Source organism: Microbispora rosea (assembly GCF_044460045.1).
Classification (GTDB): domain Bacteria; phylum Actinomycetota; class Actinomycetes; order Streptosporangiales; family Streptosporangiaceae; genus Microbispora; species Microbispora rosea.
In genome coordinates, this window is record NZ_JBITJO010000007.1 from 218,706 (window position 1) to 330,686 (window position 111,981).

Sequence of the window (111,981 nt, forward strand, 5' to 3'; positions counted from 1 at the left end):
AAACCTACTGGCGGCCCCCGCCCCCCCCCCCCCCCACCCCCCCCCCACCCCCCCCCCCTCTTTTTCCCCCCCCCCCGCCCCGGGGGCCCGCGGGGGGGGGGGCCCCCCCCCGGCCCCCCCCCGCCCCTCGTCGTATGTCTCGGCGCTCGTGCGCGCCTCCTTTGCCACTTTTTTACACTTTGCTATATCTGAGGGGGACATTTCATTACCTAGGGGTGGCTGTGGGCGGGCGTGGTACCCGGTCGATCGCTGTGTCGATCACTGGAATCTCGGTGGCGATGGCCGTACTGGCGGGTTGCGGGCCGCTGCCGGAAGTCGACGGCGACCTCGCGGGCAAGGGCGGCGGCACGAGCAGTGGCGCGAAGGACGACTCGGGGACGGAGCGGGGCGTCAACCCGCTCGACAACCCCGACGGCACCGGCCCCGGACTCAAGGCGATCACGTCGGACAAGGACCGGGCGAAGGCCCGTGACCTGATCGACAAGGTGGCGACGAAGGGCCGGGGGGCGAAGACCGGCTACGACCGCGACAAGTTCGGCTACGCCTGGGCCGACAGCGTGGACGACGTCCCCTGGGGGCGCAACGGCTGCGACACCCGCAACGACCTGCTCAAGCGGGACGGCCGGGGCGTCAAGTATCGCGACGGGTCCAACTGCGTCATCGTCTCCATGACCCTGTACGACCCGTACACCGGCAAGACGATCGACTGGACCAAGTCGAAGGCGGCGGAGGTCCAGATCGACCACGTCATGCCCCTGTCATACGACTGGCAGATGGGCGCGTCGCGGTGGAGCGAGAGCAAGCGCAAGCAGATCGCCAACGATCCGCTCAACCTGATCCCCGTGGACGGTTCCACCAACGGCTCCAAGGGCGACTCGGGGCCGGCCACCTGGCTGCCGCCCAGCCGTGACATCCGCTGCTCCTACGTCGTGCGGTTCGCCCAGGTCGCCCTCAAGTACGAGCTTCCGGTGACCTCCGCCGACAAGGCGGCCATGCTGGAGCAGTGCAAATAGGCAGTGCAAATAGAGGGTCGGCTCACCGGTAGACGACTTTCTTGACCGACCGGCCGGGGAACACGACGACCAGGTGCTCCTCCACGGTCTCCTCGATGCCCCGGGCGTAGACCCGCAGCCGGTAGCGTCCGGGGCCGCGCACCGCCAGGTTCGGCAGCCGCGCCCCGGCGCCCTCCTCGCCGCCGTCGGCGTAGGAGGGCACCACCAGGCGGCCGCTGCGGCTGACCACGCCGACCTCGGCCACCTGCTCCCAGCCCTTCAGCCGCAGCGGGGGAGCGGAGCCGAACGCCTTCACCGTCAGGCACATCGGCTCGTTCTCGCCGTACGTCATCACGGCCGCTGCGCCACCCCCGGCGGCGACGAATCCGTCTTCTATCGCCGCGCCGAAGACGTCCTCGCCCTCGCTGGTGTCGTCCGGGTCGTACACGCCGTAGCCTCCGCCCTCGAACAGGAAGTACGCGGCCGTGCCCTGCCGCCGGGCCCGCACCCGCGGCCAGGGGTCCCGGCAGCGGGCGTTGGCCGCCGCGACGTAGTCCTCGTAGTCCTCCCTCTCCGCGGCCTGCCCGTTCGCCGTACGCGGCGGCTCGGGCTGCCAGCCGTACGCGGCGGGTGGGGGCGCCGCCTCCGGCGCGACCAGTGTGAGGAACGGCAGCAGGACGACCGCCAGCAGGATCGGCCGGGGCAGGCGCCGGGGCGGCCCGAGCTCCTCCGGCACCGCGCCCGGGCCGGCGAGTTCGTGGGCCGACCGGGCGAGCCACACCACGAGGAAGACGACGAGCCCCTCGGCCGGCAGCTCCGGTGACCGGCCGAGCACCCATTCCAGGCCCGCTCCCGGGTAGGGGCTCACCAGGGTGAGACAGGCGGCGACCAGGCCGGCCCTGAGCGTCGGGCGGCTCCAGCGGCCGTCACGGCGCTGACCGGCGAGGACGAGCACCTGCCAGCCCAGCACGGGCACCCAGAGGACGTAGAAGAACGTGGGCGGCAGCAGCGGGTGGATCTCGCCGTAGAACGCGGTCGCCGCGGTGGCCGCCGACGCCGCCAGGGCTGCGGCGAGGACGCACATCCGCATCCGGCGCCCGGACAGGACCAGGGCGAACGACACGGTCTGCGCACTCCAGAGGAGCAGGGCGAGGACGACGGCGAGGTCACCGGGCAGCAGCGCGGCGGGCAGCCGGCCGGCCACGTGGAAGGCGACGGCCAGGTAGAGCGCGCGCCGCGCCCAGACGACCCGCGTGCCGCCCGGCGGAGCCGCGCGCGGGGGGAGGGCCAGGACCTGCCGGAGCATCCAGGTCTTCAGCGCGAGGATCGCGAACAGGCCCGCCGCCGCCAGCACGGCGGCCGTGGACGGTTCCGTGAAGGCGTTCTCGCCGGGGGCGTGCCACAGGACGACGGTCCAGAGGGGGCCGAGGTCCCCCGTGACGGCCGCGAGCACGCCCGCGACGGCCGCGGCCGCCAGATAGACCCCGGCCACGATCGGCCCCACGCGCTGCCGGAACATCCCGCGCCCCTTCTTCGACAGGATGGACGATCTTAGGGCAGATCGCTCCGGCAGCGCCCGCCCTCACGGGCGGCGGATCAGAGGCAGCCGGCGTGGGGGTCGTCCACCTTCGGCGCGGTGTCGTCGACCGTGACCTCCAGCTGGGCGGTCGAGGCCACGAGGCTCCCGGTGGGCGCCTTCGCCTCCTTCGCGTCCACCACGATGCCGCGCTCGCCGAGCAGCTCGTAGCTCGAGGGGTCGAAGATGATCTCCTCGCGCACCCCGCCGGAGACGCGGCCGACGCCGATGCCGGTCCGTCCTGCCGCGTCCTCGGCGCTCTCGTTGACCGTGACCCCGGGGATCGTGGCGGCGGCCTTGAACAGCGCCGCGCGCTGGGCCGCGGGCACGTACGTCTCCCGCAGCAGGTCGCCGACGGCCGTCCACGCCCCCGTGTCGGGCGGGGTGTCGCCGCGCGGCCGGTCGTACAGGTAGGCGCGCATCTTCTCCGGGTCGGCGGGCAGCTTCCTCAGGCTCGTGTAGGCGGTGTCCCGCACGCTGTTACAGGCCGGGAGCCGCATCCACTCGGTGCCCTTCTCCCGGTAGGCCTCCGGCGGGATCGGCCAGCCGGGGTAGGCGCGAGGTTCCAAGTTCTCGACCTTCAGCGCACCATCCTTCGTGCCGTCTGCCGACAGCCAGATCGTCCGCTTCGTCCGGTAGAGATAGCGGGACTCCTTCTTGTCCTCGCCGACCACGGTGGCCTCGTACATCGTCTGGGAGCTCACCTTGACGAACTGGTCGTCGCGCGGGGACAGGTCGGTCACCGCGCGGGCCGCCTTGCCGAGCACCTCCTCGGCCGACATGTTCGACACCTCCGGCAGCCTCACGACCCCCGCGCTCACCGTCACCGGCCGGGTCTGCGGCCCCGCCGGCGTCTCCGGTCCCGTCAGGACGGTGGCGACGGCCGCGGCCCCCGCCATGGCGAGCAGCGCCGTCCCGCCCGCGAGCAGCATGTACGGCCGCGGTCGCGGGCGGGCGCGACGCCCCGCCGGGTCGGTCAGCCGCCGCCGCACGGCCGCCTTGGCCGCCAGGGAGTAGGGGGCGACGTCGGGCCGTTCCCGCGCCACCAGGTCGATCTCGTCGGTCATCACACGTTCTCCTCGGAAAGGTCGAGATGGCGGCGCAGCTTCGCGCGCACGCGGTGCAGGCGCGAGCGGACGGTGCCGATGGGGATCTTCAGCGCCTCGGCCGCCTCCTCGTAGGAGAGGTCGGCCCAGGCGACCAGCAGGAGCAGCTCACGTTCGGCGGCCGACAGCCTGGCCAGCGCGGCGGCGAGGACGGGCCGCAGGGCGGCGGCGCTCGCGCGCTCCGCTCCGCGTTCCTCCTCGTGGTGGCCGCGCTCATCGGCGTCGCGCGGCGCGCGGGCGAGCGCCCGCAGCCGGCGCACCTCGGAGCGGCGGTGCCCGGAGATGAGGTTGCCGGCGATGCCGTACAGCCAGGGCCGGGCGTCCGGCCGCGTGGTGTCGTAGCGCTGCCGCTTGCGGAACGCCACCAGGAACGTCTCCGCCGTCACGTCGTCGGCGTGCTCGGGGCCGAGGCGGCGGCCGGCGTAGGCGTGGATCTCGTCCGCGTGCCGGTCGAAGACGCCGGCGAAGCGCTCGGGCGCGGTCAGCGACGCCTGGATCAGCTCGGCGTCGCTCGGCTCGGGGGCGTATCGCCCGGCGTCATATGGCTCGGCGTCATACGGCCCGGTTCTGGCCCCGGATCCTGGTTCGGTGCCGAGGCGGGAGCCGCCGGGTTCGTGAGCCGGGGCGACCGAGGGGAAGCGCAGGTCGCCGGATACCGTCCTCACCACCCGTTTTGTCCGTTCATAGAGGCTATCCTTCCGGGGGCGCCGTCGCGCCCCTCGCCTCTACTCCGCCGGACGGCCCGGGCCGGTTCCGTGGTTCGCCGGAGCGATGTCAGCCGGAGGGCGTGCCTCCGGGCCGCCTGACCTGTTCGTCCGCCAGCGGCGCGACGAGCGCCCCCTCGGCAGGGGACGTCACGGGGGACGCAACAGGGGACGCCGCGGCGACCGGCTGGTCGAAGATGTCGATGTCGACCTCCTCGCCGCCGACCGTCAGCGTCTCCCAGGCTCCGCTCACCAGCAGGGTGCGCAGCGTCTCGCTCCGCAGTTCGCGCAGGTGCCGGATGAGGGTGGCGTCGTCGGGCATGCCGGGAACACGTGGTGACAGGCGGTCGCGGATCTGCCGCAGGCGCTCCATCAGGGCGTCGATGTCCGCTTCCCTGTCCGGGGCGGTGCGGCCCTCCTCGATGCCGTGGACGATCGTGTCCTTGATCGCCCGGGTGACGCCCTGCTCGTCGGTGGTCACCATCGCGTTCCACGCGCGGCTCTTGTGCCGATACTGCAGCATCGACATCGCCGCCTCGTGCCGTACGAAGTCGGCGTCCCGCAGCGGCCTGCCGCGCCAGTTGCGGTTGAGCGAGCGGGCCAGCGAGATGGCCGACGCCAGCCCGCTGTTGAGGCCCCGCCCCGGCCAGAAGTGGATCGCGTTGGCCGCGTCCCCGAGGAGGAACCCGTACGTCCCCGGGGTGGTCGAGGTGGGGGAGTACAACCGGGCGGTGAACCGCGGCCGCTGCACCATGTCCAGCCGGAAGGCGGTGACCGCGCTCACGTCGCCGTCGGCGACGCCGAAGAGCGCGAGCCCTTCCTGCGCCCGCTTCCACAGTGCCGAGCCCCTGATCAGGGCGGGCAGGAACAGCGTGTGGTGGGTCGAGCAGTGGAAGTCCCCGTCCTCGGTGCGCTCCATCAGGCAGGGGCTGGAGGCGACGCACTCCTCGAACACGTGCCGGACGGGGTCGATGCCGACGACCTCCGCGGCCTCGTCGTCGGTGAGCCGCATGTTCAGGAAGCCCTCGCCGCGCAGGGAGTTCAGGAGGAACCGGTTCTGCGCCACGGTCAGCAGCACGATCGCCGGGTCCGGCAGGCTGGACTTCACCCGCAGCCCCAGCACCACGTCCTGCAGGTGCCGGCCGTCGAGCGAGAAGATCGAGTCGTCGGCCCGGCCGAACCTGTCGGTGAAGTGCTCGCGGGTCCGCGAGCGCCCTCCCTCGCAGATGGCGAGCACGTGCTCCTTGGCCACGGCGTCCTGGCGCTCCGCGACGTCGAATCTTTCGGGCACCAGGCGGATGCGGGCGGACCTCTCGTTCGCCATCTCCAGCAGGGTGTCCTCGATGTAGGCGATTCGGATGTTCCGCGGGCCGTAGCCGCGGATCGAGTCCGGACCGGCCGGCCACATCTCGCTGTAGGACCCCTCGGTGAACAGCCGCGACTGGACGTCCTCCGGGAGGTTCAGATACTGGCGGCTCTGCACCGTCACGACCTGCTGCCGCCGGTTGTTGCCCTGTGCGGCGTTCTTCCACACGATCCGCTGCCCGTCCTCGGTCCAGCGGCCGTCGTAGATCGTGATGGTGACCCGTTGCCCCATGAGGTGGTCGAGGAGCAGGGCGAAGGCCAGCCCGACGGGCCCGCCGCCGGAGACGGTGACGTGCAGGACCTGCTCCGGTTCGATGTCCGGAACCGGCGGGCGGAACCGCTGCATCAGGGAGGTGTTCACGACCGTCTCGGAGTCGTCGAACGCCTCGAAGCGGAACGTCTCCCCTCCGATGGCGATCGTGTCGCCGGGCCGGAGCACATGCGTGGTCACACGCCTGCCGTTGACCAGCGTCCCGTTGCTGCTGCCCCGGTCGAGTAGCACGTAGCCCTCGGCCTCGCGGCGCACCTCCGCGTGAAAGCGGGAGGCCCTCTCACTCGTGATCACCACACTGTTGTCGCCTCTGCGACCGAAGGTGATCGGCTTGTCGTCGATCGGGAAACGCTGGCCGGCAAGGGGACCCTCATGCCCGACGATCGCAGGTGGCATCGTTTGCCCCCTTTCCCTCGGAATCACCGATGCGATCATTTATCGTGACATGCTTCCCGGCTGCTGCAAAGGTCCCAGTCAGGAAGGGCGACCACCCCTGCGCGGGCGAGGCGGGCGCCGTCGCGCCCTTCGCCCCTGCACCGCCGGACCGGTTCCACCTGATGTGCTCACTGCGTGATGAGGAACCCGTTGTGGTCGCGGGCCACCCCGCCGGCGCGGGCGGCGATCGCGAGGGCGGCCCGACGGGCGGCGGCGGGAACCTCCGTGCCGTAGCCGTCGTCCGCCGACAGCTCGTACGTCACGTCGTCGGAGTCCCACTCGGTGACGAAGACCTCGATCGGGCTCTCGGCGCTGGTCAGCAGCGTCGTTCCCGCCTCGGTCACCGCCGCGACGACCAGGCCGGGCACGTCGTCCGCGAGCAGGCCGATCACCTCGTCCACCGGGACGGGCCGCCCGCCGGTGACCTCGGCCAGGTCCTCCGGGGGCTCCTGGCACTCCGGGTGCTCCCGGCCGCCGAGCCGCTCGGCCAGCCCTCGCACGAGCAGGCTCGGCCGGGCGAAGTCGCCGCCCGCCTCGCTGTCGATGGTGCGGGCGAAGAACGCGGCACCCCAGCCCGCCGGAAGCCCCGCCCTGGCCGCCAGCTCCGGGGTCAGCTCGATCGGCCCGCGCAGCTCGACGTTCTGGCCGATCTTGAAGCCCCGCCCGTACGGCCCGGCCTGCGGGTCGTGCAGCCGCACCGTCTCCAGCACGGTCGCGGGATCGGGCGCGTACGGCAGCAGCAGCGTCGGCCCCCTGCGCAGCCGCCGGGCCAGGAAGAAATCGGAGATGACACCCATGCGGCCACTGTTCCGCCCGCCACTTGTGACCGTCTTGGAACGAGGTTGCCCCGCCGGGCGGCTAGGCGTACGCGATCTGACGCATCCTCGCGCAGATCCCGCCGGGATCGCCCAGGTAGCGCCAGGGGGTCTCGGTCACCAGGTCCCCGAGCGCCTCGAACCGCTCCTTGGCCGCGACGTGGTCGCCCGCCAGGACGAAGGCGCAGGCGAACACGTTGTGGTCCTCCGGCCAGCCTGGCCGCCGGTAGGCCGGGTGCCGCACGGAGCGGTCGGCGGCGGCGCGCAACGCCACTCGACGCCGAACTCGTGCTCTACGGTGGCGCGACCCTGCGGCTGCGGGAACGGTGGAGCAGCGACGAACTGGACGACGACAGCCGCAAGCGCCTCGTCTCCCTGCTCGAGAACGTCTGAGCGGCTACCGTGCGGCCGAGCCGCGGACCTGGAGGGTGGCCAGCAGCGCCGTGCTGGCCTGCGCGATCTCCTCGACCGCGCGGTCGAACGCCTCGGCGTTGTGCGCGGCGGGCGCGCGGAAGCCGGAGATCTTGCGGACGTACTGGAGGGCCGCCGCCCGGATGTCCTCCTCGGTCACCTCGTCGGTGAAGGGCGGGCGCAGGGTCTTGATGCTTCGGCACATGACCCCATACTGACCGATCCGAGGACCGGTCAGGGGTGGAGAACGGCGACGCCGAAGTCCTCGGCCACCTTGCGCAGCATCGCGGCCAGCTCCTCGCGGTCGATCGCGTCGATGCGCTCGGCGGGTCCGGACACCGACATCGCCGCGAACGCCCGCCCGCCGTCGTGGACCGGCACGGCCATGCAGTGGACCCCGCTCTCCTCCTCGCCCAGGTCGAGCGCGTACCCCCGGGCGCGCACCCGGTCGAGCTCCTCCAGCAGCTCGCCGACCGCCGTGATCGTCCGGTCCGTACGGCGAGGCAGCCCGGTGCGCAGGAACACCGCCTCCGCGTCCTCCCGCCCGGCCAGCAGGGCCTTGCCGACGGCCGTGCTGTGCGGCAGCACCCGGCGGCCGACCTCGGCGAACATCCGCAGCCTGCGCGGCGAGGGCACCTGGGCCACGTAGACGACGTAGTCGCCCTCCAGCACCGCGAGGTTGGCGGTCTCGCCCGACAGCTCCACGAGCCTCGCGAGATAGGGCTCGGCCCAGACCGCGAGCATCCGCTCGGCCACGCCGCCGATCCGCACGAGCGCGCCGCCGAGGGCGTAGCGCCGGTCGGACTCCTGCCGGACGTATCCGCGGGCCAGCAGCGTCTGTAACAGCCGGTGGATCGTCCCGTACGGCAGGCCGGTCGTGGCGGCGATCTCCGACAGACCGGCCTGGCCGCCGTGCTCCGACAGTGCCTCCAGCACGTCCAGCGCCCGGTCGACGCTCTGCACGCTCACCGCGCCCTCCTCCTCGGCGGTGTCATCCTCAACGCGGGGACCGCCCCAGCATGCCGGTTTCCAGCCCTCGCAGCGAGGCGTCGAGCACCTCGGCCGTGTGCGCGACCCGGATCTCCCCCTTGCCCGCCCTGCGCACGGCGGCCGCGATCTGCATCGTGCATCCCGGGTTGGCCGACACCAGCACGTCGGCGCCGGCGGCGAGCACCCGTTCGGCCTTGCGGTCGCCCAGCTGTCTGGCCGCCTCGGGCTGCACGAGGTTGTAGGTGCCCGCGGACCCGCAGCAGATCGCGGACTCCTCGACCTCCCGCAGCTCCAGCTCCGGAATCGCGCGCAGCAACTCGCGCGGCTGCGCGCGCACGCCCTGGGCGTGGGCCAGATGGCAGGCGTCGTGATAGGCGACCGTGACCGGCAGCGGATGGCGTTCGGCGACCGGACCCAGCTCGGTCAGGAACTCCGCCAGGTCGCGGGTCCGCAGCGCCTCGGCGCGGGCCGCCCAGCCGGGCTCGCCGGCCAGCACCTCGGCGTAGTCCTTCATGCTCGATCCGCAGCCCGCCGCGTTCACCACCACGGCGTCCACGCCGGCCCGTTCGAAGGTGGCGATCGTGCGGCGGGCGAACCTGCGCGCCTCGGCCTCGCGGCCCGAGTGCAGCGACAGCGCCCCGCAGCAGCCCTGCCGCGGCGGGATCACCACGTCGCACCCCTCGAGCGCGAGGACCCGGGCCGTCGCCGCGTTGACCTGCGGGAAGAACTCGCCCTGCACGCAGCCGGTGAGCAGCCCGACCCGCGCCCTGCGACGTCGCCTCGCCCGCACCAGCGGCGGCAGCCTTATGGGCCGGGGGACGCGGGGGGCGAGTTCGGCCATCGCGCCGAGAGAGGGGTGCACCTGCTCGAGGAACGGCTGCAGGCGCCTGCCCAGCCGCATCGGCAGCCGCATCGCCCGCAGCCTGCGCCGGTAGGGGAACAGCGCGAACACCAGCGCCCGGATCGCGCGCTCGTCGGGGCGGCGCACGTGCTCGCGCTCGACGACCGCGCGGGTCTGCTCGATCAGCCGGTCGTACCGGACGCCCGACGGGCACGCGGTGACGCACGCCATGCAGCCCAGGCAGGCGTCGAAGTGACCGGCCATCGCGTCGGTGAGCGGCGTGCCCTCGACGTGCTGCCCCATGAGGTGGATGCGCCCGCGCGGGGAGTCCATCTCCTCGCCCCACAGCACGTACGTCGGGCAGGTGGGCAGGCAGAACCCGCAGTGGACGCAGTCTCTGATCAGCTCGGGATCCATCAGATGCCTCCGACGAAACGACCGGGGGACAGCCGGCGATCGGGGTCGAACCGCTCCTTGACCCGGCGCATCAGGTGGAGCGCGCCGGCGTGCCCCCACCGGTCCAGGCGGCGCGCGGCCTCCGCGGGCGCGGCGAGCACGACGACGCGCCCGCCGAACATCGCCTCGGCGTCGTCGCGCACCAGGCCGGTGAATCCGGCGATCTCATGGGGCAGGCCCCGCAGACCGATGTGCAGGGTCCCGGCGGCGAGCGAGCCGCGGATCGCCGGCCGCGCCCCCGACGCGTCGGCGGCCTGCCGCAGAGCGGGGAGCATGTGGGGAAGGGAGGAGACGCCGATCCTGAGCTCCAGCAGCGTGTCGTCGTCCGACGAGGGAAGCAGGTTCCACCAGGGTGGCGGCTCCTCGGCCACCTCCGCCGTGCCGCCCATCGGTTCGCCCAGCAGCTCACACAGCGTCTTGCCGCGCTCGGCCGTGGCGGCGCCCTCCACGAGGATCGCCACCGTGCAGGGGCCCTCCACGTCGGGCCAGTCGACCTCCACCGCGCTCGGCTCCAGCGGCGACTCGGTCACCGCGGGGACCGCCGTCAGCAGGACGTCGGCCGCCGACATGACCTGCCCGGTCTCGGTCACCGGCCGTTCGACGGTCGCCGTCACCCAGGCGCGGGCGGCGGGCAGGGGATGGAGGCGGAACGTCGCGTCCGCGATGATCCCGAGCGTGCCGTACGAACCGGTGAACAGCTTGCCGAGGTCGTATCCGGCGACGTTCTTGACGACCTTCCCGCCCGACTTGGCGATCGTGCCGTCGGCGAGCACGACCGTGACGCCGATGAGCAGGTCGCGGGCCGTGCCGTGGCGGAACCTGCGCGGCCCGGCGATGCCGGTGGCCAGCAGCCCGCCGACCGTGGTGCCCGGCACGGGCACGTCGAGCGCGAGCTCCTGACCTTCCTCGGCGAGAGCGCGCGCCAGCGCCTCCACGGTCACCCCGGCCTGCGCCCGGACGACCAGGTCGCCCGCGGCGTGCTCCAGCACCCGGTTCAGGCAGCACAGGTCGACGAGCACGTCGCAGCGGTCGGGCTTGGCGCCCCAGTGCAGCTTGGTGCCGCCGCCCGTCGCGACGGCGGCCAGGTCGTGCGCGGCGCACACCCGCATCACGGCCGCGATCTCCTCGGCCGACTCGGGCAGCGCCACCCAGCGCGGCCGCACTCCCGCGACCTCGTCCCCGTCGCCGGCTGCGCGCACGGCCACGCCGGTCGCCTCCAGCGCGTCCCCGACGTCCCGCGTGTCCATCAGAACTGCTCCGCCAATCCGGCTTCGACCAGGGGATGGGCGCCCCTGCGCACTCCCGGCACCTCGCCGCACAGGCGGGGGGTGGGGAAGACCTTGCCCGGGTTGGCCAGCCCCCGGGGATCGAACGCGCACCGCACCAGCTGCATGGTGTCGAGGTCGTCGCCGGTGAACATCAGGGGCATGTAGCGGGCCTTGTCCACGCCGACGCCGTGCTCCCCGGTGATCGACCCGCCGTGTTCGACGCACAGGTCGAGGATGCGCCCGCTGACGGCCTCGGCGCGCTCGGCCTCGCCCGGCACGGAGTCGTCGAACAGCACGAGGGGATGCAGGTTGCCGTCGCCCGCGTGGAAGACGTTGGCCACCCGGATGCCGTACTCCTCCTGCAGCCGGTCGATCCCCGCGAGCACGCGCGGCAGCGCGGTCCGCGGCACCACGCCATCCTGCACGATGTACGCCGGGCTGATCCGGCCCACGGCGGCGAACGCCGACTTGCGGCCCTTCCAGATGGCCGCCCGCTCCTCGGCGGAGGCGGCCACCCGGATCTCGAAGGCGCCGCTGTCGCGGCAGATCCGCTCCACGGCCGCGAACTGGTGCTCCACCTCGGCGCGCGGGCCGTCCAGCTCGACCACCAGTACGGCACCCGCCCCGGCGGGGTAGCGGCAGTGCACGGCGGCCTCGGCCGCCTCGATCGCCAGCGCGTCCATCATCTCGATCGCGGCGGGCACGACGCCCGCCGCGATGATCGCCGACACGGCGCGCCCGCCGGCCTCGATGCCGGTGAAGGCGGCGAGCAGGGTCGTGACCGCCTCGGGCGCCCGCGACAGCCGTACGGTGATCTTGGTGGCGATGCCGAGCGTGCCCTCGGAGCCGATGAACGCGCCGAGCAGGTCGTAGCCGGGGTCCTGAGCGGACAGCTCCACGATCTCCCCGTCCGGCGTGACGATCTCGGCGGCGAGCACGTGGTTGACCGTGAAGCCGTACTTGAGGCAGTGCGCGCCGCCCGAGTTCTCCGCCACGTTGCCGCCGATCGAGCAGACCTGCTGGCTGGAGGGGTCGGGGGCGTAGTAGTACCCCTGGCCGCGGACCGCCTCGGTGATCGCCAGGTTCGTCACCCCGGGCTCCACCACGGCCCGGCGGTTCGGAATGTCGATCTCGACGATCCGCCGCATGCGGGAGGTGACGATCAGCACGCCGTCCGTGCGGGGGAGGGCGCCGCCCGACAGGCCGGTGCCCGCCCCGCGGGCGACGAACGGCACGCCGTGCTCGCCGCACAGCCGCACCACCGCGGCGACCTGCTCGGCCCCCTCGGGCAGCACGACCACCCCGGGGGTCGCCCGGTGGTGGGTCAGCCCGTCGCACTCGTAGGTGCGCAGCCGTACGGGGTCGGTGATGACGGCGTCCGGCGGGAGCACGGCCGCCAGCCGTGCCGTCAGCCGTTCGAGCTCGGACATCGGCTCCCGCTTCCCCTCACATCGTCACGGCATCCGTTCGTACGCCGGAAGCGTAAGGAACTCCGCGAAGTCGTCGTCAAGAGCGACCTCCTTGAACAGCGCCGTGGCCTGCGCGTAGAGCTTCTCGTCGTAGCCCGGCCCGGCGGCGATCCCGGCCAGCTCCTCCTCGATGATCCGCTCGACGAGCTCCCGTGTCACCACCGCGCCGGTGTCGGCCAGCGTGATGTCGTTGTGGATCCACTGCCAGACCTGCGAGCGGGAGATCTCCGCGGTCGCGGCGTCCTCCATCAGGTTGTGGATCGCCGCGGCGCCGTTGCCGCCCATCCAGGCCGCCAGGTAGCGCAGGCCGACGTCCACGTTGCTGCGCAGCCCGGCCTCGGTGATCTCGCCCGGGGTCTTGGACACCGACAGCAGGTCCTCGGCCGTGACGTTGACGTCCTCACGCTGCCGGTCGAGCTGGTTGGGCCGGTCGCCGAGCACGCCGTCGAACACCTCGCGGCAGATCGGCACGAGGTCGGGGTGGGCCACCCAGGAGCCGTCGAAGCCGTCGCCGGACTCGCGGGTCTTGTCGGCCCGCACCTTCTCCAGCGCGACCTTGTTGACCTCGGGGTCGCGGCGGGAGGGGATGAAGGCCGCCATGCCGCCGATCGCGTGCGCGCCGCGCTTGTGACAGGTGCGCACCAGCAGTTCGGTGTAGGCCCGCATGAACGGCGCGGTCATCGTCACCGCGTTGCGCTCGGGCAGCAGGAACTCCCGCCCCCGGGTGCGGAACTTCTTGATGACGCTGAACAGGTAGTCCCAGCGGCCGGCGTTGAGCCCCGCGGAGTGCTCGCGCAGCTCGTAGAGGATCTCCTCCATCTCGAACGCGGCCGGGTAGGTCTCGATGAGCACGGTCGCCCGGATCGTCCCCCGGGGGACGCCGAGCAGTTCCTGCGCCCGGACGAACACGTCGTTCCAGAGCCGCGCCTCCAGGTGCGACTCCATCTTCGGCAGGTAGAAGTACGGCCCGCGGCCCTTGCCGATCTGCCGCTTGGCGCAGTGGAAGAAGTAGAGGCCGAAGTCGAGCAGCGACGCCGACATGCGCGCGCCGTCCACCAGGATGTGCTTTTCCGGCAGGTGCCAGCCGCGCGGGCGGACCACGATCGTGGCCAGCTCCTCGTCCGGCCGCAGCGCGTACGTCTTGCCGCCGGCCTCGAAGTCGATCGCACGGTCGAGCGCGTCGCGCAGGTTGAGCTGCCCGTTGATCGTGTTCTCCCAGGTCGGCGAGTTGGCGTCCTCGAAGTCGGCCAGCCAGACCTTGGCGCCGGAGTTGAGCGCGTTGATCGTCATCTTGCGGTCGACAGGACCGGTGATCTCGACCCGGCGGTCCTCCAGCCCCGGAGCGGGCGGGGCGACCCGCCACTCGGACTCGCGGACGTGGGCGGTCTCGGGAAGGAAATCGAGCATGCCGCCCGCGGACAGGTCCTCCTGCCGCGCCTGACGCGCGGCGAGCAGTTCCCTGCGCCTGGGGTCGAACTCGCGCTGCAAGGTGGCCACGAAGCCGAGGGCCTCGGGAGTGAGGATCTCGTCGAACCGGTCCAGCAGGGGGCCCTTGATCTCGACGTCTTCCGTCATTTTCCACCTTCCGGAAAAATAGTTCTGAATCGTGGAATCGACGCTACTTCAGGAGGCGGCCGGGGGTCAACGCAAGGGGTTCCTCAGGGGCCGGTCCGGGGATTCCCCGATGAGAGACGCGGCACGCATGGCCGAAGATCGGGGGCATGAGACACAAGACGATGGCCGTCGCGGGGGCCGTTCTGGGCATGAGCCTCGTCGCCACGGCCTGCGACGTGCGGATCGGCTTCGGAGGGCAGGAGGCCGTGGAGTCCTACGACGTCACGGACGCGGTGACCGTCATCGACGCGCGCACCGATTCGGGCGACGTCGTGGTGAGCGAGGGCGACAGGACCGGCGTCCACGTCACCGAGACGCTGCACTGGCGCGGGGACAAGCCCGCGAACGGCCATTCCGTCGACGGTGACACGCTCACGCTGGCGTACAAGTGCGGCAACTGCTCGGTGGACTACAAGGTGGAGGTGCCGCGCGGTCTCGACATGAAGATCGACACCGGGTCGGGGGACGTCACGCTGCGCGACCTGAGCGGCCAGGTCAACGCCTCCACCGGCTCGGGCGACGTCGACGCGCGGGGGCTCGCCGCCACGCAGGTCAACACCCGCACGGGCTCGGGCGACATCACGCTCAGGTTCTCGGCCGTCCCCACGCAGGTGCAGGCCGTGACCGGGTCGGGCGACAGCCGGCTCTGGGTGCCGAACGGCGCCTACAACGTCAACGCGTCGACGGGGAGCGGCGACCGCACCGTCGAGGTGACGCACGACGCCTCGGCGCCGCACACGATCACGGTCAGGACCGGATCGGGCGACGCCGAGGTGCACAAACTGTGATCGCCGTCAGGCGAGCACCGGCTGGTTGGAACGGAAGACGCCGTCGGGGTCGCGCCGGCGCTTGATCTCGCGCAGCCGGGCCAGCGTGTCCGCGTCGAACGCGGAGGCGGCCGTCTCGCCGCCGTTCAGGTAGGTGAACGGCTTGCGCCCCGTCGTGTGCGGCGCCATCGCCCCGGCGATCTCCGCCATCCGCGCGGTGACCGCCTGCCCGCCCTCCGGCGACATGACCGGCCCGATCATGCCCAGCAGGTACGGCTCGTCGATGTGCCCGCACGCCCCGCCGCCGTCGGCGGGCCGGCTCAGCGCGCCGCCCAGGTGGCGCACCTGCACCGTGCCCAAGGGGGCGACGCCGCCCACGGCCGCGAGCAGATCGTCCGCCACGGCGTCGCCGAGCCCGGTCAGCAGTTCGGCGCGGCCCGCGCCGGGCACCGGCTGCGTCGGCTCGGCGCAGATGCCGCCCAGGGCCTCCAGGGGCATCGCCGCGCGGCTGTCGCTCAGCACGCCGGGGATGTCCTCGAACCGCCGCAGCAGGTCGCGCCCCTCCTCCTCGCCGCCCAGGAACGTCGAGTCCACCGCGACCGCGGAGAGCCCGCGCAGCGGCTCGGGTACCTGGGGCGCCGGCGGGAACTTCACCATCGCGAACCAGACGGTCAGCTCCGCGGGCGCCGCCGCGGTCACCTCGCGGTAGGCGGCGAGCACGTCGGGCGTCCGCTCGGCGGGCCACAGCATGCGCCCGCCGTAGAGCAGCGGCGCCGGGTGCAGGTCCAGCTCCACCGCCGTCACCAGTGCGAAGTCGCCCCCGCCGCCGCGCAGCGCCCAGAACAGGTCGGGGTCGGAGCCGGCCGTCACGCGGGCCTGTACGCCGTCGGCGCCGACCACCTCGAAGGCGCGTACGGCGCCGGCCGCCCAGCCGTGCCTGCGGGCGAACCACCCGAGCCCGCCGCCCAGGGTGTAGCCGGTGACGCTGACGACGGGAGAGCCGCCGGGCAGGCCGGTCAGCCCGTGCTTGCCGGTCGCCGTCAGCAACTCGCCCCACTGCACACCGGCCTCGACACGGGCGGTCCGCCGCTCCGGCAGGACCTCCATGCCGCGCAACCGCCCGGTGCGCAGCAGGATCGTCCCGTCGAGGCGGGTCGTGGCGCCGTGCCCGCTCGGCTGCACCGCGACGGAGAGGCCGGCCAGCCTCGCGCAGCGGACCGCGGCGGCGGCGTCGGACGCGTCCTCGACCTCCACGACCGCGGCCACCCGCTGGTCGACCGCCCGGTTCCACGGCAGTCGCGCGGCCTCGAAGCCGTCGTCGCCGGGGACGAGGACCTGCCCGCGTACGGCACGGCGAAGGTCGGTTCCCAGGGTTGTCACGCTCTCCTCCTGCTGCCTCCGGCGGCGCCGGACGGCCCCGCTCGTGATCAACCCTGCTACATCCCGTTTGCCGATGATTGGTAATCGGCACGGAAAGGTCCTGTCCCACAGGAATCCGAATTCCTGGACATGCATGGCGATGGATCTTCTCCTGCACTACGCGCCCCGGGCCCACGAGATCCATTTACGCCTGGAGCCGGACCACTGCGGGCCGGTGTGCCCGGCTCATGGCAGAACTGGGCGCATAAGAGAGTGCGTACGTCCCGGGGGTCGTGTCACCATCGACGGGAGGCATCCGGGGCCGGGAAGGCATCGGGGTGTCCGACTGTTCTGTCTAGTAGAGATGACATATATGCGAAACGAGCCCGAAGACCTCGCCGTGGGCGATTACGAACTGGAAGAGCGCCAGGCGCTCCGCCGCGTAGCGGGTCTGTCGACAGAGCTCGAAGACATCACCGAAGTCGAGTACCGGCAGCTGCGGCTGGAGCGGGTCGTCCTGGTCGGCGTCTGGGCGGGCGGCACCGCGCTGGACGCGGAGAACTCGCTGCAGGAGCTGAAGCTGCTGGCCGAAACCGCCGGATCGCAGGTGCTGGAGGGCCTTATCCAGCGTCGCGACCGGCCCGACCCCGCCACCTACATCGGATCGGGCAAGGCGATCGAGCTGCGGGACATCGTGGCCGCGAGCGGCGCCGACACCGTGATCTGCGACGGCGAGCTGACCCCCGGCCAGCTCCGCCAGCTCGAAGAGATCGTGAAGGTCAAGGTCATCGACCGGACCGCGCTGATCCTCGACATCTTCGCTCAGCACGCCAAGAGCCGCGAGGGCAAGGCGCAGGTCGAGCTGGCGCAGCTGCAGTACCTGCTGCCGCGCCTGCGAGGCTGGGGTGGCAACCTGTCCCGCCAGGTCGGCGGTCGCGCCGCCGGCGGCGTCGGCATCGGCGGCCGCGGCCCCGGTGAGACCAAGATCGAGCTGGACCGGCGGCGGATCCGCGAGCGGATGGCCAAGCTGCGGCGGCAGATCAAGGAGATGTCGACCGCGCGGCAGACCATGCGGCACCGGCGGCAGGCCCGCGAGGTGCCGGCCGTGGCGATCGCCGGTTACACCAACGCCGGCAAGTCGTCGCTGCTCAACCGGCTGACCGGCGCCGGCGTGCTGGTCGAGGACGCGCTGTTCGCGACCCTCGACCCCACGGTGCGCAGGGCCCGCACGCCCGAGGGCCGGCTGTTCACGCTGGCCGACACGGTCGGTTTCGTACGGCACCTGCCCCACCAGCTCGTCGAGGCGTTCCGCTCGACGCTGGAGGAGGTGGCCGACGCCGACCTGATCCTCCACGTGGTGGACGGGTCGCACGCCGACCCCGAGTCGCAGATCGCGGCCGTCCGCGAGGTGCTGGCCGAGATCGAGGGCGCGCGGGACATCCCGGAGATCGTGGTCGTCAACAAGGCCGACGCCGCCGACCCCGTCGTGCTGACCCGGCTGACGATGAAGGAGCGGCACAGCGTCGTCGTCTCCGCCCGCACCGGGGCCGGGATCGGCGAGCTGATGTCCATGATCGAGCGGGAGCTGCCCCGCCTCGACCACGAGGTCAGGGTGCTGGTGCCGTACGACAGGGGCGACCTGATCGCGCGGGCGCACAGCGAGGGCGAGGTCCTGTCGCTGGAGCACACCGGTGACGGCACGGTCCTGCACGCCCGGGTCTTCGCCGGCCTGTACGCGGAGCTGGACCGGGTGGCCAAGCCCGTCGAGACCGTCTGACGCCTCTCATCGGCGGGCCGCCTTCCGCGTGTCGGTGGCCCGCCGGCGGTTGCCCTTGCTACGATAAGGAAAGCCTAATGGGACCTTATGGCGTGGGTAACAACATGACACCAGGCAGTGCGGTCACCCTTTCCAAGGCGTTCGCGGACATGGGATCGGTCTCGTCGATCCTGATCTCGCCGCAGCGTGTGAGACGACTGATGCGTCGCGATGCACATGAGACCGGCGTACGTTTCTGTCGCTAACCCTGTACATCAAGCCCACCTGTGAAATACCGTAACTGAACTGAATCGCCCGGGTTCGAGATCCCGGCGGTAGTGTCATCGCACAACATCGGTGCGCGATGAGGCAGGAGACCCCCCAATGACGTCCGGACACGAAGCGGACCCGGCGGGCCAGGCGCCCGCAAGCGGGGGCCGTACGTCGTCCCGGGGTGTTTGGCAGGTGGTCCGATGACCGTTCGCCTTCTCACCAACATCGGCCGGCTCTGGACCGGGCACGATGTGTGCAGCAACGCCGCGATCCTGGTGCACAACGACCGGATCGCGTGGGTCGGCCGTGCCGCCGACCTCCCGCAGAGCGTTCCCGGCGTCGTCGACGACATCGTCGACGTCGACCACGTGGAGAACCTCGGCGGTGCGCTCGTCACGCCCGGCCTCATCGACGCGCACACCCACCCCGTGTACGCCGGCAACCGCTATGCGGAGATGGCGATGCGCTCCGGCGGGTCGAGCGCCTCGGCCATCGCGGCGGCGGGTGGCGGCATCGGTTCGACCGTCACCGTGACACGAGGCACCGACCCCTGGACGCTGTGCAACGGGGTCCGCGAGCGGCTGCGCGAGTGGCTGCTCGGCGGCACCACGACCGTCGAGGCCAAGACCGGCTACCACCTGACCCGCGACGGCGAACTGGCCGACGTGCGGCTGCTGCGCGAGCTCGAGAAAGAGCCGATGATGCCGCGGGTCCACGTCACGTTCATGGCCGCCCACGTCGTGCCGCCGGAATACTTCGGCCGCCAGCGCGACTACGTCGAGGCCGTGGCCTCCTGGTGCGCGGACGCCGCGGGCGCCGGGGCCGACAGCGTGGACGTCTACTGCGACGACGGCCACTTCACCGCCGAGGAGGCCCGCTGGGTGCTGGCCTCCGGCCGCAACGTCGGGCTGCTGCCGCGCATCCACGCGGGCGCCTACAACCGGCGCGGCGCCGTCCAGCTCGCGGCCGAGATGGGCTGCGCCTCCGCCGACCTGCTCCACCACGCCTCGGACGAGGACGTCGCCCTGATGGCGAGATACGGCGTGCCCGCCGTCGTCTGCCCGGGCGCGGCCCTGCAGGTGGGTCACCTCCCGCCGGTGCGCCGGTTGCTGGCCCAGGGCGTCCCGATCGCGCTCGGCAGCGACCACAACCCCGGCCACTGCGGCATCACCTCGATGTCCCTGGTCATCAGCCTCGCGGTGGCGGCGTTCGGGATGAGCGTCGGAGACGCCCTGCGGGCCGCCACGCTGGGCGGCGCCCAGGTTCTCGGCGCTCCCGACCGCGGCATCCTCGCTCCCGGTCGCCTCGCCGACATCGTCCAGTGGGACGCCGACCACGAGGGCGCGTTCGCCTGGTCGTTCGGCCTCAAGCCGCGTCGTGTCTGGCGGGGCGGCGTACCGGTCCAGTGACGGCCCGGACCATCGGCTCGGGCCATCGGCTCGTCTGAAGGTTCACGAAAGGGTTGCCGGTCGATCACCCGCGGGTAATCTCGCGTTATGTCACCATCTGTCGCTGTAGTCACCGATTCCACGGCGTACCTCGGCGCCGAGGCGACCGGCAGATGGAACATCACCGTCGTGCCGGTTCAAGTGATCCTGGGCGATCGCGAGATCGACGACGTGACCCCGTTCGACGCCGGTCTTCTCGCGCACGCCCTCAAGGACCGCTCGCCGATCCTCACCTCGCGCCCGGCTCCCGAGCGCTTCGCGGACGCCTACCGGCGGGCCGCCGCGAACGGCGCCGCCGCGATCGTCTCCGTCCACCTGTCCGGCGCGCTGTCCGGCACCGCGGACTCCGCGCGTCTGGCCGCGCGTGAAGCCCCCGTGCCGGTTGAGGTCGTCGACAGCGGGTCGATCGCCATGGGGCTCGGCTTCGCCGTGCTGGCCGCCGCGGGGGCGGCCGTGTCGGGGGCCCCGGCCGCCGAGGTGGCCGACGTGGCCCGGCGGCGGGCCGCTGCAGCGAGCACGTTCTTCTACGTCGAGACGCTCGACTACCTGCGGCACGGCGGCCGCATCGGCCGGGTGGCCGGCCTCCTGGGATCGGCGCTGTCGATCAAACCGCTGCTGCGCATGGCCGACGGCGAGATCGGGGTGCTGGAGAAGGTCCGCACCGGCAGCCGCGCCCTCGCCCGCCTGGAGGACCTGGTCGTCGAGGCGGCCGGGGACCAGCCGGTGGACGTGGCCGTGCAGCACCTGATGGCGGCCGAGCGGGCCGAGGCGCTCACCAAGGGCCTGACGGCCCGGCTGCCCAGGCTCGTACGGATGTGGGTGGCCGAGATCGGCCCGGTCCTCGGCGCCCACGTCGGTCCCGGCATGCTCGGCGTCACCGTCGCCCCCGCCGCCGTGACCTGAGCCTCCGGACGGGCCGCACACCACCCTCGCCGCGCTGCGCCTTGCTGCTCGGCGCTCCCGAGCCCCGCAGCGCCGCCCCGAGCCGGGCCTCCGCCCCGCTGCGCCGCCGTGCCCGCTTACTCCCACGCCCGGGGGCTCTCGCCTGGTGGGCCGGCCGGAACTCGGGTTGTCCACAGAATCGCGTTCGGCAGCGGGCGGGGCCTCGGTATGTCCCTACCGTCCATGGCGTGCGAAGCAAGGAGTCTCGCGGGGCCGCACGCGGCGTCGTCGGCGAGTCCCGCCTGCGCGGGCTGTTACGTCCGCTCGATCCGGTCCCCCCGTCCGCCCGCCTGCGGTCGACGCCGTCCCCGCCTGGGCCGCCGCCGTCGTTCGGCGCTCCCCACATCGTCCGTATGGAGACCTACGTGCCCGAGCATCCGACGGGGGCCGATGACGGCCCTTACCACGAGAAGATCTTCGGCCTGCCCGAGGAGGTCGCCGATCGGTGGGCAGCGCGCCCGGACGGGCCGGGGACGTCCGGGCCGGACCTGCGAACGCGCGGACGGGCGGCTCTTGGTCGCGCTCTGCCACGACTTGATCCGGGCATGCCCGGGCTGCGGGTGCTCGTGGCCGCCGGGCTGCTCGCCGCGGTCGTCACCGGGGTTCTGGCGTGGCGGTCGAAGCCGGTGGCCGAGCCCATCGCCCCGCCGCTCCCGGCCGCCGCGGTTCGCGACCTCGGCCCTGCCGCCGACTCCGCCGCCGATTCTGCCGACGGCCCCGACAGGTCGCCGGGTCCGGCGTCGCCCGCGTCGGGTACCGGAGCCGACAGCGGGTCGGGTGCGACGGTCTATGCCGCTGGCGCCGGTGGCCCCACGGCCGCCACCCCCGGTTCACCTGCGCGAGTCGTCGTCTATGTGACGGGCACAGTGCGCAACCCGGGAGTGTTCGTCCTCGCATCCGGCGCACGGGTCGCCGACGCGATCGAGGCCGCGGGAGGTCTGCGGAAGGGCGCGAAACCGGGTGGGATCAACCTGGCGCGGCGTCTGGTGGACGGTGAGCAGATCGTCGCCGGAAGCGCGACGACGGCCGGTGCGGGCTCCGCTTCCGTTCCTGACTCGAACATGGCGCCGGGAGCAGGGGTGGTGAACCTCAACACCGCCACCGTCGAGCAACTCGACGCGCTGCCCGGCATCGGCGGCGTGATCGCGCAACGGATCGTCGACTACCGGAACGCGCACGGAGGCTTTCAGAGCGTCGACCAGTTGAAGGAGGTCCCAGGCATCGGAGACAGGAAGTTCGCCGAGATGCGCGACAAGGTCTCCGTGTGACCGCCGTCGGTTTCCCCCACGGCCTGCCCGAGGGCCGAAACAGGCGGGGCAGTGATCTGCCGGGCCGGGAGGATCCGGGTCACGACGAGCCGGGGCACGACGAGCTGGGGCACGACGAGCTGGGGTGTGCCGAGCTGGACAGCGGCCCGTCCAGGCGCGATGAGCCGGGGTGTGTCGAGCCGGGGTGTGTCGAGCCGGGGCGCGGTAGGGCGGTCTCCGGCCCGGCGGCTCTGGCCGCTCCAGCGGTGGCCTCCTGGCTCACGGCGCTCGTGCTGCTCGGCTGCCCCGCCGTCGCGGGAGCGGCCGTGGCGCTGGCCGCGACCGTCGCGGGCGCAGTCACCTGGGTGACGACGTTGACCGCCGGACGGCGCGGCAAGCAGCCAGGCAAGGGACTCGCCGGCACGGCGGTAGCGCCGGGAGCCGCCGCCAGGATCGCACTGGCGGTGTTCGCGTCCACGGCCGTTACGGCCACGGTGACGGCGTTCACCGTCCACAAGGTGACGACCGGGCCGGTGCCGGACCTGGCCCGCCGGAACGTCACGGTGACCGCGGAAGCCGAGATCACCGACGATCCGCGCATCCGGCCGCACCAGGGCGGGGTGTCCCGTCGGGAGACGGCGGTCGTCCGAGCCCGGATGCTGCTGGTGTCGGCCGCTCGGGAGCGGTACGCCGTGGACGTGCCCGTCGTGCTGCTCGGTCCGGCCGACGGCTGGCGTCCGCTGCTGCCGAGCCAGCGGGTCAGGGTGCGCGGGCGGTTGGGCCCGCCGGAGCCGGGCGAGCCGGTCGCGGCCGTGATGCTCGTCCGGGGGCCGCCCGAGCCGATCGGCTCACCCTCGGCGGTTCAGCGCGCGGCAGGGGTGCTGCGGGCGGGTCTGCGTACGGCGAGTGACGTGCTGCCGGACGACCAGCGCGGGCTGCTGCCCGGCCTGGTCGTCGGCGACGTGTCGCGCCTCGACGAGGAGGTGCGGCTCGACCTGGCGACGGCGGGGCTCGGCCACCTCACCGCCGTGTCCGGCACCAACTTGGCGATCGTGGCGGGCGCCGTGCTGGTGTTCGGGCGCCTGGCCGGGCTGCCCCTGGCCCTCCGGGCCGTCGTCGCGGTCATCGCGATGATCGCGTTCTCGGTCGTGGCGAGGCCGTCGCCCAGCGTGCTGCGCGCTCTCGTCATGGGAACCGTCGCCGCCGTGGCACTCGGCATCGGTCGGACGCGGGACGGGGTGGCCGCCCTGTCGGCGACCGTGCTGGGACTGGTCGTGTTCGATCCCGGGCTGGCCCGCCAGTGGGGCTTCGCACTGTCGGTGTTCGCGACCGGCGGCATCCTGGTCCTCGCGCCCCGATGGCGTGACCGCCTGACGGCACGCCGGATGCCCCGCCTGCTCGCCGAGGCCCTGGCCGTGACCGCCGCGGCGCAGGCGGCGGTCACGCCCCTGCTGGTGCTGATGTCCGGGCGCCTCGACCTGGCGGCGATCCCGGCCAACCTCCTCGCGGAGCCCGCGGTGGCGCCTGCGACGGTGCTGGGGTTCGGGGCCGCCGTGGTCGCTCCCGTGAGCATGGACCTGGCCCGGCTGCTGGTGCGCCCTGCCGGGTGGGCGGTGGGCTGGATCATCGCGGTGGCGCAGCGGGCAGCGGACCTTCCGTTCGCGTCGGCGGAGTGGCTCGGGGGAGCGTCGGGCGTGGCCGCGCTGGCGGCGGCGGCCGTCGCGGGATGGCTCGTCCTGCGGGGCCGTGCGCGAAGACGCCTGGTGGCGGCGCTGTCCGCGGGCGCGCTGCTCGCCGCGCTCGTGGCCATGCCGGTGGTGTCGCCCTGGCCGCCGCCGGGATGGCTGCTGGTCGTCTGCGACGTCGGCCAGGGGGACGCCCTGGCGCTGGCGGCCGGTCCCGGCCGGGCCGTGGTGGTCGACACCGGGCCGCAGCCGGGCCCCGCCGATCGGTGCCTGCGCGCCCTCGGGGTCCGGCAGGTGCCGCTCGTGGTCCTGACCCATCCCCATCTCGACCACGTCGGCGGGCTGCCGGGCGTGCTGCGCCGCCGCGCGGTGGGGGCGGTGGTCGTGAGCCCGACCCGCGTGCCCGAGGGCGAGGCCGGGCGCGTCTCCGCGCAGCTCAGGACGGCGCGTATTCCGGAATGGCAGGCGGTCCCCGGGATGCGGTGGCGGTTCGGACCGAGCGAGATCACCGTGCTCGCCCCCGAGCCCGGTATGGCGTCACAGGGCCCCGGCGAGGGGGCGACGTCCAACAACGCCAGCGTCGTGCTGCTGGTCCGCTGGTTCGACCCAGCCGCGGCACCACGCGACCGGTCGGCGGCACAGCGCGACATGCCTACGGCGCAGCGCGACACGCTTGCGGCACTGGGTGAGGTCGCAGCTCCCGGAGCGGGGGCAGAGGCCGGAGCACGGCCGGTGCTGGGGCCGCCTCTGGGGCCGCTTCTGGGCGCTGCCCTGCTCGCCGGTGACCTGGAGACGGAGGCGCAGGACGCCCTGGTGCGGCGCGGCCTGCCACGGGTCGACGTGCTTAAAGTGCCTCATCACGGGTCGTCACGGCAGGCACCGGCCTTCCTCGCCGCCACGGGCGCGCGGGCCGCCCTCATCAGCGTCGGCGCGGTCAACGACTACGGGCATCCTGCCCCGCTGACGCTGCGGCGGCTGCGCTTGCTGGGCATGCGCCCCTACCGCACCGACCTGTCGGGGGACATCGCCCTCGTCGCCACCCACAACGGCCTCGCCGTGGTCGTGCGGGGCAAAGGAACGCGCGCCAGGTGAGGAGGCGAGGGTGGGGCGGCGGTGGGTGTGCCCCTGCCGCCCGGGACGTGGCATGCTGCCTGACATGGCGAACCCAGCACCTGTGACCCTGGTCGTCGGCGACGAGGAGTTCCTGGCAGATCGCGCCGTCGGCTCCATCGTGGCGGCGGTACGCGCCGAGGAGCCGGGGGCGGAGCTGCACGACCTTCAGGGGAGCAAGGTGGAGCCGGGGGAGCTGACCGGGCTCGCTTCCCCCTCGTTGTTCGGCGACCGCTCGATCATCGTGATCCGCGGGGCACAGGACCTCTCGAAGGACGTCATCGCCGAGATCGTGAAATACACCTCCCATCCGGCCGACGACGCGGTGCTGGTGCTGGCCCACCCCGGCGGGGTCAAGGGGAAGGCCCTGGTGGACGGTGTGAAGAAGGCGGGCGCGGACGTCGTCTCCGTGTCCAAGGTGACGAAGGCGGGAGAGCGGCTCGACTTCATCAAGGCCGAGGTCCGCAGGGAGGGCCGCTCCATCGCGCCCGCCGCCGCACAGGCGCTGCTCGACGCCGTGGGCAGCGACCTGCGCGAACTGGCGGCCGCCTGTAGTCAGCTCGCCTTCGACACCGAGGGCAAGAACATCGACGAGGCGGCGGTCGCGAAGTACTACCGGGGACGCGCTGAGGTCAGCGGCTTCACCATCGCCGACCTGGCGATCGAGGGCCGTTTGGGGGAGGCGCTCGAACAGGTCCGGTGGGCCGTCGCCACGGGTGTGGCGCCGGTGCTGATCGTCAGCGCGCTCGCGGGAGGGCTGCGCTCGCTCGCCAAGGTGGGCGGCGCGCCCCGCAACCTGCGCGGTGGCCAGCTCGCGAGCCATGTGGGCATGCCGCCGTGGAAGATCGACAGGGTGAAGCGCCAGCTGGCCGGCTGGGGGCCGGAGGGGATCTCCGCCGCACTGCAGGCCGTGGCCACCGCCGACGAGCAGGTCAAGGGCGGCGGCACCGACCCGGCGTACGCGCTGGAGAAGGCCGTCCACACGATCGTGGCCAATCGAACCAAGCGCTGACTTCAGCCGTCTCGGCTCGGGTCGTGGCCGAGAACGCCGACACGCCCGTCCGGAGCCGGTCGCCACGCTGCTCCCGGGGGCTCGCTGCCCGCGTCTATCGGTCAGGCGTGCCGGGGTTCTCCATGCGAAGCAGCATTCGCTTGAGCAGCGCCGCGAGGACGTCCTGGTCGTCCGGCCCCAGAACGCCCACCATCGCGTCCTCGACCTCGCCGCGCAGGTCCATCGCCTTGAGCCAGATCGCGCGGCCCGCGCTCGTCAACTCCACGTCCACCCGGCGGCGGTCCTCCACACTGCGGACGCGCCGGACGAGCCCCGCCTTCTCCAGGGTGTCCAGGCGGCCCGTCATGCCGGCTGGAGAGACCTTCAACTCGGCGGCGAGCTCGGACGGGGTGGCACGGCCGCCCTCTCCCCGGGCGCCGAGCCAATGCAGGGTCTCGTACTCGAAGTCCTGCAGACCCACCGCGGCGAGCGCGCTGTCCTTCGTCTGAGCCAGGTGCTTCACCAGGAACTGCATGCGCGTGACGATCGCCTCCACGCGCTCGTCGAAGGGCGCCTTCCCGCGCCACCGCGCGATGTGCCGGTCCACCGAGTCGTCCACGCGACAATCCTACGCCACATAAAAATACGTTGACGAAAGATTCGCTGACGAAATAACTTGCTCGCATGATTGCACGTCTGGTCGCCGGGCGGACGGTCGCGGCACTCGCCACCGCCCTCATCCCCACGGGGCTCACCCTCGCCGTCATCAGGGTGACCGGCTCCGCCCTCGATCTCGGCGTCGTCCTCGCCGCCGAGGTGCTGCCCATGCTCCTGCTGCTCCCGGTCGGCGGAGTGGTCGCGGACCGCTTCCCGCCGAGGCGGGTGATCCTCGTGGCCGACCTGGTCCGCTGCGCCGCCCAGGTGACCCTGGGAGTGCTGCTCCTCCTCGGGCACCCCGCCATCGCGGTGATGGCGGGACTCGCGGCGCTCACCGGAGCCGCGGTGGCCTTCGGTGTCCCGGCGGTGTCACCGCTGGTCGTCGGAGTGGTGCCGGCGGAGCGCCGGCTGCGGGTGAACGCCCACATCGGAGTGGCCGGCGGCGTCGCCCAGATCGCCGGCCCCGCGCTCGCCGGAGGCCTGACGCTGTGGCTCGGGCCGGGATGGTCCTTCCTGCTGACCGGGGTCCTGTTCGCCGGATCGGCGGTCACGCTGGGCGGCCTGGTCACGGCTCCCCGGCCGGCGGCCGGACGCGCTCACTTCCTCGGCGACCTGCGGGAAGGGTGGCGCGAGGCGCGGCGGCACCGCTGGTTCCTGATCAGCGTGGCCGGGCACGGCGTCTGGCACCTCGGGGCGGGCATCCTGCTGACCCTCGGTCCCGTCATCGCCGTACGCAGCCTGGGCGGGGAGTCGGTCTGGGTGGTCGTCACGCAGGCGGGAACGGTGGCGACGGTGCTCGGCGTCTTCGCCGCCCCGAGGCTGCGGATCCGGCGGCCCCTCGCCGTGGTGGCGGTCGGGGCCGCGGTCTACGCGTGCCCGCTCGCCGCCTTCGCGTTCTCCACCGCGTTGCCCGCGCCGGTCGTGGTCGTGACCGCCGCGTACGTCGTCGCCATGCTGGGCCTGGGGACCTTGATGCCGCTGTGGGAGACGGTGGTGCAACAGCGTGTGGAGCCTCAGGCCCTCGGCCGGGTGGACTCGTTCGACGCCCTCATCTCCTACGCGGCACGGCCTCTCGGGCTCGCGGCGGCCGCGCCGGTCGCCGCCTGGGCCGGCGCCGCGGCTCCGCTGCTCACGGCGGCGGCGCTGGTGGCCGTGGTCAACCTGGCCGTGCTCGCCCTGCCCGAGGTCCGGCAGCGTACGACGGAGGAGGCGGCACAGCCCGTGCCCGTCTGACGTGCGCAGACCGTTCCCGCCTGATGCCGTCAGCGGGCATGCGAAAAAGCCGCGCCACGTCGAGGGCGGGCACGCGAAAACGCCGCACCCCCCGCGAGGGGAGATGCGGCGTGCGCGTCTGTGCGACCTACTTGGCGGCCTGCAGAGCGGCGGCGCGCTTGGCGATCGCCGACTTCCGGTTGGCAGCCTGGTTCTTGTGAATGACGCCCTTGCTGACGGCCTTGTCGAGCTGCCGGGACGCGGCCTGGAGCGCGACGAGGGCGTCGTCGACGTTCCCCTGGTCGGCGGCCTCGCGGAACTTGCGGACCGCGGTCTTCAGGGACGACTTGACGGCCTTGTTGCGCAGCCGGCGCTTCTCGTTCTGCCGGTTGCGCTTGATCTGGGACTTGATGTTCGCCACGAAGAAAGCCTCAGTGTTAAGTCTTGGTCGGATGGGGCGCGCGGGCTGGTGAGAGGGCGCGCCACACGCAGTTGGACAGGATACCAACAGCCCGGGTCATCGCTCAAATCACGACGACAGGACCGCCCACGCTCATGCTATCGCGGCGGGGCCGCTGCGGTCCGCACATCGGTCCGCACATCGGGCCGCCCGCCCGACGACTTCACGCTCCCTCCGGCGCCCCCGCGCACCCAGGCCCGCTCGTATTCCCTCCAGTCTTCCTCCGTGGCCGCGAAATCGACGTACAGGGCCAGGCCGAACTCGGTGCGGGGGCCGTGCTCGCTGAGCGCGAGCCGTGCGCCCTCGGCCGCGTTCTCGACGCTCTCGGCCCAGTCGAGGTAGGCGACGCCGTGGTCGTGGTACGCCGGAGCCCCGATGAGGAGGGTCTTGTCCTCCGGCACCAGTCCCAAGGCGAGCGAGGCCTGCCGCGCGACATAGCCGCCGTACAGGGACGGCAGGGGCGTCCCGGAGTCGTACGTCATGATCGCGACCTGGTCGGTCAGGCCGACGACCCAGCGGAAGTAGTCCGGCGTCCAGTACTTGTCGTGGCCGATCGCCAGGGCGGCGGGGGCGCGCATGCCGGTCAGCGGCTCGATCTGCTGGGTGGCGACCGACAACGGCCGGTCGCCGATGGCCTGCCGGGTCTCGCGCAGGACGCTGAGGAACGGCTCGTTCCCGTCGGGAACCGGTTCGAAGTCGTAGTGGATCCCGTCGAACCCGAGGGAGACCAGGTCGCGGGCGCCCGCCACGACGCGGGCCCGGGTCGCCGTGTCGGCCAGGCTCAGGTGGAGCTTGCCGTTGTCGTTGACCGTCTGGCCGAGCCAGGCCGACACCCGGACGCCGGGCACGTTCTTCCGCCACCATTTCAGGAAATTTCCGGCGTTGGCGTAGCGGTCGGGCGGCAGGGTCCCGTCGTACTTGAACGGCCCGCTGTGGACGTACACGTCCCTGATCCCGCTCGCGCGCAGCCGTACGGCGAGGGCGCGCACGTCGGCCTCGGTGCGGCGGCCGTCCACCCACGCGTGGCCCATCCACAGGGCATCGTGGCCGGTGGTCCTGGCCCATCCGGCCGGCGTGCCGGCGAACTGCAGGCGCAGCGCGGCGGCGCCGGCCAGGCCGAGCGCGAGCGGCACGGCCACGACGACGGCGGCTATTCGCAGAACGCGTCTGGTGGTCAAGGCAAGCATCCGGACATGCCACCATGGAGGGTGGCTGGTCCGCCAGCCTCGGGAGGGCCCGCCGAGCGCGAGGCGAGGCGGACGGCCCGCCCGATCAGCAGTCAGTCATCTTGTCGAAACGGACCTCGGTGCGCACTCAGCCTGGCCAGACCGACCCCGCGTTGATCCGCAACTTCTGCATCATCGCGCATATCGACCATGGCAAGTCGACACTCGCCGACCGGATGCTGCAGCTCACCGGTGTGGTGGACGACAGGTCGATGCGCGCGCAGTACCTCGACCGCATGGACATCGAGCGGGAGCGGGGCATCACCATCAAGTCGCAGGCCGTGCGGCTCCCGTGGAACGGCCACGTCCTCAACATGATCGACACACCGGGCCACGTGGACTTCACCTATGAGGTGTCCCGGTCGCTGGAGGCGTGCGAGGGCGCGATCCTGCTGGTCGACGCGGCGCAGGGCATCGAGGCCCAGACGCTGGCCAACCTCTACCTGGCCATGAACGCCGACCTCCACATCATCCCGGTGCTCAACAAGATCGACCTGCCCGCCGCGCAGCCGGACAAGTACGCCGAGGAGATCGCGGGCCTCATCGGCTGCGACCCCGCCGACGTGATGCGCGTGTCCGGCAAGACCGGCGCGGGGGTCAAGGAGCTGCTCGACCACGTCGTGGAGCACGTCCCGGCGCCCGTGGGGAACGCCGACGTGCCCGCCCGGGCACTGATCTTCGACTCGGTGTACGACACCTATCGGGGCGTCGTGACGTACGTCAGGGTGGTCGACGGCCACCTCTCCAAGCGCGAGCGCGTGCTGATGATGTCCACCGGCGCGCAGCACGAGCTGCTGGAGATCGGCGTCATCTCGCCCGAGCCCATGCCGTCCGAGCGGGGGCTCGGCGTCGGTGAGGTGGGCTACCTGATCACCGGGGTGAAGGACGTGCGCCAGTCTCGCGTCGGTGACACGGTCACCAACGCGGCCAAGCCCGCCGGCGAGGCCCTGGGCGGCTACGAGCACCCCAAGCCCATGGTCTACTCCGGGCTCTATCCGATCGACGGCGACGACTACCCCGAGCTGCGCGAGGCCCTCGACAAGCTGCGGCTGAACGACGCCGCGCTCGTGTACGAGCCGGAGACGTCGGCGGCGCTCGGCTTCGGCTTCCGCTGCGGCTTCCTCGGCCTGCTGCACATGGAGATCGTCCGGGAGCGGCTGGAACGAGAGTTCAACCTGTCGCTGATCTCGACCTCGCCCAACGTGATCTACCGAGTGATCATGGAGGACGGCAGGGAGCACGTCGTCACCAACCCGTCGGAGTTCCCGGCCGGGAAGATCGGCCAGATCTTCGAGCCGGTGGTGAAGGCCACGGTGCTCGCGCCGTCCGAGTTCATCGGCGCGATCATGGAGCTGTGCCAGGGCCGCCGCGGGCAGCTCCAGGGCATGGACTACCTGTCGGAGGACCGGGTCGAGATCCGCTACACGCTCCCGCTCGGCGAGATCATCTTCGACTTCTTCGACCAGCTGAAGTCGAAGACCCGCGGCTACGCCTCGCTCGACTACGAGCCGTCCGGGGAGCAGGAGGCCGACCTGGTCAAGGTGGACATCCTGCTGCAGGGTGAGACCGTGGACGCGTTCAGCGCGATCGTCCACCGCGAGAAGGCGTACGCCTACGGCGTGGAGATGGCCAAGAAGCTCAAGGAGCTCATCCCGCGGCAGCAGTTCGAGGTGCCCATCCAGGCCGCGATCGGCGCCCGCGTCATCGCCCGCGAGAACATCCGCGCAATCCGCAAGGACGTCCTCGCCAAGTGCTACGGCGGCGACATCAGCCGTAAGCGCAAGCTGCTGGAGAAGCAGAAGGAGGGCAAGAAGCGGATGAAGATGGTCGGCCGGGTGGAGGTCCCCCAGGAGGCCTTCGTCGCCGCCCTCTCGTCCGAGGCCCCGGACAAGAACAAGAAGTAGGCGTCCCTGGTTTGACCAGAACTTAATCGCATCGCGGAGAAATATGACCGTCGGTTAACGTTTGGTCATGCGGATCCTCTCTGTGAACGTGGGCCGGGCCGTGGACGCCGACTGGGCCGGCAACCTGCGGCGCACCGCCATCGACAAGCGGAAGATCGAGGGCCGGGTCGCCGTGCGCGAGAACGGCCTGGCAGGCGACGAGCGCGCCGATGTCGCCAACCACGGCCACCCGGACCAGGCGGTGTACGCGTACGCGCGGGAGGACTACGACTGGTGGGAGCCGCTCATGGGCCGCGACCTGCGTGACGGCGAGTTCGGGGAGAATCTCACGACGTCCGGGGCCGACGTGACCGGCGCGGTCCTCGGGGAGCGGTGGCGGATCGGCACGGCCGTCCTGGAGGTCACCGCCCCTCGCGTCCCCTGCGTGGTGTTCCGCAACTGGCTGGACGAGCGCGGCTGGGTGAAGCGCTTCACCGACGCGAACCGCACCGGGGCGTACTTCCGGGTGGTCGAGCAGGGCGATCTCGGCGCAGGTGACGAGATCGAGGTGCTCCACCGGCCCTCGGACGGCGTGACGATCGCCGAGTCGTTCCGGGCCTACCACGGCGACCGGGATCTGCTGCTGCAGATCCTCGATCTTCCCGGCCACAGTGACAAGTGGGACCGGGTCGCCGAGCGCGTGCTCGGAGACCGCAGCGGCATCGTCGCATCCTGATCACGAAATGCCCGCCGGTTCCGGCCTCTCGATGACGCTCTCCGTTCGAGGGCGCCGTTCGCGGTGACCTCGGTCACGCGGGCAGGAGGCTGATGTCGCCGGAACCGGCGCGGGCGACGACCCTGTGCGGCGAGTTCTGATCGGTCGCCACCGCGACCGTCGTCTCGCCGGACTTCGCCTCGGCGTCCACGTTGTACGGCCCACCGGGAAGCGTGATCTTCGCGGTTCCCGAGCCGGTCACCAGATCGATGGTGTCGGGAGCGGTGGCGAACTTCAGCGTGGTGTCACCCGAGCCCGCCTCGACTGCGAGACCCGCGCCCGTCAGCCCGGCGCCCTCCAGGTCTCCTGAGCCCACCTTCGCCTTGACCGGATTGCCCAGGGCTCTGAGATGGATGTCGCCGGATCCGGTCTCCACCTCTGTCCGCATGCCCTTGGGCACGCGGATGTCGTAGTCCACCGAGCAGTTGTCCATGGCGTGCGGGCAGTCGTACGTGATCACAAGTGCATCGCCGTCCATCTTGTGCTCGGTGGTGGGCTTGCCCGAGGACCAGTGGAGGGTTTCGCTCACCGTGACGACACCGCCGGCCGCTTCGCTGATCACGATGTCACCCGCACCGCCCAACACGACCAGCCTGGCGGCCTTCTCCTCCACCTCGTAATCGAGGGTCGCCTGGTTGGCTGCCTGAGTGACGTCCTTCAACCCGCATCCGGACAGCAGAGCCGCGGTTGCCAGCAGTCCACCCGCCACCATCGCCATCTTCATGCAGACGATCATGCCGTCCATCGAGAGGCTGACGCAGTAGGGCATACCCCCGTATGTCCCGTGAGGGGCTCCCGACCACGGCAGGGGCCCAGCCGGACCCCCGCCGCACGGCCGGTCAGCGGAGGACGGAGTAGAGGGCGGTGGTGAGGGAGGCCTTGGCGTCGTCCTGGTCGATGGACCACAGCATGGAGCCGCCGAGGCCCTTGAGGCGGATGTAGGCGGCCTTCTCCAGCATGACGGCGGGGTCGTCGTAGGACCAGAACTCGTTGCCGTCGTACAGCCACAGGGTGCCGGTGAGCAGGTCGCGGTAGCGCTTGCCGGGCTTGTTGACGAGGTTCTTGTAGTCGTCGCTGCCGGGGGCCCAGGTGCCGGGGGCGGGGCCGGTGGCGGTGGCGTACCGGCCGTCGCCGCCGGAGGTGACGCCGGTCCAGCCCTGGCCGTACGCGGGGACGCCGATGACGATCTTGCTCTTGGGTGCGCCGCGTCCGACGTAGTCGCGTACGGTCTGGTCGACGCTGAACTTCACGTCGTTGGGGTCGCGCCGGTCGGTGAGCAGGTTGGCCTGGTGGCCGGTGCGGTTCTCCCAGGGGCCGTGCAGGTCGTAGCCCTGGACGGTGGCGAAGTCGAGCTGGTCGAAGACCTTCCGCACCTCGAAGCCGGCGTCGATCTTGGCTGCGGCGGCGGGGAGGAAGGCGGTCAGTTGGTCGCGCCGGTCGTGGGCCTTCATCTGGCGGCGCAGTTCGGCCAGGAACAGGGTGAAGTTCTGCTTGTCCTCGGGGCGGATGACGTTGCCGTCGTTTCCGGCGGAGCCCGGCCATTCCCAGTCGAGGTCGATTCCGTCGAACACGCCGGCGGCGGCGCCGGGGGGCAGGCCGGGCAGGTTGCCCTTGAGCCACAGGTCGACGCAGGAGGCGGCGAGCTTGGCCCGGGACTCGGGGGTGAGGACGGCGTCGGAGAAGTATCGGGAGCCGGTCCAGCCGCCGAGGGAGATGAGGACCTTGAGGTCGGGGTGGCGGGCCTTCAGCTTCTTGAGCTGGCCGAGGTTGCCCTTGAGCGGCTGGTCGTCGGCGTCGGCGGCGCCGTCGACGCTCTGCTCGGCGGGCACGGGGCGCTGCCAGTCGGCCCAGGGGTCGGCGGAGTAGCAGGTGCCCTCGGGGCCGACGAACCCGAAGGCGTAGTTGAGGTGGGTCAGCTTCCCGGCGGCGCCGCTGGTCTCCACGTCCTTCACGTGGAAGTTCCGTCCATAAATGCCCCACTGGATGAAGTAGGCCACCCGCTTGTAGCGGTCCCCGCCGCCGGTGGTGGCCTGGGCCGCTGCCGGCGCTAATCCGGCCATCAGGGTGGCGGCGACCGCCACGGCGAGGGTCCTTCTCATGAGCACGCCGGCCTCCCGACCCCTTTTTTATAGGAAAGTTTCCTGTAAATTGCCGCGATCGTAGACCGGGGTGATCAGGCCGTCAATGGCGGGGTGCGGCCGGCAGCGGCCTGGAGACCGCCCCGGTGGCGCGACCGCGCGGCCGGGGCATCGCACACCCCGCCCACGTGCGGCGGGGTGGGCGGTGACGGGTCACGGATGCATGAGAAGCAGGGGGTCGCAGGTGTCGGTTCCCACCAGCTTGGGGTTGTTCGGGTCGCGCAGGGCCTTCTCGCTGTTGACGATGTAGTAGCCGCCGGCGGGCCGAGGTATCACGATCAGCGTCTGGTACTGCATGATCGCCTGAGCCTTGGCGGTCGTCGCTCCGTGTCCGAGGGCGCGGACCAGCATGCTCCTGAGCGTGGCGAAGAGGTTGTCGTGCGTGAATCCGGGCCAGATGAGCACGCGGTAGGTGTGCGGAATGATCCCGAGGGTCTCGCTGAAGCCCCGGACCGACACGCGCGAGTCCGCCCAGTTCGCCACGGTTCTGGCGGCCAGGTTGTCCTGGGCGGCGAGGTCGTGCCAGGACTCCCAGCGCGCCTGTGCCATGTGGATGTGCAACTGGTCGAAATCTCTGGCCTGCTTCGAATTGATCCCCAATCCCACCGGGGTGGGAACCACGGTGGGAGGCTGGGTGGCGTAGTAGTCGGCGGCGCTCCAGTAATTCGGTGCGCTGTTGTCGCAGATCCACGGGCACTCGATGCCGTTGACCCGCTCGGTGGGGACGAGGATGTAGTTGACGTACTTCTTCTTGCTCTTGGCGCCGCCCATCACCACGTAGTCGGCGTGGTTCTGCAGGCAGGTGTTGTTGCCGTGACACTTCTGCATGTGCTGCCAGAGAGAGTCCGAGTCGGTGGTCTTGCCGCACTTCTTGGGATCGGGGCCCTTGGCGCATGTCGACGAAGCCGCGGCCAGCGCATGCTCGGCGCCGGTGAGAATGCCCGCGCCCGTGAGTATGGTGGTGCCCGCCAGGCCGGAGAACTGGATGAACCGGCGTCGCGTCAGCTCGCTCGCCTCGTCGTTCGCCCGGTCGCTTTCACGCATGATTACCCCCGACAACCCGCATCTGATGCCCTTTTGCTGCGATTTCCGCGCGCACCGCGGTTCCGCCCGTACGCGGGACCGGAAACGGCCTCGTCAATCAAAGATCAACGCATTCGGCCAGGTTGATCCCCTCCCTGGCGGCCGGTAAAAGCCCCTGGCGCAGGCTTGAGTTTCCGCAGGAAAGACCGAAACCCTTCCCCGGGTGCCGCGAGAATCGTCCGGTGTTCCGCTTCCCGGCGTGAACGGCGACCGGCGCCGAAAATGCGATGATTTGTCGCGGCGTTGCGGCGGCGGCCGGGCGGGCGCCCAGGATAATGATCCGGACCTGCATATCGCGCGATATTCGCGCGAGTGCCAAAAAGGTGTACACAGCGCTGATTCCCGGCAGTAATCCCAGATCAGGCGTCGAGGGCAGGGCGCGAGTGACGGCAGACTGGAGAGCGTGCCTTCAATGCTTCCCGACGGCGATCCCGTCCCCGCGAACGGCGAGCTGCCGTCCGGGGCCCTCGACGGGCTCGGCTCCCGTCCGTTCGGCTTCTACGTCCACGTGCCGTTCTGCGCGACACGCTGCGGCTACTGCGACTTCAACACCTACACGGCGGCCGAGCTCGGGCCCGGCGCCGCGCAGCGCGACTACGCCGCCACAGCGGTCGAGGAGATCCGGCTGGCCCGGCGCGTGCTGGGAGACGCGGCGCCGCCCGTGGAGACCGTCTTCTTCGGCGGCGGCACGCCGACCCTGCTGCCCGCCGCCGACCTCGTACGGATCCTGGACGCCATCGGCGAGGAGTTCGGCCTGCGGCCCGGCGCCGAGGTGACGACCGAGGCCAACCCCGAGTCCGTGGACCCGGCCTACCTGAAGGAGCTGCGGGCGGGCGGGTTCACCCGGGTGAGCTTCGGCATGCAGAGCGCGGGCGAGCACGTCCTCGCCGTTCTCGACCGGCGGCACACCCCCGGCCGGCCCGCCGAGGCCGTGCGGGAGGCCCGCGAAGCCGGGTTCGAGCACGTCAACCTCGACCTGATCTACGGCACGCCGGGGGAGAGCGACGACGATTGGCGGGCCTCCCTGGCGACCGCGCTGGCCGCGGGGCCCGACCACGTCTCGGCGTACTCCCTGATCGTCGAGGACGGCACCCGGCTCGCCGCCCGGATCCGGCGCGGCGAGCTGCCGATGCCGGACGACGACGTGGCGGCCGACCGCTACCTGATCGCCGAGGAGATGCTGACGGCCGCGGGCCTGAGCTGGTACGAGATCTCCAACTGGGCGGCGGATGACGAGGCCCGCTGCCGCCACAATTTGCTGTACTGGACCGGCGGCGACTGGTGGGGGGCCGGGCCGGGGGCGCACAGCCACGTCGGCGGCACCCGCTGGTGGAACGTCAAGCACCCCGCGGCGTACGCCGCGCGCCTGGCGGCCGGGGCCTCGCCCGCGCACGCCCGCGAGGTGCTGTCGGCGGAGGACAGGGCCGTCGAACGGGTCATGCTGGAGCTGCGCCTCGCCTCGGGCCTCCCGCTCGCCGGCCTCGCCCCCCGGGCGCGTACGGCGTGCGCGAGGGCGCTGGCGGACGGATTGCTGGAGGTGGAGGCGTTCAAGGCGGGACAGGCCGTGCTCACGCTGCGCGGCAGGCTGCTCGCGGACGCCCTGGTGCGGGACCTCACACCTTAGCCCGTGACGAAGTCGATCAGTTCTTCCACGCGGCCGAGCAGCTCGGGCTCCAGGTCGGCGTAGGTCGTGACGCGGCCCAGGATGTGCCGCCACGCCTCCTGGGGGTCCATCCGCCAGCCGAGGGCGTCGATCACGCCCTCCTTCCAGGGCACGCCGCGCGGCACGTCCGGCCAGGCGGGGATGCCGAGCGCCCGGGGCTTGACCGCCTGCCAGATGTCCACGAACGGATGCCCGACGATGAGCACGTCGTCTCCGGACACCCGGGCGGCGATGCGGCTCTCCTTCGATCCGGGCACCAGGTGGTCCACGAGCACCCCGAGCCGCCTGCCCGGCTCGGGGCCGAACTCCTCGACGATCGCCGGGAGGTCGTCCACACCCTCCAGGTATTCGACGACGACCCCTTCCACCCGCAGGTCGTGCCCCCAGATCTTCTCCACCAGCGAGGCGTCGTGGACGCCCTCGACGTAGATGCGGCTCTCCCTGGCGACCTGCGCGCGCAGGCCCTCGACCGCGATCGACCCCGAGGCGCTCCGCAGCGGCCCCTTCGCGCCGGCCTGAGGGCGCACCAGCGTCACCGGTTTGCCTTCGAGGAGGAATCCGGCGGGCGTCAGCGGGAACACCCGCCGACGGCCGAACCGGTCCTCCAGTGTCACGGCCTCCTTGTCGCAGGCCACCACGGCGCCGCAGAAACGGCCCTCGGCGTCCTCGACCACGAGGTCGGGCTCGGCCGGGATCTCGGGGATCTGCCCTCGCCGTGGCCGCCGCCAGTCTCCGGAAAGCACGTCCCGCCCGTACATGCGGGGAACGCTAGCAAATCACGCCCTGCGACGGCGGGCCGCGGAGCGACGGGCGAGCACGACGATCGTCACGATCAGCGCGGCCAGGAAGCCGACGGTGGGCAGGGTGAGCAGCGCGACGGTGCCGCCCACCAGCAGGCCGGCCGCGTCGGCGAGCTGCTTGCCGACGCCGAAACGCACCCCGTCGCCCTCGCAGGCGAGCGGGTAGGTGCCCGCCTCAGGCACGCCGGCCTCGAACAGCAGCTCCCAGGTCGTGCCGTTCAGCGTGAAGGTCTGCGAGATGGCCGGGCGGGTCAGCCGCACCCGCGAATCGGTGCCGTCGCCGAGCTGACAGCGGACGTCGGTGGGCTGGTCGACGGCCGCGTAGATCGCCGGCCTGTCCGCGGGGTCGAGCGCGACGCTCACCGACTGCCCGCCGGAGAAGATCGTGGCGGGTGCGGCGTCGCCGAGCGTGGAGAACAGGCCACCGGCGAACCCGCCGACGCCCGCCACCAGCAGGACGACGAAGAGCGCCCAGGAGAGGAAGACCCACAGCAGCCGCGGCCGGACCGGCCGGGAGCCGGCGTACGGCGGGGGAAAGGGATGCGGCAGCCGCAAGGTCGCGCCGGCCGGCGCCGGGGGCATCATGGGGCGGGGCACCCGCATGGTCGCCTCGGCCGGCGGGAAGGTCTGATTCTCGTGCATGGGGTGAAGAGTCGACCATGCGGCTTGCGGTCGATTTGCAGCTCGCTTGTCCTGGTGTCTCCGCGTTATCGCACCACGTGGGGTGGTAGCCGTACACTTGGCACTCGGGAACACAGAGTGCCAGAGTCGGTGTTTCCAGGCACAGGGAGGTGGCACAGTGCTCGACGACCGCAAGCTCGCCGTCCTGCGCGCCATCGTCGAGGACTACGTGTCCACCAACGAGCCGGTGGGGTCAAAGGCCCTGGCGGACAGGCACAACCTCGGCGTCTCTCCGGCGACGATCCGCAACGACATGGCCGCGCTGGAGGAGCAGGGTTACATCGCCCAGCCGCACACCAGTGCCGGAAGGGTGCCGACGGACAAGGGATACCGCCTGTTCGTCGACCGGCTGTCGCAGATCAAGCCGCTGTCGGGCGCGGAGCGCAGGGCCATCGAGACCTTCCTCGCCGGGGCCGTGGACCTCGACGAGATCGTCATGCGCACGGTGCGGCTGCTCGCGCAGCTCACCCGGCAGGTCGCGGTGGTTCAGTACCCCTCGCTCACCAGGTCGTCGGTGCGCCATGTGGAGATCGTCCCGATCGCCGAGCGGCGGGTCATGCTGGTGCTGATCACCAACACGGGACGGGTCGAGCAGCGGATGGTCGACCTGCCCGAGGCCATCGCCGACGACCGGATCGCCAACCTGCGCGCCGTGCTCAACGCGTGTCTCGACGGGTGCGGGCTGTCCCAGGTGCCCGAGACCGTGGCCGACGTGCCCGAGCGGCTGCCCGCGGAGGACAGGCCGGTGGCGGCCACGATCCTTTCCGTGCTGCTGGAGACGCTCGTGGAGCGGCACGAGGAGAAAATCGCCTTCGCCGGTACGGCCAACCTCGCCGCGGCGGATTTCAGCGTCGGCCTGCGCGGCGTGCTGGAGGCGCTGGAGGAACAGGTCGTCCTCATCCGCCTGCTGGGGGAGACCGGCGGGCTGTCCGACATCACCGTCAGAATCGGATCCGAGAATCCCTACAGCGGACTGCGCGGCACCTCTATCGTGGCCGCCGGATACGGTTCGGGCGACAGAGAACTGGCCCGGCTCGGAGTGCTGGGCCCGACACGAATGGACTATCCGGTGACGATGGGTGCGGTGCGCGCGGTGGCGCGGTACGTCGGCCAGATCCTGGCGGGGTCATAAGTGTCCAACGACTACTACGCGACCCTTGGCGTACGGCGCGACGCCAGCCAGGAAGAGATCAAGAAGGCATATCGCCGTCTCGCCCGTGAGCTGCACCCGGACGTCAACCCCGATCCGGAGACCCAGGAGCGGTTCAAGGAGATCAACCAGGCGTACGAGGTGCTGTCCGACGCGGGCAAGCGCCGTATGTACGACATGGGCGCCGACCCGTTCGGCGGCGCGGGAGCCGGGGCCGGAGCCGGCGGTTTCGGCGCTGGCTTCCCGTTCAGCGACATCATGGACGCCTTCTTCGGCTCGGCGGGCGGCGCGCGGGGGCCCCGCTCCCGCGCCCGCCGGGGCCGCAACGCCACCATCAGGGTCGAGCTCGACCTGGGGGAGGCGGCCTTCGGCACGACCCGCGAGATCGTGGTCGACACGGCCGTGGTCTGCGAGGTCTGCCAGGGCTCCGGGGCGGCGTCCGGCACGCACCCCGACACCTGCGACATGTGCCACGGACGCGGCGAGGTGTCGCAGGTGACCCGTTCGTTCCTCGGTCAGGTCATGACCTCACGCCCCTGCCCCCAGTGCGGCGGGTACGGCAGCGTCATCCGGCACCCCTGCATGGAGTGCTCGGGCGAGGGACGGGTGCGGACCCGGCGCACGATCAAGGTCAGGATCCCGGCCGGCGTCGAGGACGGCACGCACATCCAGCTCGCCGGCGAGGGCGAGGTCGGCCCCGGTGGCGGGCCTCCCGGCGACCTGTTCCTGGAGATCGTCGAGCGGCCGCACCAGATCTTCGAGCGGCGCGGCGACGACCTGCACTGCACGGTTCACATCCCGATGACGGCCGCGGCGCTCGGCACCTCGATCGCGATCGAGACCCTCGACGGCACGGAGGACATCGACATCCGGCCCGGCACTCAGGCCGGCCAGGTCATCCCCCTGTACAGCAAGGGCGTCCAGCGGCTCAACGAGACCGGCAGGGGCGACCTGCTGATCCACGTGAACGTCGAGACGCCGGGCAAGCTCGACCCGCAGCAGGAGGAGCTGCTGCGCGAGCTGGCGAAACTGCGCGGCGAGGAGCGTCCGCCCGGCAAGTTCTCCCCGGGCCAGCAGGGCTTCTTCTCCCGCCTGCGGGACGCCTTCAACGGCCGCTGAGCTGATCGCATGACTGTTCCCGTGTTCCTGTCGGACGCGGCCGGCCAGGCGGCGGACACGATCGTCCTCGACGGGCCCGAGGGGCGGCACGCCGCCGCCGTACGCCGCCTGCGGCCGGGGGAGCGGATCGACCTGACCGACGGCGCGGGGCGGGTGGCCGAGTGCACGGTCACGGCGGCGGGGAAGGACTCGCTGACCGCCGAGGTGCTGCGCCGGTTCGAGGTTCCGCCGCCCCGGCCGAGGCTGGTGGTCGTGCAGGGCCTGCCCAAGGGCGACCGGGGCGAGCTCGCGGTCGAGATGATGACCGAGGCAGGGGTCGACGTGATCGTCCCCTGGGCCGCCTCCCGGTGCGTGACCCAGTGGAAGGGCGACCGGGCCGCCAAGGCCCTCGCCCGCTGGCGTGGTACGGCCCGCGAGGCGGCCAAGCAGGCCCGGCGCTTCCATCTGCCCGAGGTGACCGAGCAGGCCACGACCGCGGCGGTCGGCTCGCTCGTCTCGGCGGCGGCGCTCGCGGTCGTCCTGCACGAGGAGGCGGCCGAGCCGCTGAGCCGTCTGCCCCTGCCGCAGGAGCCGGGCGACATCGTGGTGGTCGTCGGCCCGGAGGGCGGCGTCACCGACGAGGAGATCGCCACGTTGCGGGCGGCGGGAGCCACGCCGGCCCTGCTGGGGCCGACGGTGCTGCGCACCTCGACGGCGGGCGTCGCCGCGGCGGCCGTCCTGCTGTCCCGCTGCGGCCGCTGGTGACGGCCGGCCGCGGATCCCCCGGCCGATGACCGGGGGTCAGGGTGAGGGCGTCGGGCTCGCCGGGTCGGGTGTCGTCGTCTCCGGTGGCGTCGTGCTCGGGGTGACCGGGGGCGCGGACTTCGTGTGCGGAGCCGACGAGGGACGGCGCGAGGCCGACGGCGTTACCACGGGCGGCTGCTGCGTCACCGACGCGGGCGAGCACGTCGGCGGGAGGGCCGCGTCGGGCTCGATCACCCCGGCCTGGGGCGTGGGCGTGACGCAGGGATCGGACGGCGACGGCGACGGCCTGGTGGTCGCGCCCGTCTTGCGCGTGGGGGACGGGCTCGGCCGCTGGCGGGACGGGCTCGGCGTGACGGGCACGATCACGACCGGCTGCGAGGGCGCCGAGTGGGGCGGCCGGGTCACCGACGAGGTGTCCCCCTTGTCCACGCGCTCGTCGCCGGCGGGGGCGATGCCCGTCGACTGCGCCACCTGGTCGCGCAGGTCGGGGACGACCATCACGACCGCGCCCGCCACGAGCACGGCACCGGCGGCGGCCGCTCCGACGCGCCACCACAGCATGTGCCGCAGGCCGCGCAGACCGCGCTGGTCGATCCGCCCGCGGATGATTTCGAGTCCATCGGGAGACGGCACGACCGAGTCCGCCTCCGCGCGCAGGGCACGGCGGAGCAACTCGCCGTACTCGTCGTCGGGAGGGAAGGTCATGAGAACTGCTCCAGTGCCATCCGTAGTGCGGCCATGCCGCGGGCCGTGTGACTCTTCACGGCGCCCTTGCTGATCCCCATCGCGTGTGCGATCTCGGCCTCCGACAGGTCGCCGTAGTATCGCAGCACCAGCGCCTCGCGCTGGCGGTTGGGTAAGCCGCGAAGCGCCTCGATGACGGCCGAACGCTCCAGTTCACCGATCGCGCCGTTCTCCGCGCTCGGCGCGTCGGGCAGCCCCTTGGGCGCGTACTTCTCGACGACCGCTCGGTGCCGCAGCACGGAACGCGATCGGTTCACGACCGATTGGCGAAGGTAGGCCAGTGCCTTGTCGGTGTCTCTCAGCCTGCGCCAGGCGCCATGAAGGGCGACGAACGCGTCCTGAACGACCTCTTCCGCGCTGGCCACGTCACGCACCAGCAGCACGGCGAGACGCACCAGTGACCGATAGTGAGCGCTGTAGAGCGCCGTCACGGCCATGTCGGCATCCCATCCGACGGGCACCGCTCCCAACGACCTGTCGGCCACGAGGGTCTCGGTGGTCACATCAATAGGACGCTCGTCATCCCCGGGGGGTTTACGTTCTTCCGAATCATGAGGGGGCATGGCCCAGCGGTGTCCTCGCCCGACACTAGGGGGGGTTTTCTGGTGCAGTCTCGCACACTCACACTAGCCGGGGGGATCATTGCAGTCATCAACTACCGTCAACGGCTAGGCTTTCGCGCGTGAGCGAGTGCCTCTTCTGCAAGATCGTGGCCAAGGAGGTCCCGGCGGACATCGTCCTGGAGGCCGGGCGGGCGCTGGCCTTCCGCGACATCAACCCGCAGGCCCCCACCCACGTCCTCGTCGTGCCCAAGGCCCACCACGATAACGCCGCCGCGCTGGCGGCGGCCGACGACGGCCTCGCCGACGACCTGCTCAAGGCCTGCCACGCGGTGGCCGTGCAGGAGGGCGTGGCCGAGACCGGCTACCGGATCGTGCTCAACACCGGGGAGGGCGCCGGGCAGACGGTCTTCCACGTCCACGCGCACGTTCTCGGCGGCCGGGGCCTCACCTGGCCCCCCGGCTGAGCGGCTAAAGTGGGGAGGGAGCTAGGGAGGCGATCAGGGCCGCAAGGGCCGCCCATGTCCGAGTCACAGCACATGCACAAGACCCAGGCCAAGGTAGTCATCCCCGAGGGGCAGCCGATGGTCAGCCTCCTCGGGTCGGGTGACGAGCTGCTGCGGGTCATCGAGGGCGCTTTCAGCGCCGACATCCACGTGCGGGGCAACGAGATCACGATCACCGGCAGTCCCGAGGAGAGCGGCGTCGTCGTGCGCCTCTTTGAGGAGCTGGTGGAGCTGGTCGGCTCGGGTGCCGAGTTGTCCCCCGACGCGGTCGAGCGCAGCATCCACATGCTGCGGCAGGCCACCGACCGTCCGGCCGAGGTTCTGTCCCTGGACATCCTGTCCGCGCGGGGCCGCACCATCCGCCCGAAGACGGTCAACCAGAAGCGGTACGTCGACGCGATCGACAGGCACACGATCGTCTTCGGCATCGGCCCCGCCGGCACCGGCAAGACGTACCTGGCGATGGCGAAGGCCGTGAAGGCCCTCCAGAACAAGCGGGTCAACCGGATCATCCTCACTCGCCCCGCCGTCGAGGCGGGGGAGCGGCTCGGCTTCCTGCCAGGCACGCTCTACGAGAAGATCGACCCGTATCTGCGGCCGCTGTACGACGCGCTGCACGACATGCTCGACCCCGACTCCATCCCGCGCCTGATGTCGGCGGGGACGATCGAGGTCGCGCCGCTCGCGTACATGCGCGGACGTACGCTCAACGACGCCTTCATCATCCTGGACGAGGCGCAGAACACCTCGCCCGAGCAGATGAAGATGTTCCTGACCAGGCTCGGGTTCAACTCGAAGATCGTGGTCACCGGAGACGTGACCCAGATCGACCTGCCCGGCGGCCAGGACAGCGGCCTGAAGGTCGTCCAGCACATCCTCGAGGGCATCGAGGACATCCATTTCAGCAGGCTGACCAGCGCGGACGTCGTACGGCACAAGCTGGTGAGCGACATCGTCGACGCCTACGGCCGATACGACGCCGCGATGGCGTCGGAGCCGCGCGCGATCAGCAAGCGGCCGCGGAACAACCGGCGGTGAGCGCGACCATGACGGGTGAGGAGACCCCGTGAGCATCGAGGTGGCCAACGAGTCCGGCGTCGAGGTCGACGAGTCGGCGCTGGTCGAGCTGGCCGGGCACGTCCTCGGCCGGATGGGGATCAACCCGCTGGCCGAGCTGTCGATCCTGGTGATCGACGAGGCGGCGATGGCCGAGCTGCACGAGCAGTGGATGGGGGAGCCGGGCCCGACCGACGTGCTGGCCTTCCCCATGGACGAGCTGCGGCCCAACTCCGGCGGCCGGGACGAGGACGACGCTCCCGACCCGGCGCTGCTCGGCGACGTGGTGCTGTGCCCCCCGGTGGCGGCCAAGCAGGCCGCCGAGGCCGGGCACAGCGCGCAGGACGAGCTCGAGCTGCTGTGCACGCACGGCATCCTGCACCTGCTCGGCTACGACCACGCCGAGCCCGAGGAGCACGCCGAGATGTTCGGGCTGCAGGACGAGCTGCTCGGCGCCTGGCGGGAGGTGCGGCGTAAGCCGTGAACGACGGCTGGCTGCTCTCCGCCGTCTTCCTGATCGTCGCAGGTGGTCTGCTGGCGAGCGCGGAGACGGCGCTGACCCGCATCTCCAGGGTGCGCGCTGAGGAGTTCGTCAAGGAGGGCCGGCGTGGCGCGGTGCGGCTGCAGGCGATCGTCGCCGACCCGCCGCGCTACCTCAACCTGGTGCTTCTGCTGCGCCTGAGCTGTGAGCTCGTCGCGACGGTGATCACGACGCTGCTGTTCATCGACTGGCTCGGCGACCGCGGGCAGGCGTACACCGTGGCGGCCGTGGTGATGATCCTGGTGAGCTACGTCATCGTCGGGGTCATGCCGCGGACGCTCGGTCGGCAGCACGCCGAGCCGGTGGCGCTGGCGAGCGCGCCCATCGTGTACGGCCTGACGAGGATCTTCGGACCGCTCCCCGAGCTGCTGATCCTGCTCGGCAACGCGCTCACTCCCGGCAAGGGCTTCCGCGAGGGCCCGTTCACCTCCGAGGCCGAGCTGCGCGACCTCGTGGACCTGGCCGAGCAGCGCAGGGTCATCGAGCCCGACGAGCGGGAGATGATCCACTCGGTCTTCGAGCTCGGCGACACGCTGGTGCGCGAGGTGATGGTGCCGCGCACCGACATGGTCTTCATCGAGCGCGGCAAGACGCTGCACCAGGCGCTCTCGCTGGCCCTGCGCAGCGGGTTCTCCCGCATCCCGGTGGCGGGGGAGAACGAGGACGACGTGGTGGGCATCGCCTACCTCAAGGACATCGTCCGCCGGATCCAGGACACCGGCGACGGCGACGTGCGGGTGGACGAGCTCATGCGCCCCGCGACGTACGTGCCGGAGAGCAAGCCGATCGACGAACTGCTGCGCGAGATGCAGGCGCGGCAGATCCACCTCGCCATCGTCATCGACGAGTACGGCGGCACCGCCGGGCTCGTCACCATCGAGGACGTCATCGAGGAGATCGTCGGCGAGATCGCCGACGAGTACGACCAGGAGGCCCCGCGGGTCGAATGGCTGGACGACGGGGCGGTGCGGGTGACCGCGCGGCTCCCGGTCGACGAGCTCGGCGAGCTGTTCGAGACCGAGATCGAGGTCGAGGACGTCGACACGGTCGGCGGCCTGCTGGCGCACGCCCTGGGCCGGGTGCCGATCGCAGGCTCGGAGGCGGTGGTCGGCGGCCTGCGCCTGACGGCCGAGAACCTGGCGGGACGCCGCAACCGGATCAGCACGGTCGTCGTGCGCCGCGAGGAGCTCGCGGCGGGCGACGAGGTCGTGGCCGCCGGCGCCGACCACGAGTGACCCGTCGCCGTCCGCGGCTGCAAGCGTCCTTCAAGCGAGTTGCAAGCGCGACCGGCCATTGTGATCCCAGGCGCTCAGAAGGGGTTCGGGGCGTCTCATTGGGGAGTCCGGCGCGCCGGGAGGGGTTCGCGGCGCTCCGGAGCCTCCTCTGGGGGATCCGTAATCGGTGCGGGGCTCTCACCCGTTCAGGGTGGGAGCCCCGTATTGATTCCGTATCGGTTACGCAATGTGATTACCCGCTCGCGGTCCGGGGAAGGACAACCTCCGGCAAAGCGGGGAGGCGGGTATGCGCATCGTCCACGCGGCCGTCGCGGGCTGCCTGGTCCTGGCCACCGGTGCCTGCGGCGCGGGCGGGGTCGCGGACGCCCCCGTCCGGGTGCCTCACAAGGCCGAGGTGAGGCGTCCGCCGACGGTGCTCGGCCGGATGGACGGCCTTCCCGAGGAGTTCTTCAGCCACGCGCGGTCCCCCTGGCGTCCGCCCTTCCGTCCCCGCGCCCGCGCGTGCCGCCTGCTGTTCGACGCGGCCGCGGGCAGGCCCCCGCGCGAGGGGCTCAGCGGCACGACCGCCGCCACCTACCAGGGCGCGCACGCGGGCGAGCTCGCCGGGGTCGGCGTCGCCGTCTACGACGGCGGCGAGGCGGCCGGGCATCTCGCCGCGCTCCGCGACGCCCTCTCCCGCTGCGCGACGGCCGACGACGGCACGCCGTACGACCGCTTGACCGCGCGGACGCCGCTGCCGGGCATCGGCGGGCCGGACGCGGTGGGCCGGGCCCTGTCCGGGAGGGTCGGCGGCTACCCCTACCGCATGCACCTGGTCGTCGCCCGCTCCGGCCACACGCTGATCGCGCTCGTGCACGCCGGCCTGACCCCGCCCGACCCCGCCCGCACGGCCGAACTGACACGGCTGCTCGTCCGCGAGGTCGGTACGCTTGACGTGTGACACAGACGCTGGACCCCGAGGACAACAAGATAATCACGCTGGCCAGGTCGGCGCGGGCGCGCGGCGGCACCCCCGAGGGCGCCGCGGTGCGCGACGAGACCGGCCGGACGTACGCCGCGACCACGGTGGCGCTGCCCTCGCTCCGGCTCTCGGCCCTCCAGGCGGCCGTGGCCATGGCCGTGTCCAGCGGGGCGAAGTCCCTGGAGGCCGCGGCGATCGTCACCGAGGCCGACGACCCGGCTGAGCAGGACGTGGCCGTCGTCGAGGAGATGGGCAACGGCACGCTGTTCCTGGCCGCCCCCGACGGCTCCCTGAAGGGCCGGTACATCTGACGTGGACGCCGAATCGAGCGGTTTCCGTGCGGGCTTCGCCTGCTTCGTCGGCAGGCCCAACGTCGGCAAGTCCACGCTGATGAACGCCCTGGTCGGCACCAAGGTGGCGATCACCTCGTCCAAGCCGCAGACCACGCGGCGGGCCATCCGCGGCATCGTCCACCGGCCGGACGCCCAGCTGGTGATCGTGGACACCCCCGGATTCCACCGTCCCCGCACGCTCCTGGGCGAGCGGCTGGACAGCCTGGTGCTGTCCACGCTCACCGAGGTCGACGTGATCGGGTTCTGCGTCCCGGCCAACGAGCCGATCGGCAAGGGCGACCGGTTCATCGTCGACAAGCTCGCCGCCGTCAAGAAGACCCCGGTGGTGGCGGTCGTCACCAAGTGCGACCTCGCCACCCGCGAGCAGGTCGCGCACCAGCTTCTCGCGGTGTCCGCGCTGGCCGAGTTCGCGGAGATCGTCCCGGTGTCCGCGCAGGGCGGCGAGCAGCTCGACGTCCTCGCCGACGTGCTCGTCAAGCGGCTGCCCGAGTCGCCCCCGCTGTACGCCGGCGGGGAACTCACCGACGAGCCGGAGCAGGTGCTGGTCGCCGAGCTGATCCGGGAGGCCGCGCTGGAGGGCGTGCGCGACGAGCTGCCCCACTCGATCGCGGTGGTCGTGGAGGAGATGAACCCCCGGGAGGGCCGCGACGACCTCCTCGACGTGTACGCGCACATGTTCGTCGAGCGGCCCTCGCAGAAGGCGATCGTGATCGGCCCGGGCGGCGCGAGGCTCAAGGACGTGGGCACCCGCGCCCGGCAGCAGATCGAGGCGCTGCTCGGCACCCGCGTCTACCTCGATCTCCGGGTGAAGATCGCCAAGGAGTGGCAGCGCGACCCCAAGCAGCTGCGGCGTCTCGGCTTCTACGACTGACGGCCGTCACCGGCGGCGCAGCAGCGCGGTTGCGGCCAGCACGGCCAGCGCGACCGAGGCCAGCAGGCCGGCGAACCAGCCGTACTGGATCGTCGGGTGCACCCGCAGCAGCCCGGCGACCTGGAAGTCGAGCCGCCCCACGAGGTCGCGCGGGTCGGCGAGGAACATGGCCAGCGCGAAGGCGGCCACCGCGCCGGGCAGGATCGCCAGCCCGGTGAACAGCCAGTTTCGCGTCGCGCCGAGCACGCCGAGCAGCATCGCCGTGATCCCGGCGCCCAGCACGAACCAGCCGGGGCCCGCGTCCACGCCGCGCACGGCGTGCGTGAGCGACGTGTTGAGTATGCCGAACTCGGCGGTGAGGCCCGCCCATGGGAGGAGCGCGGTCACGGCCAGCGCGAACCCCGCGACGAACACGCCGGCGGCCCGCAGGACGCCGGCCACGCTGGTGCCTCGCCGCGGACCGCCGGGGTGCTGCGTGGGATCGGACACGATCACCAGGCTACGGGTCGAGGCCCCCGGTTTCAGCCCCTGGCGTGCCGTGCGAGCCGTCCGGGCCCGACGGCGGGGAGGCGCCCGCCGCCTCCTCGCCGCGCCGCAGCCGCTCCCTCAGCTGGACCGCGTCCGCGCCGAGCGCGCACACCTGCACGCCCGGACCGGCCAGCGGCAGCGCCGCCCAGCCGTCCCCCAGCACGGCCCGCCGCTCGCGCTTGACGTCCGGCACGGCGGGCGGAGCCCAGGCGGGTCCCGCGAGCAGGGTCGAGCCGACGCACCGCGCGTCCCCGTAGACGGCCGGGCTGCCGTCCACCGCCTCCTCGCCCACCAGGAGGTCCTGGCGGAGCAGGGGCCGGCCGGCCACGGTCGCGTCGAACCGCGCGTGGCCGCGCCCCGGCCGTTCGCCGTGCCGTCCGAAGACGATCTCCTCCCGCCAGAAGATCGTGGCGTCCTCGGCGAGCGAGAGCCGTACGACGAGGCGGTGGGCGCATCCGGCGGCGAGGACGGTCGGCTCGGGGGAGAAGTGCAGGGTGGCGCCCGCGCCGACCCGCGCCCGAACGACCATGACCGAAGGGGTGTCCGCGAGACCCGGCAGCACCAGCGTGGCGCCCACCGAGCGGACCTCCAGCGAGGTGCCGGGGGCGACGTCCACCTCGAGGTCGAGGCGGTCGCCGCGCAGCGGTCCCGCGCCCGTCGAGACGAGGTGGACCCGCCGCGGGCCGGTCTGCCGCAGCGTCAGCGGAGGGTCGGACCGCAGCGTCTCCAGCCGGGTCCGGCCTCCGGCCGCGGCCTCCGTCCTGATCAGCGCACGCGCGGTGACCGCCGTCATGCCGGTCAGGACGCCTGAGCCTGCTGGGCGGCGCCGTGAACGGGGTGGTGGTGTGGCTCGCCGTGCTCGTGCCGCCAGGCGTCGACCATGTGCGTCACCCACTCCGCCACGGCGTGCGCGCCCCTGTCCTCCCTGATCGACGTGAACAGCACCGGCTTGCCGTCCCGTACGGCCGCCGCGTCGCGGGACATCACGGTCAGGTCGGCGCCGACCATCGGCGCGAGGTCGGTCTTGTTGACGACGAGCAGGTCGGCCGAGGTCACCCCCGGCCCGCCCTTGCGCGGCACCTTGTCGCCGCCCGACACGTCGAGCACGAAGATCTGCCGGTCGGCCAGGCCCCGGCTGAACGTGGCGGTGAGGTTGTCGCCGCCGCTCTCGACGATCACGAGGTCGAGCGGCCCGAACCGCTCCTCCAGCGTCTCGACGGCGTCCAGGTTGGCCGCGATGTCGTCCCGGATGGCGGTGTGCGGGCAGCAGCCGGTCTGCACGGCGAGGATCCGTTCCGGGTCGATGACTCCCGCGCGACGGAGGAAGTCGGCGTCCTCGGTGGTGTAGATGTCGTTGGTCACGACGCCGAGCCGCATCGAGGGGCCGAGGCTGCGGCACAGCGCCGCCACCAGGGCGGTCTTGCCGCTGCCGACCGGCCCGCCGATGCCGAGGCGGAGCGCCCGCCCGTCCGGCTCGGCCGCGTCGTGGAGATCGTCGTGGTGTGCGCCCATGGAGGTATCTGCTCCTTCTCGTGCGGTGACCGGTGGGGAGACGTCAGGAGACGAAAAGCTTCATCGGGTTGGTCAGGTGTCCCTCCGCCAGGAGGTCGAGCGCGGGCGCGCTGTGCCCCGGCAGCGCGCGCCACCGCCCCTGCCGGGCCGCGTCGCCGAGCGACGCGCAGGCGGCGTGGGCCGCGTCGTCGAGCGCGGGGGCGAGATCGGCGAGCAGGCGGTGGACGGTGACCGGGTCGAGGCCGAGGAGTCGCACGGCCGCCGTGGCCGGGCCGGTGACCGAGGTGTAGGCGGCGGCCAGCGCTGCCTGGCGGGGCGTGCAGCCCGCCGAGGCCCCCGCCGCGCCGAGCGCGACGGGGTGGTGCGGGCCCTCCGGCACGGCCCGAGCGAGCGTGTCCAGGGCGGCCGAGGGCCACATCCGCCGGGCCGTGCGCAGCAGGAGCCGTCCCTGGGTGCGGGCGGCCTCCCGCTGGGCGGGCGAGGCGGCCCTGGCGTCGGCCTCGGCGTCCAGCTGCCGCCACAGCTCGACGCCGTCAGCCGGGTCGTCAGCGGGGTCGTCAGCGGGGTCGTCCGCGGCGGCCAGTTCGCACGCGGCGGCGGCGAGGGCGGCGGCGACCAGACCGGCGGTGGCGAGCCTGCCACGCAGGAACCGCGCCAGGTCGCCGGTGCCGGTGACCGCGCCCAGCCGTACGGCCTCCTCCACGCCGCCCGAGTGGGCGTGCCCGCCCGCCGGCAGCCGGGAGTCGGCCAGCAGCAGCAGCGCCGCGTCCGCTCCCATGTCAGAAGAGGAAGTAGCGCTGCGCCATCGGCAGCGACTCGGCCGGGGCGGGCTCGATCAGCTCGCCGTCCACGCGTACGGCGAAGGTGTCGGGGTCCACCCGGATGTCCGGCAGGGCGTCGTTAAGGGGCATCGCGTCCTTGCGCCGGGCGCGTACGTCGGCCACCGGGACCAGACGCCTGCGGACGGCGAGGCGGTCGGCCAGGCCGTCGTCCAGCGCGAGCGGCGCCACGAAGTGCAGCGAGGTCGCGGCGGCGGTGGCCGGGGCCGCGCCGAACATCGGCCGGGGGAGCACGGGCTGCGGCGTCGGGATCGACGCGTTCGCGTCGCCCATCTGCGCGTAGGCGATGACGCCGCCCTTGACGACGAGGTCCGGCTTGACCCCGAAGAAGGCCGGGCTCCACAGCACCAGGTCGGCGAGCTTGCCGGGCTCCACCGAGCCGATCTCCGCGTCCAGGCCGTGGGCGATCGCCGGGTTGATCGTGTACTTGGCGACGTAACGGCGGGCGCGGAGGTTGTCGGCCGGGCCGTCGCCCGGCAGCGCGCCGCGGCGCCGCTTCATCACATGCGCCGTCTGCCACGTACGGATGATCGTCTCGCCGACCCGGCCCATGGCCTGGGAGTCCGAGCCGATCATCGAGATCGCGCCCATGTCGTGCAGGACGTCCTCGGCCGCCATCGTCGCCGGCCGGATCCGCGACTCGGCGAACGCCAGGTCCTCCGGGATGGCGGGGTTGAGATGGTGGCACACCATGAGCATGTCCAGGTGCTCGTGGTGGGTGTTGACCGTGTGCGGCCTGGTCGGATTCGTGGACGAGGGCAGCACGTTGGCGTGGGAGGCGACCGTGATGATGTCCGGGGCGTGGCCGCCTCCGGCGCCCTCGGTGTGGTAGGCGTGGATGGCCCGTCCGCCGATGGCCCGCAGGGTCGACTCCACGAAGCCGGCCTCGTTCAGCGTGTCGGTGTGGATGGCGACCTGCACCCCGGTGGCGTCGCAGACCCGCAGGCAGGCGTCGATGGCGGCGGGGGTGGTGCCCCAGTCCTCGTGCAGCTTGAAGCCCGACGCCCCGGCCCTCAGTTGTTCGAGCAGCCCCTCCTCGCTGACCGTGTTGCCCTTGCCGAGCAGGGCCACGTTCACCGGGTAGGAGTCCAGCGACTCCAGCATCCGGCCGAGATACCAGGTCCCGGTCACGGTCGTGGCCTTCGTGCCCTCGGCGGGGCCGGTGCCGCCGCCGACGACCGTGGTGACGCCGGAGGCGAGCGCCTCGTCGAGGATCTGCGGGCAGATCAGGTGGACGTGGGAGTCGACGGCGCCCGCCGTGACGATCTTGCCGTTGGCGGCGAGGATCTCGGTGGACGGGCCGATCACCAGGTCCGGGTGGACGCCGTCCATGGTGTCGGGGTTGCCGGCCTTGCCGATGGCGGCGATCCGGCCGTCCCGCACGCCGATGTCGGCCTTGACCACGCCCCAGTGGTCGATGATCACCGCGCCGGTGACGACCAGGTCGGCCGCGCCCTCGGCCCTCGTGGTGCGCGCCTGCCCCATCGACTCGCGGATGACCTTGCCGCCGCCGAACACGGCCTCGTCGCCCGCTCCGGCGGGCCCCATCGACAGGTCGTCGGTCACCTCGACGTACAGGTCGGTGTCGGCCAGGCGCACCCGGTCGCCTGTGGTGGGGCCGTACAGCGCGGCGTAGCGCGCGCGTTCGACGCTAGTCATCGGTCCTCCCGTCGAGGGGGCCCGCCCATTCGGGGCGCAGTCCGGGTACGACGCGGTCGCCCGCGAGCGGGACCAGCGTGACGTCGCGCTCCACCCCGGGCTCGAACCTGATCGCGGTGCCCGCCGGGATGTCGAGGCGGGTGCCCCAGGCCGCCTCCCGGTCGAACTCCAGGCCGGGGTTGGCGGCGGCGAAGTGGTAGTGCGACCCGACCTGCACCGGCCGGTCGGCGGTGTTGACGACTCTCAGGGTGATCCGCTCCCTGCCGGGGTTCAGCGGCACGTCCCCGTCGCCGCACACGATCTCGCCCGGCACGCCCGTGCCGGTCATGCGATCGGGTTGTGGACGGTGACGAGCTTGGTGCCGTCGGGGAAGGTCGCCTCGATCTGGACGGACTCCAGCATCTCGGGCACGCCCTCCATGACGTCCTCGCGCCGCAGGACCTTGCGGCCGGCGTCCATCAGGTCGGCGACGCTGCGGCCGTCGCGGGCGCCTTCCAGAAGGAAGGACGCGATGAGGGCCGTCGCCTCCGGATGGTTGAGGCGAAGGCCGCGCTCCTTCCGCTCGCGGGCCACGCCCGCGGCGACGTGGATGAGGAGCCGTTCCTGTTCGTGTGGAGTTAGCCGCATGGCGGGACGATAGATACCCGCCATTTCCCCTGCGTTACCCGCTTATTTCGTACGCGTATCCGGACGGCGGTGAGCCTCCGCTAATGAGTTGTTAACCATCGGGATTTCGGCGGGAAATACCGCGCGCCCACCTTGACGGCAGACGGATCGGTGCGGGGGCCGTAGCGGCAAGGGAGAGGCAATTGCGGAACTCATTATGGCGTGCCGGAGCGGTTTTCGCTCTCGCGACCACGACGCTTGCGGCATGTGGCGGACAATCCTCAACAAATAGTACATCTGCCTCATCTGGGGGTTCTGACACCATCAAAGTCGGCATCCTGCACTCCCTCAGCGGCACGATGGCCATCAGCGAGGTCACGGTCAGGGACGCGGAACTGCTCGCGATCGACGAGATCAACGCGGCCGGCGGCGTGCTCGGCAAGAAGCTGGAGCCCGTCGTCGAGGACGGCGCGTCCGACTGGCCGACCTTCGCGGAAAAGGCCACCAAGCTCATCGCGCAGGACAAGGTCGCGACCGTCTTCGGCGGCTGGACGTCGGCGAGCCGCAAGGCGATGCTCCCGGTCTTCGAGAAACGAAAGGCACTGCTGTGGTATCCGGTCCAGTACGAGGGACTGGAAAGCTCGCCGTACATCTTCTACACGGGCGCGACGACCAACCAGCAGATCGTCCCCGGGCTCGACTACCTGAAGGAGAAGGGCAAGAAGAAGCTCTTCCTCGTGGGCAGCGACTACGTCTTCCCGAGAACCGCGAACAAAATCATCAAGGCGTACGCCGCGGCGAACGGGATGGAGGTTCTCGGTGAGGAGTACACCCCGCTCGGGCACACCGAGTACAGCACGCTCGTCAACAAGATCGTCGAGGCGAAGCCGGACGCGGTCTTCAACACCCTGAACGGCGACAGCAACGTCGCGTTCTTCAAGCAGCTCAAGAGCACCGGGATCAGCGCCGACCAGATGCCGGTCATGTCGGTGTCCGTGGCCGAGGAGGAGGTCAAGGGCATCGGCGTCGACAACGTCGCCGGGCACCTCGTGGCCTGGAACTACTACCAGACGACCGACACCCCGGCGAACGAGAAGTTCGTCGCCGCGTTCAAGGCGAAGTACGGCGCGGACAAGGTGACCTCCGACCCGATGGAGGCCGGATACAACGCCGTCTACCTGTGGGCCGAGGCCGCGAAGAAGGCCGGAACCACCGAGGTGGAGGCCGTCAAGAAGGCCGCCGGCGGCGTGTCCCTCGACCGCCCCGAGGGCAAGGTCACCATCGACGGCGACAACCAGCACGTCTACAAGACCGCGCGCATCGGAGTCGTCCAGCAGGACGGCCAGATCAAGGAGGTGTGGAACTCCGGCGAGCCGATCAAGCCGGATCCCTACCTCAGGACGTACCCCTGGGCCGGCGGCCTGGTCTGACGGCCACGATGGAGGGAGTGCTCAACCAGCTGCCGATCGGGCTGTCGATCGGAGCGGTCCTGCTGCTCATCGCTCTCGGGCTGACCTTCACGTTCGGGCAGATGGGCGTGATCAACATGGCCCACGGCGAGTTCATCATGGCGGGGGCCTACACGGCCTACCTGCTCCAGGGTGTGGGCTTCCTGATCGCCCTCCCGGCCGCCTTCGTGGTGGCCGGGGTCATGGGCCTGATCCTGGAGCGCACGCTGATCCGGCGCTTCTACGGCCGTCCGCTGGACACGCTGCTGCTCACCTGGGGCGTCAGCCTCATGCTCCAGCAACTGGCCCGGGACCTGTTCGGGGCGCCCAACGTGCAGGTCGCCTCGCCCGCCTGGCTGCGCGGCGGCATCGGGATCCTGCCGTACAACCGGCTGTTCATCATGGCGCTCGCCGCGGCGTCGGTGCTCGCGATCTGGGCGTACATGAACAGGACCGGGCAGGGCCGGCGCATGCGGGCGGTGATGCAGAACAGGAGGCTCGCGGCCACGAGCGGCATCGACACCGGGCGGGTCGACCAGCGGACGTTCTTCATCGGCTCCGGCCTCGCCGGGGTCGCGGGGGTCGCCCTCACGCTCATCGGGCCGGTCGGCCCGGCGCTCGGGACCTACTACATCGTCGACGCGTTCCTCGTGGTCGTCGCGGGCGGGCTGGGACAGCTTCGCGGCGCGGTGCTGGCCGCGGCCGGCCTCGGCCTGCTGAACTCCTATGCCGAGTTCTGGAGCGACGCCAGCCTCGCCAAGGTGGTGGTCTTCGTGGCGATCATCGGCTTCCTGCAGATCCGGCCGCAGGGGCTGTTCTTCGTGCGATCGCGGGCGCTCTCATGACCGCCCTCACGGTCTCGCGCCGGGTGCTGAGCGGCCGGTGGCAGGGCCCGGCGGCCTTCACGGCGGTGGCGGTGCTCGCCCTGGTGGTGGCGCCGCTGCTGCTGGAGCCGTTCCGCCTCGGGCTGCTGGCCAAGTATCTGTGCTACGCGATCGTGGCGCTGGGCATCGGCCTTGCGTGGGGGCAGGGCGGCATGCTCACGCTCGGTCAGGGGGTGTTCTTCGGCCTCGGCGGCTACGCGATGGGCATGTATCTCAAGCTCAACGACGCCGGCGGGGACCTGCCCGACTTCATGGTCTGGAGCGGGGTGGAGAAGCTGCCGGCGCTGTGGAAGCCGTTCGGCAACCCGATCTTCGCGCTGGCCATGGTCGTCGTGCTGCCGGTCGCGGTCGCGCTGCTGCTCGGCACGCTGGTGTTCCGCCAGCGCGTACGGGGGGCGTACTTCGCGATCCTCACCCAGGCGCTGGCGGCGGCGCTGGTGATCCTGCTGGTCGGGCAGCAGGGGCTGACCGGCGGCACGAACGGCCTGACCAACTTCTTCGACTTCTTCGGCCGCGACGTGGCGGCCGACGAGACCCAGCGGGGCCTCTACCTGCTGGTGGCGGTCGTGCTCGGGGCGCTCTACCTGGGCGCCAGGCAACTCGTCCGCAGCCGGTTCGGGCGGCTGCTGCTCGCGGTCAGGGACGGCGAGGACCGGGTGCGCTTCCTCGGGTACAACCCCGCCACCGTCAAGACGCTGACCTTCGCCGTCTCGGCGGGCATGGCCGGCATCGCGGGGGCGCTGTTCGTGCCCGTGGTCGGCATCATCTCGCCGGCCCTGCTCGGGGTCGTGCCCTCGCTCGAACTCGTCGTCGCGGTGGCCGTCGGCGGCCGGTTCGCGCTGGCCGGCGCGGTGCTGGGCGCGGTCGTCATGGGATACGCGCGGACGTACTTCAGCGAGGAACTGCCGAACGCCTGGCTCTACCTGCAGGGCGCCCTGTTCGTGCTCGTCATGACGCTGGCGCCCAAGGGCATCGCGGGCCTGGCCGCCAACGTCGTACGGAGAAGGGAGGCACGGGCGTGACCGACACGCTGCTGGAGATCCGGGGCCTGGAGGTCGCCTTCGGCGGCTTCCGGGCACTCGACGGCGTGGACCTGACCGTCGGACGGGGTGAGCTGCGGTTCCTGATCGGGCCGAACGGCGCGGGGAAGACCACCCTCATCGACGTGATCACGGGCCTGACCAGGCCCACCGGGGGCTCGGTGCGGTTCGAGGGGCACGATCTCGTGGGCCGCAGGGAGCACGAGATCGTCCGGCTCGGCGTGGGCCGCACCTTCCAGACCTCCGTGGTCTTCGAGGAGCTCACCGTGCTGGAGAACCTCGACCTGGCGGCGTCGTTCCGGCGCCCGCTGTGGTCGCTGCTGCGCCGCAGGCGCGGGGTCTCGGAGGAGGTCACGGCGGCGCTGGAGACGACCGGCCTGACCGCGCTGGCCGGCAGCAGGGCCGGGGTGCTGTCCCACGGGCAGCGGCAGTGGCTGGAGATCGGCATGCTGATCGTCCAGCGGCCCCGGTTGCTGCTGCTCGACGAGCCGGTCGCCGGCATGTCCTCCGGCGAGCGCGAGCGCACCGGCGAGCTGCTCACCGAGGTCGCCCGCGACCACACCGTGGTCGTGGTCGAGCACGACATGGACTTCCTGCGCCGCTATGCCTCGCAGGTCACCGTGCTGCACGAGGGCAAGGTGCTGACGGAGGGCTCGGTCGAGCAGGTGCGCGCCGACCCGCGCGTGCAGGAGATCTATCTGGGACGGGCGCGGGAGGGTGCCGAGGATGCTGTCCGTTGAGGGACTGGAGTCGGGATACGGCCGGGCCCGGGTGCTCTTCGGCGTCTCGCTTGAGGTGCCCGCCGGCCGCCTCGTGTGCGTGATGGGCCGCAACGGGGTCGGCAAGACGACCCTGCTCGACACGGTCATGGGCGCGCTCCCGGCGACCGGCGGGAGGGTGACGTTCGAGGGCAGGGACGTCACCCGGCTGCGCCCGGACCAGCGCGTACGGCTCGGCATGGGCTACGTGCCGCAGGGGCACGACACGTTTCCCCAGCTCAGCGTGATGGACAATCTCCTGGTCACGCTGGAGGCGTCCGCGCACCGGGACCGGGCGGCGCTGGAGGAGGCCCTGGAGGTCTTCCCCCGGCTCAAACCGCTGCTCAAACGGCCGGCGGGCTTCCTGTCGGGCGGTCAGCAGCAGCAGCTCGCGATGGCCCGGGCCCTGGTCACCCGGCCGAAACTGCTGATCCTGGACGAGCCGACCGAGGGCATCCAGCCGTCGATCATCCTGGAGATCGAGGAGGCCGTCGAACGCCTGCACGCGAGCGGTCTCGCGATCCTGCTGGTGGAGCAGTACCTGGACCTCGCGCTGCGGCTGGCCGACGGGTTCGTGATCCTCGACGCCGGACGGGTGGTCAGGTCCGGCCCCGCACGGGAGCTCCAGGACGAGGAGGTCCACCGGCTGTTGTCCGTCTGAGTCGGGCGCTTACTCTGGAGGGGAGGAAGCGATCGCACGTGTGAACGCCTTCGGCCGTGCCGGAGGCTCCGCGCCGCCGGAGCGGCGGGGGCCGTCCGGACCCGGCATTGCGCACGGCACGACCGCTTCCTCCACTGTCTCCGGCCGGTGCGCCCGGCGGCCGGTCGATCAGCGCGCCCGGGTCTCGATCCGGGCTCGACGGACGTGGCCGAGTATCGCCTTGACGACGAGTTCCGGGCGGTCCCGATGGATGTGGTGCCCCGCGTGCTCCGCGACGACGTGTTCGGCGTTCGAGGACAGCCGCACCAGGTCGGCCTGGAGCGGAACCCAGACGGAGTAGAAGCGGCGCTGTGTGGCGGCCGCTTTCGTGTCGGTTTCCCGCGGTTCGTCGGGACTGGCGGAGATGACCGTGAGCGGAATCGTGCCCAGGTGTGGCGCCCGGCGGCGGACCTGCACGGGGGTGACGGTGATCGCGGCCGCCGCCTCGCGTAGCTCCGCGCGGCGTTGCCGGTCGCTGAGGTCGAAGGCGATCCTGGTGGGGAGGAGCCCCGACGGCAGGCGCCGGGCCGCGGCTTCGCGGCGGGCGCGGCCGCTCCATCCGGCCTCGAAGGCCAGGCGCCGGAGCCCCAGCGGGGTCAGGCGCGAGCGCAGCATCTCCAGGGCAATCTCTGTTCTCGTCCGGTGCAGCAGGCGGATCTGCTCGGGATGGCTGGAATCGACGAGGACGACCGCTGCCACGGCGTCGGGGCTTTCGGCCGCGAACAGCCGGACGATGTGCCCTCCGGCCGAATGCCCCACCAGAACGTACGGCGGAGCGATTCCCGCCTCGTCCAGCGCGCGTCGCAGGTCGCGAGCGGCTCCGAGCGCCGTTCCCGCCCACGGGGACGGGTCGCTCCACCCGAGACCGGCACGGTCGTACAGGACGACCGACGACTCCGCCGCCAGTTCGGGTAACAGGGCGGCCCAGTTCACCCCCGGCTCGCCCAGTCCCGGCACGATGACGACGGTCGGCGAGCCGGTGCCCGCGGTCCACAGGTGGATCCGGCGGCCGCCGATGTCGACCATCCGGCCTGGCGGAGGGAACCGGCGGCGATCACGCCGGGCCCCGTAGGCCTGGTAGACGGCGCTCATGGCGGCTCCGGCGATCGCTCCTGAGACGAGCCGGGCCAGCGCCCTGACGATGATTCCCCTGCTGCGGATCGAGCGGTTCATCACACTCCGGTTGCGCCGGTTCCCGCGGGAGGGAGGAGAGCGGCGGTCGCGCCCTGGATCACGTTGACTCCGCTATTCGTACAGCGGATTCGGCCGCCAGATCAATGACGATCGACAAGGGCGGATGAGGTGGGGGCGCGGGCGGAGGCGCCGGCCGCGGATCAGGCGGACGGCGACCGCGTCGTGGTCAGATGTCGAGCTGCCACTGGTGCCAGGTGTCGAAGACCTCGAAGCCCATCGCCTCGTTGATCGCCAGCATGTGCGGGTTCGCGACGGAGTTCCACGTGATCACCCGCTCGATCGACGGCTCGCAGGCGCGGAACCAGGTGATGTTGGCCAGCTTGAGCACGAGGCCGAGCCGCCGGCCGCGGTGCGGCGCGAGGACGGTCGTCGAGGACTGGCGGCCCCATCCCTCCGGCCGCTCGGCGTCCACCACCAGCTGGGTGAACCCCGCGGGCTCTCCGCCGGCCGTATGCCGGGCGATCATCGTGTAGGTCCGCTGGCCCGCTCGCGCGAGCATCTCCTCGCGGGCGCGCACGCGGTCGGCCGTCCACCGCTGGTCCTCCATCGCGAGATCGCCCAGCGGCTCGTCGTTCATGCCCTCCGCCAGGCGGGCCATGTCGCCGAGCAGGTCGTCGGGGGTCGGCCCGGCCCACCGTTCGAGCGAGTAGCCGGTGGCGTGCCGTACGGCCCGGGCCCGGAGGAGTTCGAGGCCGGACCAGTCGGCCGTGCGCAGGTCGAGCACCAGCCGGGTCTCGGTGGCGGCCGGGGAGAAGCCGCGGACCTTGGCGAACGCCGCGCCCGGCCCGTCGGCCACGGCCTCGGCGATGAGGACCCGCCTGCCCTCGTCACGCGCCCGGCCGATGGCGTGGTCGAGCAGCGCGCCGCCGACGCCCTCGCGCCTGCGGGCCGTACGCGTCATCAGCCGGAGCAGGGCGAGGTGGGTGTTGTCGTCCTGCGGGAAGTGGAGGATGTAGCCGCCGGCGACCTCGTCACGGCCGACCTCGTCACGGCCGACCTGGCCGCTGCCGGTTCGGCCGCCGTCGTGCGCCACCCACGCCTCGCCCCGCTCGCCGCCGGACCCGCTCCGGACGCTCGCCGTGAAGTGCCGCCACGACATCGCCGGACCAGGCTGGTCGCATGCTCGCGCGATGTCGTACAGACCGGCCAGAGCGGCGTGGTCCGCCGGGCCGTCCGGGTCGTCTTCCTCCTGCGCGGCGTCGTTCTCGATGGGGGCGACGCGCTTCATCTGCATGCCGACAAGAATTCCGCACCCCTTGTCAGGGGCGCGACTGATTTTCACATCGTGGAACGGCGGAGGTGAGGGCTCACTGCATGTAGTTCTCGACCTCGTCGGCCGGACGGGGGGAGGCGAAGTCGGGGTCCTCGCCCACGTCGCGCCGGGCGCGGCGCTGGCGCAGCAGGTCCCAGCAACGGTCGAGCTGCTCCTCCAGTGAGGTGATCCTGTTGTGCTCCTCCTCCGAGGTCAGCTCGCCCGCGACCAGGCGCTCCCGCAGGGAGTGCTCCTCGTCGACCAGTTCGCTGATCCGCTGCAGGATCTCGCCGTCCTTCATGTGGCCTCCTTCGTCACGAGCCACCCTAACCTGGGGCTCCGTCTCGACATGTGATCGGGTGTCTCATCCGCTTCAGGGGGTCTGCTAGTCTGCTTGGCATGCTGCGCGGACTCCTTCTTATCCGCCGCGGCGAGGGCCTGTAAGAGGCCGGCTCCCTCGCCGCGGTGCGAGAGGCATGCGCGTCGGCCGCCCTGGTTTCATCCAACGGCGCCCCCCTTTCTGTCGAACCGACGATGGCACCATCGTGCCCGGGGCTCGCCGTGCGCCCGACGAGGAGCAATCATGAATGAGCAGCAGCCCAGCCCCATGCCGTTCCAGCGTTATACGCCGTTCGAGCCCGTACGGCTGACCGACCGCACCTGGCCCGACAAGGTCATCGCCACGGCGCCCCGCTGGTGCGCGGTGGACCTGCGTGACGGCAACCAGGCGCTGATCGACCCGATGGACGCCGACCGCAAGCTGAAGATGTTCGACCTGCTGGTCCGGATGGGTTACAAGGAGATCGAGGTCGGCTTCCCGGCCGCGTCGCAGACCGACTACGACTTCGTCCGTCAGATCATCGAAGAGGGACGCATCCCCTCCGACGTGGTCATCCAGGTGCTGACGCAGGCCCGGCCCGAGCTGATCGAGCGGACCTTCGAGTCGCTGCGCGGCGCCCGCCAGGCGATCGTCCACCTGTACAACTCCACCTCCACCCTCCAGCGCCGGGTCGTCTTCGGCCAGGACAGGGACGGCATCACCGCGATCGCCGTCGAGGGCGCCAAGCTGTGCAAGAAGCTGGCGGCCGAGATGGAGAGCACGGACATCTACTTCCAGTACTCGCCCGAGTCCTTCACCGGCACGGAGCTGGAGTACGCCGTCGAGGTCTGCAACGCCGTCAACGACGTCTGGCAGCCCACCCCCGACCACAAGGTGATCGTCAACCTGCCGGCGACGGTCGAGATGGCCACGCCCAACGTGTACGCCGACCAGATCGAGTGGATGCACCGCAACCTGGCGTACCGGGACTCGATCGTGCTGTCCCTGCACCCGCACAACGACCGCGGCACCGCCGTCGCCGCCGCCGAGCTGGGTTACATGGCCGGCGCCGACCGCATCGAGGGCTGCCTGTTCGGCAACGGTGAGCGGACCGGCAACGTCTGCCTGGTCACGCTGGGCATGAACCTGTTCTCCCAGGGCATCGACCCGGAGATCGACTTCTCCGACATGGACGAGATCCGGCGCGTGGTCGAGCACTGCAACCAGCTGCCCGTGCACCCCCGCCACCCGTGGGGCGGCGAGCTGGTCTACACGGCCTTCTCCGGCTCCCACCAGGACGCGATCAAGAAGGGCCTGGAGCACCTGGAGCACGACGCGGCCGCCGCGGGGGTGCCGGTCGACCGGTTCACCTGGGCGGTGCCGTACCTGCCGATCGACCCCAAGGACATCGGCCGCACGTACGAGGCCGTGATCCGCGTCAACAGCCAGTCGGGCAAGGGCGGCGTCGCCTACATCATGAAGGCCGACCACCAGCTCGACCTGCCGCGCCGCCTGCAGATCGAGTTCTCCCGCGTCATCCAGGCCCGTACGGACGCCGAGGGCGGCGAGGTCACGGCCGCGGAGATCTGGGAGCGGTTCGCCGACGAGTACCTGCCGAACCCCGCGAGCCCCTGGGGCCGCCTGGGCCTGCTGGCCCACCGGCACACCTCGACCGTGGACGACAAGGACGCGATCAGCGCCGACGTGCGGGTCGACGGCGACATCCGGGAGATCGAGGGCGTCGGCAACGGCCCCATCTCGGCCTTCTGCGACGCGCTGGAGAGCATCGGGGTGCCGGTGCGGGTCCTCGACTACACCGAGCACGCGATGAGCGCGGGAGCCGACGCCAAGGCCGCGTCGTACGTGGAGTGCGAGGTCGGCGGGCCGAACGGCACCCAGGTCCTGTGGGGCGTCGGCATCGACGCGAACACGACGAGCGCCTCGCTCAAGGCCATCATCTCCGCCGTCAACCGCGCCACCCGCGCCTGACCGGCCCCGAATCTCGCAGTGATACGGCAGGACCTGCGGTCCCACTGCCCTTGACCTTGCCCAAAATCGCAAGCGTCTGCCCTGAACAGCCCACGAAGCTGTCGTGAAACACGCGAAAGGCGGCAACCGGGAGATCCCCGACTGCCGCCTTTCGCATGTCTCGGTCCTCTTGCCCCAGCGGCTCGACCTCCGGACCCGGCCGGCGAATGGTCTCCGGTCGGTGTTCACACCGTCAGGTACGTTCACCGCTGGAAGGGTACGCATACAGTAAGTAGTGTACCGTTGACGATCGGTGGGGCCACTTCGGTTAGCCTGAGGCCATGTCGGACGAGGTCGTCAGCGTGGGAGTACGGGAACTGCGCGACCGGCTCGCGCACTATCTGGAGCTGGTCCAGGCGGGAAACACGGTCGAGATCACGGAGAGGGGGCGGCCGGTGGCGCGGCTGACCGCATTGCCGCACGAACGTGTCGTCACGGACCGGCTCGTCGCGGAGGGCCGCATGAGGCTGCCAGAGGTGGAGATCGATTGGACTGCCTGGCATGCCCTGCCCCCGCAACCCGGAACGCCTCTGCCCAGCGAAGTGCTGGCGGAGCTGAGGGCGGAGGAACGGTGATCTACCTCGACTCTTCGGCGCTGGTCAAGCTGGTCGTCCGGGAGGAGGAGACGGCGGCGCTCGAAAAATGGCTGGCGACACAGACCGGGGCGGTGGTCGCCTGCGAACTGGCCCGGACCGAGGTGGTCCGGGCGGTGCGGGCCTCCGGACCTCAGGCGGTCTCCATGGCCAAGGCGCTGATGGCCCGGCTGAGGATGGTGCCCGTGGACGCACCGCTTCTCGACGCGGCCGCGGAGATCGGGCCGGCCCGGCTGCGGACTCTCGACGCCCTTCACCTGTCCGCCGCGCAACTGCTGGAGCGGGCTCTCGATTGGTTCGTGGCCTACGACAAGCGGCTGCTCGCGGCGGCAGAAGAGGCAGGCCTTCCCGTCGCCGCACCCGGCTTCGACGGGGCCGGGCTCGCATAGCGCGGCGATCTCCATGCGTGGCCTCCCTCGAAGCGGCGCCGCCCTCGACCCATGGCCGCCCGCGCGGCATGACGCCGCGGCGGTGAACGCGGCCTGGAACACGCTGCTCGCGGCGGCCGAGGGGCCGGGCAGGCGCACGGCAGGGCGTTGCCGTCCGCGCGGACAGCCGGGCCGGGTCGCCTACTCGGGCAGGCCGAGGAGGCGGGCGAGGCAGGCCATGTTGTGCTCGAACAGCTCGGCTCGGTGCGTGATCGTGTTGTTGAACTGGCCGAAGAGCTCGAAGCTGACCATCCCGAACAGGCCCGTCCAGGCGACGATCGCCCGTGCGACCACGTCGTCCGGCACGTCCGGCATCAGCGACCGCACGACCTCGGCGTCCTGGGCCAGAATCGCGGGCGGCGGCGGGCAGATCGGGGGAGGGGTGAGCCGGCCCGCGCGGTGGGCGTCGGCGACGATCCGTCCGTACACGGCCGTGTCCCGGACCGCCGGTGCGACGGTGTCCTGCGGGGCGGCGTAGCCCGGCACCGGCGAGCCGTACAGCAGGGCGTACTCGTGCGGATGGGCCAGGGCCCATGCGCGTACGGCCCGGCAGACGGCGAGCCATCGTCCGGTGAAGTCCTCGCGCGCGCAGGCGGCGTCGGCGCGCTCGACGGCCTCTCCGAGGGCGTTGTATCCATCGATGATCAGCGCGGTCAGCAGGTCGTCGCGGCTGGGGAAGTAGCGGTAGATCGCCGAGGAGACCATCCCCATCTCGCGGGCAACCGCCCGCAGGGACAGGCCCGTGGCCCCTTCCGTCGCCAGATGCCGCCGGGCGATGTCCGTGATCTCCCGGATCAGCTCCGCTCTCACCCGCTCCCGCGCGGTCCTGCTCGCATTCATGGGGCCAGGTTAACAGAGCACCTGAGCTAATAGAGAGCGGTGCTCTTGACGAAGGGCGTTTCCATAGGAGAGCATTGCTCTCGAAGCGGAGCGATAAACACAAGGAGTGCCGATGCTCACCGTGGCAAAGGGAACGATCGGGGCAGTGATGTTCTTCCTGGAGCTGGGAGTGCTGATCTCGCTGGCCTACTGGGGGTTCACCCGGGAGGTCAACATCCTGGTGAAGATCCTTCTGGGGCTCGGTGGGCCGGCCGTGTTCGCCACGCTGTGGGGGCTGTTCATGGCGGGCGGCAAGGCGCCGCACCAGCTGCACGGGATCGCCAGGGCCGCCTTCGAGGTGGTGTGGTTCGGCGCGGGGGCGGCCGCGCTGGCGGCCTCAGGGCTCGTCACCGCGGGTGTGGTGTTCGCGGTCGTGTACGTCGTGGACGGCGTGCTGCGGCTGCTGACGGATCAGGTCTGAAGGAGAAGTGATGGGCAAGCATGTGATCGTCGGAGCGGGACAGGTCGGCGGCGGGCTCGCCGAGACGCTGGCGGAGCGCGGGCACGAGGTGACCCTCGTCACCCGTTCGGGTTCGGGCCCGCAGCGTCCCGGGATCTCGCCGGTCGCCGCGGACGCGGCCGACGCCACCGTGATGCGGCGGCTCGCCGAGGGGGCCGACGCGCTCTACAACTGCGCCAACCCGCGTTACCACCGGTGGCCTCTGGACTGGCCGCCGATCGCGGCCTCGCTGCTTGCGGCCGCCGAGTCGTCAGGGGCCGTCCTGGTCACGCTGGGCAACCTGTACGGGTACGGCCCGGTGGACGGGCCGATGACCGAGGATCTGCCGCTCGCCGCGACGGGCACGAAGGGCAGGGTCAGGGCGCGGATGTGGGAGGAGATGCGCGCCGCGCACGAGGCCGGGCGGGTGCGCGTCACGGAGGTGCGCGGCTCGGACTACTACGGGCCGCGGTCGTCCGACCAGTCGTACGTGGGGCCGCGGCTCCTGGAGCCCCTGTTCGCGGGCAAGCCCGCCCTCGTCCTCAGCGACCCCGGCATCCCGCACAGCTGGACGTACCTGCCCGATGTGGTGCGGGCGCTGGCGGCGGCCGCGGAGGAGGAGCGCGCGTGGGGCCGGCCCTGGCACGTGCCGACCGCGCCGCCCGTCACCATCCGGGAGTTCGCCGAGACGGTGTGCGAGGCGGCTGGCCTCCCGGCGCCGCGCCTGCGGCGGCTGCCGTCGTGGACGCTGAAGGCGGCAGGCCTCGTATCGCCGTTCCTGCGCGAGCTGGGGGAGACCCGTTATCAGTTCGACCGGCCGTACGTGCTCGACTCCTCCGCCTCCCAGGCGGTCCTCGGGTTCGGGCCGACACCGGTCGAGGACGGGGTGAAGGAGACGGTGGCGTGGTGGCGGGGGCGCTGACAGGCGCCGGAGGGGCGGCGATAGTCTCCCCGGCATGAAAGTCGGAATCATCGGCCTGGGAGACATCGCGGAGAAGGCGTACCTGCCGGTGCTGGCGGCGACGCCGGGCATCGAGCCGCTGCTGTGCACGCGCGACCGGGCGACTCTTGACCGGCTCGGCGACGCGTACCGGATCGGCGCGCGCTTCACCTCCGTGGACGCACTCGCCGAGGCCGGGGTCGACGCGGCCTTCGTGCACGCGGCCACCGCCGCGCACGTCCCGATCGTGACCACGCTGCTGGAGGCGGGCGTGCACGTCTACGTGGACAAGCCGCTCGCCTACGACGCCGCCGCCTCCGCCGGGCTCGTACGGCTGGCCCGCGAGCGCGACAGGTCGCTGATGGTCGGGTTCAACCGCAGGCACGCCCCCGCGTACGCGGCCCTGCGCGGCCTGCCGCGCGACGTGGTCGTGATGCAGAAAAACCGGCGTGACCTGCCCGGCGACCCGCGGACGATGATCTTTGACGACTTCGTCCACGTGGCCGACACGCTGCGCTTCCTCGCCCCCGGGCCGGTCACCGACACCGTGATCAGGACCAGGGTGCGGGACGGCCTGCTCGAACACGTGGTGCTGACGCTCGGCGGCGACGGGTTCACCGCCGTCGGCGTGATGAGCCGCACCAGCGGCGCGGCCGAGGAGACCTGCGAGGTCATGGGCGGCGGCGGGAAGCGCCGGGTCGTCAACCTCGGCGACGTGGTCGAATTCGGCGGGGACGAGACCCTCATGAGGCGCGGCGACTGGGTCTCGGCGCCGCGGCAGCGCGGCATCGAGCAGATCTGCCGGGAGTTCCTCGCCGCGGTCCGCGAGGGCCGGATCCTCACGGCCGACGACGCCCTGCTGACCCACGAGCTGTGCGAGCAGATCGTGCTGGCCGCCACGAAGACAGCGGAGACCGCCGAGACGGCGGCGACGGCCTGACCGCCTCCCGGAAGCCGCATATTCCCGGGAGGCGGTCGTCATCGCCGTCTCTCACAGGGGCGTCAGGGGTAGAGGCCCCGCATCCGGTGGGCCTCGGCCACCCGCCCCACCCCGATCGCGTGGGCGGCCTGGCGGAGCGTGAGGTCACGCTCCGCGGCCAGGTCCGCGACCGCCCGGTAGGCGTTCTCCATCAGGTCCCGGAGCTTCACCTCGACCTCCCCGGCGCTCCAGGAGTACGCCTGGGTGTTCTGCACCCACTCCAGGTAGGACACGATCACCCCGCCCGCGTTGGCCAGGATGTCGGGCACCACCGTGACCCCGTTGTGGGCCAGGATCAGGTCGGCCTCGGGCGTGGTGGGCCCGTTGGCGCCCTCCACGACCAGGCGGGCCCGTACGCGCGGCGCGTTGTCCGCCGTGATCATGCCTTCGAGCGCGGCCGGCACCAGCACGTCCACGTCGAGTTCGAGCAACTCGTCGCGGGAGAGCGGGTCGGCGTCGCGGTAGCCGTGGACCGACCCGGTCTCGGCCGCGTGGACGCGCAGCGCGGCGACGTCGAGGCCGGAGGGCCGGACGACCGCGCCGCCCGCGTCGGAGACGGCCACGACGCGGCAGCCGGCGTCGGCGAGGTACTGGGCCGCGAGCGCGCCCACCTTGCCGAAGCCCTGCACCGCGACGGCCGTACCCTCAGGGGAGCGGGCCCCGTCTGTCCTGGCCAGCGCCTGCAGCGCGGCGATCTGCACCCCGCGCGAGGTCGCGCCCGCGCGGCCCAGCGAGCCGCCGAGCGCCGTGGGCTTGCCGGTCACCACGCCGGGCACGGAGTAGCCCGCGTTCGCGCTGTAGGTGTCCATGATCCAGGCCATGGTCTGCTCGTCGGTGCCCACGTCGGGCGCGGGGATGTCCTTCTCCGGGCCGATGAGCGGCAGGATCTCGTTGACGTAGCGCCGGGTGACGCGTTCGAGCTCGCGGGTGGTCAGTGTGGCCGGGTCCACCGCGACGCCGCCCTTGGCCCCACCGTACGGGATGCCGACGAGGGCGCACTTCCACGTCATCCACATGGCGAGGGCGGTGACCTCGGCGAGATCGGTGGCGGGGTGGAAGCGGATGCCGCCCTTGGCCGGCCCGCGCGACAGGTTGTGCTGCACGCGGTGGCCCTGCACCACCTCCAGGCGGCCGTCCTCGCGCCGCACGGGCACGGACACCGTCAGCGAGCGGCGGGGCGTGGCGAGCATGTCGTGCAGGCCGTCGTCGAGGCCGAGGAAGCGGGACGCCTCGGCGAGCTGGAAGCGGGCGGCGGTCAGGGCGCGCTCACCCGCTGAGGGGGCAGGGAGATCGGGGATCGGAGACCGAACCCCCGACGCCGTTGTCGGGAAGTCCGTGACGGTCATTCTGATGTTCTCCTGTCGGAAAGGCTGGTCGTCCCCCCGGACCTCGCGCGCCGTCGTCGTTGACGGGTGCGAAAGGCGGGCCGGATGAGCGACATCTGGATCAAACCGTGCGCCGGGTGATCGCGATATAGGCCAATACGGAGATCGGCGGGCGGGATTTCGCCGTTCCGGCGTACAGGCCGTGCACGAACGGTGAACGGCGTGGGACGGATGGACACAAGTCGCGCTTTGCCGTCCTTTTGCAGTAGACAGGTCTGGTGCCGGAACTTGTGCTGGGCCCGCTGCTGCGCCACGTGGACGCGGCCGCCGCGACCGTCTGGGTGGAGACCTCCGAGCCCTGCACGGTCCGCGTGCGAGCCGGCGACGCCTGCTCGGAGGAGCACACCTTCACCGTGCACGGCCACCACTACGCCCTGGTCGACGTCGGTATCGAGGGTCCGGTGGCCTACGAGGTGGAGCTCGACGACACGCGGGTGTGGCCGGCCGACGGCCTGCCGCCGAGCGTGATCCGCCCGCTGACCCGCCTCGACCGGCTGATCTTCGGCTCCTGCCGCACCAGCGTCCCGCACGAGGAGCCGTACGTGCGCACGCACGGCCCGGACGTCCTGAGGGCGTACGGCCTGCGCCTGATGGAGTCGCCGGACGAGCGGCCCGACCTGATCCTGCTGCTCGGCGACCAGGTGTACGCCGACGAGCTGACGCCGGACATGAAGGAGTTCATCGCCGGGCGCAGGGACGAAGGGCCAGAGGAGGTCGTCGACTTCGAGGAGTACGCCGAGCTGTACCGGCAGGCGTGGTCCGACCCTCCGGTCCGCTGGCTGCTGGCCACGGTCCCCAGCCTGATGATCTTCGACGACCACGACGTCAGGGACGACTGGAACACCTCGAACGTCTGGCGCGAGCAGATGGCCGAGGTGCCCTGGTGGGATCGGCGCATCGTCTCCGCGCTCGGCTCGTACTACATCTACCAGCACCTGGGCAACCTGCCCCCGGACGAGCGGGCGGCCGATCCCGTGCTCGCCGCGCTCCGGGCGGGCGGCGGGGACGAGGCGCTCGACACCTTCGCCCGGCGGGCCGACCGGGAGCCCGACTCGGTGCGCTGGAGCTACCACAGGGACCTGGGCGGCGCCCGGCTGATCGTGCTGGACAGCCGCAGTGCCCGGGTGCTGGAGCCGGGACGCCGGCGGATGCTCGACCCCGGCGAGTGGGACTGGTTCGACAAGCACGCGACCGGCGACTTCGACCACCTGCTCATCGGCTCCTCGCTGCCGATCCTGCTGCCCTCCGGGATCCACCACGTGGAGAGCTGGAACGAGGCGGTCTGCGACGGCATCTGGGGCCGCAGGGCGGCGCGGTGGGGCGAGCGGGTGCGGCAGTTTCTCGACCTGGAGCACTGGGGGGCCTTCCGCCGGTCGTTTGAGGAGCTCGCGCACGTGGTGCTGGAGGTCGCATCGGGAAGCCGGGGCAGGCCGCCCGCGACCGTCCTGCTGCTGTCGGGCGACGTCCACTACTCCTACATGGCGTCCGTACGGCGCCGGGGCGGCGGGCGCGTCCACCAGATCGTCTGCTCGCCGATCCGCAACCCGCTGAGCCGCACGCTGCGCTTCGCCAACATCGTGGCGTCGTTCGGGCTCGCGGGCGTGCTCGGCGGGGTGCTGGCCAGGACCGGGGGCCTTCCCCGGCCGCCGTTGCGGTGGCGCATCAGCAAGGGACCCTGGTTCCCCAACATGATGACCGCCATCGACCTGGCGCCCGGGGAGGCCGCGGTGACGTGGTTCACCGACACCGGCGATCAGGACGCGGTGCGGATCAGGCCCGAGCCTCCCGCAGCACCGCGCTGAGCTGGTCCACCGCCCAGGCCAGGTCGTCCCGGGAGACGACGAGGGGCGGCGCGAGGCGGATCGTCGAGCCGTGGGTGTCCTTGACGAGCACGCCGCGGCGCAGGAGCGCCTCGCTGATCTGCCGTCCGGTGCCGAGCGAGGGATCGATGTCGATGCCCGCCCACAGTCCGCGCCCGCGCACCGCCGCCACGCCGGGGCCGAGCTCGGCCAGGCGCGCGTGCAGGAACGCGCCGAGCTCGCGGGCCCTGGCCTGGTACTCACCGGTCCGCAGCAGCCCGATCACCGCGTCGCCGACCGCGCACGCCAGCGGGTTGCCGCCGAAGGTGGAACCGTGCTGGCCGGGCCCGATCACGCCCATGACGTCGGCGTTCGCGACGACCGCGGACACCGGGACCACGCCGCCGCCGAGGGCCTTGCCCAGGACGTACATGTCGGGGACGACGCGCTCGTGGTCGCAGGCGAACGTCTCCCCGGTGCGGCCGAGGCCCGACTGGATCTCGTCGGCCACGAACAGCACGTTGTTGTCAGTGCAGATCTCCCTGACCGCGGTCAGGTAGCCGTCCGGCGGGACCAGCACGCCGGCCTCGCCCTGGATGGGCTCGAGCAGCACGGCCACCGTGTTCTCGTCGATCGCCTCCCTGATCGCCTCGGCGGAGCCGTACTTGACGACCCGGAAGCCGGGGGAGAAGGGGCCGAAGCCGTCCCGCGACTCGGGGTCGGTCGAGAAGCCGACGATGGTCGTGGTGCGGCCGTGGAAGTTGTCCTCCATCACCACGATGTTGGCCTGGCCGGGGGCGACGCCCTTGACCTCGTAACCCCACTTGCGGGCGACCTTGATCGCGGTCTCGACGGCCTCCGCGCCGGTGTTCATGGGCAGGACCATGTCCTTGCCGCACAGCTCCGAAAGGCCGGTCGCGAACTCGGCGAAGCGGTCGTGGTAGAACGCCCGGCTGGTCAGCGTCAGACGGTCGAGCTGCTCACGGGCCGCCGCGAGGATCGCGGGGTTGCCGTGCCCGAAGTTCAGCGAGGAGTAGCCGGCCAGGCAGTCGAGATACCGCTTGCCCTCCACGTCGGTGACCCAGGCGCCGTCGGCCGAGCTGATCACGACGGGCAGCGGGTGGTAGTTGTGCGCGCTGTGGCTCTCGCTGAGCCGGATCAGTTCCTCGCTGTTCATCGGATCTCCCTGTTCGGCCGGATCTCGAGGGTGCAGCACTTCGGGCCGCCGCCGGACTTGCGCAGCTCGGTGAGGTCCACCGGGACGACCTCGAAGCCGCGGCGCTTGAGTTCCAGGATCAGCCCGCTCGCCTCGGCGTTGACGACGACGTTGCGGCCGTCGCTCACCGCGTTGAGCCCCAGCACCTCCGCGTCCGCGGACGTGGCGATCACGGCGTCGGGGAACAGCCGCCGCAGCACCTTCCTGCTGCCCTCGCTGAACGCCTCCGGATAGTACGCCACGTTGTGGCCGTTCAGCGGAAACAGGGCGGTGTCGAGGTGGTAGAACCTCGGGTCGACCAGGCGCAGCGTGACGACCGGCCGGCCGAGGAACTCCTGGGCCTCCATGTGCGCCGCCACGTCGGTGCGGAAGCCCGTCCCGGCCAGGATCATCTCGTCGAGCGTCAGGTAGTCGCCCTCGCCCTCGTTGGTGAAGGACGCCTCCAGTGTCTCGTATCCCCGATCGGCGAACCACCGCAGGTAGGCGGGGCCCTCGGCGGCACGCTGCGGGTGGGCGAACCTCGCGCCGTAGACCCGTCCGTCCACGACGAGCGCGCCGTTCGCGGCGAACACCATGTCCGGCAGGCCCTCGATCGGGTCGATCAGGCTGACGGTGTGGCCCAGGCTCTCGTACGCCTGCCGGAGGCTCTCCCACTGCCGCACCGCCCTGGCCGTGTCGGTGTCCTTCTCCGGGTGCATCCACGGGTTGATGGAATACGAGACCGTGAAGAAATCAGGCCGGCACATCAGGAAATGCCGTGCCGTGCCCGTACGACCACTTTCCGTGGTCTCGGTGGCGGGCGCGAGTGTCATCGTCGACTCCAAGCGGGAAACCGGGTGAACGGGACTTCAGCGTAGGAATCGGGAGGCCACAATCCAATGCGCCCGCGTTGCGATCACCTGTGGATCGGTTGCGTCCTTCACCCGTTTTGCAGCGATCCGTTAATCAGCCGCGACAGCACGATCGAACTCTTGGTGCGGACCACGAACGGCTCGGCCGCCAGGCGCTCGATCACCCGCTCGACGTGCCGCACGTCGGTCGCGCGGATGTGCAGCAGCGCGTCGGCCTCGCCGGTCACCGTGCAGGCCGAGACGACCTCCGGATGCCGGGACACGGCCATGCCGATTTCCGCCGGCGAGGTCTTGCCCCGGCAGTACAGCTCGACGTACGCCTCGGTGGTCCAGCCGAGGGCCGACGGCTCCACCCGCGCGCTGAAGCCGGTGATCGCGCCGCTGGCGATGAGCCGGTCGACCCGCCTCTTCACGGCCGGAGCCGACAGCCCCACTTGAGCGCCTATTTCGGCGTATGTCGCCCGGGCGTCCTCGACGAGGGCCCGGATTATGGCGCGATCGAGCTCGTCCAACCTCACGTGGACCTGTATACAGCCGCCGGGCACCGCATCGTCGCAGACAGCCTGCGTCACGCGAGACGGGACAGGGCGCGGGCTCCGCATCGCGGCGGACAACACAGGGCGCGGGCTCCGCATCGCGGCACACAACACAGGGCGCGGGCCCCTCGCCGGGCCCGCGCCCTGTCTTACGGCGGCCGGCCGTCAGGCCGCCGTGTCGCAGATCAGCTCGGCCGCCCTGGCGAGCAGATCCGTGTAGACGGTCGGGTCGTCGGCCTCGATGACCGGGAAGCCCATGCCGAAGTCGCCGTTGACCCACCGGGCCCGCACGCCGGGATTGGCGACGTCGGTCCCGTCGTACAGGAACACGTGGGGGCTGCAGTCGACCCGCCCGTGCCGGGCCGTCTCGAACTGGTCCATCACCGCCCGCCGGGCGCGGCCGTCGTCGAGCGCCTCGGCCAGCGCCCCGGCGTCGACCGCCCCGGTGGATGCCGCGACGTCGAGGATCTCGTGCCGCAGCGAGATGCACCGGCCCTCGGCCCAGAAGGCCCGGCGCAGCGCGAGGTCGAGCTGTTCGGAGGCGTGCAGGCTCTGCGCCTTCGCCGCCTGCACGGCCTCCAGCGGCGGCAGCATCGTGACCGGATAGGTCCAGTCGGGCCCCTGCCACAGCCGCCACCCCGCGCCGGGGTCGAGCGCGCCGACCACCGACACCTCCGAGTCCACCCCCGGGCGCTCGTTCACCGTCCGGTTGAACAGCTCCAGCGGGAAGCAGCGGTGGTCGAACCACAGCCGTCCCTCCAGGCCGAGCCGCCGCCGCGCCTCGTGCAGGCGGTGGACGGCGAGGTGGGCGAAGGAGCAGTTGAGGTCGGAGAAGACCACGATCGTGTCGGGCGAGTCGGGCAGCCGCGGATCTCTGCTCATCTCGGATCACCTCCGGTCACGTAATCTGCGGTCACGGCATCTCCGCTCACCTGGGCCGTCCGCTCGGGGAACAGCCGGCACAGCGCGGCGTAGAGCAGCGCCGCCGTGCAGAACGGCACCAGGCAGCTCAGGTCCACCCCGCCCGCCAGACGGGCGAACGGGCCGGTGTAGATCGTGTTGTCCACGAACAGCAGCCCCAGGACCACCGCGGGGACGAACGCCCCCAGGGCCCGGAGGTTGAACCCCCCGGTGAACCAGTAGCGGCCCCGGTGGCCGGGACGGGCGAAGCCGTACAGGTCGTCGGGGTGGTACCGGCCCCGCCGGAGGGCGAGCCCGACCAGCATGATCGCGGTCCACGGCGAGACGAGGACGAGCAGGATCAGCACGAACGTCGAGATCGACTCGATGGCGTCGAAGGCGATCGCCCCGACGTAGAGGGTGGCGACGCCGAGGGCCCACATCAGCCATGTCGCCGCGGCGCGGGGGAGCCGCCACAGGATGGAGTTGGCCGACAGCCCCGCCGCGTACAGACACAGCGCCGCCTGCGGCAGCGTGCCGGCGAACCCGAAGACGATCACCACGACCGCGAACCACCGGGGCACCGTGTCGGCCACCCCGAGGATCCAGGGCGCCGAGGCGTCCTTCAGCATCGTGGTGACGTAGGCGCCGCCGACGAGCGCGAGCGCGTTGCTCACGTACATCGCCGCGCCGTTGTACGCCACCGCCGCCCGGTCGCCGGTCCGGGGCGACAGGTAGCGGCTGTAGTCGCCCTGGAACGTCGAGTACGACACCGGCAGCGTGGCGCTGAAGGACACGGCCAGCAGCCAGGTCCGCCAGAAGTCGCCCAGCGCGTACGGCCCGCCCGCGTACCCCGGGTCGAAACCGGGCAGCAGAACCACGACCAGCGCCAGCAGCACCAGCCCGCCGATCACCGTCATGACCTTGTAGGTCGCCAGCAGCGCACCGTATCCGTACACCGCGACCGCCGCGACGGCCAGGGCCATCAGCGGCATCGTGACGGCGAGGCCGGCCGGGCCGGCCGGGGTGCCGAGCACCCGCTGGCCGGCCGCGAGGATGGCGGTGGCGCCCGTCCACACCGCGATCGAGAAGAACCCGATCGCGACCACGATGGTGATGACGTTGGCGACGACCCGGCCGCGCACGCCGAAGTGCGCGCCGCTGGACACCGCGTCGTTCGCGCCGGTGCGCTTGCCGAACAGCACGAGCGGTGCGAACACCGCCGTGCCGATCAGCAGCCCCACCAGGATCGCGGTGACGGAGGCCGTCCAGCTCAGGCCGAAGCTCACCGGCACCGAGCCGAGCACCACCGTGCCGAACGAGAACTGGGCCGAGTGCCAGATCCACAGGAACTCGCGCGGCGAGGCGGTGCGCTCGCCGTCCGGGATCCGGTCGACGCCGTGCGCCTCCACCCGCGTGCTCTGCCCGCCGGCCTGCCCGGTGACCTGCCCGGTGACCTCGCCGGTGACCTGGCCGGGCAGTTCGCGGGTGGTCACGGAGCACCCGCCTCGGGCCGCAGGCCCTCGGCCCGCTCCACCCACTCCGCCGCCTCCGCCGCCGACCGAGGAGACGCGGCGTCCTCGGGCAGCAGCGTGACGCGCAGCGAGCCGCACGGCGGGCCGGCCACCTGCCGCCCGGTGAGCAGGTCGAACGTGGAGTGGTGCAGCGGGCAGGTGATCCGCAGCGTCCGCCCGTTGAGGTAGCCGTAGCGCAGCCGCCCCCTGCGGTGGGGACACTCCGCCTGGGTCAGCATCCGCCTGCCCGCCACCTCGATGAGCAGGAGGTCGGGCGCGATCTGGCGCAGCGAGACGGGCCCGCCCGTGTCCCCGGTCATGCGGGCACCTTCCTCGCCCTGTCCACCGCCGCCTCCGTGGCCTCGGCGATGACGGCGCTGGTCAGCGTGACGCCGGCCCACACCTTCGCCAGGTCGACCTCGCGGTGCTCGCCCAGCGCCCGTATCGCCGTCTGCATCTGCTTGGAGTGGAAGCTGTCGATGTACAGATGTTCTGTGTAGTACCGGTCGCTGCGGACGCCGAGCCGTTTCGCCGCGGCCGCGAAGGGCTTGAAGGCGTACAGCACGCTGGCCTCGAAGTAGGCGTACGCGCCGAGGAAGTACTCCGGCGCGGGCGCCCGGTCGGCCAGCCAGTGGAACAGGTTGACGTACGCGAAGCTGGCGTCCCCGGCCCGGTCCACGTAGTGCTCCAGGTCGGCGGGCATGCCCAGTTCGGTCACCAGCTCCCGGTAGAGCCGCGAGTGCTCCATGTCGTCGTTGCCGCAGCCGAACTCGTCGATGAGCACGCGCAGCACGGCCATGCGCGCCTTCGCCGGCAGGCGGCGCAGGATCCCGATGTGGGACTGCGACTCCACCAGGCCGTCGACGGCGAACTCCGCGACCACCGTCTTGAACTGGTCGAGGGTGGCCTCCTCCGCGAGGAACCGCTCGTCGCCCGAGGGGTTGGCCTGCTCCTTGGCCAGCAGGTCGTGGAGCGCGTCGATCAGCTCGATGCGGAACCCGAAGCGGGGCGCGCGCTCCTCGTGCTCGGCGGCGAGGCGCACCACCCAGTCACGCTCGATCTCCCACAGCTCGGCGTACCTCTCGGGAGTGAGGACCGAGCGGTTGTAGACGTAGAGCCGCTTCTGGGCGGAGTCTCCTGGCCGGACCTCCAGCATCCCGCTCACCCCGCTTCCCCGACGACCGCGTCGGTGTCGATGACCCCGCGGCGGTGCAGTTCCTTCTTCAGGTGCCGATACCAGTCGTCGTTGAACAGGCCGTACCGCTCGCACGTCGCGTCGATCTCCCGCTGCCGCCCCGCGGACGGCTCGGCCAGCATGGCGTTGGCGAGGCCGGGCTCGAGGTTCGCCAGGGGACCGATGAACCCGGCCACGCCGCCGGGCCCCGCCACCTCGTGCAGGAGGTTCTCCCAGCCCTCGAACACCGGGATCTCGGGGACCGCGGCGACGAGCTTCCTGGTGAACTCCGCCGACCCGCTGGACTCCTTGATGCCGGCGACGCCGGGCAGGGCGCAGACGCGCACCAGGGTGTCCAGCTCGATCTGGTTGCCCGACAGGGCCTTCTCGTTGTAGACGAACAGCGGGACCGGCACGGCCTCCCGGATCGCCCGGTAGTGCTCGTAGATCTCCTCCTGCGTCAGGTCAGGCGAGAAGGGGGTGGTGACGGCGATGGCCGCCACCCCGAGGGCCAGGGCCTCCTTCGCCCTGGCGATCACCTCCTCGGTGGTCGGCGACTGCACGCCGGCCAGGACAGGCAGCCCGTCCGCGTGCCGGACGGTGTACGCGACCACGTCGTGCCACTGCCGATCCGACAACTTCCACCCCTCGCCGGTGGAAAGGGCGGGCATCAGCCCGGTGACCTCACTCCTGAGGGACCCGACGAGCCGCCGTACGCTCGGCTCGGACACCTCGCCCGCCTCGGTCAGGGGCGTGACCATGGGGACGATCGTCCCCGAGTGCTTAGCTGGATACACGGGTCACCTCACAGGTCGTCGACGTCGACTCGCAGGGCCAAGGACCGCTCGTAGAGCCGTTCAAGCGGAGCCGGGAACACCGGTTCGTCATCGGCCGGCTTCGCCGGCTCCACCGGCCGGACCGGGAGGTCGGGGCGCAGGCTCAGCCGGGGGCTGGCCGTGACCACGACCGTGTCGCGGCGCATCGCCATCGCCACGAGCAGCCGTTCGTGCAGCGGAAGGTCCGACAGCACCCCGGCCTCCAGGGCGAGGCGCAGGTCCTGCTCGTCGTAGCCGATGCGGTCGATGGCCATGTCGGAGTGCAGGTTGTCCATGAACGGGTAGTACTCGTCCTGCACCTGACGGGGGTACCGCCAGACCAGGTCGTCGCACCGCCCGACGTGCTCCAGGCTCATCAGGACGCGGCCGCCGGACAGGCGCTCGGTGAAGAAGCGCTTGCACCCCCGCCGGACCTCGTCGTCACGGCTGTGCATGCCCATGAACAGGGCGGCGTCGAGGAAGGGCTCACCGCTCATAGCCGAGCAGCACCTCACGCATCCGGTGCATGGCGCAGGCGAAGGTGCCGGGCCGGCGGGCGAGGGCGACGCGGATGTAGCGCTCGCCCTTCGCGGGGTCGTTCCAGTAGAAGTACGTGCCGGGCAGCACGTAGATCTCGTCCTCCAGCAGCCGCTGCTGCAACTGGCTCGCGGTGAGGTCCTCCGGCTTGATGCGGAACCACGCGACGCTGGTGTTCACCACGGGCTCGACGTACTCGAGGATCGTGCCCTCGACGGCCTTGACGGCCATCGCCCGGTTGTCGGTGATGACGTCGCGCACCGAGGCGAAGTTGTCCTCGATGGAGTCCTCGACGTACTGGGTGAGGAAGTTGAGGACGAACGGCGAGACGTTCAGCAGGACCGCCGTCTGGATGTTGTAGACCTCCTCCCTGATGTCGTCGCTGACCGTCAGCATCGCGCACTTGGCGTCCTGCACCGGCCAGGTCTTGCCGGTGTCCTCCAGGGCCATGTACGAGACGCCCGACTCCTCGAGCAGCTTGTAGATGTCGATGCGCCCGATCTTCTCGTCGCACAGCGCGAACGACGCGAAGCACAGGTCGAGCATCAGCAGCTTGCCGTGGTCCTTGCAGTAGCGGATGACCTCGCGGAATCCGTCCATCCCGTACTGCAGGAGGCTGAATCCGGTCGGATTGTTGGGGTCGACCAGATAGAGCGCGTCTGCTTCCAGGGTGCTCAGGTTCGCGTAAATGCGGTCCGGATCGGCGAGCGACTCCTCCGGCAGCGCGGTGAGTTCGACCTGCATGTGCTTGAGCAGGTCGACGAGATTGTCGAAGCACGGCTCGATGAGGCCGACCGACATGTTCCGCTGCATCAGGTACATGGCCGCGACCATTGTGGAGACGCTGGCCGAATACGACAGCCAGGTTTTGCCGGCGGCCGCTGCGGTGGGCTGCCTGTGCAGCCGGAAGAAGGCGTCGATGAATCGCTGCTCGAAATACGCCTGCTGGTTTTCCTCGGCCTCGTACCACAGGTCGGGCAGCCGGGAGACGATCTTGTCCTGGCCGGCGGACTGGCGCTGGTGGGTGTGCGCGTCGGCGAGGTTCCAGCGGGTCTTCAGGGCCTGGATCTCGTGCTGGGTAAGGTCGACGAACCCGGTCACGTCCGGTGTCCCGTCCGTGCCGTCCGGCGTCTCTTCGATTTCCGTACCGACATTGTTCATGACAGATCCCTTCACTGGTGCGGAACATGGAGTAGCGCAAGAGTGGTGCGGGAAGACATGCGTCGGAGGCGGCGGCTTCGCCGCGATCTCCTTCTTACGGAGAAGCAGGGAGGAACTTCACTCCCGATTTCCGCCCGTTTTGGGCGATGCGATAAAAAGGTACGTCTCACTTACGGCGGAGTCAACCGGTGAGACGGGAAATGCTTCTTTCCGGATTTCCACAATGGTCCGGGTTTCACGTCACCGGACGCTGACTGAGGGTAATCGGAATATCGCGTCGATTATCCAAGGAATGGGGAACGTCCATAAAGAATCGGCGCGCGTCGACGTCCCGGCGCGCGCCGATCGAAAAGAGCCGGTCGCGTGCTTCGCCGGCGGACCGCCAGGGTCCGCCGGCGTTCTGCGTCCCCCCGTGAGAGGACCGTTCTGTGTGCCCGGGAGCCGTTCCGGGTGTCCGGGAAAAGGGCTTCGGTCAGGCGGCGGCGCGCTTCAGGATGTCCTCGAACACGCTCGGATCGTCGGAGGAGACGACGGGCCAGCCGATGCCGTACGAACCGGCCCAGCCGACCTCGATCCCCGGGTTGGCGTGGTCGGTGCCGTCCGACAGGAACAGGTGCGGGCTGCAGTTCACCCGGTCGGTCGCCGCGATGGCGGCCTGTTCGGACAGCGCGCGGCGGGCCCGGCCGTCGTCGAGCGCGGCCGCCAGGGCGTTCACGTCCACCACGCCGGTGGACGCGGCGGCGTCCAGGATCACTTTACGGTGGCTGATGCACCGCGATTCGGCCCAGAAGGCCCTCCGCAGGGCCAGGTCGAGCTGCTCGGACGCCGCGAATCCCTGCTCCTTGGCCGCCTGGACGGCCTCCAGCGCGGGCAGCGTCGTGGACGGGTACAGCCAGTCCTTCGCCTGCCACAGCTGCCACCCCGCGTCGGGTTCCAGCGCGGCCATCCGGCCCACCTCGCTGTCGGTTCCCGGCCGGGGGCTGGGCGCGTCGTTGAGCAGTTCCAGCGGGAAGGCGCGGTGGTCGAAGCGGACCCGGTCGGTCAGGCCCAGCCGTTCCCTGGTCGTGTGGAGCCGGTGCACGGCTATATGTGCGAAGGAGCACCAGATGTCCGAGAAGATGATGATGGTGCCGGGTTCCGGGGTCAGCGTCGTCGTCATCGACGTTCTCCTTGTGTCGTGCCTCGTAGCGCTCAGGCCGCGCCGGCGCTGAGCGTGGCCCCCTCGTGCTTGGCGAGCACGGCCTCCACCAGCACGTCCTCGTCCGGCAGCCACGGGGTCATGGAAGGCACCTCGCGCAGGGTCTGCACGAGCGTCTCGGTGCCCTCCACGACGGTGGCGCCGTGCGAGCTGAGGATGTGCCGGGGGGCGAGCCGCAGCAGGTCGTCGAGCACGATGTCGAACTTGGCCGGGTCGGCCAGTGCGGTCCAGGGGGCGTTGGCCCTGGTGAACAGGGCCATCCCGGCGAGGTAGTCGCTCTCCGGGACGTCCTGGGCGTTCTCCGCCGGGGTCGGCAGGATCGCGCCGAAGCTGTCCGCGCTGAACAGCGAGCGGGTGGTGTGGTCGTAGAGGGCCAGCGTCGAGGGGGAGTCGTACGCGGGCGGGCGCAGCAGGGAGACGATCCGGCCCCCGAGGTCGAGCGTGCGGCCGGGGTTGACCTGCAGGACGCGGTTCGGGGGCACGTCCCACTCCTCGCCGAGCCGCGCGACGGCCAGGCCGTTCGTGACGACCTTGGCCTGCGGCGCCGCCATGAGGATTTCCTTGAGGTTGCCCGCGTGGTCCCTGTCGTCGTGCGTGAGCACGATCCAGCGCAGGTCGGCCGGGTCGACCAGGGACCACAGGGCCTGTTCGAAGTAGCCGCGGTCGATCGCCATGCCGGTGTCGACGAGGATCGGCTGCGGGCCGCGGATCAGGTAGGCGTTCACCGGCAGCAGGCCGGCGCCGGTGATGGGGAGGGACGACGGCAGCGTGGTGACGCCGGGTGTCGCCTCGTAAGGGCTGCGCAGATAGGAGGTCATGGAGGGGGGTCCTTTCCGCGGTGAGCTGACTCAGGCGAGCTGATGCGGGTGAGCTGACTCAGGTGAGCTGGACCAGCACCGAGCCGACGATGAGCAGGGCGAGACCGGACAGGCGCGGCGCCGTGAGCGGGCGCCGGGGCAGCCGCAGGAAGCCGTAGTTGTCGATCACGGCCGAGGCGACCTGCTGGCCGGTCACGGTCAGCGCCACGGTGGTGGCGGCGCCGATCGTGGGGATGAGCGTGAAGGTCGCGGTGACGTACGCCGCGGCGCAGGCGCCGCCGAGCCAGCCCCACCAGGGCATCGTGCGCAGCCCGCCGAGCTGCGGCCGGGGGGTGCGGCGCGTCGCCAGCAGGACGAGCAGCACCACGGCGATGGTGATCGTGGCCACGATGAAGCTGATCATCGCGGTGGTCACCGGCTCGTGGATGTCCTTGCGCAGCTCGGCGTTGACCGCTCCCTGCACCGGCAGGACCGCACCGGCCACGATGCCCAGCAGGATCCAGCCGCTCTGGCCGAGGCCGCGGGTCCGGGGTGCGGCCGCCGTCGCCGTCGCGGCCGGTGCGGTGGCGGTGGCCGTCCCGCCACGGACGGGAGCGCCGGCCCCGCCGCCGGGCGCCGGTCCCGCCGCGGGCGGCGTCTGCGCCGGGCGCTGTCCCCGGATGATGACCGTGATGCCGGCGAGGACCGCGAGCGCGCCGAGCGCGATGCCGACGCTGAGCGGCTTGCGCGTGATGCCGAACAGGCCGAACAGGTCGAGCCCCAGCGACGCGAACATCTGGCCGGTCACGAACAGGCCCGCCGCGGCCAGCGCGCCGAGGCGGGGGAAGAGCAGGATCCCGCTGGTGATGTAGAGCGGGCTGGCCAGGCCTCCGAGCAGGTGCCAGAAGGGCACGCCGGGCGCGAGACGGACCGCGCCGATGGCTCCGACGGCGGCCGCGAGGAGCGCCAGCAGGGCCGTCGCCACGCCCAGTTGCAGGGTCGAGGCGCCGTACGGCGTCCCCACGGCCTTGTTGAGCTGGAGATTCACCGAGGCTTGCACTGCCAGTAAGCAGCCGACCAGCAGCGCCGAGGCGAGGAACAGGGCATGCATCGCGATCCCTCTTCTAGAGAACCGGATTTCCGAGCAGCCGGATGAGAACCGGACATGGTGTCCGGATGAGCGTAAGACAAAGTGGACGCGATGTCCACATAGTTCGACCGGGGGGCTACCATGGCGTCATGAACAACGGGTTTATGGATCCCGGCGGGAACCGGAGGAACGGCCGCGTTCCGTCGGAGGGGACCATGCCTGCCGGTGCCGGCCGGGAGCTGCCCGTGCTCGACCTCGAACCGGGCCCCCCGGCGCCTGTGCGGGAGCGGGCGGACGCCGCGCGCAACCGCATGCGCGTGCTCAAGGCGGCCGAACAGCTCTTCGCGACCAGGGACGCCCGGCACGTCACCATGGACGAGATCGCCAAGGCCGCGGGGGTGGGGCGGGCCACGCTCTACCGGCGCTATCCGGACCCCGCCTCGATCGCGACGGCACTCCTGGACGAGCACGAGCGGCAGGTGCAGGGACACATCCTGAACGGCCCGCCGCCGCTCGGCCCGGGGGCCTCACCCGCCGATCGGCTCGCCGCGTTCTACATCGCCATGACCGATCTGCTGGAGCGTCACCTGCACCTCGTGCTGGGGGCCGAGACGGGGAGCGCGCGGTTCGGCACCGGCGCCTACCGCTTCTGGCGCGCGCACGTGCGCATGCTGCTGGCCGAGGCGCGAGTGCCGGATCCCGAGGGGAAGGCGGACGCCGTGCTGGCGCCGCTCGCGCCCGAGGTCTACCAGTTCCAGCGGCACACCCTGGGCCTGTCGCAGGCCCGCGTCACCGAGGGGCTGGTGTGGAGCGCTCGCCGCCTGGCGGGAGGCGATGCGCCGGAACCCTGACGAGCCGTGAGGACCGGCAGGGCAAGGACGGATGGCGGCGGCCAGGATCAGGCGCGGCCTGGCCGGTTCACCCGACGGCCTCCTTGGTCAGGCCGTCGTCCGGACCGGGCCGGTCCACTTGAGCTCGGGCAGGTTGACCACGATCGCCTCCTGCGTGCTGCGGGCGATGACCACGACGGCCTCGAGATCGGGGTCGGGGTTCTCCTCCCGGTGCGGCACGAACGGCGGCACGAAGATGTAGTCGCCCGGCTTGGTGTTGATGCGCACCTCGTGCGGCTCCTCGGCGTCCACGTCGAGGAACACGAACGACGGCGTGCCGCTGACCACGTAGATCGCGGTCTCCGAGTCGCCGTGGTGGTGGTTGGCGGAGGCGGTCGCCGGAGCCACGTGGGTCTGGCCCATCCACAACCGGCTCGACCCCACGGACCCGCCGCTGATGGCGGCCCGCCGGTGCATGCCGCCGGTCTGCGCGGTCTCCGAGGTCAGGCCGGCGGGCACCACGTGGTGCAGCCTGCGGTGGAACGGGTCCTCGGGTAGGACGATGCTCACCGGTCTCTCCTGACTCTCACGACGGCCCGGCCGGGGTCGCGTCTCTCCTGGTGATACCAGCCTGCCCGTTTCTTCCCGGGCGCCGCCGTCTTCGAAGTTTGTCCCAGGGCCCGCGTCACCGAGGCGCCGCTGTGGGGCGCTCGCCGGAGTGCGGGAGGCCCGGCGTCTCCGGCTCGGGCCGGGGGCAGTAGCCGCCGATCCCGTGCTCCAGCAGGTCGAAGGCGCGCTCAGCGTGCTTTCTGATGTCCGTCCTGATCAGCGCCGCGGGCTCACCGGCCATCTGCCGCATCGCGAAATGGCGGGTCAGCGCGCGGACGACGGCGCAGATCTGCGCCGACACCAGCCGGGGGGTCAGGTCGTCGGGGTCGGCGTCGGTCTCGTCGGCGAGCGTCCGGGCCAGCCGCTCCTCGCGGTGGACGTCGAGCATGCGCACCCGTGACTGCAGCGCCGGGCTCTCCCTGACCCGCTGCGCGAACACGTCGGCGCCCTCGCTCATCCCGTAACGCCAGTCACCGGCGTCGAGTGCCTCGAAGAAGTCGCGCCGCACCGCCTCGGCCGCCGTCTCGCCCGCGCGGCGCTCGCGTACGGCCCGGGCCAGCAGATCCTCGGTCTCCTCGCTACGGTCGAGGAACATGTCCTCTTTTGTCCGGAAGTAGTTGAACACCGTGTTGACCGACACGTCGGCCGCTCTGGCCACCTCGGCCACCGTGACGTTGTCGAACCCCCGTTGCAGGAACAGCCCCATCGCGATGTCGGCGATGCGCTGCCGGGTCTCCCGCTTCTTCCGCTCCCGCAGGCCCTCTTCCACGCTCCGATTGTAAGGGCGAGCACAATCTTTAAGTGACTCCAAATTTGGTGTTACTCTACCGGACATGATTCACGCCAGAGGGCTCACCAAGACCTTCGGCCCGGTCGAGGCCGTCCGGGGGATCGATCTCGACGTCTCCCCGGGGGAGATCGTCGGCTTCCTCGGACCGAACGGCGCGGGCAAGACCACCACGCTGCGCATGCTCACCACGCTGCTGCGCCCCACGTCCGGCGCCGCCGCCGTCGCGGGCGCCGACCTGTTCGCCGACCCCGCGGCCGTACGGCGCCGCATCGGCTACGTCGCCCAGGGCGGTGCGTTCGCGCCGTTCTCCCCGGTGGGGGAGGAGCTCGTGCTCCAGGCCCGCCTGTACGGCCTGAACAGGGAGCAGGCCCGCGAACGGGTGGCCACCCTGCTCGCCGAGCTGGACCTGCCCGGGGTCGAGGACCGTACGACGGTCACGATGTCGGGCGGCCAGAAGCGCCGGCTGGACATCGCGATGGGCCTGCTCCACCGGCCCGAGCTGCTCTTCCTCGACGAGCCCACGACCGGGCTCGACCCGCAGAGCCGCGCCAACCTGTGGGACCACGTGCGCCGGCTGCGCGAACGGGACGGCCTGACCGTCTTCCTCACCACCCACTACCTGGAGGAGGCCGACGCGCTCTGCGACCGCGTACTGATCATCGACCACGGCCGGATCGTCGCCGCGGGCACCCCGGACGAGCTGAAGACCGAGCACGGCGCGCGCACGCTCGACGACGTCTTCCTCGCCGTCACCGGCCGCGAGCTGCGCGAGGGGGCCGCCGCGTGACCGCCCTCGCCGTCCTGACCGGGCACTACCTGCGCGTCTCCTTCACCAACAAGTTCAGCCTGGTCTTCAGCGCCCTGCAGCCGTTCCTCTACCTCGTGCTGTTCGGCCCGCTGTTCGACCGCAGCGGCGTGGGCTCGTGGGCCGTCCTCGTGCCGGGACTGCTGGTGCAGCTCGGGCTGACGAGCGCGGGGATGGCGGGCTTCACCATCGTCTTCGACCAGCGGTTCGGCGTGCTCGAACGGCTGCGGGTCACGCCGGTGAGCCGGGTGACGCTGCTGCTCGGCCGGGTGCTCAGGGACAGCGTCGTGCTGCTGGTCCAGGCGGCGGCGATCATCGTGGCCGGCTACGCGCTGGGCCTGCGGGCGCCGATCGCGGGAGTGCTGGGGGCGCTGCTGCTGACCACCGTGCTGTCGGTCGGCATGGCGTCGCTGTCCTACACGGCGGCGCTGACGCTGCGGCAGGAGCTGTTCGCGCCCGTGATGTCAACCCTGGTCGTCCCGCTGATGCTGCTGTCGGGCGCGCTGCTGCCGATGTCGCTCGCGCCCGCCTGGCTCGACGTGGTGTCGCGGCTCACGCCGTTCCGGTACGCGGTCGAGGGGCTGCGCGCGCTTTTCGCCGGTTCTTACGCGTCGTCGGCCCTGGTGTGGGGCGTAGTCGTGTCCCTGGCCTTCGCCGTCCTGGGCGTTACCTTGGGCACCAGGCGTTTCCAGAGGGAAAACGCCTGATCAGGGGTAGGAAAAGGCATTCGAAGTTGATACCGGTTTGCGGGCGCCGCCGGGCACGGAGACGGTCACAATGGGTGGCGTGGCGGACGTCAACTTCACCCTCGTCCAGCTGCGTTACTTCGTAACCGCGGCCGAGCTCGGCAGCATGACCGCGGCCAGCAGAGAACTCATGGTGGCGCAGTCGGCGATCTCGGCCGCCATCGCGCAGGTGGAGCGGGAGCTGGGGGTCCAGCTCCTGATCCGCCACCACGCCCGCGGCCTGTCGCTGACCCGCGCGGGCGAGCGCTTCCTCGTCGAGGCCAGGGAGTTCCTGTCCCACGCCGCGGCGCTCGCCCAGTCGGCGCGCGGCCTCGCGGGATCGCTGACCGGTGAGCTCGCCGTCGGCTGCCTGACCACGCTCGCGCCGTTCTACCTGTCCCGGCTGCTGCGCGAGTTCGCCGAGAAGTACCCCGGGGTGCGGGTCAGCGTCGCGGAGGGCGAGATCTCCGCCATGGAGTCGGCGCTGCTCGACGGGCGGTGCGAGGTCGCCCTCGTCTACGCCATCGATCTCGCCCTCGACCTCGACATCCGGACGCTCACCCGGGCCAGGCCGTACGCGTTGCTGCCGCCGGAGCACCCCCTGGCCCGGGCGGAGACGGTGTCGCTGACGGACCTGGCGGCCGAGCCGATGATCCTGCTGGACCTGCCGCGCAGCCGCGACTACTTCCGGGCCATCTACCCGACCGAGCCGCGCGTCCGGTTCCGCACGTCGAGCTACGAGACGGCCCGCTCGCTGGTGGCGGGCGGGCACGGCTACTCGATACTCAACCAGCGGGCCGACAACGACCAGACCTACGACGGCGGCCGGGTCGCGTGCGTCCCGATCAGCGACGACGTGCCCGCGCTCGACGTCGTGCTCGCCTCGGTGCGCGGTGTGCGGCCCACCGCCCGGGCGGTCGCCTTCGCCGAGACCTGCCAGGCGTTCTTCTCCAGGAGATAGCTCACCCGAGGTCGGCGAGCAGCTCCTCCAGGAACGCGCCGGTCTGCGTGGCAGGCCGGGCGTCCACGCACAACGCGTTCATCACCTGCGTGTACGCCTCTGTGTCCTCGGACTTGTCCAGGTAGAGGGCGCTGGTGAGCTGCTCCAGGTAGACGACGTCGGGCAGTTCCGGCGCGTCGAAGCGCAGGATCGTGAAAGGCCCTCCGCACGCGGCGTGCCCGCCGTGGTCGAACGGCACGATCTGCAGCGTGATGTTGGGCTGCCTCGTCACCTCGATGAGGTGTTCCAGCTGGGCCCGCATCACCTTCCTGCCGCCGATCGGGCGGCGCAGCGCCCCCTCGTCCATCACGGCCCACAGGGTCGCCGCCTCGGGCCCGGCCAGCCGCTCCTGCCGGCGCATCCGCAGGTCCACGCGCCGGTCGGCGTCGTCGGCGGACCGCCCCGTGTTGCTCCTCAGGACAAGGGCCCGCGCGTACTCGGGCGTCTGCAGCAGCGTGGGCACGAACTGCAGCTCGTAGCAGCGGATGACGGACGCCGCCTCCTCCAGCCCGACGTAGAACTCGAACCAGCCCGGCAGCACGTCGCTGTACTTGTGCCACCAGCCGGGGATGTTCGCCTGCCGCGCCAGGTCAAGTAGCACGGCCCGGTCGTCGGCGTCGGTGATGCCGTAGAGGGTGAGCAGGTCGGCGACGTCCCGCTCCTTGAAGCCGACCCGGCCGAGCTCGAGCCTGCTGATCTTGGCGTGCGACCCGCGGATGGCACGGGCCGCCTTTTCCGGCGTGATGCCGCTCTCCCGGCGCAGCCGCCTGAGCTGGGCCCCGAGCAGAAGCCGCAGGGCCGTCGGGCCGCCGCGGGCGGTCCCGGCCAGTGCGGGGGCGGTGCTGCCCGCCTGTGCGTTCACGATCGCTCCATCGGCGGCGCTCCCGGAAGAATTCCTGGTAAACCAAACGGGTTGATCATCCTACCGGACCCGGGCCAGGCCGTCTTTTCTGGGAACTACCACGGAAGTCGGGGGACGCGTGACATTTGCACGTGCACGCGTGCTTGCATCCGCAAGGCACAGGGCAAGATACACGACGGCAGGGAAATTCACATCATGTAATGCTGAGACCTGAGGGATCGGCGATGACAGCAGACCTGGCGGGCCCGGGAGCCGCGACAGCGCCTCCGTGGTTGACCTCGATGTTCGAGCGGGACGACGTCGCCGGCTTGTCCCTGCCTCCTTCTGCGACGTGCACCTTTCACGGGCGCACCACGTCCGCCGCCGCCGCACGTGATTTCACCGCCAGGACGTTGTGCGGCTGGGGTTTGGCCGGCCTCGTGCCGGACGCGCAGATCGTGGTGTCGGAGTTGGTGACGAACGCGCTGCGGCACGCTCCCGGCGACCCCGCGGACGTCCCGCCGATCCGGCTGAGGCTGGTGAGGCACCGGTTTCATATCGGCTGCGGCGTGAGCGACGCCAGTGCGCGGGTGCCCGCGGTCTCCCCCTGGAGCGACCTGTCGGAGTCGGGCCGGGGGCTGCATCTGGTCGAGGCGCTGACCGCGGCGTGGGGATGGATCCTCACCCGCGGCGGCGGCAAGGTGGTCTGGGCGCTCTTCGACGCCTCGCCCGCCTCCTGAGCGACATCCCCCCGGAAACCGGCCGGGCCGCCGCCGGCACCGAATGCCGGCGGCGGCCCGACGGTCGCCACGGGTCCCCGCCGGCCTCGCCGGGCTTCGGGGACGGACAAGTCAGCCCTGCTCGGCCTCGCCGGTGACCTGCTCGGCGGCCTCCTCGGGCGACTGCTCCAGGTCCTGGTCGGCCTGGGCCTGCGCGGAGGCCTTGTCCAGCCGGACCCAGCTCGTGATGCTCTCGATCGCGAACAGCACGAGCAGGTACGCCGTGAGGACGGCCGCCACGGGGGTCAGCCATCCGGCGGCGGCGGCCACGCCCAGGACCAGCAGGCGGACCTCCCAGCCCAGACCGGCCTGGTAGAGCCAGGCGGGGGGCCAGATGCCCTGCCGGGTGCGGTAGACGGTGTCGTACGTGTGGTAGCCGATCGTGTAGAGCAGGACGAACAGCAGCCACTTGGGCGTGTCCTCGGCCAGCCCGAGCACGATGATCGTCATGAACTCGGCCGCACGCAGCAGCGGGGGAGTGAGCCAGTCGAAACGGCCCAGGTGGTCGCGGCCGGCGGTGGGCAGGACCAGCACGAGCAGCACGGCGACGGGCACGATCAGGATCGGGCCGTCGGTGAGGGCGCCGGCGACGGTCAGCGCCACGATCGCGATCAGTGCCACCACGGTCGCGGGCACGGGCGGCAGCAGCCGGCCCAGGGAGCCCTTCAGCGCGGTGGCGAGCGGGCCGTCGTCGCGGTAGGCGAGCAGGCGCGCGGTCTGGACGCGGCGGCGCTCCTCGTCCGGGTCGGGAAGCGGCGTGGTGGCCTGCGGCTGAGTGATCATGCGAGCGACCTCAGGAGACGTCCGGTGAGGGTGTAGGTGGCCGCGACGCCGCCCCAGACGATCAGCGTGAGGAACGTCACCCGGGGGTTGAAGAACGCGGCGGTGATCGCGATCGCGGCGAAACGCTCGCCGATGGGGAACACGATCATCTTGCGGGCCCAGTGGACCGGACGGAACTTGCCGGCCTTGGTCCAGAGCTTCAGCAGCCCGCGCACGCCGGTGCTCCGGCTCGCCCGGCGCTCCTCCAGCGCCTCCCGCAGCGGCCGGTCGTCGGCGACCGTCAGGTCCAGCGTGGGCAGCGGCACGGGCGCCTTGCGCCGGTTGGCCGCACCGAACGAGAAGTCCAGCAGGTGCTTGACCGACTGGAGGGCCAGCGCGACCAGCGCCAGCGTCCAGACGCCCTCGCCGTCGCCGAACTGCCCGGACACCGTCGCGCCGACCGCGAGGCCGACGAAGACGGCGTACTCCTTGAACCGGTCGAAGGTGGCGTCCAGCCAGGCGCCGAGCACGCCGAACTTGCGCGCGTAGCGGGCGACCTGGCCGTCGACGCAGTCGAAGACGAACGCGAAGTAGATGAGCACCCCGCCGGCCACCGCCCCCCAGCGGGTGCCGGTGGCGAACGCGCCGGCCGACAGCAGGCCGAGGGCGATCGAGATCAGCGTCACCTGGTTGGGCGTGAGCCCCCGGCGGGCCGCCCAGCGGGCGATGAAACGCGAGTAGGTGCTGACGAAGAACGTGGTGAAGAAGCCGTCGGCGCCCTTCACGGCGTTGTTCAGCCGGGCCCGGTCCTCGTTGTAGTCCGCCATCTCCGCCAGCGCCTCGTCGGCGTCGGCCTGGCTGCGGACGCGGCGGAAGAACAGGTCGCGCCGGCCCCGCCGGCCCACCGACACGCCGCGCCGGACCAGGCCGAGCACGAGAAGCTCGGTCACGTCGTCCTCGGGGCCGAACAGGTGGGCCATGTCCGCGAGCTCGCGGGCGACCTCGGCGAGGGTCTGCAGGTGCCGCTGGTGGAGGTGGAGCGGCCCGAGCAGTGCGGCGTTCGGCCGGGTCACCGCGTGATAGGCGGTGCCGACCGAGACGATCCGGCTCCGGCCGATGCGGGTGCGCTGGGGCAGCCCCTCGATGACCTTGTCGCCGATCTCGGGCTCCGCCTCCTCGATCGGCACCTCCTCCGTCTCCTCCGCCGGCGGCGCGTTCTCGTCCAGCTCCTCGCGCTGCTGGCGGACGACCAGTGCGATGGCCCCCCGCTTGGCCTTGGTGATCTGGTAGATCAGCTCGTCGTGCACCAGCGAGTCGGCCGGCAGGATCAGCAGGTTCTCTTCGGCGTTCTCGACCGCGTCGGCCAGCGCGCGCAGGTCGCCGGCGACGTCGGGGCTTTCCACCACCCGGCCGGACGGCCTGCGGTAGGCGGCGGCGTCCCGCGGGCGGGCGATCGTCGTCGGCTCGGGGTCAAGCGCGGTGGCCTGCGCGAGCAGCCTGTCGTACGCGGAGGGGGCCCCGGGCAGCGATTTCAGCGTGATGTCCGCGGGCAGGGCGGGCTGACCGCCGAGCGGCGGGGGACTGATCGGGCCGGGCGGGGCGCCCAGCAGGACCACGCGGGTCATGGCAACCTTTCACGCAACGGGGGGAGATCAGGCCCTCAGGCTTGACCGGCGCGGGGAAGTCCGCCGGAAGCCAAAGCTTAGTGACCTTTCGGTTGAACCGATGCACCCCAGGTTTACCGTACGGTCCCTAGATGTACAGCTTGGGGCGGGTTCGCCTCCGGGCATCGTCGCCGGATCATTACCGAATTTTCACCATTCATGCGCCTCAATGGGGCGAATACCCGTCTGGCGGGGCGGGCGCCCGCGCCCACCCATACGATGGCGGGGTGAGCCTCTACCGGGACGAGGGCGTCGTGCTGCGCACCCAGAAGCTGGGTGAGGCCGACCGCATCATCACCATCCTCACCCGGCGCACCGGCAAGGTCCGCGGCGTGGCCAAGGGCGTACGCAGGACCATGTCGCGCTTCGGCGCGCGGCTTGAGCCGTTCTCCCACGTCGACCTGCAACTCCACAGCGGCAGGTCGCTCGACGTGATCACCCAGGTCGAGACCCTGCATCCGTACGGCGAGCCGATCGTGGCCGACTACGCCAGGTACACCGCGGGGACCGCGATGCTGGAGACGGCCGACCGGCTGACCGTGGGGGAGAAGGAGCCGGCGCTGCGCCAGTTCCTGCTGCTGGTCGGCGGACTGCGCACGCTCGCCGAGGGCGGCCACGAGGCCCGGCTGGTGCTCGACGCGTTCTTCCTGCGCTCGCTGGCCGTCGCGGGCTACGCCCCCGCCTTGTCGGAGTGCGCGCGGTGCGGCGCGGAGGCCGTGCGCGCCTTCGCGATCGTCTCCGGCGGCGTGGTGTGCAGCGCGTGCCGCCCGGCCGGCGCCGCGGTGCCCGCCGCGGAGACGATCGCGCTGATGATCGCCCTGCTGCGCGGCGACTGGGCGGCCGCCGACGCCTCCGAGGCTCGGCACCGCACCGAGTGCAGCGGCCTGGTCGCCGCCTACCTGCAGTGGCACCTGGAGCACGGCATCCGTTCGCTGCGTCACGTGGAACGGGAGTGGCCGGGCCAGCTGACGGCAGGCGAAGCGAGGATCATCTGACCGGCCCTCACCTGGTCCGGGGGCCGTGACCGGGGGCGTCGGCGTCGCGCGGGGAACGCACAGGATCCGCACGGGATCCGCACCGGATCCGCACGTCTCGCGAGCCTGAGGACCGGCCAGGACGCAATACCCTCGGTACATGGTCCGTCCTCCCACTCCGCATCCGTCCGGTGCCACCCCGCCCGCCATCCCGCGCGACCTGCTGCCGCGACACGTGGCGATCGTCATGGACGGCAACGGCCGATGGGCCAAGACGCGCGGGCTGCCCAGGACCGAGGGGCACAAGATGGGCGAGGCGTCGCTGTTCGACGTCATCGAGGGCGCCATCGAGATCGGCATCCCCTACCTGTCGGCGTACGCCTTCTCCACCGAGAACTGGAGGCGCTCGCCTGACGAGGTGCGCTTCCTCATGGGGTTCAACCGCGACGTCATCCGCCGGCGCCGCGACCAGCTCAACGCGATGGGCGTGCGGGTCCGCTGGGCCGGGCGTCCCGGGCGGCTCTGGAAGAGCGTGATCAAGGAGCTGGAGGACGCCGAGCGGATGACGGTCGGCAACAGCACGCTGACCCTCCAGTTCTGCGTGAACTACGGCGGCCGCGCGGAGATCGTGGACGCCGCCGTGCGGCTCGCCCGCGACATCGCCGCGGGCCGGGTCAAGGCCGACAAGGTCTCGGAGAAGACCTTCGCCCGCTATCTGGACGAGCCGGAGATCCCGGACGTGGACCTGTTCCTGCGCTCGTCCGGCGAGCAGCGCACCTCGAACTTCCTGCTCTGGCAGTCCGCGTACGCCGAGATGGTGTTCCTCAACCAGCTGTGGCCCGACTTCGACCGGCGCGACCTGTGGCAGGCGTGCGAGATCTACGCCAAGCGCGACCGCAGGTACGGCGGGGCCGTTCCGAACGAGACGGCCCAGAACTCCGGCGCCGCGCGCCACTGACACGCCCGCCACCGACGGGCGTCGGCACGCCACCGGGACACGGCACGGAACACGGCCCGGAACACGGCCCGGCTGCGGGCCCGGCGTCAGGAGGCGTCGCGGCGGCGGGCCCGGTACGCGGCGACGTGCATGCGGTTTCCGCAGGTGCGGCTGTCGCAGTAGACCCGGGAGCGGTTCCTCGACTCGTCGACGAAGACGTGGGAGCAGTCGGGCGCCGCGCACGTGCGCAGGCGGTCCCGCTCGTTCTCCACCAGCACGTGGGCGAGCGCGACGCCGCAGTCGGCGGCGAGGTGCTCGGCGACCGACGAGCCCGGCGCGAAGTAGTGGACGTGGAGAGGATGGCCGTCGTGCTCCGCGAGGTGCGGGGTGATGCGGGTGCGCTGCAGCAGGGTGTTGAGCAGGCCGACCGCCGTCGGCTGGTCCGGCGCGGTGAACACCGCGTGGAACTCCTCGCGCAGGGCACGGACCTCGGCGAGGTCCCGCGGGCTCACCACCTCGACCCCGCTGACCTCTCGCCTGCGGACGAACTCCTCGAGGTCGCCGACCTCGGCCAGCCCGTCGCTGTCGCCGGCGCCGGTGTTGATGAGGTCCACCACCGTCGCCAGCGAGTACACCATGTCATGGCTGAACGGCACGCCATCTCCCTCTTGTCGCGGCGGGCTGGATCGTGTCCTTGTCGCGGCGCCCGCAGCGTACCTCTCGTAAGGACCGCGCGGGGCGGGGTCAGCCCTTTCCGGCCGCCTCCGCGCGCGACGCCGCCTCCGCGCACGAGGCACAGGTGCCGAAGACCTCCACGGTGTGCGTGACGTTGATGAAGCCGTGCTCGGCCCCGACGACCTCGGCCCAGCGTTCGACGTCCGGCCCGGCCACCTCGACCGTGCGCCCGCACTCCCGGCACACGAGGTGATGGTGGTGCGAGTCGGTCTGACAGGCCCGGTAGACCGACTCGCCCTCGTCGGTGCGCAGGACGTCGACCCGGCCGGCGTCGGAGAGCGACTGGAGCGCCCGGTAGACGGTCGTCAGGCCGATCTTCGCGCCGACCGCGCGCATCTCGGCGAACACGTCCTGCGCGCTGCGGAACCCCCGGCTCTGCCGGAGGATCTCGTGAACGGCGTCACGGCTCTTCGTCATCAGGACTCCTGTGTACGGCTTCGCCCTACGACCTACCAGGTTAGGCCGGTTCGCGTCAGATCAGTCCGAAACGGGTGGCGGCGAGGAGGACCAGGAACGTGGCGACCGCCACGCGTAGCAACCGGCCCACCGGACGCAGCGAGGGCCAGGACAGGTAGGCCAGCCAGGCGATGAACGCGAGCACCGGAAGCACGGCCACCCCGCCGCGCCAGTCGGGCACCACCAGCCCGGCGATCAGCAGGGCCACCATCACCAGAGGGGCCAGCCAGCGGGGCTGCTGGAACAGGAAGACCAGCGGCGCGGCGCTCCTGCGCTCGATCTCCGCGCGGAGCCCGGTGGCGCCGGGCGTGAAGAACTGCTCGCCCTGCGGCAGCGGCCGCCGCACCCGCGGGGACGCCGCGTCCCCCTGGGCGGGAGGTTTCCTCGCCAGAGGATGGGCCGGCACCTGACGGCGCGGCGGTTCGGTTTCGCTTCCCACGTGTTCGAGCCTAGTGCGCATCCGCCCGATCGTGGCCCTGTCGCGTCGCCCGCGCTGCTTCCTCCCGCCCGGGCCGCCCCCCTCCCCGGCAGGGCGTACGCGCGGGGTGGCATGCTGGGCGGCATGCTCGCCGTGATCCGTTATTCGGTGCCGGGCGCCCGCGCCGACGAGTTCGCCGCTCAGGCGCGCGCCATCCTCGATCTGCTGGCCGCGCAGCCGGGATACCTGCGCGGGCAGATCGGCAGGTCGGTGGACGAGCCGGCCCTGTGGGCCGTGGTCAGCGAGTGGGAGGGCGCCGGCTACTACCGGCGTGCCCTGTCCGCAGCCCGCATGGTGATGTATCCCCTGATGACCCTTATGATCAACGAGCCCAGCGCCTTCGAGAGCGTCTACACGCTGCCGGGCGAGGGGGCGAACGCGGGGACCGTGGGCAAGGCTTGAGCGCGGGGGCGCCGGATTCCCCTAAGCTTGAGCACGGATCCTGGCAGGTGGCCGGATGTCCCGCAGCCGCGACACGGCGGCCGGGCCGGCCCTCCGCTTCAGCGAGCATCGCACCGCTGACCCCGATCTCAACGCCGACACCCAGCCGGATGGAGTTCCACTGATGGCACGTCGCACCGACGTCTTGGAAACGATCGTCAGCCTCGCCAAACGCCGCGGGCTCGTCTTCCCGTCGAGCGAGATCTACGGAGGCCTGCGAGCGTCCTGGGACTACGGCCCCCTCGGTGTCGAGCTCAAGAACAACGTGAAGCGCGAGTGGTGGAAGACCATGGTGCAGGGCCGCGACGACGTCGTCGGCCTCGACTCCTGCGTCATCCTCGCCCGGGAGGTCTGGCAGGCCAGCGGCCACGTCGAGACCTTCACCGATCCGCTCACCGAGTGCCAGTCGTGCCACAAGCGCTACCGCGCCGACCACCTCGTCGAGGCGTACGAGGCCAAGCACGGCGGCGAGCCGGCGGGCGGCCTGGCCGACATCACCTGCCCGAACTGCGGCAACAAGGGCGCCTTCACCCAGCCCAAGCAGTTCAGCGGCCTGCTGAAGACGTTCCTCGGCCCGGTCGAGGACGAGTCGGGCCTGGCGTACCTGCGGCCGGAGACCGCCCAGGGCATCTTCATCAACTACCTGAACGTCCAGCAGTCGGCCCGCAGGAAGATCCCGTTCGGCATCGGCCAGGTCGGCAAGTCGTTCCGCAACGAGATCACCCCGGGCAACTTCATCTTCCGCACCCGTGAGTTCGAGCAGATGGAGATGGAGTTCTTCGTCAAGCCCGGCACGGACGAGGAGTGGCACCAGTACTGGATCGACGAGCGCCTGCGCTGGTACGTCGACCTCGGTATCAACAAGGACAACCTCCGGCTCTACGAGCACCCGAAGGAGAAGCTGTCCCACTACTCGAAGCGGACCGTGGACATCGAGTATCGCTTCAACTTCGCCGGCGGCGAGTGGGGCGAGCTGGAGGGCATCGCCAACCGCACCGACTTCGACCTCACCGCGCACGGCAAGGCGTCCGGCACCGACCTGTCGTTCTTCGAGCAGGAGTCGGGCGAGCGCTACGTGCCGTACGTCATCGAGCCGGCGGCCGGTGTGGACCGCGCGACGCTGACCTTCCTCCTGGACGCCTACACGGTCGACGAGGCGCCCAACGCCAAGGGCGTGATGGAGGAGCGGACCGTGATGCGCCTCGACCACCGTCTCGCCCCGGTCAAGGTCGCGGTGCTGCCGCTGTCGCGCAACGCCGACCTGTCGCCGAAGGCCCGCGACCTCGCGGCCCGGCTGCGCCGCCGGTGGAACGTGGACTTCGACGACGCGGGCGCCATCGGCCGCCGCTACCGCCGGCAGGACGAGATCGGCACGCCGTTCGCGATCACGGTTGACTTCGACACCCTGGAGGACCAGGCCGTGACGATCCGCGAGCGGGACTCCATGGCCCAGCAGCGGGTCGCGCTCGACCAGGTCGAGTCGTACCTGCGCCAGCACCTCAACGACTGAGCACCGCCAAAAGCGCCCGTCCGGAAATATCCGGACGGGCGCTTCTGTGTCAACGACCCGCCGGAGTGGAGTGAACCTCGATCCCGGAGGCGCCGGGGGCTGCCGGTGTCACGGCGGCGGGCGGCGCTTAAGCCGGCGACACGTTCAGTCGCGGATCGTGGCCGGCGGTCGCGGTCAGCGCCTTGTTGTCGCCTCCGGTGCCGCCGCCCCCGGTCTGGATCACCTTCTGAATCGTGCCGTCGGCGTTGAAGTAGAGCTTGTCCACCGCGACCGACCTGCGGAAGTTACCGCCGCCCGGGGCGTCGGCCGTGTGCTAGACAATGCACCATCCGTCGTGTACCCCTATGCGCCGCCCGACGACCCGGACGACGTGTCGTTCGTGCCGACGTCGTACGTGTCCTCCTGGGAGAGCCTGGCGGCGATCAACGACGGCTACTCGACCGGGCTTCTAGAGGTCCAAGCCCTGGCGCCGTGAGCCTTGCGAGCGCCTTCCGGCGCTCCGGAAGGCGCTCGCTTGTCACCAGCGACCTCGTGCTGTTGGCCGGCGTGGTCGATCAGCGGTGACGTGGGTGCCGCCGGCCCGGTGAAGGGCGGCCGGTCAGCTCCGGTCGATGTACCAGTTGCCGCAATAGCTGCCGAGCGCGTTGCGCGCGCACGCGCGGACCGCGTAGTGCCGCTGCTGATCGGTGTTCCAGTTCATGACGAGATTGCTGCTGCTGGAGCTGTAGAACGGTCCGCACTGCTTCCAGCCGCCGTTCGCCTGCACCTGCTCCGTGGTGGGGAACATGGGCAGGCTGCTGGGCATCCCCTGCAGGCTACGGTCGACCCAGACGGTGTACCCCGAATCGCTCGGCGAGATCTGGGCGTAGCTGTAGTTGAAGGCGCCGCCGTTCATCAGCTTGACGTAGCGTGCGTTTCCCAGGTAGATGCCGGCGCCGCCGACCTCCTGGTAGTAGTCGGGAACCCAGGTCTTGTCGCACTCGCCTGTGGTGGCGTTCGCGGCGGAGATCGGGCCGACCGTCGTGGCCGCCGCTCCGACGACCACGGCGAAGAGAATTTTCATGAAGCGCTTCGCGGTCGTGTTCTTGTGAGACACGGCTGTCCTTTCCATTAGCGGATCTACGTGGTCACCGGTCCGATACCGGGCCCGGCGCGATGAGAATGACGTGGCCATCGGGAAATCAGCTGGGATCGACCCAGAAGGCGTCGCGGTCCAGCAGCCGATCGCGGGTGACGAGTGCTCCGAACTTCCCTCCCGCGCCCGAGTTGTCCGTGTCGAGGACCATGTCCGTGCTGTAGGCGCCGCCGCTCGTCCAGGCACCCTCCCAAGTGCGCGCCATGGGGTATTCGTCACATGTCAGTCCAGGCGGACGGGGCGTCGAGTCGGGGCAGGCCATGTCCCGGTTCTTCTTGGCCTTCGCCGGGTCGGCAAGCCGGTGAAGGGGGGTGGTGCCGGGGGCTCCCGGAAGCCCACTGGCCTGCGCACGCTTGATGTGCGTCCTGACCGTCGGGTAGGCGGACAGCCCGTCGAGCGTGGGGATGAAACTCGCGATGACGCAGCCGGCGCCGCTGAGAATCCTGTCGCAGCGGATGTCCGGCGAAGGGTACGGACCCTTCTCCGGCGGAAAGACGTTGATTATCTCCGTGTCCCCGCCCGGATGCGTCAACTGCAGCTCGTACGTGGTGTTGACGGTGCGTATCCCGTCGATGGGCACGTTCACGAGATGCGGGACGGACGGGGTCAGGTAGCGGGTGGAGTTCTCGGGCAGTGTGATCGGAGGGCCGAAGTCGCCGGCCGTACAGCCGTAGGAACAGCTGACCGCCAGGCGGAAGCTGAGCGCGTCGTCCGGGACCAGTTCTCCCTCGGAGTAGAAGCGGACGATCGCGAAGACATCGGTGAGTTCCAGGCTGTCGTTGAACATGCCGATGAAATGCATGTAATTGATCATGGTGCGACCGAGCAGAGCCCTCGTGGTGGTGTCGTAGACGCTGACGGACGCATAGTTGATCAGGCAGGCGGCGAATCGCCTGGTCTTCCACGCGCTCTTCGACTGATCGTCAGGGGGGTCGATGCACCAGGTGGGCAGGGGCGGCGGGTCGTCGGCGGCGCTCGTCGAGCTCAGGACCGATCTGCCCGGCGGTTGTGTCACCGGCGCGACGCACAGCACCTTCCTCTTGCCCTGACGGGCGAGTGAAGGGAAGCGATCACCGATGTGATCGCAGCCGTTCTCCGTGATCGCCCTGGTGGCCGCGTGCGCGACCGCGTCCCGTGCGGAGGCCGTCATCAGCGCGCAAAACAATAGAAGCGGCAGTGTCAGAAGCGTGATTTTTCGCATGCGAAGAGTGCTCATGGCGTCCCGTAAGGCAGGAGGGGGGTGAAGGGAAGCGAGGGTTCTTTGAGGAGGTGAATCCGGTCCGGGAATGGTGCGCCGCCCGCGGTCTCCGCCCGCCCCCGCGAGAAGGGCGGAACCGGCGCGCCACCAAGGTTTCGCCGCCCGCTCCATTCGCGCTTAACGAATCCTTGAGCCGAGCCGATCTGTCCTGATTAGCTGTGGTCGCGCATTCGCACGGACCGGCCCGCGCTATCAAAGGGGAACAGACAGACCATGGTGCAGTTCCGGCTGCTGGGACCGGTCGAAATCACAACGGACACGCATCCGGTGGATGCGGGCCCGCGCAAACAACAGGCGGTTCTCGCCGCGTTACTGGTCGACGTGGGCGTACTCGTCCCCATCGAGAAGATCATCGACCGGGTCTGGGACGAGGCGCCGCCCACGACCGCTCGCGGGGCCGTGCACAGCTACGTCACCCGGCTGCGCCGGGCGCTGAGCGAGGCCGCCGCCGGCGGCGACGCGCCGAGGCTGGAGCATCGCCACGCCGGTTACGTCCTCGGCACCCGGCCGGAGCAGGTGGACCTGCACCGTTTCCGGCTGCTGCTCGACTGCGCGCGGGCGACACGAGGGGAAGATCCGCGCAGAGCCGAACTGCTGCGGGAGGCGCTCGGCCTGTGGCGGGGGGTTCCTCTCACCGGCCTGACCGGGGAGTGGGCGGAGTCCGTGCGCAGGGAGGCGGCCCAGCGGCGCCTCGGCGCAATGCTCGACCTGGCGCGCCTGGAGACGGCAGCGGGCCGGGGCGGGGTCGTGATCGAGCGCCTGCGGGAGATGCTCGACGAGCATCCCCTGGTCGAGCCGTTGAGCGCCGCACTGATCCGGGCCCTGGCCGCAGTGGGGCGCAACGCGGAGGCCCTGCAGGTCTACGCGGAGACGCGTCGGCGCCTGGTGGAGGAGCTGGGCGCGGATCCGTCCCCCGATCTCCGGCAGGCGTACCAGGACGCCCTCTCTCCGCAGGGCCCCACGGCTGAGGCCACGAGCACGGCGGCACCACGACGCGGACCGGCTCTGCTGCCCGCGGACGTGATGGGCTTCACCGGGCGGGCAGAGGCCGTGAGCACGCTCGACGAGCTGGCGGTGATGTCCGAACGGGAAGCGACCGCTGTGGTCGTGGCTGTGCTCTCCGGAGTGCCCGGGGTCGGCAAGACCGCCCTCGCAGTGCACTGGGCCCACCGCGCGCGTCATCGTTTCCCGGACGGGCAGCTGTTCGCCGACCTGCGCGGTTTCGATGCCAGCCGGTCGGCCGTCACCAGCGAGCAGGTCGTGCGCGGCTTCCTCACCGCTCTCGGGGTTCCCGTGCATCGGGTGCCGGTGTCCCCGGACGCCCAGATCGGCCTGTATCGCGATCTCTTGGCCGACAAGCGGATGCTGGTGATCCTCGACAACGCCCACAGCGCCGAACAGGTGCGTCCCCTGCTGCCTGGATCGCCTGGGTCCTTCGTCCTGGTGACCAGCCGCAACCGGCTCTCCGGTCTCATCGCCGGTCATGGTGCCCATCCGCTCGCGGTCGACGTGCTCACCCCTGAAGAAGCGCAGGAGTTGCTGACCCGGAGGATCGGACGCGACCGGGTTTCGGCGGACGCCGGCGCAGTGGACCACCTCATCGCCTCCTGCGCCCGCCTCCCGCTGGCGCTGGTGATCACCGCGGCCCGGGCCGTGACCCGTCCCGCGTTCCCGTTGCGCGCGCTCGCGGACGAGCTCCGGCAGGCCGGGGCGAGCCTGGACGCGTTCCACGACGACGACCCGGCGACCGATGTGCGGTCGGTTTTCGCCTGCTCCTACCGAGCACTCAGCGCTGGAGCGGCGGAACTCTTCCGGCGGATGAGCGCCCACCCCCGGCCGGACTTCGGCTTGGCCGTGGCGGCGAGCGCCGCCGCACTCCCGCCGGAGCAGGCGCGCCGCCTGCTGGCGGAGCTCACCGCGGTCCACCTGCTGGACGAGCACGCACCGGACAGGTGGGCGTTCCACGATCTGCTGCACACCTACGCCGTCGAGCTGCACCGGGAGGCCGAGAACGAAGCGGAACGCCGCGAGGTCGCCGGCCGCATCGTCGACCACTACCTGCAGACCGCCTACCGGTCGGCGCTTCTCCTCCATCCGGCGCGCGACCCCATCGCGATCGCCGATCCGCGTCCCGGTGTGACGGTGGCCGCCCCCGCCGACCACGGCGAAGCCCTCGCCTGGTTCACATCGGAGCGGTCCGTCCTGCTCGCGTGCGCCGAGCTCGCCGCCGCGTGCGGGTTCGACACGCACACCTGGCAGCTGGCGTGGTCCATGAGCAGTTTCCTGGACCGTACAGGGGCCTGGCGGGACATGATCGCGGTACACGGTCACGCTCTCGCGGCGGCCCGAGGGGACGATCAGGTGCTCGCCCTCAGCCGGCTTGGGACCGCCCTTGCCCACACCCGGCTGGGTGACGCCGACGCGGCCGTCCGGGAGTATGGGCACGCGCTCGAGCACTTCGCGCGGCTGGAAGACCTGACCGGCCAGGCGCACATTCACAGCAACCTTGCGCGGGTCTTCGAGCAGCAGGGCCACCACGTGGAGGCGCTGGACAGCGCCGAACACGCACTCCGGCTCTACCGGGCCGCCGGCCAGCGGCACTGGGAGGCCAGGGCGATCAGCGCAGTCGGCTGGTACCACATCGCCGTCGGAAACCATCGGGAAGCGCTCGAGCACTGCCGGCAGGCTCTGACCTGGCTTCGGGAGGCCGGGGATCGCGACGGGGAATCGGCCACCTGGGACAGCCTGGGCCACGTCCACCATCAGCTCGGGGACCACGACCAAGCCGAGACCTGCTACCGGCGCGCGCTCGCGATGCACCGGCAGGACGGCGACCGCTACAACGAGTCTCTGGTCCTCACCCATATGGGCGACAACCACGAGGCGGCGGGCCGGGAAGCGGACGCCCGCGGCACATGGCGTCTGGCGCTGAACATCCTGACCGATCTGGGCCACCCCAGCGCCGACGACCTCCGGTCGAGACTCGGACGGTCGGATGGCCCCGCCTGACGACATGTCGACGAGCTCGGCGAGCCGGGTGGCGGCACCGGCTCCGCCGGGCTGTTCGGGGCAGCCGTAGCATCCGGAACCGCGCTGACGGCGGAATATGCTTGTAGCGTAATTTGCCCATGGCGAAAATGTGCTGACAGTGAAATAGGCAGTCCTCTTCCCGGGTTCCGGGACTAATGTCGCGGCATAACCCGACTACCGGAACAGGGAGACCAGATGGACCACCACGCGCGCTCGGGCGACCCCGCCGGCGACCGGTTCGGCTCCGGCGATCTTGGCCGCAAGCTGCTGGAACGGCGCATCCTCGTGCTGGGGCAGGAGGTCGACGACGACATCGCCAACCGGATCTGCTCGCAACTGCTGCTGCTGTCCGCGGAGGACTCCGCGCGGGACATCAGCCTTTACATCAATTCCCCCGGTGGTTCCGTGTCGGCCGGTCTGGCGATTTACGACGTCATGCAATATGTGCCGAACGACGTCGTCACCGTGGGCATGGGTCTGGCCGCGTCGATGGGGCAGTTCCTGCTGTGCGCCGGCGAACCGGGCAAGCGCTACGCCCTGCCGCACGCGCGCATCATGATGCACCAGCCGCTCGGCGGCATCGGCGGCACGGCGGCCGACATCGCGATCCAGGCCGAGCAGATGCTGCACACGAAGAAGACCCTGGCCGAGCGCACCGCCTTCCACACGGGGCAGCCGCTCGAACGCATCGAGGCGGACGCGGACCGGGACCGGTGGTTCACCGCCGAGGAGGCCAGGGAGTACGGCATCGTCGACCACGTGGTTGCCGGGCTCGGCACCGTGCGGACGCCACAGTGAGAGCGGCACACTGATCGCTGGTGAGCGCGGCGCGGTGAGTGCGGCACACGTGATCGGCACTGTGACGCCGTGGAGGGCGCCGTGGATGGTGTCGTGAACGGGCGGGGGAGCGCGCTCAGCCGCAGCGCGTCCCCTTGGCCGGGACCGTCCCCTCCAGCAGGTAGGCGTTGACCTTGTCGTCGATGCACTGGCTCTGGCCGTACGCGCCGTGGCCCTCGCCGTTCAGCGTCAGCAGCACGGCGGTGCGCAGTTGCTCGGCCAGCCGTGGCGCCCACTGGTAGGGCGTGGCCGGGTCGTTCGTGACGCCGACCACCAGGATGGGATTGGACCCGGTGGCGTCGACGCGCCTGGCGGCGTCGTCCCCGGGCACCGGCCAGACGCTGCACGCCCCCGCGCTGATCGCGGTCGAGGCGAAGATCGGGCTCTTCTTCTCCAGCCGCCGGGCCAGCTCCTCGGCCTGGGCGACCGAGGGGCGGTCGGTGCTGTCGACGCACAGCACCGCGGGCAGCGAGAACTGCAGGGTCGAATAGGTGCCGTTCGGCTGCCGCCCCGCGTACTGGTCGGCCAGGGCGAGCAGGCCGTCGAGCTTGCCCTTCCTGCCCTCGTCCAGCGCCTCGGTGAGCAGCGGCCAGGTGAGCTTGCTGTAGAGCGCCTGGGTGATGCCCGCCCTGGCGATGTCCTCGGTGACCGTGCGTGAGCCGACCTTCCCCGGCGTGCGGGCCAGGGTGTCGAGGAGCTTCAGCACGGTGGCGTTCGCGGCCGCGGCGTCGGCGCCGAGCGGGCAGCTCGTCCGCGTCTTGGTGCAGTCGGCGAGGTAGTCCTCGTACGCCTTCTGGAAGCCGAGGGCCTGGGTCTTGGCCATGTCGAGCATGGTGACCGAGGGGTCGACGGCGGAGTCGAGCACCATCCGCCCCACCTTCTTCGGGAACTCCGTGGCGTACACCGCCCCGAGGTGGGTGCCGTAGGAGAAGCCGAAATAGTTGAGGTGCGGTTCGCCGAGGGCCTCGCGCAGCGTCTCCATGTCGCGTGCCGCGTTGACGGTGCCGACGTAGGGCAGGATCCAGCCCGCGTTGCGCTCGCACGCCTGGGCGAATCCCTTGACGAGCTTGGTCTCGGTCGCGGCGTTCTCGCTGGGCTCCCCGCTCATGTACTGGTCCATCTGGGGGGCGGTGAGACACCGGATGCCGCTGCTCCGCTCCACGCCGCGAGGGTCGAAGCTGACGAGGTCGTAGCGGCTGTTCAGTGTGGAGAACGCGTGAGCCGCGTTGATGAGGGTGGTGACGCCTGAGCCGCCGGGACCGCCGAAGTTGAAGACCAGGGAGCCGATCCGCTTGCTCTGGTCGGTGGCCCGCAACCGGACCAGGGCGATGCCGATCCTCTTGCCCTCCGGCTTGGCGTAGTCGAGGGGCACCTGGAGCGTGGCGCACTCGAAGCCCGAGGAGGAGGCCGTCTCCTCGCACGCCTTCCAGGACAGGGAGGGCGCGCTCGACGCGTACTCCTCCGGGGCGACCCGCGCGCCGCCGCAACCGGTGGTCGCCGTCATCGCGCCGAGCCCGGCGGCCACCGCCACCATCACCGGCCCGACCCTACGCGCCGCCGTCCCCCGTGCCGAAAGGATCCGTGCCGCCAGGATTCGTCCTGCCGGGATCCGTGCCGAAAGGATCCGCGCCGAAAGGATCCGCGTCGCCGGGATCCGTGCCGTAGAGACCTGTCCCGCCGGCATCCGTGCCGTCTTTCCCCGCGCCGTCACTCGCGCCGATACCCCTCGCTCCGGAACCCCTCGCGACAACGCTCGCGACACTGACAACCCTCCGTGTTCGACTGTATTCGGAGGGTGCCTCGTTTATATCGCATGCCGTCGTGGGCGCACCGCCGACTCACCGGAACTCCGCCTTACCGGACAATGGTCTAAACCATTTCCTCTCCGCCCGCTCGGAAGCTTCATGTCGTCCTTGACGGCGAATTGGTTTATACCACTTGGCGACCGCCGGAAAAATGACTGTTCTTTGATTGGATTAGACCTCTGCGATGCCTTCTACCTGCTTAGACGCCATATCTGGCGAAGGGTGAGGTTTGGTGCTGCTTTTCCTAGGTACAGTCCGGTTGCGGGCCGCGTCCGCGGCTTTATTGAAGTCGGCGAAGGAGCGTCGCATGCCCAAGTACGTTTACGACTTCACCGAGGGCAACAAGGACCTCAAAGACCTACTCGGTGGCAAGGGCGCCAATCTGGCGGAAATGACCAACATCGGCCTCCCCGTGCCTCCCGGCTTCACGATCACCGCCGAGGCGTGCCGCCACTATCTGGGGCACGGCGGCATGCCCGAGGGGCTGGAGGAGGAGATCGGCGGGCACCTCGCCGCCCTTGAGGAGCGGATGGGCAAGCGCCTCGGCCAGGCGGACGACCCGCTGCTGGTCAGCGTGAGGTCGGGAGCCAAGTTCTCGATGCCCGGCATGATGGAGACGGTCCTCAACGTCGGCCTCAACGACGACTCCGTCCTCGGGCTGGCCAAGCAGTCGGGAAACGACCGCTTCGCCTGGGACTCCTACCGCCGGCTCATCCAGATGTTCGGCAAGACCGTCCTGGACATCGACGGCGAGCTGTTCGAGCACGCGATGGACGACCTCAAGGGCGAGCGGGAGGACACTGACCTCGACGCCGCCGACCTCCAGCGGCTGGTCGAGACCTTCAAGGGCATCGTCCGGGAGCGGACGGGCCGCGACTTCCCCGCCGACCCCCGGGAGCAGATGGACCTCGCCGTGAAGGCGGTCTTCGACTCCTGGAACGCCCCGCGCGCGATCCTCTACCGGCGCCAGGAGCGCATCCCCGCCGACCTCGGCACGGCGGTCAACGTCGTCGCCATGGTGTTCGGCAACATGGGCCCCGACTCGGGCACCGGGGTCGCCTTCACCCGCGACCCCGGCTCGGGACGCCAGGGCGTCTACGGCGACTACCTGCGCAACGCCCAGGGCGAGGACGTCGTCGCCGGGATCCGCAACACCGTCCCCCTCCAGGAGCTGGAGACCATCAACCCCGAGGCCTACCGCCGGCTCCTCGACATCATGGCGACGCTGGAGCGGCACTACCGCGACCTGTGCGACATCGAGTTCACGATCGAGCGCGGCAGGCTGTGGATGCTGCAGACCCGGGTCGGCAAGCGCACGGCCGCCGCCGCCTTCTGCATCGCCACCCAGCTCGTGGACGAGGGTCTGATCGACATGGACGAGGCGGTCACCCGGGTCACCGGCGACCAGCTCGCCCAGCTCATGTTCCCCCGCTTCGCCGCGACGGCCGGCAACCACAGGCTGACCACCGGCATGAACGCCTCGCCCGGCGCCGCCGCGGGCCGGGCCGTCTTCAGCTCCGAGCGGGCCGTCGAGCTGGCCGGGCGGGGCGAGGCGGTCATCCTCGTGCGGCGGGAGACCAACCCCGACGACCTCGCCGGGATGATCGCGGCCCACGGCGTGCTCACCTCCAGGGGCGGCAAGACCTCGCACGCCGCCGTGGTGGCGCGCGGGATGGGCAAGACCTGCGTGTGCGGGGCCGAGGAGCTGGAGGTCGACCCGCACGCCCGCCGGTTCACCGCGCCCGGCGGGGTCGTCGTCGACGAGGGCGACGTGATCTCCATCGACGGCGGCACCGGGGCCGTCTACCTCGGCGAGGTCCCGGTCACCGCCTCGCCGGTCGCCGAGTATTTCGAGGGCGAGCCCACCAGGGACGAGCTGGTGAGGGCGGTCGACCGGATCATGACCCACGCCGACTCCGTGCGCCGGCTCGCCGTACGGGCCAACGCCGACACCCCCGAGGACGCCGCCCGCGCCCGGCGCTACGGCGCCCAGGGCATCGGGCTGTGCCGTACGGAGCACATGTTCCTGGGGGAGCGGCGGCGGCTCGTCGAGGACCTGATCCTGGCCACGACGCCGGAGGAGCGACAGGCGGCGCTCGACGCGCTCGAACCGCTGCAGACCGGCGACTTCACCGGCATCTTCGAGGCCATGCGCGGGCTGCCTGTGACGATCCGGCTGATCGACCCGCCGCTGCACGAGTTCCTGCCCGACCTCACCGACCTGGCGGTGAAGGTGGCCCTCGCGGACGACAGGGCGGCCGACAGGGCGGACGACAGGGCGGCCGACAGGGCGGACGGCAGGACGGGAGGCGGGGCGGACGACCGGGACCGCAGGCTCCTCGACGCGGTCAAGCGCCTGCACGAGCAGAACCCGATGCTCGGCCTGCGCGGCGTACGGCTCGGCCTGACGGTCCCCGGTCTGTTCGCCATGCAGGTGCGGGCCATCGCCGCGGCGGCCCGGCGGGTCGAGGGCGCGTGTGCGGAGATCATGATTCCGCTGGTCGGCGCGGTGCAGGAGTTGGAGATCGTCAAGGAGGAGGCGGAGCGGATCCTCGCCGAGGCGGGCGTGGAGGCGGCGATCGGCACGATGATCGAGGTGCCGAGGGCGGCGCTGACGGCGGGCCAGATCGCCGAGGCCGCAGAGTTCTTCTCGTTCGGCACCAACGACCTCACCCAGATGACGTGGGGTTTCTCCCGCGACGACGTGGAGAGCGCCTTCTTCGGCACGTACCTCGATCTGGGCGTCTTCGGGGTCTCGCCGTTCGAGTCCGTCGACCGCGAGGGCGTCGGCCGGCTGATGCGGATCGCGGTCGAGGAGGGCAGGCGGACCCGGCCGGACCTCAAGCTCGGCATCTGCGGCGAACACGGCGGCGACCCCGACTCGGTGCACTTCTGCCACGAGATCGGCCTCGACTACGTCTCCTGCTCGCCGTTCCGCATTCCGGTGGCCCGGCTGGAGGCGGGCCGTGCCGCGCTGACCTGCGCGCAGTCCGACACGCGATGAGGCGATGGTTCACCGGGCCGCGCGACACGGCCCGGTGACCGGTGCACGGGAGCGCGCGCAGGCGCACCGCCGATCCCACGGCCGACCGGCGCGGCCGCCGAGCTCGTCCGCCTCGCCACGACCGCCGGCCACGGCGCACGGCTAGGCGGGGGTGACCAGCCCGGACTCGTACGCGAAGATCACCGCCTGGATGCGGTCGCGCAGATTCAGCTTGGTGAGGATGCGGCTCACGTGGGTCTTGGCGGTGGTGTCGGAGATGAACAGCTGCCGGGCGATCTCGGGATTGGACAGTCCGCGTGCCATCAGCCGCAGCACCTCCAGCTCCCGGGCGGTGAGCGTTTCCAGCGCGGGCGATCGGCGCGGGACGGACGCCTTGGCGAAGGCCTCGATGACCCGCCGGGTCACCCCGGGTGTGAGCATGCCGTCCCCCGCGGCGACCACCCGGACCGCCTCGATCAGCAACTCGGCCGGAGCCTCCTTGGTGAGGAAGCCGGCGGCGCCGGCGCGTAGCGCCTCGTAGACGTACTCGTCCAGGTCGAACGTGGTGAGCACGATGATACGGGTGGGCAGCCCGGCGAGCCGCCGGGTCGCCTCCAGGCCGTTCACGCCGGGCATCCGGATGTCCATGAGCGCCACATCAGGAGTGAGGGCGCGGACCTGCCGCACCGCCTGCTCGCCGTCGCCCGCCTCGCCGACCACCTCCATGTCCGGCTCGTCGTCCAGCAGCAGCCGGAAGCCCTTTCGTACCATCGCCTGGTCGTCCGCGACCAGCACCCGGATGGTCACGGCATGCTCCACGAGAGCGGTAGTACGGCGTGCACCCGGTAGCCGCCGCCCTCCCGCGGCCCGGCATCCAGGGTTCCGTCGTAGAGGACCGCCCGTTCGCGCATCCCGATCAGACCGTGTCCGGTGCCGAGGCCGAGCGGCGCCGCTCCCGCTCCGTCGTCCCGCACCTCCAGCTCGACGGCCGCGCCGTTCCACCGGATGGCGACGTCGGCCCTAGCGCCCCGCCCGGCGTGCCGGAGCGTGTTGGTGAGCGCCTCCTGCACGATCCGGTACGCCGCGAGATCCATGCCGGGAGGCAGAGCGACCGGCTCTCCCTCGACCGTCATGCCCACCGTCAGCCCGGTCTCGCGCATCTGGTCCAGCAGCGGCGGCAACCGGTCCAGCCCGGGCTGCGGGGCGAGTGACAACTCCTCGCCCTCGGCCCGCAGAATCCCGAGCAGGCGCCGCAGCTCGCCGATCGCACCCCTCCCGGTCTGCTCGACCTCGTCGAGCAGTACGCTGTCCTCCGGCCGGTCATGCCTGAGCCGCCGCCGCACGACGCCCGTCTGCACCACCATCACGCTCAGGCTGTGCGCGATCACGTCGTGCAGCTCGCGGGCGATCCTGGCCCGCTCGGCCTGTACGGCACGCTGCGCGTCCTCGGCCCTGCGCCGCTCCAGTTCGGCGGCCTGCGCCCGAAGCAGCCGTGTCTCCTCGCCACGCCTGCGGATCAGGTGCCCCAGGATCCACGCCCCGCCGAACAGCACGCCGACGAACAGGTAGTCTCCCGCGCCTCCGCGGCCGGGATCGATGGTGAAGCCGATCAGCACGAACGTGGCGACCACGGCCGCACCGACGACGGCGTCCCTCGGCCTGGCGTGCACGGCCACCGAGTAGCAGGCCACGATCATGGTGAAGAAGGCGTACCCGCTCTCGAAGCTGTGCGTCGAGGCCGAGGTGGCCGCGACGGCCAGCAGCACGACGGTGACCACCCCGAGCGGCCAGATCCGCCGCCACGCGATCGGTGCGACGATCGCCGTCGCCGCGGCCATCTCCATGGGCGTCAGCGGGACATCGGCGCTGGTCAGTCCCTCCAGCACCGCCGAGACGCCGAGCAGTGCCGCGACCGCGATGTCGGTCCAGGGCGGCCGGGGCGGGATCCAGCGCATGGCGCTCACGATAACGCCGAGGTCCACCCCGCAGAATCGTCCGCGTGGACGACGCGGACATCGTCGGAGCGCCCGACGACCTGAGGCGCGCACGCCGCCTACCTTGACGCCACACAACGTCAAGGAGGCTTGAATGTCCACTTCACCTGTGAACGTCCGGCAGCGCTTCGCCGGCGCCTGCCTGATCGCCGGGCCGATCGCCATGGCCGCGGCGATGGCGCTCAAGACGACGGGGGGCGGCGACTCACGGGCCCTGCTCGCCGAGGTCGCCGCCGACCCGGGCCGGTTCCAGCTGTCGACCCTGCTGCAACTGCTGGCCGTCCTGATCACGCTGCCCGGGCTGGCCGGGCTGGTGCGGCTGTTCCCCGGGCGGGGCGCGGTGCTCGGTCACCTCGGCATCGGGCTGCTCGGGCTCAACATGCTGGGAAACCTCGGCGACGCCGCCGGCAGCGCGGCCCTGTCCGCGCTGGCCTCGGGCGGGGTCACCGAGCAGAAGGCGGCGATCGCGGACGCCATCTCCGGCGAGACCGTCTTCGTCGTCGTCCAGCTCATGGTCCTGGCCGGGATGCTCGGCTTCATCCTGCTACCGGTCGGCCTGCTGCTGGCTCGCACGGTCCACTGGGCCGTTCCCGCGCTGATCCTGGCGACCGTCGTCTCGTTCTTCCTGCCGGTCAACGAGGGCGTCGGCGGTGTCCTGCTCGCCCTGGGCATGGGCACGATCGGCGTCCGCTTCCTGACCGACCTGCCCACCGCGGACGCCCCGCTCGCGCGGCTGTGAGTGCGGGCGGCCGACGCTCAGCCCCGCGAAACCGAGTGTCACCCGCAGTCGCTTACCTGGCAGAAGGGCAATCTCCCATCGGACTACTGGATCTGTCGTGAAACCGGACCTTCGCGGGTACGCTCCATTCCCCGCCGCCACGGGGCTTGCCTCAAGGAAGGAGGACGCATGGCCCGCTATGACGAGCACGACCAGGCACGATGGGTGCCGGAGCCGCCGGGTAACCCCGAGCGGAGCGCGTTCGAGCGGGACCGGGCACGCGTGCTCCACAGCGCCTCGCTGCGCAGGCTCGCCGCCAAGACGCAGGTGGTGGCCCCCGCCGACTGCACCGGCCTGCACAGCCCCCGCACACGGCTGACCCACTCGCTGGAGTGCGCGCAGATCGGCCGGGAGATGGGCAAGGTCCTCGGCTGCGACCCCGACCTGGTGGAGACCGCCTGTCTCGCCCACGACCTCGGCCATCCCCCGTTCGGCCACAACGGGGAGGCCGCCCTGAACGAGCTGGCGGCGCCGTGCGGCGGGTTCCAGGGCAACGCGCAGAACCTGCGCCTGCTGACCCGGCTGGAGGCCAAGGTCATCACCGAGGACGGCCGCAGCGCCGGGCTCAACCTCACCCGGGCCACGCTCGACTCGGTCTGCAAGTATCCCTGGGCCGGGTCCTCCTGCCGGATCCCCGGCGTCCCGCTCGCCGCCGAGGGCCGGCCGTACTGCGTCTACCCCGACGACCTGGCGGTCTTCCGGTGGGTGCGGGAGGGGGCGCCCGACTACGCGGTCGGCTTCGAGGCGCAGGTCATGGACTGGGCCGACGACGTGGCCTACTCGGTGCACGACCTGGAGGACGCGCTGACGTGCGGTCACGTCACGATGGCGGCCCTGCGGGACCCGGAGGAACGGCTGGAGGTCTGCCGCCTGACGAGGGAGTGGTACGCGCCCGACGCCGGCGTGGAGGAGCTGTCGGAGACCTTCGCCCGGCTGCTCGCCGAGCCGCTGTGGCCGGCCGCCTTCGACGCCGGGCTCGCCGACCTCGCCGCGCTCAAGCGGCTCACCAGCGCCCTCATCGGCCGGTTGTGCCGCTCCGCCCAGGACGCCACCCGCGAGGCGTACGGCTGCCGCCCCACGCCGGGCGGCAGGGACGGCCGCACCCGGTACGACGCGGACCTGGTGGTGCCGAGGACGACCCGCCTGGAGTGCGCGCTGCTCAAGGGCGTGACGGTGCACTACGTGATGTCGCGGGAGGACCACCACGCCGTCCAGGCCCGGCAGCGGGAGATCATCGCCGAGCTGGGCGACCTCATCCTGCGCGGTGCCCCGGCGACGCTGGAGCCCGCTCTTCGGCCCCAGTTCGAGCAGGCCGCCGACGACGCGGAACGGCTTCGCGCGGTGGTCGACCAGATCGCCTCGCTGACCGACGCCTCCGCCATGGGCTGGCACCGCCGCCTGTCGGCGGCCACGCACCGGCTCAAGGCGAGCTGACCCGCCGGAGCCGCCCTCAGGGCCGGTTCGCGGGGCCGTCCCGGGCCGGCCTGAGTGGCCGCCTCAGGGCCGATTCCCGGGGCC

At 71.4% G+C, this 111,981-nt stretch carries 111 protein-coding genes; 49 read left to right on the forward strand and 62 right to left on the reverse strand.

The genetic code is table 11. The features are described 5' to 3' along the window. The first annotated feature begins 251 nt into the window (after positions 1-251). A complete protein-coding gene (locus ACIBK1_RS28460) occupies positions 252-1,013 on the forward strand; it encodes an HNH endonuclease family protein (protein WP_231513762.1) in 762 nt (253 codons plus the stop codon). 22 nt (positions 1,014-1,035) lie between these two features. On the opposite strand, the gene ACIBK1_RS28465 is transcribed toward ACIBK1_RS28460, so the two are convergent. The 12 genes from ACIBK1_RS28465 to aceB form a co-directional block, all read right to left on the reverse strand. After that, the gene (locus tag ACIBK1_RS28465) at positions 1,036-2,511 is read right to left on the reverse strand and encodes a hypothetical protein (protein WP_396738785.1); all 1,476 of its coding nucleotides are present in this window, start codon (positions 2,509-2,511) and stop codon (positions 1,036-1,038) included. Positions 2,512-2,588: 77 nt separating this feature from the next. Further along, positions 2,589-3,635 carry a CU044_5270 family protein gene (locus tag ACIBK1_RS28470; RefSeq protein WP_051761354.1) on the reverse strand — a complete coding sequence of 349 codons (1,047 nt, stop codon included), beginning with the start codon at positions 3,633-3,635 and terminating at the stop codon, positions 2,589-2,591. Beyond that, positions 3,635-4,339 carry an RNA polymerase sigma factor gene (locus ACIBK1_RS28475; protein ID WP_231513761.1) on the reverse strand — a complete coding sequence of 235 codons (705 nt, stop codon included), beginning with the start codon at positions 4,337-4,339 and terminating at the stop codon, positions 3,635-3,637. Before ACIBK1_RS28475 ends, ACIBK1_RS28470 begins: the two co-directional genes overlap by 1 nt. A 109-nt stretch (positions 4,340-4,448) precedes the next feature. Further along, a complete protein-coding gene (locus ACIBK1_RS28480; protein WP_081903297.1) occupies positions 4,449-6,410 on the reverse strand; it encodes an FHA domain-containing protein in 1,962 nt (653 codons plus the stop codon). Positions 6,411-6,577: 167 nt separating this feature from the next. Next, a complete protein-coding gene (locus tag ACIBK1_RS28485; protein WP_396738788.1) occupies positions 6,578-7,246 on the reverse strand; it encodes a hypothetical protein in 669 nt (222 codons plus the stop codon). Positions 7,247-7,307: 61 nt separating this feature from the next. Beyond that, on the reverse strand, positions 7,308-7,538 hold the full coding sequence (locus tag ACIBK1_RS28490; RefSeq protein WP_396738790.1) for a hypothetical protein: 231 nt from the start codon (positions 7,536-7,538) through the stop codon (positions 7,308-7,310). A gap of 123 nt (positions 7,539-7,661) precedes the next feature. After that, positions 7,662-7,880, reverse strand: a complete 219-nt coding sequence (locus ACIBK1_RS28495) for a DUF2277 domain-containing protein (protein ID WP_030506438.1) — start codon at positions 7,878-7,880, stop codon at positions 7,662-7,664. Between the two features lie 29 nt (positions 7,881-7,909). Continuing rightward, on the reverse strand, positions 7,910-8,644 hold the full coding sequence (locus tag ACIBK1_RS28500) for an IclR family transcriptional regulator (RefSeq protein WP_051761353.1): 735 nt from the start codon (positions 8,642-8,644) through the stop codon (positions 7,910-7,912). A 28-nt stretch (positions 8,645-8,672) separates the two neighbouring features. Beyond that, positions 8,673-9,923 carry a (Fe-S)-binding protein gene (locus tag ACIBK1_RS28505; protein WP_036405309.1) on the reverse strand — a complete coding sequence of 417 codons (1,251 nt, stop codon included), beginning with the start codon at positions 9,921-9,923 and terminating at the stop codon, positions 8,673-8,675. Continuing rightward, positions 9,923-11,209 (reverse strand): FAD-binding oxidoreductase, encoded by a 1,287-nt coding sequence (locus ACIBK1_RS28510; protein ID WP_396738792.1) that lies wholly within the window; start codon positions 11,207-11,209, stop codon positions 9,923-9,925. Before ACIBK1_RS28510 ends, ACIBK1_RS28505 begins: the two co-directional genes overlap by 1 nt. Beyond that, the gene (locus ACIBK1_RS28515) at positions 11,209-12,660 is read right to left on the reverse strand and encodes an FAD-linked oxidase C-terminal domain-containing protein (RefSeq protein WP_396738794.1); all 1,452 of its coding nucleotides are present in this window, start codon (positions 12,658-12,660) and stop codon (positions 11,209-11,211) included. The genes ACIBK1_RS28510 and ACIBK1_RS28515 overlap by 1 nt, the downstream gene beginning before the upstream one ends. Positions 12,661-12,684: 24 nt before the next feature. Further along, on the reverse strand, positions 12,685-14,274 hold the full coding sequence (gene aceB, locus ACIBK1_RS28520) for a malate synthase A (RefSeq protein WP_030506433.1): 1,590 nt from the start codon (positions 14,272-14,274) through the stop codon (positions 12,685-12,687). 146 nt (positions 14,275-14,420) lie between these two features. Between aceB and ACIBK1_RS28525 the strand changes: the two genes are divergently transcribed. After that, positions 14,421-15,101 carry a DUF4097 family beta strand repeat-containing protein gene (locus ACIBK1_RS28525; RefSeq protein ID WP_030506432.1) on the forward strand — a complete coding sequence of 227 codons (681 nt, stop codon included), beginning with the start codon at positions 14,421-14,423 and terminating at the stop codon, positions 15,099-15,101. A gap of 6 nt (positions 15,102-15,107) precedes the next feature. On the opposite strand, the gene ACIBK1_RS28530 is transcribed toward ACIBK1_RS28525, so the two are convergent. Beyond that, a complete protein-coding gene (locus ACIBK1_RS28530) occupies positions 15,108-16,460 on the reverse strand; it encodes an FAD-binding oxidoreductase (RefSeq protein ID WP_396738796.1) in 1,353 nt (450 codons plus the stop codon). A gap of 352 nt (positions 16,461-16,812) precedes the next feature. Here ACIBK1_RS28530 and hflX point away from each other — a divergent pair, with 352 nt between their 5' ends. The 6 genes from hflX to holA all read left to right on the forward strand — a co-directional run bounded on the left by hflX (position 16,813) and on the right by holA (position 25,912). Then, positions 16,813-18,216: a GTPase HflX gene (hflX, locus tag ACIBK1_RS28535; protein ID WP_036405305.1), complete on the forward strand. Its 1,404-nt coding sequence runs from the start codon at positions 16,813-16,815 to the stop codon at positions 18,214-18,216. A 452-nt stretch (positions 18,217-18,668) separates the two neighbouring features. Further along, positions 18,669-19,877: an imidazolonepropionase gene (gene hutI / locus ACIBK1_RS28540; protein WP_030506429.1), complete on the forward strand. Its 1,209-nt coding sequence runs from the start codon at positions 18,669-18,671 to the stop codon at positions 19,875-19,877. An 87-nt stretch (positions 19,878-19,964) separates the two neighbouring features. Continuing rightward, positions 19,965-20,819 (forward strand): DegV family protein, encoded by an 855-nt coding sequence (locus ACIBK1_RS28545; RefSeq protein WP_396738798.1) that lies wholly within the window; start codon positions 19,965-19,967, stop codon positions 20,817-20,819. Positions 20,820-21,046: 227 nt separating this feature from the next. Then, entirely contained in the window at positions 21,047-22,126 is a 1,080-nt protein-coding gene (locus ACIBK1_RS28550) for a helix-hairpin-helix domain-containing protein (RefSeq protein ID WP_396738800.1), read from the forward strand. Next, positions 22,123-24,882 carry a ComEC/Rec2 family competence protein gene (locus ACIBK1_RS28555; protein ID WP_396738802.1) on the forward strand — a complete coding sequence of 920 codons (2,760 nt, stop codon included), beginning with the start codon at positions 22,123-22,125 and terminating at the stop codon, positions 24,880-24,882. Before ACIBK1_RS28550 ends, ACIBK1_RS28555 begins: the two co-directional genes overlap by 4 nt. 64 nt (positions 24,883-24,946) lie before the next feature. Continuing rightward, on the forward strand, positions 24,947-25,912 hold the full coding sequence (holA, locus tag ACIBK1_RS28560; protein ID WP_396738804.1) for a DNA polymerase III subunit delta: 966 nt from the start codon (positions 24,947-24,949) through the stop codon (positions 25,910-25,912). A 94-nt stretch (positions 25,913-26,006) separates the two neighbouring features. On the opposite strand, the gene ACIBK1_RS28565 is transcribed toward holA, so the two are convergent. Continuing rightward, entirely contained in the window at positions 26,007-26,510 is a 504-nt protein-coding gene (locus ACIBK1_RS28565) for a MarR family winged helix-turn-helix transcriptional regulator (protein ID WP_076437796.1), read from the reverse strand. Between the two features lie 65 nt (positions 26,511-26,575). Between ACIBK1_RS28565 and ACIBK1_RS28570 the strand changes: the two genes are divergently transcribed. Next, the gene (locus ACIBK1_RS28570; RefSeq protein WP_051761335.1) at positions 26,576-27,781 is read left to right on the forward strand and encodes an MFS transporter; all 1,206 of its coding nucleotides are present in this window, start codon (positions 26,576-26,578) and stop codon (positions 27,779-27,781) included. Between the two features lie 127 nt (positions 27,782-27,908). Here the strand turns inward: ACIBK1_RS28570 and rpsT are convergent, their stop codons facing one another. After that, positions 27,909-28,181 (reverse strand): 30S ribosomal protein S20, encoded by a 273-nt coding sequence (gene rpsT / locus ACIBK1_RS28575; RefSeq protein ID WP_030506313.1) that lies wholly within the window; start codon positions 28,179-28,181, stop codon positions 27,909-27,911. A gap of 137 nt (positions 28,182-28,318) precedes the next feature. Beyond that, positions 28,319-29,407, reverse strand: coding sequence for a hypothetical protein (locus tag ACIBK1_RS28580; protein ID WP_396738807.1), 1,089 nt, complete (start codon positions 29,405-29,407; stop codon positions 28,319-28,321). Between the two features lie 119 nt (positions 29,408-29,526). On the opposite strand from ACIBK1_RS28580, the gene lepA reads away from it, so the two are divergent. After that, positions 29,527-31,350, forward strand: a complete 1,824-nt coding sequence (lepA, locus tag ACIBK1_RS28585) for a translation elongation factor 4 (RefSeq protein WP_030506311.1) — start codon at positions 29,527-29,529, stop codon at positions 31,348-31,350. A 67-nt stretch (positions 31,351-31,417) separates the two neighbouring features. Then, positions 31,418-32,065, forward strand: coding sequence for an MOSC domain-containing protein (locus ACIBK1_RS28590; protein WP_030506310.1), 648 nt, complete (start codon positions 31,418-31,420; stop codon positions 32,063-32,065). 73 nt (positions 32,066-32,138) lie between these two features. Here the strand turns inward: ACIBK1_RS28590 and ACIBK1_RS28595 are convergent, their stop codons facing one another. From ACIBK1_RS28595 to ACIBK1_RS28605, 3 genes are all read right to left on the reverse strand, one after another. Continuing rightward, the gene (locus ACIBK1_RS28595; protein WP_396738809.1) at positions 32,139-32,828 is read right to left on the reverse strand and encodes a DUF4097 family beta strand repeat-containing protein; all 690 of its coding nucleotides are present in this window, start codon (positions 32,826-32,828) and stop codon (positions 32,139-32,141) included. 115 nt (positions 32,829-32,943) lie between these two features. Then, positions 32,944-34,203 carry a glycoside hydrolase family 18 protein gene (locus tag ACIBK1_RS28600; protein ID WP_396738880.1) on the reverse strand — a complete coding sequence of 420 codons (1,260 nt, stop codon included), beginning with the start codon at positions 34,201-34,203 and terminating at the stop codon, positions 32,944-32,946. 192 nt (positions 34,204-34,395) lie between these two features. Continuing rightward, a complete protein-coding gene (locus ACIBK1_RS28605; RefSeq protein ID WP_396738811.1) occupies positions 34,396-35,286 on the reverse strand; it encodes a CDP-diacylglycerol diphosphatase in 891 nt (296 codons plus the stop codon). Between the two features lie 442 nt (positions 35,287-35,728). On the opposite strand from ACIBK1_RS28605, the gene hemW reads away from it, so the two are divergent. Further along, positions 35,729-36,949, forward strand: coding sequence for a radical SAM family heme chaperone HemW (hemW, locus tag ACIBK1_RS28610; protein ID WP_396738813.1), 1,221 nt, complete (start codon positions 35,729-35,731; stop codon positions 36,947-36,949). Here the strand turns inward: hemW and ACIBK1_RS28615 are convergent. Together ACIBK1_RS28615 and ACIBK1_RS28620 are read right to left on the reverse strand one after the other, a co-directional pair. Further along, positions 36,946-37,746: a DUF3097 domain-containing protein gene (locus ACIBK1_RS28615; protein WP_030506305.1), complete on the reverse strand. Its 801-nt coding sequence runs from the start codon at positions 37,744-37,746 to the stop codon at positions 36,946-36,948. The two genes, hemW and ACIBK1_RS28615, sit on opposite strands and share 4 nt — an antisense overlap. Before the next feature lie 18 nt (positions 37,747-37,764). Further along, positions 37,765-38,430 carry a hypothetical protein gene (locus ACIBK1_RS28620; RefSeq protein ID WP_396738815.1) on the reverse strand — a complete coding sequence of 222 codons (666 nt, stop codon included), beginning with the start codon at positions 38,428-38,430 and terminating at the stop codon, positions 37,765-37,767. Positions 38,431-38,587: 157 nt separating this feature from the next. Here ACIBK1_RS28620 and hrcA point away from each other — a divergent pair, with 157 nt between their 5' ends. The 3 genes from hrcA to ACIBK1_RS28635 are packed head-to-tail and all read left to right on the forward strand — an operon-like array spanning position 38,588 to position 41,482. Beyond that, positions 38,588-39,601, forward strand: a complete 1,014-nt coding sequence (gene hrcA, locus ACIBK1_RS28625) for a heat-inducible transcriptional repressor HrcA (RefSeq protein WP_030506303.1) — start codon at positions 38,588-38,590, stop codon at positions 39,599-39,601. Further along, positions 39,602-40,738 (forward strand): molecular chaperone DnaJ, encoded by a 1,137-nt coding sequence (dnaJ, locus tag ACIBK1_RS28630; RefSeq protein ID WP_030506302.1) that lies wholly within the window; start codon positions 39,602-39,604, stop codon positions 40,736-40,738. A 9-nt stretch (positions 40,739-40,747) separates the two neighbouring features. Then, positions 40,748-41,482 carry a 16S rRNA (uracil(1498)-N(3))-methyltransferase gene (locus ACIBK1_RS28635; RefSeq protein WP_030506301.1) on the forward strand — a complete coding sequence of 245 codons (735 nt, stop codon included), beginning with the start codon at positions 40,748-40,750 and terminating at the stop codon, positions 41,480-41,482. A 36-nt stretch (positions 41,483-41,518) separates the two neighbouring features. Here ACIBK1_RS28635 and ACIBK1_RS28640 read toward each other — a convergent pair whose 3' ends face one another. Then, a complete protein-coding gene (locus ACIBK1_RS28640; RefSeq protein WP_030506300.1) occupies positions 41,519-42,187 on the reverse strand; it encodes a hypothetical protein in 669 nt (222 codons plus the stop codon). After that, on the reverse strand, positions 42,184-42,663 hold the full coding sequence (locus tag ACIBK1_RS28645) for a SigE family RNA polymerase sigma factor (protein ID WP_051761368.1): 480 nt from the start codon (positions 42,661-42,663) through the stop codon (positions 42,184-42,186). The genes ACIBK1_RS28640 and ACIBK1_RS28645 overlap by 4 nt, the downstream gene beginning before the upstream one ends. Positions 42,664-42,908: 245 nt before the next feature. Here ACIBK1_RS28645 and ACIBK1_RS28650 point away from each other — a divergent pair, with 245 nt between their 5' ends. The 7 genes from ACIBK1_RS28650 (at position 42,909) to era (ending at position 48,309) form a co-directional block, all read left to right on the forward strand. After that, complete coding sequence (locus ACIBK1_RS28650) at positions 42,909-43,253, forward strand: HIT domain-containing protein (protein WP_030506298.1); 345 nt, start codon at positions 42,909-42,911, stop codon at positions 43,251-43,253. A 54-nt stretch (positions 43,254-43,307) separates the two neighbouring features. Next, positions 43,308-44,330, forward strand: coding sequence for a PhoH family protein (locus ACIBK1_RS28655; RefSeq protein ID WP_036405284.1), 1,023 nt, complete (start codon positions 43,308-43,310; stop codon positions 44,328-44,330). Positions 44,331-44,358: 28 nt separating this feature from the next. Beyond that, positions 44,359-44,832, forward strand: coding sequence for an rRNA maturation RNase YbeY (gene ybeY, locus ACIBK1_RS28660; RefSeq protein ID WP_030506296.1), 474 nt, complete (start codon positions 44,359-44,361; stop codon positions 44,830-44,832). Continuing rightward, a complete protein-coding gene (locus ACIBK1_RS28665; protein ID WP_396738818.1) occupies positions 44,829-46,124 on the forward strand; it encodes a hemolysin family protein in 1,296 nt (431 codons plus the stop codon). The genes ybeY and ACIBK1_RS28665 overlap by 4 nt, the downstream gene beginning before the upstream one ends. A gap of 286 nt (positions 46,125-46,410) precedes the next feature. Next, on the forward strand, positions 46,411-47,064 hold the full coding sequence (locus ACIBK1_RS28670) for a hypothetical protein (RefSeq protein WP_396738820.1): 654 nt from the start codon (positions 46,411-46,413) through the stop codon (positions 47,062-47,064). Then, positions 47,061-47,396, forward strand: a complete 336-nt coding sequence (locus ACIBK1_RS28675; protein ID WP_076437838.1) for a cytidine/deoxycytidylate deaminase family protein — start codon at positions 47,061-47,063, stop codon at positions 47,394-47,396. Before ACIBK1_RS28670 ends, ACIBK1_RS28675 begins: the two co-directional genes overlap by 4 nt. A 1-nt stretch (position 47,397) precedes the next feature. Further along, entirely contained in the window at positions 47,398-48,309 is a 912-nt protein-coding gene (gene era, locus ACIBK1_RS28680; protein WP_030506292.1) for a GTPase Era, read from the forward strand. Between the two features lie 6 nt (positions 48,310-48,315). On the opposite strand, the gene ACIBK1_RS28685 is transcribed toward era, so the two are convergent. Genes ACIBK1_RS28685 through ACIBK1_RS28715 form a run of 7 tightly spaced genes read right to left on the reverse strand, consistent with a single transcriptional unit; the run spans position 48,316 to position 53,474 of the window. Continuing rightward, complete coding sequence (locus tag ACIBK1_RS28685) at positions 48,316-48,798, reverse strand: hypothetical protein (RefSeq protein ID WP_156080770.1); 483 nt, start codon at positions 48,796-48,798, stop codon at positions 48,316-48,318. 10 nt (positions 48,799-48,808) lie between these two features. Beyond that, complete coding sequence (locus tag ACIBK1_RS28690) at positions 48,809-49,630, reverse strand: urease accessory protein UreD (RefSeq protein ID WP_396738822.1); 822 nt, start codon at positions 49,628-49,630, stop codon at positions 48,809-48,811. A 5-nt stretch (positions 49,631-49,635) separates the two neighbouring features. Continuing rightward, on the reverse strand, positions 49,636-50,349 hold the full coding sequence (ureG, locus tag ACIBK1_RS28695) for an urease accessory protein UreG (protein WP_051761330.1): 714 nt from the start codon (positions 50,347-50,349) through the stop codon (positions 49,636-49,638). Positions 50,350-50,392: 43 nt separating this feature from the next. Beyond that, positions 50,393-51,127, reverse strand: coding sequence for an urease accessory protein UreF (locus ACIBK1_RS28700; RefSeq protein WP_396738824.1), 735 nt, complete (start codon positions 51,125-51,127; stop codon positions 50,393-50,395). A gap of 1 nt (position 51,128) precedes the next feature. After that, positions 51,129-52,847, reverse strand: a complete 1,719-nt coding sequence (locus tag ACIBK1_RS28705; protein WP_030506287.1) for an urease subunit alpha — start codon at positions 52,845-52,847, stop codon at positions 51,129-51,131. After that, positions 52,840-53,175, reverse strand: coding sequence for an urease subunit beta (locus ACIBK1_RS28710; RefSeq protein ID WP_030506286.1), 336 nt, complete (start codon positions 53,173-53,175; stop codon positions 52,840-52,842). The genes ACIBK1_RS28705 and ACIBK1_RS28710 overlap by 8 nt, the downstream gene beginning before the upstream one ends. Continuing rightward, on the reverse strand, positions 53,172-53,474 hold the full coding sequence (locus tag ACIBK1_RS28715; RefSeq protein WP_030506285.1) for an urease subunit gamma: 303 nt from the start codon (positions 53,472-53,474) through the stop codon (positions 53,172-53,174). Before ACIBK1_RS28715 ends, ACIBK1_RS28710 begins: the two co-directional genes overlap by 4 nt. Before the next feature lie 182 nt (positions 53,475-53,656). On the opposite strand from ACIBK1_RS28715, the gene urtA reads away from it, so the two are divergent. Genes urtA through urtE form a run of 5 tightly spaced genes read left to right on the forward strand, consistent with a single transcriptional unit; the run spans position 53,657 to position 58,244 of the window. Then, complete coding sequence (gene urtA, locus ACIBK1_RS28720; RefSeq protein WP_396738826.1) at positions 53,657-54,883, forward strand: urea ABC transporter substrate-binding protein; 1,227 nt, start codon at positions 53,657-53,659, stop codon at positions 54,881-54,883. A gap of 8 nt (positions 54,884-54,891) precedes the next feature. Then, positions 54,892-55,746: an urea ABC transporter permease subunit UrtB gene (gene urtB, locus ACIBK1_RS28725; protein WP_030506283.1), complete on the forward strand. Its 855-nt coding sequence runs from the start codon at positions 54,892-54,894 to the stop codon at positions 55,744-55,746. Continuing rightward, positions 55,743-56,807 (forward strand): urea ABC transporter permease subunit UrtC, encoded by a 1,065-nt coding sequence (urtC, locus tag ACIBK1_RS28730; protein ID WP_396738828.1) that lies wholly within the window; start codon positions 55,743-55,745, stop codon positions 56,805-56,807. Before urtB ends, urtC begins: the two co-directional genes overlap by 4 nt. Beyond that, a complete protein-coding gene (gene urtD / locus ACIBK1_RS28735; protein WP_030506281.1) occupies positions 56,804-57,565 on the forward strand; it encodes an urea ABC transporter ATP-binding protein UrtD in 762 nt (253 codons plus the stop codon). The genes urtC and urtD overlap by 4 nt, the downstream gene beginning before the upstream one ends. After that, positions 57,552-58,244, forward strand: a complete 693-nt coding sequence (urtE, locus tag ACIBK1_RS28740; protein ID WP_030506280.1) for an urea ABC transporter ATP-binding subunit UrtE — start codon at positions 57,552-57,554, stop codon at positions 58,242-58,244. Before urtD ends, urtE begins: the two co-directional genes overlap by 14 nt. Before the next feature lie 168 nt (positions 58,245-58,412). Here the strand turns inward: urtE and ACIBK1_RS28745 are convergent, their stop codons facing one another. From ACIBK1_RS28745 to ACIBK1_RS28755, 3 genes are all read right to left on the reverse strand, one after another. Then, entirely contained in the window at positions 58,413-59,456 is a 1,044-nt protein-coding gene (locus ACIBK1_RS28745) for an alpha/beta fold hydrolase (RefSeq protein ID WP_036405281.1), read from the reverse strand. Positions 59,457-59,643: 187 nt separating this feature from the next. After that, positions 59,644-60,711 (reverse strand): GNAT family N-acetyltransferase, encoded by a 1,068-nt coding sequence (locus ACIBK1_RS28750; RefSeq protein WP_396738831.1) that lies wholly within the window; start codon positions 60,709-60,711, stop codon positions 59,644-59,646. Between the two features lie 73 nt (positions 60,712-60,784). After that, entirely contained in the window at positions 60,785-61,030 is a 246-nt protein-coding gene (locus ACIBK1_RS28755; protein ID WP_030506278.1) for a DUF2630 family protein, read from the reverse strand. Between the two features lie 282 nt (positions 61,031-61,312). On the opposite strand from ACIBK1_RS28755, the gene leuA reads away from it, so the two are divergent. The 3 genes from leuA to ACIBK1_RS28770 all read left to right on the forward strand — a co-directional run bounded on the left by leuA (position 61,313) and on the right by ACIBK1_RS28770 (position 64,058). Continuing rightward, on the forward strand, positions 61,313-63,037 hold the full coding sequence (leuA, locus tag ACIBK1_RS28760) for a 2-isopropylmalate synthase (protein WP_030506277.1): 1,725 nt from the start codon (positions 61,313-61,315) through the stop codon (positions 63,035-63,037). A 320-nt stretch (positions 63,038-63,357) separates the two neighbouring features. Then, positions 63,358-63,651, forward strand: a complete 294-nt coding sequence (locus ACIBK1_RS28765) for a type II toxin-antitoxin system Phd/YefM family antitoxin (RefSeq protein WP_030506276.1) — start codon at positions 63,358-63,360, stop codon at positions 63,649-63,651. Next, positions 63,648-64,058: a type II toxin-antitoxin system VapC family toxin gene (locus ACIBK1_RS28770; protein ID WP_030506275.1), complete on the forward strand. Its 411-nt coding sequence runs from the start codon at positions 63,648-63,650 to the stop codon at positions 64,056-64,058. The genes ACIBK1_RS28765 and ACIBK1_RS28770 overlap by 4 nt, the downstream gene beginning before the upstream one ends. 180 nt (positions 64,059-64,238) lie before the next feature. Here ACIBK1_RS28770 and ACIBK1_RS28775 read toward each other — a convergent pair whose 3' ends face one another. After that, positions 64,239-64,937 (reverse strand): TetR/AcrR family transcriptional regulator, encoded by a 699-nt coding sequence (locus ACIBK1_RS28775; RefSeq protein WP_030506274.1) that lies wholly within the window; start codon positions 64,935-64,937, stop codon positions 64,239-64,241. A 112-nt stretch (positions 64,938-65,049) separates the two neighbouring features. Here ACIBK1_RS28775 and ACIBK1_RS28780 point away from each other — a divergent pair, with 112 nt between their 5' ends. From ACIBK1_RS28780 to ACIBK1_RS28790, 3 genes are read left to right on the forward strand one after another with little or no spacing between them, the layout of a single operon-like run. Continuing rightward, on the forward strand, positions 65,050-65,397 hold the full coding sequence (locus tag ACIBK1_RS28780; protein WP_030506273.1) for a YrdB family protein: 348 nt from the start codon (positions 65,050-65,052) through the stop codon (positions 65,395-65,397). A 10-nt stretch (positions 65,398-65,407) separates the two neighbouring features. Next, entirely contained in the window at positions 65,408-66,337 is a 930-nt protein-coding gene (locus ACIBK1_RS28785; RefSeq protein WP_030506272.1) for an NAD-dependent epimerase/dehydratase family protein, read from the forward strand. A gap of 34 nt (positions 66,338-66,371) precedes the next feature. After that, the gene (locus ACIBK1_RS28790; protein WP_030506271.1) at positions 66,372-67,295 is read left to right on the forward strand and encodes a Gfo/Idh/MocA family protein; all 924 of its coding nucleotides are present in this window, start codon (positions 66,372-66,374) and stop codon (positions 67,293-67,295) included. A 62-nt stretch (positions 67,296-67,357) separates the two neighbouring features. On the opposite strand, the gene ACIBK1_RS28795 is transcribed toward ACIBK1_RS28790, so the two are convergent. Then, positions 67,358-68,680 (reverse strand): Glu/Leu/Phe/Val family dehydrogenase, encoded by a 1,323-nt coding sequence (locus ACIBK1_RS28795; protein ID WP_081903286.1) that lies wholly within the window; start codon positions 68,678-68,680, stop codon positions 67,358-67,360. A 257-nt stretch (positions 68,681-68,937) separates the two neighbouring features. Here ACIBK1_RS28795 and ACIBK1_RS28800 point away from each other — a divergent pair, with 257 nt between their 5' ends. Beyond that, entirely contained in the window at positions 68,938-70,521 is a 1,584-nt protein-coding gene (locus tag ACIBK1_RS28800; protein ID WP_081903285.1) for an alkaline phosphatase D family protein, read from the forward strand. Here ACIBK1_RS28800 and rocD read toward each other — a convergent pair. The 13 genes from rocD to ACIBK1_RS28865 form a co-directional block, all read right to left on the reverse strand. Further along, positions 70,490-71,695 (reverse strand): ornithine--oxo-acid transaminase, encoded by a 1,206-nt coding sequence (gene rocD / locus ACIBK1_RS28805; protein WP_030506268.1) that lies wholly within the window; start codon positions 71,693-71,695, stop codon positions 70,490-70,492. The genes ACIBK1_RS28800 and rocD overlap by 32 nt on opposite strands. Continuing rightward, entirely contained in the window at positions 71,692-72,546 is an 855-nt protein-coding gene (gene ddaH / locus ACIBK1_RS28810) for a dimethylargininase (RefSeq protein ID WP_030506267.1), read from the reverse strand. Before ddaH ends, rocD begins: the two co-directional genes overlap by 4 nt. 107 nt (positions 72,547-72,653) lie before the next feature. Next, positions 72,654-73,103: an Lrp/AsnC family transcriptional regulator gene (locus tag ACIBK1_RS28815; protein WP_030506266.1), complete on the reverse strand. Its 450-nt coding sequence runs from the start codon at positions 73,101-73,103 to the stop codon at positions 72,654-72,656. A 183-nt stretch (positions 73,104-73,286) separates the two neighbouring features. Then, on the reverse strand, positions 73,287-74,003 hold the full coding sequence (locus ACIBK1_RS28820; RefSeq protein WP_030506265.1) for a DsbA family oxidoreductase: 717 nt from the start codon (positions 74,001-74,003) through the stop codon (positions 73,287-73,289). Beyond that, a complete protein-coding gene (locus ACIBK1_RS28825) occupies positions 74,000-75,517 on the reverse strand; it encodes a purine-cytosine permease family protein (protein WP_197042466.1) in 1,518 nt (505 codons plus the stop codon). Before ACIBK1_RS28825 ends, ACIBK1_RS28820 begins: the two co-directional genes overlap by 4 nt. After that, positions 75,514-75,855: a Rieske (2Fe-2S) protein gene (locus ACIBK1_RS28830; RefSeq protein ID WP_051761328.1), complete on the reverse strand. Its 342-nt coding sequence runs from the start codon at positions 75,853-75,855 to the stop codon at positions 75,514-75,516. The genes ACIBK1_RS28825 and ACIBK1_RS28830 overlap by 4 nt, the downstream gene beginning before the upstream one ends. Then, complete coding sequence (locus ACIBK1_RS28835; protein ID WP_030506262.1) at positions 75,852-76,691, reverse strand: iron-containing redox enzyme family protein; 840 nt, start codon at positions 76,689-76,691, stop codon at positions 75,852-75,854. Before ACIBK1_RS28835 ends, ACIBK1_RS28830 begins: the two co-directional genes overlap by 4 nt. 5 nt (positions 76,692-76,696) lie before the next feature. Continuing rightward, the gene (locus ACIBK1_RS28840; protein WP_357316835.1) at positions 76,697-77,506 is read right to left on the reverse strand and encodes a dihydrodipicolinate synthase family protein; all 810 of its coding nucleotides are present in this window, start codon (positions 77,504-77,506) and stop codon (positions 76,697-76,699) included. An 8-nt stretch (positions 77,507-77,514) separates the two neighbouring features. After that, the gene (locus ACIBK1_RS28845) at positions 77,515-78,021 is read right to left on the reverse strand and encodes a DUF6190 family protein (RefSeq protein WP_396738837.1); all 507 of its coding nucleotides are present in this window, start codon (positions 78,019-78,021) and stop codon (positions 77,515-77,517) included. Next, on the reverse strand, positions 78,011-79,222 hold the full coding sequence (locus tag ACIBK1_RS28850; RefSeq protein ID WP_197042464.1) for a PLP-dependent aminotransferase family protein: 1,212 nt from the start codon (positions 79,220-79,222) through the stop codon (positions 78,011-78,013). The genes ACIBK1_RS28845 and ACIBK1_RS28850 overlap by 11 nt, the downstream gene beginning before the upstream one ends. A 472-nt stretch (positions 79,223-79,694) precedes the next feature. Beyond that, complete coding sequence (locus tag ACIBK1_RS28855) at positions 79,695-80,381, reverse strand: DsbA family protein (RefSeq protein ID WP_396738839.1); 687 nt, start codon at positions 80,379-80,381, stop codon at positions 79,695-79,697. Between the two features lie 32 nt (positions 80,382-80,413). Next, on the reverse strand, positions 80,414-81,238 hold the full coding sequence (locus ACIBK1_RS28860; protein ID WP_036405278.1) for an MBL fold metallo-hydrolase: 825 nt from the start codon (positions 81,236-81,238) through the stop codon (positions 80,414-80,416). Positions 81,239-81,296: 58 nt separating this feature from the next. Next, on the reverse strand, positions 81,297-82,328 hold the full coding sequence (locus ACIBK1_RS28865) for a DMT family transporter (RefSeq protein WP_076437884.1): 1,032 nt from the start codon (positions 82,326-82,328) through the stop codon (positions 81,297-81,299). Between the two features lie 194 nt (positions 82,329-82,522). On the opposite strand from ACIBK1_RS28865, the gene ACIBK1_RS28870 reads away from it, so the two are divergent. Beyond that, on the forward strand, positions 82,523-83,158 hold the full coding sequence (locus ACIBK1_RS28870) for a TetR/AcrR family transcriptional regulator (protein ID WP_363420399.1): 636 nt from the start codon (positions 82,523-82,525) through the stop codon (positions 83,156-83,158). Between the two features lie 87 nt (positions 83,159-83,245). On the opposite strand, the gene ACIBK1_RS28875 is transcribed toward ACIBK1_RS28870, so the two are convergent. Together ACIBK1_RS28875 and ACIBK1_RS28880 are read right to left on the reverse strand one after the other, a co-directional pair. Continuing rightward, positions 83,246-83,707, reverse strand: coding sequence for a cupin domain-containing protein (locus tag ACIBK1_RS28875; protein ID WP_396738841.1), 462 nt, complete (start codon positions 83,705-83,707; stop codon positions 83,246-83,248). 115 nt (positions 83,708-83,822) lie between these two features. Continuing rightward, positions 83,823-84,515, reverse strand: a complete 693-nt coding sequence (locus ACIBK1_RS28880; RefSeq protein WP_051761327.1) for a TetR/AcrR family transcriptional regulator — start codon at positions 84,513-84,515, stop codon at positions 83,823-83,825. A 64-nt stretch (positions 84,516-84,579) separates the two neighbouring features. Between ACIBK1_RS28880 and ACIBK1_RS28885 the strand changes: the two genes are divergently transcribed. The 3 genes from ACIBK1_RS28885 (at position 84,580) to ACIBK1_RS28895 (ending at position 87,027) form a co-directional block, all read left to right on the forward strand. Next, on the forward strand, positions 84,580-85,323 hold the full coding sequence (locus tag ACIBK1_RS28885) for an ABC transporter ATP-binding protein (protein WP_076437890.1): 744 nt from the start codon (positions 84,580-84,582) through the stop codon (positions 85,321-85,323). Further along, positions 85,320-86,048, forward strand: coding sequence for an ABC transporter permease (locus ACIBK1_RS28890; RefSeq protein ID WP_396738844.1), 729 nt, complete (start codon positions 85,320-85,322; stop codon positions 86,046-86,048). Before ACIBK1_RS28885 ends, ACIBK1_RS28890 begins: the two co-directional genes overlap by 4 nt. Before the next feature lie 70 nt (positions 86,049-86,118). Next, the gene (locus tag ACIBK1_RS28895) at positions 86,119-87,027 is read left to right on the forward strand and encodes a LysR substrate-binding domain-containing protein (RefSeq protein WP_030506250.1); all 909 of its coding nucleotides are present in this window, start codon (positions 86,119-86,121) and stop codon (positions 87,025-87,027) included. Between the two features lies 1 nt (position 87,028). Here the strand turns inward: ACIBK1_RS28895 and ACIBK1_RS28900 are convergent, their stop codons facing one another. Next, entirely contained in the window at positions 87,029-87,928 is a 900-nt protein-coding gene (locus ACIBK1_RS28900) for a helix-turn-helix domain-containing protein (RefSeq protein ID WP_363400352.1), read from the reverse strand. Positions 87,929-88,152: 224 nt separating this feature from the next. Here ACIBK1_RS28900 and ACIBK1_RS28905 point away from each other — a divergent pair, with 224 nt between their 5' ends. Continuing rightward, positions 88,153-88,647, forward strand: a complete 495-nt coding sequence (locus ACIBK1_RS28905; RefSeq protein ID WP_396738846.1) for an ATP-binding protein — start codon at positions 88,153-88,155, stop codon at positions 88,645-88,647. A gap of 111 nt (positions 88,648-88,758) precedes the next feature. Here ACIBK1_RS28905 and ACIBK1_RS28910 read toward each other — a convergent pair whose 3' ends face one another. Together ACIBK1_RS28910 and ACIBK1_RS28915 are read right to left on the reverse strand one after the other, a co-directional pair. Beyond that, positions 88,759-89,469 (reverse strand): DUF5941 domain-containing protein, encoded by a 711-nt coding sequence (locus ACIBK1_RS28910; RefSeq protein WP_030506247.1) that lies wholly within the window; start codon positions 89,467-89,469, stop codon positions 88,759-88,761. Next, complete coding sequence (locus ACIBK1_RS28915) at positions 89,466-91,073, reverse strand: CDP-alcohol phosphatidyltransferase family protein (protein ID WP_357321874.1); 1,608 nt, start codon at positions 91,071-91,073, stop codon at positions 89,466-89,468. The genes ACIBK1_RS28910 and ACIBK1_RS28915 overlap by 4 nt, the downstream gene beginning before the upstream one ends. Before the next feature lie 266 nt (positions 91,074-91,339). Between ACIBK1_RS28915 and recO the strand changes: the two genes are divergently transcribed. After that, positions 91,340-92,107 carry a DNA repair protein RecO gene (recO, locus tag ACIBK1_RS28920; RefSeq protein ID WP_396738849.1) on the forward strand — a complete coding sequence of 256 codons (768 nt, stop codon included), beginning with the start codon at positions 91,340-91,342 and terminating at the stop codon, positions 92,105-92,107. A gap of 139 nt (positions 92,108-92,246) precedes the next feature. After that, on the forward strand, positions 92,247-93,044 hold the full coding sequence (locus ACIBK1_RS28925; protein WP_030506244.1) for an isoprenyl transferase: 798 nt from the start codon (positions 92,247-92,249) through the stop codon (positions 93,042-93,044). An 86-nt stretch (positions 93,045-93,130) separates the two neighbouring features. Here the strand turns inward: ACIBK1_RS28925 and ACIBK1_RS28930 are convergent, their stop codons facing one another. The 3 genes from ACIBK1_RS28930 to ACIBK1_RS28940 form a co-directional block, all read right to left on the reverse strand. Continuing rightward, positions 93,131-93,679, reverse strand: coding sequence for a CGNR zinc finger domain-containing protein (locus tag ACIBK1_RS28930; RefSeq protein ID WP_143734469.1), 549 nt, complete (start codon positions 93,677-93,679; stop codon positions 93,131-93,133). 88 nt (positions 93,680-93,767) lie between these two features. After that, entirely contained in the window at positions 93,768-94,175 is a 408-nt protein-coding gene (locus ACIBK1_RS28935) for a Fur family transcriptional regulator (RefSeq protein ID WP_396738852.1), read from the reverse strand. A 55-nt stretch (positions 94,176-94,230) separates the two neighbouring features. Further along, positions 94,231-94,653: a DUF6703 family protein gene (locus ACIBK1_RS28940; protein ID WP_030506241.1), complete on the reverse strand. Its 423-nt coding sequence runs from the start codon at positions 94,651-94,653 to the stop codon at positions 94,231-94,233. On the opposite strand from ACIBK1_RS28940, the gene ACIBK1_RS28945 reads away from it, so the two are divergent. Then, positions 94,654-95,094, forward strand: coding sequence for an antibiotic biosynthesis monooxygenase family protein (locus ACIBK1_RS28945; protein WP_331281156.1), 441 nt, complete (start codon positions 94,654-94,656; stop codon positions 95,092-95,094). 163 nt (positions 95,095-95,257) lie between these two features. Then, positions 95,258-96,643, forward strand: coding sequence for a glycine--tRNA ligase (locus ACIBK1_RS28950; protein WP_030506239.1), 1,386 nt, complete (start codon positions 95,258-95,260; stop codon positions 96,641-96,643). Between the two features lie 127 nt (positions 96,644-96,770). Here ACIBK1_RS28950 and ACIBK1_RS28955 read toward each other — a convergent pair whose 3' ends face one another. After that, entirely contained in the window at positions 96,771-96,908 is a 138-nt protein-coding gene (locus ACIBK1_RS28955; RefSeq protein ID WP_396738854.1) for a hypothetical protein, read from the reverse strand. A 69-nt stretch (positions 96,909-96,977) separates the two neighbouring features. Here ACIBK1_RS28955 and ACIBK1_RS28960 point away from each other — a divergent pair, with 69 nt between their 5' ends. Beyond that, a complete protein-coding gene (locus tag ACIBK1_RS28960) occupies positions 96,978-97,118 on the forward strand; it encodes a hypothetical protein (protein WP_357317748.1) in 141 nt (46 codons plus the stop codon). Between the two features lie 123 nt (positions 97,119-97,241). Here ACIBK1_RS28960 and ACIBK1_RS28965 read toward each other — a convergent pair whose 3' ends face one another. Together ACIBK1_RS28965 and ACIBK1_RS28970 are read right to left on the reverse strand one after the other, a co-directional pair. Further along, positions 97,242-97,706, reverse strand: coding sequence for a hypothetical protein (locus ACIBK1_RS28965; RefSeq protein WP_156080767.1), 465 nt, complete (start codon positions 97,704-97,706; stop codon positions 97,242-97,244). 118 nt (positions 97,707-97,824) lie between these two features. After that, complete coding sequence (locus ACIBK1_RS28970; protein ID WP_396738856.1) at positions 97,825-98,928, reverse strand: NucA/NucB deoxyribonuclease domain-containing protein; 1,104 nt, start codon at positions 98,926-98,928, stop codon at positions 97,825-97,827. Positions 98,929-99,249: 321 nt separating this feature from the next. Here ACIBK1_RS28970 and ACIBK1_RS28975 point away from each other — a divergent pair, with 321 nt between their 5' ends. Both ACIBK1_RS28975 and ACIBK1_RS28980 read left to right on the forward strand, forming a co-directional pair. Then, a complete protein-coding gene (locus tag ACIBK1_RS28975) occupies positions 99,250-102,045 on the forward strand; it encodes an AfsR/SARP family transcriptional regulator (RefSeq protein ID WP_396738858.1) in 2,796 nt (931 codons plus the stop codon). A gap of 216 nt (positions 102,046-102,261) precedes the next feature. Further along, positions 102,262-102,864 carry an ATP-dependent Clp protease proteolytic subunit gene (locus ACIBK1_RS28980; protein ID WP_051761325.1) on the forward strand — a complete coding sequence of 201 codons (603 nt, stop codon included), beginning with the start codon at positions 102,262-102,264 and terminating at the stop codon, positions 102,862-102,864. A 115-nt stretch (positions 102,865-102,979) separates the two neighbouring features. On the opposite strand, the gene ACIBK1_RS28985 is transcribed toward ACIBK1_RS28980, so the two are convergent. Further along, positions 102,980-104,437: an alpha/beta hydrolase gene (locus ACIBK1_RS28985; protein WP_396738882.1), complete on the reverse strand. Its 1,458-nt coding sequence runs from the start codon at positions 104,435-104,437 to the stop codon at positions 102,980-102,982. A 578-nt stretch (positions 104,438-105,015) separates the two neighbouring features. On the opposite strand from ACIBK1_RS28985, the gene ppdK reads away from it, so the two are divergent. Beyond that, on the forward strand, positions 105,016-107,712 hold the full coding sequence (gene ppdK / locus ACIBK1_RS28990; RefSeq protein WP_396738860.1) for a pyruvate, phosphate dikinase: 2,697 nt from the start codon (positions 105,016-105,018) through the stop codon (positions 107,710-107,712). 141 nt (positions 107,713-107,853) lie between these two features. Here the strand turns inward: ppdK and ACIBK1_RS28995 are convergent, their stop codons facing one another. Both ACIBK1_RS28995 and ACIBK1_RS29000 read right to left on the reverse strand, forming a co-directional pair. Then, the gene (locus tag ACIBK1_RS28995) at positions 107,854-108,498 is read right to left on the reverse strand and encodes a response regulator (RefSeq protein ID WP_396738862.1); all 645 of its coding nucleotides are present in this window, start codon (positions 108,496-108,498) and stop codon (positions 107,854-107,856) included. Then, positions 108,495-109,646: a sensor histidine kinase gene (locus ACIBK1_RS29000; protein ID WP_063754560.1), complete on the reverse strand. Its 1,152-nt coding sequence runs from the start codon at positions 109,644-109,646 to the stop codon at positions 108,495-108,497. The genes ACIBK1_RS28995 and ACIBK1_RS29000 overlap by 4 nt, the downstream gene beginning before the upstream one ends. A gap of 133 nt (positions 109,647-109,779) precedes the next feature. Here ACIBK1_RS29000 and ACIBK1_RS29005 point away from each other — a divergent pair, with 133 nt between their 5' ends. Then, complete coding sequence (locus ACIBK1_RS29005; protein WP_156080766.1) at positions 109,780-110,424, forward strand: hypothetical protein; 645 nt, start codon at positions 109,780-109,782, stop codon at positions 110,422-110,424. Positions 110,425-110,592: 168 nt separating this feature from the next. After that, the gene (locus tag ACIBK1_RS29010; protein WP_030506217.1) at positions 110,593-111,897 is read left to right on the forward strand and encodes a deoxyguanosinetriphosphate triphosphohydrolase; all 1,305 of its coding nucleotides are present in this window, start codon (positions 110,593-110,595) and stop codon (positions 111,895-111,897) included. The last annotated feature ends 84 nt before the right edge of the window (positions 111,898-111,981 follow it).

Coding starts and splice junctions, on each gene's coding strand:
- ACIBK1_RS28465 (WP_396738785.1), bottom strand. CDS start 2,511: ATGTTCCGGCAGCGCGTGGGGCCGATCGTGGCCGGGGTCTATCTGGCG.
- ACIBK1_RS28470 (WP_051761354.1), bottom strand. CDS start 3,635: ATGACCGACGAGATCGACCTGGTGGCGCGGGAACGGCCCGACGTCGCC.
- ACIBK1_RS28480 (WP_081903297.1), bottom strand. CDS start 6,410: ATGCCACCTGCGATCGTCGGGCATGAGGGTCCCCTTGCCGGCCAGCGT.
- ACIBK1_RS28485 (WP_396738788.1), bottom strand. CDS start 7,246: ATGGGTGTCATCTCCGATTTCTTCCTGGCCCGGCGGCTGCGCAGGGGG.
- ACIBK1_RS28495 (WP_030506438.1), bottom strand. CDS start 7,880: ATGTGCCGAAGCATCAAGACCCTGCGCCCGCCCTTCACCGACGAGGTG.
- ACIBK1_RS28505 (WP_036405309.1), bottom strand. CDS start 9,923: ATGGATCCCGAGCTGATCAGAGACTGCGTCCACTGCGGGTTCTGCCTG.
- ACIBK1_RS28510 (WP_396738792.1), bottom strand. CDS start 11,209: ATGGACACGCGGGACGTCGGGGACGCGCTGGAGGCGACCGGCGTGGCC.
- ACIBK1_RS28515 (WP_396738794.1), bottom strand. CDS start 12,660: ATGTCCGAGCTCGAACGGCTGACGGCACGGCTGGCGGCCGTGCTCCCG.
- aceB (WP_030506433.1), bottom strand. CDS start 14,274: ATGACGGAAGACGTCGAGATCAAGGGCCCCCTGCTGGACCGGTTCGAC.
- ACIBK1_RS28525 (WP_030506432.1), top strand. CDS start 14,421: ATGAGACACAAGACGATGGCCGTCGCGGGGGCCGTTCTGGGCATGAGC.
- hflX (WP_036405305.1), top strand. CDS start 16,813: ATGCGAAACGAGCCCGAAGACCTCGCCGTGGGCGATTACGAACTGGAA.
- hutI (WP_030506429.1), top strand. CDS start 18,669: ATGACCGTTCGCCTTCTCACCAACATCGGCCGGCTCTGGACCGGGCAC.
- ACIBK1_RS28545 (WP_396738798.1), top strand. CDS start 19,965: ATGTCACCATCTGTCGCTGTAGTCACCGATTCCACGGCGTACCTCGGC.
- holA (WP_396738804.1), top strand. CDS start 24,947: ATGGCGAACCCAGCACCTGTGACCCTGGTCGTCGGCGACGAGGAGTTC.
- ACIBK1_RS28570 (WP_051761335.1), top strand. CDS start 26,576: ATGATTGCACGTCTGGTCGCCGGGCGGACGGTCGCGGCACTCGCCACC.
- ACIBK1_RS28580 (WP_396738807.1), bottom strand. CDS start 29,407: ATGCTTGCCTTGACCACCAGACGCGTTCTGCGAATAGCCGCCGTCGTC.
- ACIBK1_RS28590 (WP_030506310.1), top strand. CDS start 31,418: ATGCGGATCCTCTCTGTGAACGTGGGCCGGGCCGTGGACGCCGACTGG.
- ACIBK1_RS28595 (WP_396738809.1), bottom strand. CDS start 32,828: ATGAAGATGGCGATGGTGGCGGGTGGACTGCTGGCAACCGCGGCTCTG.
- ACIBK1_RS28600 (WP_396738880.1), bottom strand. CDS start 34,203: ATGAGAAGGACCCTCGCCGTGGCGGTCGCCGCCACCCTGATGGCCGGA.
- ACIBK1_RS28605 (WP_396738811.1), bottom strand. CDS start 35,286: ATGCGTGAAAGCGACCGGGCGAACGACGAGGCGAGCGAGCTGACGCGA.
- ACIBK1_RS28615 (WP_030506305.1), bottom strand. CDS start 37,746: ATGTACGGGCGGGACGTGCTTTCCGGAGACTGGCGGCGGCCACGGCGA.
- ACIBK1_RS28620 (WP_396738815.1), bottom strand. CDS start 38,430: ATGCACGAGAATCAGACCTTCCCGCCGGCCGAGGCGACCATGCGGGTG.
- ACIBK1_RS28635 (WP_030506301.1), top strand. CDS start 40,748: ATGACTGTTCCCGTGTTCCTGTCGGACGCGGCCGGCCAGGCGGCGGAC.
- ACIBK1_RS28640 (WP_030506300.1), bottom strand. CDS start 42,187: ATGACCTTCCCTCCCGACGACGAGTACGGCGAGTTGCTCCGCCGTGCC.
- ACIBK1_RS28645 (WP_051761368.1), bottom strand. CDS start 42,663: ATGGCCGTGACGGCGCTCTACAGCGCTCACTATCGGTCACTGGTGCGT.
- ACIBK1_RS28655 (WP_036405284.1), top strand. CDS start 43,308: ATGTCCGAGTCACAGCACATGCACAAGACCCAGGCCAAGGTAGTCATC.
- ACIBK1_RS28670 (WP_396738820.1), top strand. CDS start 46,411: ATGCGCATCGTCCACGCGGCCGTCGCGGGCTGCCTGGTCCTGGCCACC.
- ACIBK1_RS28690 (WP_396738822.1), bottom strand. CDS start 49,630: ATGACGGCGGTCACCGCGCGTGCGCTGATCAGGACGGAGGCCGCGGCC.
- ureG (WP_051761330.1), bottom strand. CDS start 50,349: ATGGGCGCACACCACGACGATCTCCACGACGCGGCCGAGCCGGACGGG.
- ACIBK1_RS28700 (WP_396738824.1), bottom strand. CDS start 51,127: ATGGGAGCGGACGCGGCGCTGCTGCTGCTGGCCGACTCCCGGCTGCCG.
- ACIBK1_RS28705 (WP_030506287.1), bottom strand. CDS start 52,847: ATGACTAGCGTCGAACGCGCGCGCTACGCCGCGCTGTACGGCCCCACC.
- ACIBK1_RS28710 (WP_030506286.1), bottom strand. CDS start 53,175: ATGACCGGCACGGGCGTGCCGGGCGAGATCGTGTGCGGCGACGGGGAC.
- ACIBK1_RS28715 (WP_030506285.1), bottom strand. CDS start 53,474: ATGCGGCTAACTCCACACGAACAGGAACGGCTCCTCATCCACGTCGCC.
- urtB (WP_030506283.1), top strand. CDS start 54,892: ATGGAGGGAGTGCTCAACCAGCTGCCGATCGGGCTGTCGATCGGAGCG.
- urtC (WP_396738828.1), top strand. CDS start 55,743: ATGACCGCCCTCACGGTCTCGCGCCGGGTGCTGAGCGGCCGGTGGCAG.
- urtE (WP_030506280.1), top strand. CDS start 57,552: ATGCTGTCCGTTGAGGGACTGGAGTCGGGATACGGCCGGGCCCGGGTG.
- ACIBK1_RS28745 (WP_036405281.1), bottom strand. CDS start 59,456: ATGAACCGCTCGATCCGCAGCAGGGGAATCATCGTCAGGGCGCTGGCC.
- ACIBK1_RS28750 (WP_396738831.1), bottom strand. CDS start 60,711: ATGCAGATGAAGCGCGTCGCCCCCATCGAGAACGACGCCGCGCAGGAG.
- ACIBK1_RS28755 (WP_030506278.1), bottom strand. CDS start 61,030: ATGAAGGACGGCGAGATCCTGCAGCGGATCAGCGAACTGGTCGACGAG.
- leuA (WP_030506277.1), top strand. CDS start 61,313: ATGAATGAGCAGCAGCCCAGCCCCATGCCGTTCCAGCGTTATACGCCG.
- ACIBK1_RS28765 (WP_030506276.1), top strand. CDS start 63,358: ATGTCGGACGAGGTCGTCAGCGTGGGAGTACGGGAACTGCGCGACCGG.
- ACIBK1_RS28775 (WP_030506274.1), bottom strand. CDS start 64,937: ATGAATGCGAGCAGGACCGCGCGGGAGCGGGTGAGAGCGGAGCTGATC.
- ACIBK1_RS28780 (WP_030506273.1), top strand. CDS start 65,050: ATGCTCACCGTGGCAAAGGGAACGATCGGGGCAGTGATGTTCTTCCTG.
- ACIBK1_RS28785 (WP_030506272.1), top strand. CDS start 65,408: ATGGGCAAGCATGTGATCGTCGGAGCGGGACAGGTCGGCGGCGGGCTC.
- ACIBK1_RS28790 (WP_030506271.1), top strand. CDS start 66,372: ATGAAAGTCGGAATCATCGGCCTGGGAGACATCGCGGAGAAGGCGTAC.
- ACIBK1_RS28795 (WP_081903286.1), bottom strand. CDS start 68,680: ATGACCGTCACGGACTTCCCGACAACGGCGTCGGGGGTTCGGTCTCCG.
- rocD (WP_030506268.1), bottom strand. CDS start 71,695: ATGAACAGCGAGGAACTGATCCGGCTCAGCGAGAGCCACAGCGCGCAC.
- ddaH (WP_030506267.1), bottom strand. CDS start 72,546: ATGACACTCGCGCCCGCCACCGAGACCACGGAAAGTGGTCGTACGGGC.
- ACIBK1_RS28820 (WP_030506265.1), bottom strand. CDS start 74,003: ATGAGCAGAGATCCGCGGCTGCCCGACTCGCCCGACACGATCGTGGTC.
- ACIBK1_RS28830 (WP_051761328.1), bottom strand. CDS start 75,855: ATGACCGGGGACACGGGCGGGCCCGTCTCGCTGCGCCAGATCGCGCCC.
- ACIBK1_RS28835 (WP_030506262.1), bottom strand. CDS start 76,691: ATGCTGGAGGTCCGGCCAGGAGACTCCGCCCAGAAGCGGCTCTACGTC.
- ACIBK1_RS28845 (WP_396738837.1), bottom strand. CDS start 78,021: ATGAGCGGTGAGCCCTTCCTCGACGCCGCCCTGTTCATGGGCATGCAC.
- ACIBK1_RS28850 (WP_197042464.1), bottom strand. CDS start 79,222: ATGAACAATGTCGGTACGGAAATCGAAGAGACGCCGGACGGCACGGAC.
- ACIBK1_RS28855 (WP_396738839.1), bottom strand. CDS start 80,381: ATGACGACGACGCTGACCCCGGAACCCGGCACCATCATCATCTTCTCG.
- ACIBK1_RS28860 (WP_036405278.1), bottom strand. CDS start 81,238: ATGACCTCCTATCTGCGCAGCCCTTACGAGGCGACACCCGGCGTCACC.
- ACIBK1_RS28865 (WP_076437884.1), bottom strand. CDS start 82,328: ATGCATGCCCTGTTCCTCGCCTCGGCGCTGCTGGTCGGCTGCTTACTG.
- ACIBK1_RS28870 (WP_363420399.1), top strand. CDS start 82,523: ATGCCTGCCGGTGCCGGCCGGGAGCTGCCCGTGCTCGACCTCGAACCG.
- ACIBK1_RS28885 (WP_076437890.1), top strand. CDS start 84,580: ATGATTCACGCCAGAGGGCTCACCAAGACCTTCGGCCCGGTCGAGGCC.
- ACIBK1_RS28895 (WP_030506250.1), top strand. CDS start 86,119: ATGGGTGGCGTGGCGGACGTCAACTTCACCCTCGTCCAGCTGCGTTAC.
- ACIBK1_RS28905 (WP_396738846.1), top strand. CDS start 88,153: ATGACAGCAGACCTGGCGGGCCCGGGAGCCGCGACAGCGCCTCCGTGG.
- ACIBK1_RS28910 (WP_030506247.1), bottom strand. CDS start 89,469: ATGATCACTCAGCCGCAGGCCACCACGCCGCTTCCCGACCCGGACGAG.
- ACIBK1_RS28915 (WP_357321874.1), bottom strand. CDS start 91,073: ATGACCCGCGTGGTCCTGCTGGGCGCCCCGCCCGGCCCGATCAGTCCC.
- ACIBK1_RS28925 (WP_030506244.1), top strand. CDS start 92,247: ATGGTCCGTCCTCCCACTCCGCATCCGTCCGGTGCCACCCCGCCCGCC.
- ACIBK1_RS28935 (WP_396738852.1), bottom strand. CDS start 94,175: ATGACGAAGAGCCGTGACGCCGTTCACGAGATCCTCCGGCAGAGCCGG.
- ACIBK1_RS28950 (WP_030506239.1), top strand. CDS start 95,258: ATGGCACGTCGCACCGACGTCTTGGAAACGATCGTCAGCCTCGCCAAA.
- ACIBK1_RS28965 (WP_156080767.1), bottom strand. CDS start 97,706: ATGAAAATTCTCTTCGCCGTGGTCGTCGGAGCGGCGGCCACGACGGTC.
- ACIBK1_RS28970 (WP_396738856.1), bottom strand. CDS start 98,928: ATGACGGCCTCCGCACGGGACGCGGTCGCGCACGCGGCCACCAGGGCG.
- ACIBK1_RS28975 (WP_396738858.1), top strand. CDS start 99,250: ATGGTGCAGTTCCGGCTGCTGGGACCGGTCGAAATCACAACGGACACG.
- ACIBK1_RS28980 (WP_051761325.1), top strand. CDS start 102,262: ATGGACCACCACGCGCGCTCGGGCGACCCCGCCGGCGACCGGTTCGGC.
- ACIBK1_RS28985 (WP_396738882.1), bottom strand. CDS start 104,437: ATGGTGGCGGTGGCCGCCGGGCTCGGCGCGATGACGGCGACCACCGGT.
- ppdK (WP_396738860.1), top strand. CDS start 105,016: ATGCCCAAGTACGTTTACGACTTCACCGAGGGCAACAAGGACCTCAAA.
- ACIBK1_RS29000 (WP_063754560.1), bottom strand. CDS start 109,646: ATGCGCTGGATCCCGCCCCGGCCGCCCTGGACCGACATCGCGGTCGCG.
- ACIBK1_RS29005 (WP_156080766.1), top strand. CDS start 109,780: ATGTCCACTTCACCTGTGAACGTCCGGCAGCGCTTCGCCGGCGCCTGC.
- ACIBK1_RS29010 (WP_030506217.1), top strand. CDS start 110,593: ATGGCCCGCTATGACGAGCACGACCAGGCACGATGGGTGCCGGAGCCG.